Genomic DNA, 113,764 nt, shown 5'->3' with positions numbered 1-113,764 from the left:
GCCCAAGCCGTACTGGTGAGCCTCGCGCCGGACCTGGTCGCCGCGGACGACCGCCACACCGCCCAGGGCCTGCTCAACTTCATGAACGCCCTGGGCGGCGGGATCGGTCCGGCCGCTGTCGCAGGTCTGCCCGGCCTCGTGCCGCCGCCGGTGGCCCTCACCGTGCTCGCGGCACTTCCCCTGGCCGGACTCGTCCTCAGCCTGACCCGGCGCCCTACCGCCGACCGCCGTCCCGAACCCGACGCCACGCGTGGGAGCCCGCGCCGGCAGTCCACCCGCATCTGATCCGATAACGCCTTGACCAGCAAGGAGCCTTGCCATGCCCGCCGAGCCGTTCGAGGTCGGCATCACCGAAGCCGAGATCGCGGACCTGCGTGAACGATTGCGACGGACACGGTGGCCCGAGCGCGAGCCGGTGGACGACTGGTCACAGGGGCTGCCGCTGGCGTATACGCAGGAGCTGTGCCGCAGCTGGGCCGAGGACTACGACTTCGGGTTCGCCGAGCGGCTGAACGTGTTCCCGCAGTACCGCGACACCATCGACGGGCTGGGCATCCACTTCCTGCACGTCCGCTCGCCGGAGCCGGACGCGTTCCCGCTCGTGCTCACGCACGGTTGGCCGGGTTCGGTGCTCGAATTCCTGCAGGTTCTCGGCCCGCTGACCGACCCGCGCGCGCACGGCGGTGACCCGGCGGACGCGTTCCACGTGGTCGCGCCGTCATTGCCCGGGTACGGCTGGAGCGAAAAACCGTCGACGACCGGGTGGGGCATCATCCGCACCGCGCGCGCCTGGGACACATTGATGGTCTCGCTGGGTTACGAACGGTACGGCGCGCAGGGCGGTGACTGGGGCTCGGCGGTGTCCGCGCTGCTGGGCGAGGTGGCGCCCGAGCGGGTCGCCGGCGTCCACCTGAACCTGGGATCCGTGGCGGCAGGCACGTTCGACGACCCGACGCCCGCGGAGCTGGCGAATCTCGAGGCCGAGAAGGAGATGCAGCGCACCGGCCGGGGGTACTCGGCGATCCAGGCGACCCGACCGCAGACGCTCGGCTACGGCCTCACCGACTCCCCGGCGGGGCAGGCCGCCTGGATCGCCGAGAAGTTCTGGGCGTGGACGGACAACGACGGCCATCCCGAGGACGCGTTGTCGCGGCAGACGATCCTCGACGAGATCTCGGTCTATTGGTTCACCGCGTCGGCCACGTCGTCGGCGCGCCTGTACTGGGAGAGCTTCGCCAACTTCCGGGACAAGGTGACCGCGCCGTCCGGGCTGTCGGTCTACCCGCACGACATCACCCGCCCGTCGAGGCGGGAGGCCGAGCTGCGGTTCACCGACCTGCGCTGGTTCGAGGAGCTGCCGCACGGCGGCCACTTCGCCGCGTTGGAGCAGCCGGAGTCGCTGGCCAAGCAGGTGCGCGGCTTCTTCCGCCTGTTTCGCTGACTCCACCTGGTACCGACCCGGCCAGACCTGGGACCCGGCCGAGGAACGCATGGAGCACCGCCCGGCCAAAGCCGCGCTCATGGTGAGCGCAGCCGGTCTCCTGGACGGCGCCGGCGATCCCTCCCGCGCCCGCCTGGCCACGGTGGCCACCTTCGACCCCGAGGCCGCCGCTCCGGACAACTGGGCCGACCACCTGGCCCAGTGGGCCGAACACCACGGCCGGCAGGACCAGGCCCTGCCCCTTCACTGGTGCGTGGCCGATGTGACCAGCCCTGAGCTCTCCGGCGGCCGGCTCATCGGCGTACGGAGATGGCCGCGCTTGCCGGCATCACCGCCTCCACCCTGCGCGGCTACATCACCCGCCGGGAGAACAGCGTCCCGCAACCGCAGGCGAACGTCTCGGGCCGCTCCATGTGGTCGAAGTCGGTGGCCGCCGACTGGACCGAGGCTCGCCGCCGCTCCGCCGAGGGGGTGCGCGAGATGTTCGCCGGCCAGGACGACGCGCACCTCTCGCTGGCCGCGGCCGCGGCGCGTAAAAGGTACGCCAAGTCCTTCCACGCCATGCTGTGGGAACGGCCGGACATCAGGAAGAGGTGGGTGCTGCGTCACCGTAACGAGCAGGCGGTCACGGGCATTGCCGACGATCTGGCCTGGTATGCCGCAAACGATCTGGACCGCTTCCTGCCGCCAGAACTGCTCATCGACACCGTCCGCCACGCGGTCCTGGACCAGTTCGGGCAGGGGCTGGGGGACCAGGAGACGGACCGCGCGCGGGAATGGGGGCTCACCCTGACCCACCAGGTGGCCCGGATGCTCGACTGGCTCATCCAGCACCAACCCGACGCCGCTCAGCGCGCGATCGGCTGCGTTCTGCGCGACATGAAGACCGGCACGGCGTCCCGACCGCAGCGACAGCCAGGGCCCTGCACCGGCCCTGGGCCGGGAGAACACCCTGGACAAACCCGCCCTGGAGAACTACCTCGAACGCGTCCTGCCAGGCGGGTACCAGCACATCTGGTGACGTGAACACCGCCGCAAGCCAGGGGCCGGTGCCCACGAGGCTGCTCGACTTGTGCTGGTGCGGAGCTCGCCGGCCGACGGTGTGGTCCGGACTACAGCGCTCCGGCCAGTGGCCAGACACGTTCGGCGAGCCGGCCGCGCAGCCGGTCTGCGGTGGTGTCGGCCTCGCTGAGAGCCTCGGGAGGCGGGCAAGGGGTACGGATGACATGCCACCTCGCCGTGGTTGTACGAGAATCGGCCGGCCACGTGCCCGGTGCGTGGTGAACCGGAGCTGTCGGACCCCAGCAGGCGGTCGGCGCTGCTAGGGATCCGGCCTGGAGCGGAAACAGCCACCACATGATCATCGGTCAGCGTCCGTCGCTGTATCCCGGCGGTACGCGTCAAGAAGCCGGAAGAACTCCTCGACCGGAGTGGAGCCCGGGGGAGTGGTGCGCTCGATGTCAGAGGCCCAGCCGAGCGGACTGGTGCCGCCGAGGCGCTGCCCAAGCCAACGGCTGAAGGCCCCGCCATGCCAGAAGTCGCAGGGATCGTCCACGCTGTGCACGGTGACGGCGACCTGGTAGCCGGTAAGGACGGCCTGGAGGTGGTGCAGCGATCCCCCCGGCAGCCACATGCCGGGCCGTAGGCGGATCTGCTCAAGGAAGTCGTCCACGTCCGTGCAGTCCCGCCAGTGTTTGGCGGTCTGGGGTTTGTCCTCGGTCGGCATGCGCCCGAGCCTAAGGGAGGGGGCAGGAACGAGCGGTACGGCTGTCCGCATCTGGGCGGCCGAGTAGGGCCTCAGATCTCATGGAGGCTGGGCAATGAGGTTCACCTGCCACAGCTTCGGACTGTCGGACCTGCCGCGACGTGGTCTCTCAGGGGCGGGCAGCAACCGCCGCCATTTCCTGCCCATGAGCCGCCGCCTGGGCGTCGACGCCCCCGGTCGGCTACGGGAAGCGGCACGTTGCATCGAATCCTGGCTCCGGAAGGCGCTGCGTCGCCTGGCCGCGGACTGCGGCCTCACCTCCGTGGAGTACACCGTCGCGTAGCTGACACCAGCCGTCCGCGTGACCGACCGGTGGATCAGCCGCTATGGCCAGATGCCGCAGCGGGGGTTGGCTCATTGCAGCGCGCGCACTGGCACACGACAGGGAACGCGGGTTCGATGTCCAGGGCGGTGGCGACGGTATGGCCGCCGGATGGTTGGATGCCGGTGTCCGGTGGTGCGCAGGTTCGTTGGGGAGAAGGCGGGCCGCAGCCGCACCGTCGGGGACGAGGCTCGGTTCGAGGGGATGGAGGGCCGGCCGGTGAGCGACCGCAGTGCGATCGAGTGGACCGAGGCGACGTGGAACCCGACCACGGGATGCGACCGCGTTTCGGCGGGATGTGACAACTGCTACGCGCTGGCGCTGGCGAAACGGCTGAAGGCGATGGGCTCGCCGAAGTACCAGACGGACGGTGATCCGCGGACCTCCGGGCCCGGGTTCGGGCTGGCTCTGCACCCGGACGCTCTGCATGTGCCGTACGGGTGGAAGAGCCCGCGCACCGTGTTCGTGAATTCCATGAGCGACTTGTTCCACGCGCGGGTGCCGCTCGACCATGTGCGCCGCGTCTTCGACGTGATCGCCGACACGCCGCAGCACACCTACCAGGTGCTCACCAAGCGGGCGCGGCGCCTGCGGCAGGTCGCCGGCCGGCTGGAGTGGCCGGCGAACCTGTGGATGGGCGTCTCGGTGGAGAGCGCGAAGGAACTGCCGCGCGTCGACGACCTGCGGCAGGTGCCTGCTGCGGTGAGGTTCCTGTCGTGCGAGCCGCTGCTGGGGCCCCTGGACGGGCTGGAGCTGACGGCGATCGACTGGGTCATTGCCGGCGGGGAGTCGGGGCCGATGCACCGGCTGCTGGAGGAGGCGTGGGTGACACAGATCCGGGACACCTGTCAGGAGGCCGGTGTGGCCTTCTTCTTCAAGCAGTGGGGTGGCCGCACGCCGAAGGCCGGCGGCCGCGAGCTGGAAGGCCGCACCTGGGATCAGATGCCGCTGCCCGCGGCGGTCTGACCGGCCGGGCCCGCGGGCGGGCCGGGCCGGCGTCCGCCCGGCCAACCCGTGAGGCCCGGGGGGTAGATCGTGATCTCGCGGATCTTCGGCACGCCTACTCCGTCGCTGGGTGTTTTGCCCGCAGCGGCCAGCAGCCGTACCGCCTTGCGCACCGCCGGTTCGGTCACCCGCCCGTAGTGATCGCCGAAGACCTCCAGGGTGCGGTCGACCAGCTTGAAAGGGCGACGAGTGCGCAGCAGCAGTTCCTCCAGGTTTTTTGCGATCTCCGGAGCTGCCCTTTCGGCGACCTCTTCGGGGTCGGGACGCAGGGAGAACAGCGTCAGTTTCCCGCTCTCCTCTTCCCGCGCATCCAGCGTTTTCCACCACTGATCCCGGGCCCGGGCGACGGTGTCACCGAACACCCAGAGCCCGTACGGGCTGCGGGTGGCGAACACCAGCCGGTACACGGCGCGTTTACGTTCATCGTGCGAGACGGGCACCGACTGCACGAGCATGCCGGTACGCCGGGCCAGACGGCGGGAGTACTCGGCGGCCACGGCCTCGATGGCATCTTCGGCTGCGCCCGCCCGGGCGGAGGCGGCTGACGCGTCGGCGAAGTACTCGCGCCACCAGGTGCCGCCGCATACGTCGTCGAAGCGCTGCAGCGACCGTTCGTTTCCCTTGGGGAGCGGACGTGCCCGCCCAAACGCCAGACGGCCATCATGCTGAAGTTCATCAGCAACTCGGTCGCCGGGTACTTCTGCGGACGCTGCCGCTTCAGCACGTCCACGAGCCGGTCTTGAGGCAGGACCAGTCCGCACGGGTCCAGGAAGAGGAACAAGGGCTGGCGCGAGGCCTGCTGGATCACACTGTCGAGGACGCCGTCGACTTCGCCCCGGTGGGCGTACGCGCGTACGCCGCCTGCCCGGTAGTGCTCGACCACCTGGGCCAGCCGCTCGAACGACTTCTGCTGAGCCTCCGTGAAGAAGCACTCCACCGTGACCCCGTACCGGGCACGGAAATGCGAGGCGACCCGCAGCGCGATCTCCGCCGACGCCGGCGCACCGTTCTCGTAGCGGCCTTCCCCGGCATACCCGTCCAGATAGACCACTCGTTTGTCATGCGACTGGCGCCCCGTCATGCCGCCGAACTGCGGCAAGTAGCGCTTGAGCAGCTCGTGCTTGAAAACACTGGGCAGTGCTTTGTCCGCCCAGTACTTCCCACCCGTTCCCCTGGACATGGCCCCCACCTCCGCCGCGGTTCAGCGAACCGCCTGCAACGCATGGTCGGCCACGGGCCAGGGTCCGACAAGAGACCCCTTGCGCCACCGCCCTGGTTCGTGACTGCGCCGCTCCATTGAAGACATCAGCCGAGAACAGGCTCGTACGGTAAATGTACGGTTAAAGTGCGCACGCCTTACGGTTAGGAGGTGGGGTGTGGCTCAGGGGGTGTTCCATGTCCGAGTTGTTCGACGCGCTGGTCGCTTCTCGCTCTCCGCTGCCGTCGGCGGAGGGGCGCAAGCGGCTGCGATGTCGAGGGCATCACTATCGCGGTGCTGGCCACCTGTGGAACGTCACGTAATTCCCCACCGGCAGCGTCAGCTTCCCCATCCGAACGTTCGGCTCGATCCGCTGGGCAGTGCGTCGGCCTCCGTACGCGTTGCAGTAGGGCAGCCCTAGGCATCCGCGCCGGGCCCTTGTGGCGGCCAGTCGGGGGCGGGGTCCTTGGCGAGCAGCGGCCGGAGGGCGCCGATGACCGCGCCGATGCAGGCGTCACGCAGTTGGGTGCGAGTACAGGTCTCATGGGTGAGCCAGTCGACGCTGAGGACCTGGACGAAGACCAGCCAGCTCTTCAGGACACCGGACACGGCTTCACGGGTCCTCTCGTCCGCGAGGGGGAGCACGGTCAACAGCCGCGCACGGAGCGTGTCCAGCTCGTTCGTCATGATCGTCTGGATCACCGGGTCGCCCGCGAGGACCCGGTTCGCGGCGAGGACGGTGTTGCGGTTCGCCACGAAGTAGTCGAGGTGGGCGTCCATGCCCTGGATGAGCTGCTCCACCAGCGAGTCGGTGGGGTCGAGCCGCGTCTCGGCGAGTAGCTGGTCTGCCCCCTGCTGGTAGACGGCTGCGAAGAGGGCGTGCTTGCTGGGGAAGTGGCGGTAGAGCAGGGCCCGGGACACACCTGCCTCTTCGGCGACCTCCTCCATGAGCACGTCGGCGTAGGGGTGTGCGGCGAAGAGCCGTGCGCCGACGGCGAGGAGCTGGGCGCGGCGGTCGGCGGGGGTGAGGCGCTGGCGGGGAGGCATGAACGAAGTTTAGTTGACATGGGTCTACTAGTGCGCCCACTGTAGTAGACCCATGTCAACTAAACTTCGCCAAGACGGCTTGGAGGAACTGTGGCCAGGGTTCTGCGCGTACTCACGCAGTTGATGGGTTGGGCCTGCGCGACGATCGGCCTGTTCCACGTGGCACTCGGCAACGCGGCCATCCCCGGCGCCGGTTCAGCCGGCGCGACGGTCGACAGTTGGGGCCGGTTCATGGGGGCCGTCTTCGTCGGCTACGGGCTGGCCTGGCTCTGGGCCGCACGGCAGCGTCCGATCCCGGCTCGGGCGGTGCGGTGGCTGGCCGGCATATTCCTGCTGGGCGGCGTGGGCCGGCTGCTCTCGCTCGCCGTGCACGGCTGGCCGCAGTGGTTCCAGATCGTGCTGGCGGTGATCGAGATCGGTCTGCCGCCGGTCCTCGTCTGGCTGGCCGACGCAGAGGAGCGGGCCCTGCGCGGTGATGTTGAGGCCGTGCCCGCCAGGCGATGAACGCGCCTGAGTGCGTCCAGATCGAACGCTTGGGTGGGGGAGCTGACGCTGCCGGTGAGGAATTACGTGATCGTCGACACCACCACGCTGCCGCGTCTGAAGCGCGGCGAGCCGTGGTACGAGCTCGCCGTCGACGGGCTGGTCCACCCTTTGCTGACCGGGATGAAGGACGCCCGCGTTGTCGGTGGGTGCTGGGAGCCTGGCGGTTATGGACAGGGACAGGGATGAGGAGCTGCTGCGCGGCCGGGCCTACGGCACGAACTTCGACGATCCGCATCCGAGTCCGCGGCCGGGCCGTACGTACGCGGAACTGGTGGGCGGCCCGCTGGACAGCCTGCTGCTCGACACCACCGGCTGGACGCCGCAGGACATCGCCACGGGCGCCGCGCTGATGACGGAGATCGGGCAGTTCGGCGCCGGCGGGCGGGCCCTGCACGGGCCCCGGCCGGGAGATGCGGGTCGGTGTGACTGGGGCGGCGACGTCCCCGGAGACGGGGGCCCGCCGAGGCGGACGCAGCGGCTGCGCCATGGCACCATCCCCTGTCACTACTCTCATCAACGCCGGAAAGGTCAGTGATAGCCGACAAGCTGTGGCTGCTGCGGGGCTCGTCTGCCGGACCTGTGCTCGGGGCGGTGGCGGATCGCGCGCGTCTCGCCGCCTTCACTGCGACAGCGCGTACGCCACAAAGCACATGACGATGGTGGTGAAGAGGGCGAACGTGGTTTAGCGCTTGGGGACGTCGTAGTTTTCCCGCTTCACGCCTCGGTTGATCTCCTCGGCGTACTGGTGCATGAGTTTGCGTGACGGGAAGAGGCCGATCGTGAGCCCGACCGTGCCGAAGGAGTACAGCACCAGCATGTGCTGCGGTGACCAGTGCTGGTACTGGAGTTGTCCGGTCAGGATCATGCCCAGGCAGCAGGCGACGGAGACGGCGGGAAAGACGATCTTTCCCTTGCGGCTCGGTATCCACTTGGCCATGGCGAAACTGAAGACGAACGTGGCCGCGGCCGCCATGAGTATCAGGTAGGCCAGGGGCAGGGATGCGAGCACGGGGTAATCCTTTCGGCACGCGAGGCGCGGGGGCCGGCGACCCGTACGAGTCGCCGGCTCCCGCGGCCTGCCGTGCGTGGACCGGGTCAGAATCCCAGCGATCCCAGCAGGCCGGTGACCGGCGATACGAGGTCGTGTCCGAACTGCGTAATCTTCGTCACGACCCTACTGGCGCCGGCGGCGCCGATCCACTTCGACTGCCCGAAGGTGATCAGGCCCAGGGCCGCGCTCCCGGCGGAGGCCCAGAACTCGCTGCTGGTGAAGCCGTGCTCGATGCGCGGCGCGCCGCGCCCAGCGCGCGGTTGGCGGAGAAGTTCGCCGACCGGGCCGCCGACCGGGCGGTGGCGGCCGCCTTCTTCGCCTCGTTCGCCGAGGCCTGCGCGGCCGCGGCGGACTTGTCGGCGGCGTCCGCGTTGTCCTTCGCCTCCTTGGCGTACGAGGCCGCGCGGTCGGACGACTTCTTGGCCTTGTCCGCCCACTCCAGCGCGTCCTTGGCCGCGTTGCGGGCCTTGGCCGCCGCCTCCTGAGCGCGCGCCGCGACCTCCTGCGCCTTGTGGGCGATCTTCGCGGCCGCGGCGATCGCGCCCCGGATGGCGGCGATGTGGGTGGCGGAGTCGTGGTCGAGCTGGGCGGTCTTGTACTGCACCGAGGCGACGAAGTTGCGGCGTATCCACGCGGGCCCTTCCATCGCGGCCTCCGCGTGGGCCTTGGTGTACGGGCCCGCCTTGGCCAGGATGGACGCGGTCGCCACCGCGTCGTCCTCCTTCAGCGCTTCCTGGTAGGCGGAGTTGAAGAAGGTGTGCAGCGCCTTGGGCGAGCCGTCGTCGAGGGCGGCGGTGACCGCCCGCCGTACGGCGGTGCCGGGCCCGGTGGCCAGGATCCGGGAGATCTGGACGCGGTTGTCGTCCGCGGCCGCCTGGACGGCACCGGATTCCAGGAACGCGGTGGGGGCGTCCGGGGCGTCGCTCTCCAGTGCCTTCTGCGCCGCTTCGGCGATGGTCGGGCTGGAGATCTGGGCCAGGTAGAGAACGGTCTCGCGGTCGTCCTGCCCCTGCGCGACGACCCGGTGGCCTTCGAAGGATGAGTGTCATCGGCTCAGGGGCTGGGGACGAGGGTGCGCTCGCGGGCGATGGATGAGGTGGTGGTGTCGCTGTTCATGGTGAGGCGGCCGCCGGGCCAGAGGACGACCACGTCGTCGCTACGAGCGGTCCCGCCGCCGAAGGCGCCGACCGCGGCTGACGCGGCGGAACGGAAGCTCGACCTCGCGGGGCGCAACTGGTGCTCGGCGGCGAAGCCGCGGGCGCCGACGTTGTCGTAGACGGTGACTTCGCCGTCGGACCAGCGGACGAACAGGTCCTGGTCGCCGATGGCGGGATTGAAGTCGCCGGCGGCGATGTCGCGGGCGTGCGGCCAGGTGCCGTTGGGCGGCATGAGGCGGCTTTCGGTGTGGAAGCCGGCCGCGTTGACGTTGGTGAAGAAGGTGACGCGGCCGTTGGCCCACTGCACCACCACGTCGTCGCTGCGGGTGTTGCCGCCGCCGAAGCGCCCGGCGGCCATCCTCACCGCCTGGGTCCAGGTGCTGTTGGGCGCCTTGAGCTGGATGGCGTTCTTGAGCTTGTTGGTCTCGTTGACGTCCTTGTACATGGTGACCTTGCCGTTGGCCCAGCGCACCAGCAGGTCGCTGGTGCTATCGCCGGTGAAGTCACCGGCGGTCATCACCTGGGCTTTGTTCCACTCAGCGTCCTTGGCGAGCTGCACGTCCTTGGCGAACCCGTATTTCCCGTTGCTGGGGTAGAGGGATACCTCCCCGTCCGACCAGCGCACGATCAGGTCGCTGGTGCCCTTGCGCGCCGTGGGGGAGTGGAAGCTGCCCGCCGTCATGGCGCGGGCGTGCTTCCAGGTCCCGGCACTGCCCATCGTGTACTTGCCGTCGAGCGGCAGGTTCGCGACGGCCTGCTGGTAGAGCCAGGTGGCGTCCTCGTCGAACTGCGAGGTGTAGGAAGTGTGGTCGTACAGGCCGCCGGTCTTGTAGCCGCCGATGACGCCGACGAGGTTGCCGCGCCGGCCGTCGAAGTCCTCCAGGAACGGCCCGCCGCTGACGCCGGAACGGTAGCCGTCGCACTGGATCTCCATGAACCGCCCCTGGAAGGCGCGGGTGTCATTGGCGCACGCCAGCGGGGTCTTCTGGCCGCTGGGGTAGCCAACGACCGTCACGCTCTCGCGGGCCAGTTGGCCGGAGTCGACGAAGGCAAGAGTGTTGCCCTGGCCTGCCGCGTCCTCCAGAAGCTGCCCCTTGGTGTTGGGACCGACCCGCAGGAAGGCGAAGTCCACGTCGTCGTCGGTGTTTTCCTGGTAACGGTGGTCGATCCAGACCTTGCCGTCTTGCAGCGGGAAGATCCCGTACGGCGTCTCACCGGTCCGCCCCGCCTTCGACGTCCCCGCCCGGTAACCGGGTACGAAAGCGGCGTTACGCAGCTTGGCGTTGCCCTTCATACAGTGCGCCGCGGTGACGACCAGGCTCTTGGTCGGGGAGGTGACGATACTGGCGGTGCAGAACTGATCGGGTGTGGCGCTGCCGCCCTCGCCACGCAGCAGAAACACTCCCACCGTAGGGATGCCCTCCGCCACCTGATGGGTGGGCTCCGCCGACCGCTTGCTCCGTCCGCCCGAGGTCGGCCGGTCGCCCTCACTCTTCGCTCCGGCCTCGGCCGGCCCCACCGGCACCGCACTGCGGATACGTTCCGGTGTCCAGTAACGCTGCGCCTCCTGCGCCTTGCGCACCTGCTCGGGCGGCACATTGCCCGACGGCCGGGAGACGGTGGGCGGATCACTCGGGGGTGCGGCGAAAGCGGTAGTCGTCGGGGCGACAAGGGCAACCGAAGCGCAGGCGCCGATGGCAGCGGCCCGCAGGCGAAGTATGTGTCGCATGTGGTGCTCTCGGAGAAGGGTCGGCTCGGTCGGCAGGCCGGCCGAGCGGCAGGGGGTTGATGGGGACAGCGGTGGTGAGGTTGGGGCCGGAGTGCACACGCACAGGCCCTGCCGCACCCGGCGTGCGACGAGGATGGGCAGAGCACGCGTCGGGGGGAGTGTTTTCACGGGGATACGGGGCCTTGGCGTACGAGGTGAGGAGGGGCTGGTGTGCGGTGCCGCCGGTCCGGGTGCCGCGAGTGGCGGGGCGGGACGCCGGCCCGGTGCCGTACCGGGCGGGCATCCCGCCGAAAGGCCTCCGAAGGGGCGCTGCCGCGCAGCGGCCTCCGGGGCCCGGTCAAGGGCTCGGCTCAGCCGACGATCTTGACCTCGTCGTGCAGGCCCTGGGCGTCGACGCCCGGGTACATGCTCAGCGTGCCGTTGGCCCAGCGCACGAGGACGTCGTTGGGCCGGTCGTTGGCGACGAAGGCACCGGCGCCGACCACCGTGGCGTCGAGCCAGTTGGACTTCTGCGGGCGGATCTGCGTCTCGCCGTGGAAGCCGGCGGTGTCCACGCCCGGGTAGATGGTGGCCTCACCGTCGGACCAGCGCACCAGCAGGTCCGCGGTCTTCTTGCCGGTGAACTCGCCCGAGGTGATCTGCGTGGCGTGCGGCCAGGTGGTGTTCGCCTTGGTCAGAACCTTCTGCGCCGCCGGCTTCACACCGTTGGTGTCCAGGTCGGGGTGGAGCGTGACATGCCCGTCGTTCCACACGACCAGCAGGTCGTCGCGCTGCGCGTTCGCGGTGTAGCGACCCGCGGTGATCTGCGCGGCCTTCGTCCAGTCCGCGCTCTTGGCCAGCATCTTCTCCCCGTGGAAACCGTTCTTGTCCACGTGGGTGTACTGGGTCAGCTCACCGTCGCTCCAGCGCACCACCAGACCGTCCGAGCCGTCACCGAAGCTGGCGCCGGTGATCTGCCGCGCGAAGTCCCAGGTGCTCTTCTTCGTCGGGGTGTTGGGCGCCGCGAGCTGGTACTCGGCGACGAAGGGCACCTTGGCGTCCTTGTCCTCCGCACCCTGGTAGAGGGTCACCTCGGCGTCGTTCCAGCGCACGATCATGTCCATGTGACGGGTGCCGCCCGCCGAACCACCGGTGAAGTAACCGGTCGCGACGTGGGTGGCCTTGCCCCACGGCGCGGAGGCGAAGACCGGCCGGTAGCGGACCTTCTGCACCCAGGTGCTGATGTCGTCCACACGGGCGCCGACCGCGTCCGTACGCGTCTCGGCTGTGTCCGTGCCCAGGCACCCGCCCTGCCACGACGCGCTGTTGACGCCGACCAGCTCGACCCGGCCATCCTGCTCACGCAGCGCCGGACCACCGGTGTCGCCCTTGCACACCGCCGCGTCCTTGCCGGTGACGTTCAGCTTCCCGCCCTTGACGGAGCCCACCGTGAACGTGCCCGAGTGCAACTTGTCCGGCACCCACTCGGTCTTCGTCCGGCCGAAGCCGAGGACCTTCAGCTCCTCACCCTGCCGGGGCGAATCCGAACCGATCTCCACTGGAGTGATCCCGCTGGCCGGCTTGGCCAGCTTCGCCATCACAAGGTCCCGCCCGGTGTACGGCACCAGCTCGCTGACCTCGGTGACTGTTCCACCCGAGGTCGTGAGGTCCGTACGGCCGACGGTCACCGTCGTCTTGAGCTTCGGTGCGCCCTCGGCGACTTGCGGGACGCTCGTGTTGTCGGCGAAGCATCTGGCGGCTGTGAGCACCCACTCGCGGTCCACCAGCGCACCCGAGCAACTGCGCTGGCCACCCCCGATGTCCAGCTTGGCGGCGAACGTGTAGGCACCGGCGGCAGGAGTGCCGGAGACGGCTTGGGCGGGGGCGGTCACCGTCAGCGCGCCCGCCGCGACAGTGGTGGTGAGGAATCCCGCGAGCCATCCGGTGCGGGTACCTATGCTGGACATCTTTCTCTCCATTCCGCGTAGTGCGATGAGGCGTGAGGCGGCGGGTGGTGGCGCCGGCGGTGGTGTTACCTGGTGGCGAAGATCTCGACCAAGGTGTGCTGCCGGCCCGCGGGGTCAGCGTTCTCGCCGACCCCCCGCATCTCGTTTCGCGGAATGTCGTAGGTCTTCGTGTCCGTTCCGACCGTCATGTTGACCTTGGCCTGGTAGCCGTAGCTCTGTACTCCGCCAACTTTGGGGACTTCCAGTTCGAGGTAGCCGCTGTCCCCGAGCACCCTGAAACAGAAGTCCTCGCGGTCACGGGCGATGAACCTGAGCAGGTTCGGGCTGTTGTGGCAGTCGGCGAGGAGGATGTGCCCGTCACCGCGCTTCAGCTTGAGGCCCTTCTCCTTGAGGATCTTCTCGGCTCCGGGATAGGAGAAGTCCTCGACGGCTGACGGCTGCTCGGCGGAGGGGGCGGAGGTCCGGGTCGGGCGGGAGCCTGTGTTCTGGTCATGGTCGGCGGCATCGGCCACCCCGCTCAGCAGGAGGGCGCCGGCAGCGAGTGCGCCGGCAGCAAGGCCGATGACCGACAGGCGCTGGGATATTCGCATCGATGACTCGCATCCAGGTCGGTGAAGCACTTAAGAGGGCCGGAAGGCCCTACCTGAGTATGTTTATCACTGAACATCATATATGGCAGCTAGTCAGGTGATTTGCTACTGATGCGTGTTCTAGTGGTATAAGCACCCTACGCCGCTCTGCATACCATTTGCCCCGACTGAGGGGCGCAACTTGCCGTAGAGGCCCGGCAGATGGCACAGGGGACGCCGCCACTTAAGGCTGCCTTGGCGTGAAACATCCGACTTGCCCAACCTGGATCGGCCGCGATCATGCATGAGGCATACGAGCTTTCATGCGCCCTGCGGGGTCGAGTGCAAGCAAGGAGTGGTTGGCATGAAAGCCTCAAATACACCATGGCGGATGCGGCGGCCAAGAGCGCGGGGCATCGCTCTGGCCGCCCTGTCCACGGCTGCGGTGATGCTCGGAACGTCCGTGGCCGCGGCGCTCCCGGCGCAGCCCGGGGAAGCGGCACCTGCTACCGATGGCCGCGCTCAGGCAGTGACAGCGTGGAAGGTGGGCGGCGCGGCGACCAAGCGTGCGGCCGCCAAGGCGCTGACCGGCTCGGACGCCGACATGAGCGAGTTCCTGGGCGGAGCGCTGCGCCGGGCCGAGGTGGAGGACGCCCGGTTCGCCATTCTCAAGACGATGGCGGACGCCGGCAAGGGAGTCGCCGAAGCTGCCAATAAGGTCATATCCGGCTCCGACGAGGAGATACTCGCCTTCGTCAAGGACGGCTACCAGAAGCCGCTCCAGGACGACCGGCGGTTCGCGGTTCTGCGCGCCATGAACGCAGGTGGCAAGGCCGTCAACCGTGAGGGCCAGCGGGCCCTGGAGGACGGCAGACCCGAGGTTCTGGACAAGTTCCTGCAGGAGGGCCTGGGCAAGGCCGTCCATGAGGACAACCGGTTCGAGATCCTCAGGCTCGTCAACTCCGCCGGCCCCGCTGTGAAGCAGGCCGCCACGCGCGCGATGAACGGGGATGCGGAAGACGTCGCCGAGTTCCTGGAACACGGCTTGGAAGTGGCCCAGGCACGCGACCAGGAGTCGATGACGGTCTCGCAACTTGCCCAAGTGGCCACCGAGGCCGGCAAGAAGGCCAAGGTACAGACCGACGCGGCGCTGGAGGCTGCCAAGGTAGCGGACAAGGCTGCGGAGAACGCCAAGAAGGCCGCCGAGGTAGCGGCGCGGGAGACCGAGAAGGCCAAGACGAACGCGGACCAGGCCGGCCGGTTCGCCACCCAGGCTGCCCAGGCCGCGGAGGGTGCAGCAGCAGCGGCCCGCACCGCCATCCGCGCCTCCAACAACGCGGTCGTCGCAGCCCGTACGGCGGCCCGTGCCGCGTCCAACGCGGCCTCCGCCGCCGCGGCCGCGAGCCAGGCCGCATCCCGCGCCTACCGCGCGGCGAACGCCGCCGTATCGGACGCGGGACAGGCCAAGGCGGCCCGCCAGGCCGCCCAGCAGGCCCGGGACGCGGCAGCAGGCGCCCGTAGCGCCGCGGCCGCGGCCGACCAGGCCGCGAACGCCTCCGCGGCCGCCGGCCAGTCCGGCGCCGCAGCGGCCAGCGCCGCCCGCAACGCGGCCGCAGCGGCCGAAGCCGCCGCGCAGTCGAGTGCCAGCGCCGGCATCGCCCAGACCGAAGCGGCCCACGCCAGACGGGCGGCAGCCACAGCCCGCGCCGAGGCCAACCGCGCCACCAACGCCGCCAACAGTGCGGTCTCCCTGGCCAACCAGGCAGCCAAGGCGGCCCGCCAGACCCGCGCCGCAGCCAATGCCGCGGCGGAGCACGCGGAGGCGGCGGCCAAGGCCGCCGACAAAGCCGCAGACGAGGCAGGCAAGGCACAGAACGCGGCCGACAAATCCAAGGCCCACGCCGCCGCCGCGCTGGATGCCGCCAAGACGGCGGCCGATGCGACCGAGCGGGCCACCGAGATCTACAACGTCGCCCGCGAAGCCGAGAAGAAGATGCTGGAGGCCGACCTCGCCGCATCGCTCGAGCAGGCACGCAGCGCCAAAGCCTTCGAAGACGAACTCAAACCGGAGCTGGCCAAGCAGCAGACGCAGGCCGCCCAGACAGATGAGCAGACCAAGAAGCTGCTCTCCGAGGCCGGCGAGAAGCTCGGCAACGACGACCAGGGCGCCCTGAAGGTAGCGCGCCAGGCGGCCGTCAACCTGCTGGCGAGCCACGGCACCTGGACCCGCACCGCGGCCGAGGACGCCCTGTCAGGCACCGACGAGGACATCAAAGCCTGGATCAAGCAGGACCGGGCCGACGCCGAGCACCAGGACGACCGGGAGAAGGCCGTCTACTACAGCCGGATCGGCACACCTAAGACGGCGGCAGCGGCTGAGGCCGCACTCGCCAAGGGCCCCGAAGCGGTACAGGAATTCCTCACCAAGGGGGCTTTCGAGGGGCAGAAGGAGGAATACCGCTTCCAGATCCTTAAGATCATCAACGAGGCGGGCAAGGGCGTCAAGGACGCCGCGACCAAGGCGATGAACGACGGCTCCACCGAGGCGCTGCGCTCCTTCCTCACCGAGGGCTACGCCAAGGCGCGGGCCGAGGACGACCGTTTCCAGGCGCTGCGGCAGTTGGAGCAGGGCGGCCCGATGATGAAGGCCGCCGCGAAGGTCGCCCTCGAGGGCACCGACTCCATGCGCCGGGTCTTCGTCGAGCGTGCCCAGTACCGCGCCGCCCAGGCGGACCAGGACGCGGCGGCCCACACCGCGGCGATCCAGGCCCAGATCAGCGTCGCGGCCAAGGCCACGTCCCTGGCGTACGAGAACGCCCAGACCGCCTTCGAGGCCGCGGCCCGCGCCCAGGGCAAGGCCGACGAGGCCAAGAAGTACGCCGCTCAGGCCCAGGCCAAGGCGAAGGAGGCCCAGGGCCACGCCAGCCGGGCGCAGGAATTCGCCAGCCAGGCAGACAAGTCGGCCGCCTCCGCGGCCGCCTCCGCCAAGACGGCCAAGGCCGCGGCCGCCAAGGCGCAGGTCGCCTCCCGCCAGGCCAACTACTCGGCCACCCAGGCCACCGCTTCCGCACAGCAGGCAGTGGCCTCCGCAGCCGGCGCTCAGGCCTCGGCCGGCCGTGCCAAGGCAGCCGCCCTCGAGGCCGGCAAGGACGCCGCGGCCGCGCGTGCGGCCGCCAGCGAGGCCAAGCAGATCGCCCAGAACAAGCGCGAGGCCGAGCAGCGCGCGGCCGCAGAAGCCGCACGCAAGAAGGCCGAGGAAGCCGCGAAGCAGAACCAGCGGCCCGAGAACGACGCCAAGAACGACAAAGCCGAACTGCCCGTCGACAAGGACGGCAGCGGCGACTGCCCGCCTGGTAAACAGGACTGGTGCGACGGCGCCGAGTTCCTGAGCAACGTCAGCACCTGGACCGGCTGGCTCGCGGCGGGAGCAAACCTGATCCCGGCCCCGGGCCTCGCACAGAGCGCCAGCTTCGTCTTGGGCGGCGTGTCCCTCGCGACAAGTATCGCCAGCACGATCTACACCGGCGTTGCTTATGATGTCGATAGCAAGCAATTTTGGAACGCCGTGGCCGGTACCACCGTCGGCTATGTCGGTGGCAAGTTCAAGGACGCCGTTTCGGCAGGAGCCGGTCTAGTGCCGTCGGTGGGCACGAGGGCCAAGCAGGCCCTCGGAGACGCCGTCGGCTCGATCTATTCGGGCATCACCGAATTGTTCGGCTGACTGCCCCTCTGCATATCTGAGCTGTGGGGCCCGCTCGCGAGCCCCACAGCGGTAAGGGAGAAAATCTTGTATGCCCCGCACTTCTCCGAAAACGTCTGGTGGGTCATCGCTATCGTTCTGACGGTCCTCTTTCTCGCCGTCTGGCTGCCCATGTTGCCAACACCCGGCTCGAGGTATCAGGTTGCTGCAATTCCCCTCGTCGGGGTCGTTTTTCTGATGTCAATGGGGAAGTTGCGGGGGCATGACATCGAACAGCTCCTCTCCATGTATTCTACCGGGCTGTTGGCATTTACCATCGGCGTCATAGGGCGCCGTGCGGACCTGCGGATAGCGGTCAAGCAAGGTGAGGACCCGATGGGCACACCGGGCAGCAAAGCGGGGCCGGCAAACAAAAGATTGACAGTGCAGATGTCGGTCGGAATTATTGTGGCGTTTACCCTGTGGGCGTGGCTCAATTGGGGTTAGGTTCGTGCTGCATCGCGAGGCTCTCTGCGAACTCCAGTCGCGTCGCCTTCCGCGAGAAGGTGTCACGAAGGGTGCTCTGGCCAGCGTGAGATCAGACCGGGCGTCTCCGAAAAAGCATTTCGAACTCCTGGAGGAAAAAGTGTTTAACTCCCGTATATGGCTGACCCCTTCACGACGCTGGGGCGTGGGGGTGCTATTCGCAGGAGCAGCGTTGATGGTGGTGACGGGTTGCGGCTCGGACTCCTCCGGCGCCACGGGTAGCAAGGGCGCTTCACCCGAGGACACGGCCAAGGCCGTCAAGGCGGTGGCCGACACCAGCGCGAAGATCACGACGATGTCGTACACGATGAGCGGTCGAATGCCCGGTGTCGAACATCTGGCGCTGGACGGCACTCAGGATCTCAAGGCCCAGACCATGGAAATGACCATGAAGTCGGCAAAGGCACCGGGCCGGCAGATGGTGTTGCGCATGGTCGACGGGGCCGTCTATGTCGACGCCGGCCAAGCGCGGGCCGCGGGGGGTAAGCGGTGGCTGAAGATGGACATGAAACAACTGGCCAAGACCACCGGACAGAGCGCCAACCCCTTCACCGCGGCTGGACCGTCCTCCCAGCAGCAAAACCCGGCCGCTCAGGCCGCCTTGCTGTCCCGCACCAAGAGCGTGAAGAAACTGGGAACCGAAACCGTCAACGGAACAAGGACGACCCACTACCAGGGCACCTTCGACATCAACGCCCTCGAGGCCGCGCGGTTGAACGAACAGCAGACCAAGGCCCTGGAGAAGTTCAAAGCCATGAAGGTCAGCAAGATCACCATGGACCTGTGGGCCACCTCCGACCACCAGCTCGTCAAGTTCCGTCAGCAGGCCACCACCGCCCAGGGGCCACTGGACCTCACCACCACGGTCAAGAACATCAACGCCCCCGTGCACATCCAGGCCCCGCCCGCCGATCAGACCCAATACCTCGCCCAGGCTTCACGCTCATAGTCCATGCACGTGGTGAGGGGCCCTGGGGTGGCCACGCGGCCACCCCAGGGCCCCTCACCGCGCTATGCGAAACAACACCTGCGACTGCACCGCACGTTGGTCTCAGCCCTCGGTGAAGGCTCACATCACAACATCCAAGGTGGGCTGCGGTGGCGTCCTTTGACGGGAAGCAACACCTTGTCTCTCTGTGATCCCTTACTGATCTTTTTCGTGTATTCGGTGGGTGTGGTGGATGGCTGGTCAGGCCGGTGTGGGTGAGGAAGGACCACAGATCCCGTGATGATGGGGCTCGCCGAGTGCCACCTCTCGGTTGCGATGACCCACCACGGCCAGGCCCCAGCCGCTACTGCCTTCGCTGTCGCTGCTGCGGGCCGCCTTGCGTCCGGTCTGGCGGCAGCCGGTCCGGACGGCCTGGCGGTCCTCGGGACGCTTTACCTCAAGGCCGCCATGGCCCAGGCCGGCGCCGCTCGGTGCGCGCCTGATATTCGCGCCGCAACGGCCGTACCCGTCCATCTGGACCAGGCCGACGACTACGCTGCCGAGCTCGGCGACGACGACGGGGCGCCGGCCCCGTTCGGCGCGCGGAGGTGGACCTCCTTCGGCGCCACAAACGTTGGCCTGTATCGCGTGGCGGCATCCGTGCAGCTCTCGGAAGGCGAGGACGCCGTCACGGTGGCCGCGGAGATTCGCGCCGCCGCTCGTACGGCCCTGCCGCGCGAACGGCGTGCTCACCACCTCGTCGACCTTGCCCGCGCCTATCAGCAGGTAGGCCGCCGTGAGACGGCCGTCGACACTCTCCTCGAAGCTGAGCGGGAGGCCAAGGAGGAAGTTCTCTGCCGGCCGCGGGCCAAACAACTAGTCGATGATCTGCGCATCTTGGGGGTGGATGGCGCCGAGAGGCGCTTGCAGGCTCTTGCGACCCGATGTGGACTGGCCGAGTGAACCGCCGAACTCTGTATCTGGTCGCCTGCGCGGCGCCGCCCGTTCGCCATGTCTCCGTTGGCATCTGCGCGGCCCAGGCAGCGGGCTGGGACGTCTGCCTCATCCTGACCCCGGCCGCGTACCGGTGGGCCGTCGAGGACGCTGAGGGGGAGATCGAAAAGTTGCGCGAGCTCACAGGCCACCCGGTGCGTCACTCCTTCGAACTTCCCTCGCAGCCGGACGAACTGCCCGCGCCGGACGCCATCCTCGTCGCGCCCGCCACCTTCAACACGTTGAACAAGTGGGCGGCGGGTACTGCGGACACTCTCGCCCTGGGCCTGATCACCGAGGCCATCGGACTGGGAAAGCCGATCGTCGCTCTCCCCGGCTTCAACACCGCACAGGCCCGCCACCCCGCATTCGAGCGGAACATCGAAACCCTGCGCGAGGCAGGCGTGAACGTGTTGCTCGGCGAGGGCAAGTACGTACCGCGCCCGCCGAGGCAGGGCTGGCCCCACGAGTTTCCATGGCAGATCGCCCTCGACGCCCTGCCGACAGGCGAGTAGACCGGCCTCGGTACTCGGTACAGCGGTTGTCGGCGAGAACGACCATGATCGTCTAGCACAGTATTCCACTTGGCCGCTGGAGCTCGGTGAAACGCCTCCGGGCCTGCTCCGGAACCGGCTGCGGTCCGGCTCGTGCGGGTGGAATCCTGAGTGATGAGCAGGCTGAGGCGTACGGGACGTCCGCCGAGGAGCCGACGAGGCCCGAGCTGAAGTGGTTCTTCTTCCCGGACGATGTGGACCGGCGCCTGATCGCCCTGCGGCGGACGGAGCATCACCAGCTCGGGTCCGCGTTCCAGATGTGCCCGGTGCGGTGCGTCGGCCTGTTCTTGGAGGACACGCACATGGCGCCGTGACCGGTGGTCGACACCTGGCCGCGCGGCTCGGCACCGAGGACGCGTAGGTGGGCAAGCGGTACACCGAGCGGCAGCAGGAGGCAGGATGCTGGACCTGCCGGCGCCCGAGGAGGGCCAGGTGGTGATGACCGCGATGCGCCCCTGGCCGGCTCGGACGTCCAGGCCCGCCAGGCGCCGACGAGGGTTGCGTGGCGCTACGGGACCGGACGTCAGTGGGCTGTGGCCAGCCTGCGATGTCGGACGAACCACTGTCTGCGGGGTGCGGATCGTCGCCGTGGGCGGGTCAAGGCTCAGCCGGCCGTTGCGGCCCGCTTCGGGGCACGGTGGGCAAAAACCTTCTCCGGGGGCCGCCGGGGAGCCTGGGCTGGGCGTTACCGCTGCTCGGCGCGGCGGCGCAGGATCGCGTCGAAGATGTCTTGGTCGACATAGCCCTGGACCAGCGCGTTGTGCACCTCCTCGAAGGTACCCGGCGCCGCCGGCATGGCCCGGTCGTCGGGCAGTGTTTCGGTGAACGCGCCGGTCGGGGTGTAGGGCCAGGTGGCCAGGGCCTCGATCAGAGTGTCCCGGTCGAGCTCGCCGGCGGCGTAGCGCATGGCGATGTGCAGCGGGCTGCGGCCGGCGCGCCCTTCCACGGGGGGCGAAAGCGCCCGGGCCTTGGCGACCAGGGCGCCGACGGCGACATGGGAGATGCCCAGCTTCGCGCCGATGGCGCGATGGGAGGCGCCGGCGTCGGCCGCGGCCATGGCCGCCCAGGCGGTGCGCTCGTGGGCGAGTGTTGCCCGGGCTTTGTTGCTGATGCGCACCGCCAGTTCGGCGTTGCGGGCCCGGCCGACCGCTTCGAGGGCCTGCTCTGGGACCGGAGTCATGGCACTACCTCCTTGGTAACCTTTACTTACCATGGCCGGTAAGTAAAGGTTACCGCGCCGGGTCCGGGAGGCGAAGGCGCCGCTTCCCTTCTTCTGCTGCATGACCGCGCAATGGTCAGCTTGGAGCGACACACCTGGTGGACTCGGTGCGGCCGTCGGCGCCCTGTCCGCGACCGAAGGCGCGTCGGTCCTGTCGGCCCGGTGCGGCAACTAGCGCGCCGTCGTTGACACCGCGGGCGTTCACACGTCTGCGGACCCCTTCCGAAACGTCCGGGGCGGGGTGTAGAACACGCAGGATCCGTCCGGCGCTGTCGAGCAGGTCGGGCGCCGGGTCCTACGACGGGAGAGGCGATCACCCATGTTGCATCTGTTACGGCGCAGAGGGCGGACGGCCGCGCTCGCGCTCTCGGCCATCGCGGCCCTCGCCTTCGGCGTGACCGCCCCGGCCGGCGCGGTGGCGGCCCCCGCTTCCGCTCCCGAGAAGCGGGGGCCGGTCTCGGTGGCCTACGTCGAGGTGAACGACCACAGCATGCTCAACGTAGGCAAGTACACCCTCGCCAACGGCGGCGGCAACGCCTTCGACGTCGCCGTGATCTTCGCAGCGAACATCAACTACAACACGGACACGAAGACGGCATATCTGCACTTCAATCCGAACGTGCAGCGCGTGCTTGACAACGTTGCCACCGAGGTGCGGCCGTTGCAGCGCAAAGGCATCAAGGTCGTCCTCTCGGTGCTCGGCAACCACCAGGGCGCCGGCTTCGCCAACTTCCCGTCACAGCAGGCAGCGTCGGCGTTCGCGAAACAACTGTCGGACACCGTGACCGAGTACGGCCTGGACGGCATCGACTTCGACGACGAGTACGCCAAGTACGGCACCAACGGCACCGGCGGGCCCAACAGCAGCTCGTTCGTGCACTTGGTCACGGCGCTCCGCACGAACCTGCCAGACAAGATCATCAGCCTCTACAACATCGGTCCGTCCGCCTCCCGCCTCTCCTACGGTGGCGTCGACGTCTCCTCCAAGTTCGACTACGCCTGGAACCCGTACTACGGCACCTGGCAGGCCCCCCGCATCGCCCTGCCCAAGTCGAAGCTCTCACCGGCGGCTGTCGAGATCGGCCGGACCTCGCAGAGCACGTCCGCCGGCCTCGCTCGCCGCACCGTCCGCGAAGGGTACGGCGTATACCTCACGTACAACCTCGACGGCACCGACCGCAGCGCCGAGGTCTCGGCCTTCACCAGGGAGTTGTACGGCAGTGACGCCGTATACACGCCGTAAGGCGACCGCACGCCTCGGCGTACGGTGCCCTCTCGGGGCCCACCGCACCCAATAGAGGTACGCTCGCGCAGGCCGCGTCTTGACAACGATGTCGGGGCGCGGTCGTACCGAGGTGAGCGCACGGCTGTTCGTGATGCCAACGCCCCGGAACCGGTCGGCGCAGTCCCGTCATTTCGCCCGGCACCGCGCCAGCACCGGGCTTCGCCGACGCTGTCCCGGACGACTCGGCTCCGGTGGCCGCGTCCACCGGCCCGGCGAAGAGTGGGAGACGGCAGGCGACGACTACCGTCGCGCACCGGCAGGTGCTGTTTCTCGGATCGTGTGCGGAGCCAGATGATGAGGGCACCGGTTGTACCGCGACGTGTAAACCTTGTCGGCCAGGACATGGTCAGGCCGGGAGCGCGGCCGCCCGGCTCCGATGGCCGCAGAACAGCAAGCACCGGAAGAGACGTACGCGCGCCCCGCTGTGAAGTCGCTGATCTCTGGGCTGCTGGTCTCCGGGCGCACCACGCCGGAACTACGTGGTCTCGCCGCACGCGCAGGGGTCCTGGCCTGACCGACAAGAAGCTGGGACACCCACCGGCACTTGGTCGACCCACTCAACGCCTGCAACAAGCCCACACATGGAATTAAACGATCGGCGGGCGCCCCAGGCGGGGCATGCGCCACACGGTCCGCCAGTGCATCAGTTTGTGGGGCCTGCACGGAGTGTGCACACCTTCGGTGGCCTACCGAACCACGCCCGCAGCCCGCCCACCGACCGGTTCCGCGCCAGGTTCAGGCTGTCCACACGCCCAGATACGCGGGGACAAGAGGGGTACGCACCGGTCAGGCCACTTTGGGGTGGCGGGCGCCGCTAGGGAGGAGGCGGGGCGTTTGGTGTCGTACTGGTCCGTGGTGCCGGTCAGCGACTGTGCGATCTGGCGCAGCTATGAGAAGAGGCGCTGGATCTCCTCTTGGTCGTGTTCGGGCGACTGGGCGGTCTGTACCCACCTCTGCTGAAGGATCGCCTCGGCCTGTGCCCTGGCGGCTTGCAACATGTTGCGGGCCTGTTCCCGGGCCGCGGTGATGGTCTGCTCGGCCGACTGCTGAGCGCGAGCTTGCTGCAGCACGGCGTCCACGGGCGGCACCCCGGTGAGGCTGCTGCCGTCACCGATGTTGTTCGCCCGGATCCAGTCCCGGTGACGCTGCATGTCCGCCCGCAGCCGGTCGTTCTCCTTCGTGAGCGCGGTCAGTGCCTGGGCGCAGCGCCGAAGCGCGTCGTGCACCGCCTCTTCACCGTAGCCACGACGGATCAGGGGCGCGCGGGGGAAGGTCATCGATCGCAGAGCCTCAGGCGTCACCCAGCGCTCCCGGGACACCTGTGGCTGGTCAGCTCCTGTCTCGTTCACTTGTCTCCGATCACCGAGCGTCTTCGAAGTGCAGCAGGTTGTCGGGGATTCCTGCGTCCGCCAGATCACGCACGGTGGCGGAGACCATGGCCGACGAACCGCAGATGTAGAAGGAGCGTTCATCCCCCGCGCCGGAGTGCAGGACCGGGCCGGCGAGGCTTCGGTTGTCGAAGGCGCCGGCATGGGCGCCGACCAACGGAGTGACACGAAGCCACGGATGAACCTGGGCCAGTTGCCTGAGCGCGGACAGGTCGTACAGACCGTGTTTGTCGCGTGCTGCGACGAACAGGTCCACACGGCGGTACGGTCCATGCTGCGCGATCTCCTCGACCAGCGCCCGCAGAGGGGCCAGGCCGGTGCCGCCGGCGATCAGCACCAGGTCCCGGCCCTGGGACGCCCGCAGTGTGAGCCGGTTTCCGACCGGAGCGCCCAGGCGCAGCACCTCACCCTTGCGCAGCCCGTACACCAGGGCGGGGCTGAGCAGGCCACCGTCGACGGCACGCACATGGAACTCGATGGTCCCCTCGGCGCGCTGCGCGTTGGCCGGGGTGTAGGGCCGCCAGGTGCTGGGCAGCATCGGGGCTTCCACCATCACGGACTGCCCGGCCTGGTATGCCATCGGCTTGTCCGGACGCAGCGTCAGTACCGCCAGATCGGGCCCGCGTTGCTCGTGCCGCACCACCTGCGCGTTCCACCAGGCCGGATTCACCGCGCTGTCCTCTTCGGCGGCCTGGGTCATGGTGCGGGCCACCAGGGCGTACGCCTCGGTCCAGCCACGCTGGAGTTCCGGGGTCCAGGCGTCGCCCAGGAAGTAGGCCAGCGTGGCCAGCAGCGCCTGTCCCGCCGCCTCGTAGTGCTGGGCGACCACCTGGAACTTGCGGTGGTCGCGGCCCAGTTGCTGCAGGAAGGGAATGAGCTGGTCCGGGTCGTCCGCCTCCGCGACGATCCGCCCGAGTGCGGTGACGAACCGGTCGCGCTGGGCCCCCATGGCCACCGGAAACATCGGTCGGACCTCCGGCGCGATGAGAAACAGGTAGGAGTAGAAGTACTGCGAAACCTCGTCCCCCGCCTCGCAGACGATGGCGAAGGAATCTTTCAGCGCCTGGGGATCGCTCACGTCCGCCCTCCAGTGACTGACAAAGGGTGACCTCCCCGAATCGGGTGCCGTCCGACGGCTCGCGGTGAGGAGTCGTCAGCAACGATGGATATGGCGTCACCAGTCGTGGTGCCGGCCTTGGCGCCCCCGGCGGAACGCTGGGGAACCGTGGTGCCTGGGGCCGAGGCGCTGTCGGTGGTGCCGATGGCCTTCTCGATCACGGCCGCGGTCCGCTCCGCCGGGGAGAAGATGTCGCTGGCGAAGGCGGCGGTGCGGCCCTGAGCGTGAGTGCGGTTGCGCAGATGGTGGCGGCGATGGTGCTGGCCATGCGCTGGCGATGGTTCATGGCGACTCTTCGTAGGCAGCTTCACAGGCCCCTGGGGCATATGCCAGGGATTTGAAGCATGACGATGGCATACGAGCAGCGGGGCGCAAAGGTTGAACAGGCAAAACTTCGAGAATCAGGGCTTTGGTCCCAGAGCCTGTGAGCCGGATGGCTGGGCCAGTTGTCGATGAGGCCCGTATTTCTGGCGTGACAACCGGGACTTTGGTCCCCAGCCTGGTGAACTCGACCGGCCGGGCCCGGGACTGTCGAGGCCACGGAGACGGCGGGAGGGGGCCGTTCAGGCGGCGGTCCGCAGTACCGAAGGCGGACTCGAGTCCGTTACTGATCTCGGCGTGTCAGGGTGATGTTGGTGTGTCCAGTGGCAGGCCGGTTCCGGCTATGAACCCCTCGAGGATGCAGGGCCGGTACTGGAGGCGTTTGAGCCGGTCGCGGACGAGCGTCTCGAGACGGTGGAGGCGACGACGGCGAGGTTGGCGAGGCTGCGTTTGATGTGTGCTGCGTTTGATGTGTGCCCATGCGCCTTCGACCTGGTTGAGCTGTGGTGAGCAGGCCGGCAACAGGAACATCGCCAGCCAGTCGCGTCCGGCGATCAGTTCCCGCATCGTCTTGGAGACATGGGTGTTGAGCCGGCCCCACACCAGCACGACGGGTGCCTTGACGAGCTGATGGACGCTGTTCAGGAGGGCGATGTAGTCACGCTCGCTCATGCTGCGTCGTGTGCCCTTGCCCGCGGGGTGGGTGAGCAGGCGGTGGCACAGCCGGGTGCGGGAACCCGGCCGCCAGGCGATCAGCCCGGCCACCGACAGGCGTCCCGAGCGCCGCCCGCTGACGGCCACGACCGGGGTGTGGCCACGTCGGCCCCAGGTACGTCCGCTGGGCGGCCGGAGGGTGGAGCCTGCCTCGTCCTCGAAGCAGAGGTAGCCCCCGCAGGCTGCCCGGGACCTTTTACCTCGGCCCAGGTCGCCTCCTTCCCCACGGTCACGGCCTGCTCGTCGCGCTCGGCCACCCGCCGTGCGGGCATCTGCGGGGTGAACCCGAGCCGGCGCATCAGCCGCGTCGCGCCCGAGACGCTGTAGGAGACGTGGAACTTCCTGCCGACCAGCGTGGCCACCCGCGCGGCCGCCCACACCTGGTCCTCCGTCCAGCCGTACGCGGCTGGGCCCTGATCGAGATACCCGGCAAGCTTCTCCAGACAGCGTGGTGACAGACGGCACCGGCCCCCGCGAAAGCAGCCGCCGGCACCGCCCGGCCGCCACAGATGCTGCCACTGGTAGGCCGACTTCCGGCTCACGCAGCCGCCGGGCGACCTCGGGCGGTTTGACCTCCTGCTCGAACAGCTCAGCAGTCTGCATCCGTACCGTCTCCCGGTGCCGACGTCCCGAAGCTTCCTCAATTGAATCTCAGCCGCCGGTCACTGGCCGGCAGCTCAGTACGAGAGTCCGTGTCCGACCGGATGGAGGACGTTCCCCGGCGCGTCGGCCCGCATGACCGGTACCGGTAGCTTCCCTTCCGGGTCGCGGCGCCCGGCGATCACCCGGGCCGCGGCCCGCAGTTCCACGTCCGTCCAGGAGTAGGTGGCCAGCGCCGCCCGTACGCCCGGCAGTTGCGCGATGTCGTACGGATTGCGTACGGCCACCTGGACCACCGGTTTGCCGGTTTCCAGCAGTGCCTCGACCAGGGCGCGCTGCGACGACGCTGCCGTGACGTTGTACGTCGTCACGATCGCCGCGTCCTGTGTACGGAGCGCCGCAACCGCCCGGTCGATCAGTTCCTGGGTGGGTGCGGTGCCGGTGGGGAGCGCGGTGGCCGTGAAACCCAGTTGACTGAAGGTTTCTGCGAGCACTGTGGTGGGCGGGCCCCCGGTCCCGGACGGCGGCGCCGCGTCGGCGCCGGCCACCAGCAGACGCCGCTGCGCGCGCCGGGACAACGGCAGCAGCCCGCCGTCGTTGACGAGCAGCGTGGTGGTGCGGTCCGCGATCCGGTCCGCCGTGGCGAGATGCCGCCGCGTGCCGACGCAACGTTCCACCGCGCGGTGCGTCGTGTACGGATCGTCGAACAGCCCGCGCCGCTGCTTGAGCAGGAAAATACGGATCAGCTTCTCGTCGAGGGCGCGCTCGGTCAGCTCGCCCGTCCGTACCGCCTTGAGCACGCTCGCGAAAGCGACGGCGATGTTTGGCGGATTGAGCAACTGGTCGGCCCCCGCCTTGAGCGCGAGCACCGGCACCCGGGCGTCACCGTACTTCGTCCGTACGCCCTGCATCCCGAGCGAGTCGGTCACCACCACACCCTCGAAACCGAGCCGCTCGCGCAGGACGCCGGTGAGGATCGGCCGGGACAGCGTGGCCGGGTCCTCGCTCGCGTCGAAGGCGGGCACGACGATGTGCGCCGTCATGACCGAATCGATGCCGGCCTCGATCGCGGCCCGCAACGGCGGGGCGTCCAGCCGCTCCCACTCCTCGGCGGTGTGCCGGATGTACGGCAGCCCGACGTGGCTGTCGGTGTCGGTGTCGCCGTGCCCCGGGAAGTGCTTGGCCGTCGCGGCCACCCCGGCGCGCTGGTACCCCTGTACCTGCGCGGTGACCAGCCGCGCCACCGCCTTCGGCTCGCAACCGAAGGAGCGTACGCCGATCACGGGGTTGGCGGGATTGACGTTCACGTCGGCGACCGGCGCGTAGTCCTGCCGGATGCCCATCGCGTACAGCTCCTCGCCCGCGATCCGGCCGGCCGTACGGGCGTCCTCGCGCGAGCGCCCGGCGCCCAGCGCCATCGCGCCGGGGAAGAGCGTGGCGGGCGCGCCGATCCGTGCCACTATCCCGTGCTCCTGGTCGGTGGAGATCAACAGCGGTACGGGGACGCGCTGGGCGGCGGCGGCCCGCTGGATGCCGTTGGAGAGGTCGGCGATCTGGTGGGGTTCGCGGGTGTTGTGCGCCCAGCCGAAGTAGATGATGCCGCCGAGGTGGTACTTGGCGACCAGTTCGGCGGCGTTGGAGACGCCCGTCTCCTTGCGGTTGGCCTCGGCGTCGGCGGGGTCCGGATCGGTCGCGGAGTGCCCGTAGACCCGCATCACGAACAACTGGCCGACCTTTTCCTCCAGATTCATCCGGGAAACGAGCCGGGCCGCGCGGGCGCGGGCATCGGCGGCCCCTGCGGCACGCGGGCCGGAAGCGACGGCGTGAACGGCGCCGCCGCCCGTACCCATGGCACAGGCGGCGGCCGCGGCGGTGGTCAGGACGGTACGTCTGGAGTGCATCGGCGCTCCTTCCGGAGGGCTTTGTTGTCGAGTGCTGCCCGGTGGCCTGAAGGAAATCTCCAAGAAGTCACGAGTAGCCGGAAAAGTGTTGCCGGTCGATGCTCGACGGCTCCGCCGGTCGAAGGGGCGTCGCGACGCGGTGCGAGCGAAGCGCCCAGGGAGGCGCGAGCGTTCTTCCCGAGAGCAGCGTTCGTCTGGGCGCATCTTCGTCCTCCTGGTGTTCGTTGTCACCGCCGTACGGTCCGAACGGCCCGCGCTCGCCCGGGTGCGCGCCGATGGCGCGGGCTCCCTTGACTCTGTACTCGTGCGCGATCACTGGTGCCTCCGAAGGGCTGCGGCTTCCAGGCCGGCGACATTACGTCCCCGCTCCGGAGCCACGCACGACCGGGCGAGGAGGGTGGGGACGCCGCGGATGTCAGGCTGTTGCAGGCCCGCGATGCACAGGTACGCGCCGCGGGACGTACGTCGGGCACAGGTGGTGGTCATGTCTCCTCCACGGTCACAGGTTCGTACGCAGGGCGGACCCGGACGGCTCGGGAGAACCGGCTGGCGGCCTGGCCTGCAAGGTTGGGTGGTCCGGGGCGCAGCGGGCTCGGTCCGTCCGCGAGAGGGGCGGACGACGTGCAGACGGACGGAGCGGTCAGAAGGGCGGCGGCGTGCGCTGGCCGTCGCAGTGGTTCACGTAGGTGCACAGCCACCGTTCGTCATCAGCCGGTGGGGCGGGCTCCTCCCCGAACCTGATCTTCCGCTGACGCCACCGGGCCCATGTGGCGGGCATGGCGCCAGCTCCCACAGCGTTCACAAGGGGGCGGGGTCGGGGCATCGTTTGGCCTTTCTTTGGGTCGATGGGCCTGCGGTGGGTGGGACGCGGTGAGTGCAGTGCGGGAAGTCAGCGATCCTTGTCGTATCCCGGCCCGGCCTGCCAGGTCGGCTTCTCACCCACCTCACTGTCGTACCGCCCAGGTTGGACGTCCGCGCAGTCCGGGTGGTCATGGGTGGACCCCTGGTACGGGAGCGAACGGAAGAGCAGGCGTCTCAACAAGGTGAAAGGATCTTGGGGTTGCCGAATTACACCGGCGTCTGGATCCGCCGTCGGTCGTCGGTCATCTTGTGTGAGCCGCATCGTCTTCCCGCTGTCACCCGTCGTGCCCGCAGCGGCTGTCTTCAGCCCGTCCATGGAGCCACCCGAGAGTATGAGACGTCCCTGCAAGAGCAGTGCCGCTCCGACAGGGGCGGGGACCGAAGGTCTTCCGGTCCCGCGCGACAGGTACACCGGCCGGGGCCCGGGTCTCTGCGAGGGCTGTCGCGGGCCGGAGTCAGGCGGCCCTGTTTGTGTTCTTATCGCCGGCGGTGGCCGGTGCGGTCCCCGCCGCGCCGGGCTTGCGGGTTGTCGCGCGCCGGGAGACGTTCTTCAGGAGTTTGGCGAGGTCGACTCCGGTGGTGGAGCTGAGGAGTTCGACGCCCTGGGCGACGTTGTCGGTGACCGTACGAGAGAGCCGGCTCGCGCCGTCCGTGGAGATCACCGTCATCTTGTCGACGGCGCTCAGCGGCTCGGACGCCTTGGCGACGACCTGCGGCAAGGCATCGGTCAGCATCTGGATGACCGCCGCGTCGCCGTACTGGGCGAACGCGTCGGCCTTCTTCCACATCGCCTCCGCTTCGGCCGCGCCCCTGGCGGCGATGGCGGCGGCCTCGGCCTCGCCTTCGATGCGCACGGCGTCGGCGAGCGAGGCGCGGTGGGCCTTTTCGCCCTCACCGGTCAGGCGGGCGCGTTCGGCGTCCGCCTCGGCCTGCTTGACCAGCGCGACCCGGCGGGCCTCGGCCTCCTGCTCGGCCTGATAACGCGCGGCGTCGGCGGGCTTGCGGACCTGGGTGTCGAGCTCGCGGTCGGTCAGGGCGGCCTGGCGCTGGGCGACCTTCTCCTGCTCGCTGAGGACTTCCTGACGGCGTGCGGCCTCGGCCAGCGGGCCGGCTGCGTCGGCCTTGGCGGCGGCGGACTCGGTCTCCACACGGATCTCGGCCTGCTTGAGGGCGAAGGTCCGCTCGGCGACCGCGATTTCCTCGGCCGCCTTGAGCCGGGCCTGCTCGGAGGCACGGCGCGCGTTGGCCTCGGCGATGTCGGCTTCCTGCTTCGCGCGGGCGGCCTCGGGGCGTCCCAGGTCCTCCAGGTAGGAGCCTTCGGTGGTGATGTCCTGGATCTGGAAGGCGTCCAGGACCAGGCCCTGGCCGGACAGGCTGGTCTCGGCCTCTTCGGCGACCTGGCCGGCGAAGGCGGCGCGGTCGCGGATGACGTCCTCCACCGACATGCGTCCGACGATGGCCCGCAGCGCCCCGGAGAGCACTTCCTGGGTGAAGCCGACGATGCCGTCCTGCTGCTGCAGGAAGCGCTGGGCGGCCGCCCGGATGGCGTCTTCGGTGCCGCCGACCTTGACGATCGCGACGCCTTCGAGGTTGGCCTTGACGCCGCGCAGGGTGACGGCGCCGCGCACGGCGACGGGGATGTGCCGGCTGGACAGGTCGAGGGTGAACCGCTGCTGGACGAAGGGGACGACGAAGACGCCGCCGCCGACCACGACCTTCTGGCCGCTGTTGTCGATGGAGATGCGGCCGGTCTCGGGGTCGGTGGACTTCCTTCCGCGCCGGCCGGTGATGATGAACGCCTCATTGGGGCCGGCGACCTTGTACCGCGTGATCACGACGAGGGCCAGCAGGACCAGGAGTACGACGACTCCCGCCGCGGCAATGAGAACTGGGCTCATGGGAAATCCCCTCTGCCGCCCGGGGGCGGCAGGTCGAATCGGGTTGTCAGGAAAGGACTGCAGCGGATCAGCGTTCGACGGGGCGGACGGCGACCGACGTGCTCGACAGGGCGGCTTCCACCCAGATCTCGGTGCCGCGCATCACGGGCTCCGCGCTCTTGGCCGCCAGCTTCATCGGCTGGCCGGCCACCCGCACCAGCACCTCGCCGTAACCTTGGGCGGGGATCGCGGTGACGACCGAACCCGCGGCACCGACCAGGTCGTCGTCGCGCGGGGTGGCAGCGGTCTGGTCGCGCATCAGCGCGCGGCTGAGCTTCCACGTCAGCCAGCCCGCGGCAGCGCCGGTGGCGACACCGATCGCGGTGGCCGCGCCGGCGCCCAGGCCGCTGGTGCCCAGCACGATGGCGCCGGTGAAACCGAGCATCGAGACGAAGCCCGCCACGACCGGCAGCGACAGCCACCCGTCGAGCAGGCCGTCCAGGCCGAAAAGCCCTTCGAGGAGGTTGCCGAAGAGGAGCGAGAGCGCCAGCAGAGCGATGCCCACGATGCCGAGTCCGAGGAAAATCGTCATTCACCCACCTCGTACCCTGGATGCCCATGGCTTCGCCGGTGGCCCACCGGCCGCTCCGCCGGAACCCGTCACCGCGGGGGCGTCGCCTCGGTACGGCTCGCCCAGGAGTACCCGGCCTTGCCCCGGCCCGCCGGCGCGGGGCCAGTGCAGAAGGTCCCCCGTACGGCAGTACCCGCTCCGACCGGCAAGGCTGGAAGGACGTGAGCGCTGAAAGGTGGCCACCGGCTGGAATCCGTCCTGGCTGATCGATGGCATTGTTCTCACCGTTGACCGGGCCTCGCCTCGACGACCGGCTTGGATGCCGCCGTCGGTAGTGGGCTGGGTGGCGAGGCCGGTGCACTCGACCGCGCTGCGAAGCGCGATGGATGCGGCGTCGCCCGTAGTGGTGTCGGCTTTGGCGTCCTGGTGGAACGCTGGCAGATCGTGGTGCCCGGGGCCGGCGCGACGTCGGTGGCCTTCTCGATCACGGCCGCGGACCGTTCGGCCTGGGAGGGGGTGTCGCTGGCGAAGACGGCAGGGGCGCCCCGAGTGCGGGTGCGGCCGTGTCGGTGGTGCTGGTGATGTGTTGGCGGTAGTTCATGCAGGCCCTTCGTAGGCAGATTCGCAAGTCCCGGCGACAAAGAGGGCATATGCCAGAACGTTACGGTTTTGACCCTGGCATATGCGGAGCATTGGGCGGAAGCTTCAATAGTTGATTACATCGGAAATCAGGGCTTTGGTCCCAAGGCTTGTGGGTCGGCTGGCTGGGTCTGCCGCCGAAGAGGCCCAAGTGGCCCGGGGCTTTGGCCCCAAGATTGCGAAACTGATCTGGCCGGGCCTGCTGTCGACGAGGCCACAGAGGCGCTGGGGCAGATGCCATTCAAGCGGCGGTCTGCGGTACTGGGGTGGGCTCGTGTCCGTTTGGGGCCGGGCAGGCTTCGGTTCGTGCAGATAGCGTGGATAGTCAGGTAGCGGCGAAGCCGGTCGAGTAATTGGGTGAAACGGTCGCGTGGCCAGCGGCATGCCGGCCACCGGTCGTCACGGAGTTTCCGGTAGTGGCACATCGCTCCGTCACTGCTGTGCTCAGCATGGTCGGAGCGGCGGCGGGGCCACGAACCGTGCCCGTGCAGAACGGTTCGCAGTCGAGGCCGCTCCCTTCGACGCGCTGCAACAGCAGATGCAACAGGCCTGAGTCGTCCCTCCGACCCGGGCCAGGCCATTTCGTGACGTCCCGTAACGGTAGTTAGTGAAGGAGTACATGGGTTCGGCGCACCATCCTCGCCCTGTGGCCGATCCGGCGCAGCCGCCACGGCCAGGAGTGGCCACCTCTGATGCGGTTGCCGCACTCGGTGCCTGGTACGAGGAGACCCTGTTCGGAGCCGCCCTCCCCAGTGCCTCGGAGGCCGGATACAGACGCCGATCCAGGACGCCGAGCCGGCTGGCCGCCTTGGGACGGCCAGCGCCACGATCTCTATGCGGCGGCCGCCGGCGCCTTCGCTGCGGGGGCTTCTGGCGGCGTGGAGGCTGCCCTCCGGGGCAGCCATCGGGTCCGGCACTTGTGCACGAGGCCGGGGGCCTCAACTTGGTGGTCCTCCAGCAGCCGGAGGCCGGACCGCAGCGCCATCGCGCACGCGTCAGCGTGCTGTACGGCCGGTGGCTCGCCGCACCAGGCGCGGGCGGCCGGCGCGCCGGCCGCCGCTCCACGTCCGTGGGAGGACCTGGCCGGCCGTGTCGCCGAGACGGTGGAGGGTGCCTCCATGTCCTTCCGCCCCGACCCGCACGCGCTGTGATGGGGGAGCGGAGGCAGGGTGGGAACCCCGCGCTTCTGCGCTGTTTCGGGCGCCACCGACGTGGGCTCGCCTGCCTCCCCGAGGGGCGTTTGGGCCGATCAACACGGGGAGCCGGAGGCAGGGCAGTGATCGGGGACCTCGCCCTGTGCCCCCGGTTCGCATCCCCAGCGCATTCGTAACTCTGTGTTGCTCAGTGAGCGGCTACGCCGCACGATCCTTGGCAGCCTCGCTGCGCTCCGGCCGGGCCCGGCACTGCTGGGTCGTGGAACGCACGGTGCCCCAGGTATCAGGGTGCCGGCCTCTCCGCCGCTGCTAGCTTGATCTTTAACGTGTGCTGTCGAACGGTGCGTCGCACTTGATCACTCGGTTCGGTAACTGCCGTACGTGGAAACGGCCTTCGTCCGAACATGTGCTCCGACCAAGGAACACACACGTCCAGCGCGAAGGCCGTGAGGGTGAGTCTGCAGTATCACGGCGCCCGGCGGGAATCGCTGGCGGAACTGTCACGCTTCCGGGGCGAGTGAACCAGCGGCGCGACCGGCTGTGGGCCGGCATGGACGCGGGCAAGGGCCATCACTGGGCCGCGGTCGTTGACCAGACCGGCGCGACGGTGTGGTCGAAGAAGGTCGACAACGACGAGTCCGCGATCCTGGCCGCAATCGGTGAGATCATGGACCTTGCCGACATCGTCAGCTGGGCCGTCGACATCTGCGGCACCGCCTCCGCGCTGCTGCTGGCCCTGCTCGCCGCCCACGGTCAAGAGGCCGTCTACGTGCCGGGCAGAACGGTAGACCGCATGCCCGGTGCCTACCGGGGCGAAGCCGAGACCGACGCCCGCGACGCCTACGTCACCGCCGAAACCGCCCGCCACCGACGGGATTTCACCGCCATCGCGGTGCCCGCCCAGCTCGCCGCCGACCTGGCCCTGCCGACCGCCCACCGACCCGATCCGGTCGCCGATCGGGTGCGAATGATCAACCGGCTGCGGGACGTGCTGACCGGCATCTTCCCCGCGTTGGAGCGGGCCTTCGACTACTCGTCGCACAAGGGCGCGCTGGTACTGCTGACCGGCTGCCAGACCCCGGCCGCGATCCGCCGCCGTGGTCGGGCGCGGTTCACCGCCTGGCTGGGCCACCGCAGGGTGCGCGGCGCGGACGCCGTGGCCGCCACCGCGCTGGAGGCCGCCGAGGCCCAGCACACCTCGCTGCCTGGCGAAGACACAGCCGCCCGGATTGTCGCGGACCTGGCAGCTCGGATCCTGGCGTCGGACGACCGGATCAAGCGCCTCGACAAGCAGATCCGCGAAGCCTTCCAGGCATCTCCAAGCCGAGATCATTGAGCCGCTGCCCGGCATGGGGCCGATCCTGGGAGCCGCACTCGTCGCCGCCGGCGACATCGCGTCGTTCGCCGGCGCCGGGAACCTCGCCTCCACAGCCGGCCTGGTACCCGTCCCACGGGACTCCGGGCGCCGGACCGGCAACCTGCACCGGCCCAAGCGGCACCGTCGCCGCCTGCGCCGGGTGTTCTGCCTGTCGGCGCAGACCAGCATCATCCGCGAGGGACCCAACCGGGACTTCTGCCTCAAGAAACGCGGTGAGGGGCTCAAGCACGTCCAAGCGATCATCGCCCTGGCTCGCCGACGAGTCGACGTGATGTGTGCACTTCTGCGCGACAACGTAGTCTTCACCTCCGCCCCGCCGGTCGCGCAGGCGGCTTGACTCAGTCATTGAAACTCCCTGGGACGCATCGAAACGGATCGGCGCGGCTTGCGCGCTGGGGCAACCTTCACCGCCGCACCGCGCGCTGCTCATCGGTGATGCCCCCGGCTCGTCCCGGATTCCATCCGGATGCGTCGTCGGGGAGCGGGCAGGCACCGGGGCGCGTGTCCGGCATCATCTGCTGGCGGCGGCGCATCAGCGGGTCTCGTCTGGCTGCTGGACATCGCCGGCGCCACGCCGCGGGAGGTCGCCGTGGGGGCCGAGCTGATGACGGGACTCGGGCAGTTCGGCGCCGGCGGGCGGGCGTTGTACGAACTCCGGCCGGGTAGTGCTGAGCGGTGCGCAGCGGTACATGTACCGCATGGCGGGGCAGCGGGTACGGTGGCCGACCGTCGTGGGCCGGGGATCGTGGACGGGTACGCCCCCTTGAAGGTGACGTTGCGGCAGGTGGCTTTATTCGTGAGTAGTGGGCTCTGGCGCAGAACTTGGGCTCTGTCGCTGATTTGGGGGTTCGGCTGGTCGTAACCGGCTGGGCATCACCTAAGCGTGATGGATGCGGTTCGTGTCGCGGACTTTCTTCTTCCGGGTATCGGGGTGGAGGTCCAAGAGGTGATGGTGGAGGACGACGAGGTCCGTCTTGCTGTGCGGTCCCCGGCGAGGTCGGTCGGCTGCCCGGGGTGCCGGTGGAGATCGTCGCGGATCCACTGCTACTACCAGCGGTGTCTGGCGGATCGTCCCGTCGCCGGGCGGCGGGTGCGACTTGCTCTGCGGGCGCGTCGCATGGTGTGCGGCAACGCCCGCTGCTCACGTCGGACCTTCGCCGAGCAGATCCCGCCTCTGACCCGTCGATACGCACGGCGCACGGACACCTTCACCGCCGGGCTCACCACCATTGCCCTGTTCCTGGGCGGACGCGCCGGAGCACGGCTGTCCGAACGCATAACCCTTACCACCTGCAAGGACACTCTGCTCCGTCTCATACGCGCGCTCCCCCTATCGCCGTCGTCTCCGGTTCTGCATCTGGGGTCGACGAGTTCGCCGTACGCCGTGGCCGTACCTACGGGACCATTCTCGTGAACATGGATACCCGCCGCCCCGTCGATGTTCTCGTGGACCGCACGGCGGCGACCTTCGCTGCCTGGCTGCGCGAACACCCCGAGGTGCGGGTCGTCTGCCGTGACCGCGCCGGCTCCTTCCGCGACGGTGCCAGCGCGGGCGCGCCTCAAGCCCGGCAGGTGGCCGATGCCTGGCACCTGCTGCACAGCCTGGCCGAGGCTGTTGAACGCATCGTCGGCCGACACCGCGCCGACTGCGCGAACCCCTCACCGTCTGGAAAACCCAGCACGACGGGCACGCCTTCGGGGACGCCGCCCTGGCCGAGCTGGACATCCACGGCAGGCCGCGTCCCCTTGTCGCCCGCACGCGGGAGCGCCACCAGCAGATCCACGAACGCATCGAACGCGGCGACAGCCTGCGAGCCATCGTCCGGGAACTCCGTCTCAGCCGCGGCACCGTTCTGCGCTTCGCCCGGGCCGCCGGGGTCGAAGAGCTTCTGGCCGGGGCGGTCCACCGCCCGAGCAAGATCGACGACTACCGGCTCTACCTGCACCACCGGTGGATGGAAGGCTGCACCGACGCCGCCGCCCTCACCCGGGAGATCCAGCTACTGGGCTACCGCGGCAACGTCAACACCGTCCGCCGCCACGCCGCCGCCGACGCTCTCGGCGATCAGGACTCCTGACGCCGGCGTGGATGCCGGCGTCAGGGTCCTCGGGGGCGCCTCGGGCACCGGCATCGGGACGCCGCTTAGCCCCACCCCAGTGCACCCCGGCAGGCTGCCTCGCGCGGAGCGGGTAGGCCGTACGGCGGCGGGCCGGACGTATGGTCCCTGCCCGACAGCCCGGCATGACTGGCGGCCTGGTGGCGAGCCGCCCGCGCGGGTGATCTGCCGTCGTGGAGCGAACCGCCGCACCGGTAGCACCGTCTGGTGGTCCATGAAGCCGATTGACGAGGCGCATCTCGCCGGGCCGGGCCTGGCCGCGGTGGAGTAGTGGCCGACGACGAGGAGACCGCGTCCGCGGCCGCGCGGGCGGTGTGCGCCCTGTGGTGGTCCAGCGGCCCGTCGCAGCCGTGGTGTGTTCCCGGCCAAGCGGGTGTCCGGGTGCGAGCCTACGTGGACATCCGGCGCGCCCCGGACGGGACATCCACCGCCTGATCCGGCCGGGGCCCTTCAGGAGGCGAGGATGGGGGCGAGCAGACCTTCCCGCGTCTGGGACAGCACATCCATGGCACCCTGGGCATCCCACCAGGCCCCGCGCTCCTCTTCCGGCGGATGCCGCTCTTGCTCGTACTGCGCAGGTCCTCCCAACTGTCCCGGCTGAAGAAGGCGCTGCGGCGCCGGAGGTGGGCCTCCGGGGCCTCGCGCAGATGCTGTTCCATCTCATCGCCGGTGTCTGGATCGGCGAGGGCCCGTACGAGCTGCCCGCCTCAGCCAGCAGATTCAGCCGGTGGGCGAGCGGCGGCAGCCGGCCCCGGGTGTCCCATGCGGCCCAGGGAAGCAATGCCGCGGTAGAGCTCCTGCGCGACTCTGGTCTCGGCCGCAGTCGCAGGACGGACCAGCATGTCCCTGGCCAGCCTCGCTTCGTCCACAGCCTGCTTTCGGATCACCGCCCCCTCCGTTGGCTTCCATAGCTCCCTTGAGTCAACCCGCTCTCAGGGAGTGAATAGCTGGCGCGAGGTGCTCTGCAATATTGCCGAGGATGAGCAGGTTCTCCTGCACGCCGAGCGTGTTGGGGATCGTGACAAGCAGGGTGTCCGCCTCCTTCACTGCGTGATCTTGCTGAATCTCCCTGATGATGGCCTCCGGCTCTCCGATGAAGCTCTTCCCGAAACGGGAGGTGGCACCTCCAAGGACGCCGACGTTTTCTTGTGCTCGGAGCGCCGCGGGGCCGAACAAGGATCGGTCACGGTCGGAGACGATCGGCAGGATGCTGCGCACGACGGCGACGCGGGGCGCACCTCGATGGCCCGCGCGATCCCAGGCGGCGCGGAAGACCCTGACCTGTTCGGCCTGGAGTTCCGAGAACGGAACACCCGTGTCCTCGGAGAGCAAGGTGCTACTGAGCAGGTGCATACCCTGTTCGCTGGCCCACTGTGCGCTCTGTCGCGTGGCCGATCCCCACCAGATGCGCTGCGGAAGGGTCTCTGACTGCGGTTGGATCGGCAACGGCACCTGCACGCCGGCCTCGGCGGGGTCGCTGATCGCCATCGGGTTCCCGGCGATGGCGGCGCGGAAGCGGTCGGTGTGCTCGCGTGCCATGTCTGCGGCGTTGCTGCCGGCGGACGGATGGAAGCCGAAGCTCTCCCATCCGCGCAGTGCGGGGTCCTGTGATCCTCGGCTGATGCCGAGCTGGAGACGTCCGCCGCTGATGAGGTCGGCTGCGGCGGAGAGCTCGGCCATGAGGAGTGGGTTCTCGTACCGCATGTCGATCACGGCGGTGCCGAGCTCGAATCGCTGAGTTCTCGCGGCCATGGCTCCCTGGAAGGACCAGGGGCTGGCGAACTGGTGCTGATAGTGGTGCACGCGCACCCAGGCGCCGTCGAAGCCGAGTTCTTCCGCGCCGACCGCGATCTCGATCCCCTGTGTCAGCGAGTCGGCTGCGGACAGGTGGTGGCGGGGCTGGTAGTGGCCGAAGGAGAGGAACCCCAGATTCTTCGTCATCGTGGCTCCTTTCATAGGACCGGGGTGGAATCGGTGGGCGACTCCGCCGCAGTGGGCAGCTCGTCCTCGGCGGAGTTGGGGGTGGGCGTGCCGCTGGCTCGGCGCAGGAGGATGACGGCGGCGCCGATGACCGTGGTGACGACGGCGCAGGCGATCATCATCATGCGGAACACGGAGGCGTAGACGGCTGCATGGCCGGTGGCCCCGGCTGCGACCTCGGCGCCGAGAGTCGGGTTGCTGAGCTGGGCGCCGATGATCGCGGCGAGGGCAGCGCCGAAGACGGCGACGGCGAGCGCTTCGCTGCCGAGTCGGAGGAAGTTGAGTATGCCGGCTGCGGCGGCGCTGCTGTGCGCGGGGACGGAGGCGAGTGCTTCGCCGTCGACGAGCCCGAGGGGGAGCCCCCATCCGAATCCCAGCAGGATCATCGGGATGACGAGCAGCACCGGGGACAGGCTCGGGTCCAACAACAGGAACAGCACGTCGCCGGTGACGAGCAGGATGATGGCGGTGTTGATGATCGTGTGCGGCGAGACGCGGGTGCGGGTGATCAGCGCGCCGGTGAGCAGCGGGCCGACGAGGACGGGGAGCGTGAGCGGGAGCCTGAACAGCCCCGCGGTCGCCGCGTCCTGACCGTGGACGGCGCTCAGCGCGATGGGTGCGTAGGTGAGGACTGAGACGTAGGCGAACGACGCGGCGACGGGGACTAGTGCGACTGCAAGGAAGCGAGGGCTGCGCAGCGGCGACAGATCGAGGAAGCCTCGGCGGGGCGCATCGCCCGTCGACGTGGCGGACGGTGCTGGCAGGACTCTGAACGCTGCAGCCGCCAGCACGAGCGCGGCGACCCCGGCGACCACGCCGAAGACACCACGCCATCCGAGCGCCGTGACAAGCAGGCCGCTGAGCGTGGGGCCGGCCGCCAGGCCGATGCCCACGATCGTGCCCAGGAGAGCGAAGGCATGTGCGCGTCGCTTGCCGTCGTAGGCGTGGGAGATGATCGAGGTGCCGCCGGTCGCGATGGCGGCCGCGCCGACGCCGGTGATGATCCGTGCGAGGTCGAGGAGGACCAAGTTTCCGGCGAGGGCGCTTCCGACTGCTCCGAGCAGGACCGTGGCGAGGCCGATGACGAACGTCCGTTGCGGTGATGGTCGAGCTCGCCGCAGACGAGGAGGATCGCGAGCGCACATGTAACTCGTTCGATCTGCCGATCTCGAAGCAGACCCAGACGCACCACTTCCGTGCGCTTCGGGAGGCCGGACTGATCTGGGAGATTGACTACGGGAACCGGAAGGGTATCCGGCTGCGCCGGTCGGACATCGACGTACGCTTCCCTGGTCTGCTCGGGATCCTCGCAGCGGAGGCGCGCAAGCCGGAACACGCAAATGGCTAGCAGCGCCGCCACGGCACGCTTTGCCGGCAAGACTCGCAGGTCGAACTCGTCCCCGCCCGCGGGTGCGGAAGGCGACGCCTGCGGCGACGGTGGCCTCGGTGCGCGAAACCCCGCAGGCGAGCGTGTGGACCGAGGTCGACGTGACACAGGCGATGGACTATCTCCGTCGCCTTCGCTCCGCGATCACCTTCGAGGGCGTGAAGGTGTCTCCACTGCTCGTCGTCTCGTCGTCTCGCTGGCAGTCCTGCGCGCGATCCGCCGGACTCCGACCACGAAAGCCGCATGGGGATGAACCGAACGGCGCGTTCATCCGCATCCATCGTGACGTGAACCTCGAAACCGCCGTCGCGACGCCGCGAGGTCTCATCGCGCCCGACATCAAGAAGGCGCAGGACCTTTCTGCCCGCGAACTCGCCCCCGCGATCACACAGCGGGCGATGACGGCTCGCGAGGGAAAGACGTCGGTGTCCGACCAGCGGGGCGGCACGATCACCTACCAGCAGGTCATGGCGGTGTTCACCGAGGCCGGCCGTCCGCTGCGTGCGCGGCAGGTGTGTGAGGCGATGGACGTGGCGGTCGCGCCCAACAACATCAACAACGTCCGCCTCAAGCTCAAGCGGCTGGCCGGCCGCGGGATCCTGGCCGAGGCCGAGCCAGGCTTGTTCACCCGGCCTCGGCCGTAGTCGACCGACATCGCCACGACCTGCCCGCCTGTCCCACACGGAACGAAGAACCGGACATCAGGTCATATACCACCCTCTGAGGGGCGTGCCCTCGGCGGCAGCGGTCCGCACGCCTTCCAGTTCTTCCGGGGTGAAGGTGACATTCAGAGATGGCCGGGTGCCGGTTGGTGACTGCTGCGGGTCAGGATACGGATGTGGTGGACCGCCTCACGCAGCAGCGGTACGACGTGACTGCCGAGCGTGCCCGTGCCTCCGGTGACGAGGAGGGGGCGGAGGTGTTCATCGTTGTCTCCCGGGCGACCGGCCATGTGCCTTACTGCCATGGCGCGCGGCGTGCCGGGAATGTGACGGCTCAGTCGCAGATCGGCCAGGATGCGCCTCGGATGGATTTTCGTCCGCCTGTCACATCGTTGCGTCGGGCTCCGTCAGAGAGGGGGCAGGACGACCTGTCCCTGGGCTTGAGGAGTTGTCGACTATGGAAACGCGTGCGATCACGGCGGAGGTTTTGATGGTTCCGCGGATGTCGGAGGACCCGGCGGAGCTTGTTCCGGAGCTGGCGGAGGTGTCGGCGGCGTTGTTCAAGCTCGTCGGGAACGGTTCGGTGCCGCGTGCCACGATCAGTCTGGTCCAGCTGCGGGCCGGTCAGCTGGTGGGAAGTACGTACCTGACCGTTCTGCACACCGGTTTCCTGCGCGCCGGCGGGGAGTCGGAGGAGCGGATCACGTCGGTGGTGTCCTGGTGGGACTCGCCGTACTTCACCGCTGCCGAGCGGGCCGCGCTGGCGCTCGTGGAGGCGGTGCTGCAGCCGCGCGCGGGCGGTGAGCGGGTCTCGGATGAACTGTATGCCCAGGTGGCCGAGTGCTACGACGCCAAGGCGCTGGCCACCTTGATGTTCGCGATCGGTCAGGTCAACTTCTTCAGCGCCGTGGCCCTCATCGCCAAGCCGGTGCCCGGCCGTTCCTTCACCGACCCCTGGAAGTAGTACAGACCCTGTAGCGAACTGACCACGTTGCAGGCGCCCCGCACGGCCTCCCTCCGGATCCGCGCGGGGCGCCTCTTACTTGTGGCGCGGACTCGAAAGACGAACCGCACGAAGTCGGGCTCAGGAAACGCGCGGCGGGACAGCTCCCGCATCGCGGCGGCCCGCCTCTCCACCGCCTCCGCGACGGCCGGGGCTCCCCGAGGCAGCCCGCAGGTGTGATCGCACGGCGGTACCCCTCGGGGGCGTCCGGTGCTCGTCCACAACAGCACTGAGTGCCCGCCTTCCTCAAAGTACGAGGACATCACCCGTCCTGGCGCTCGCATGCTGAACAAGTCGACGGACGTAGGACTGAATGGCTTTGTTGGTGAGTCGGGGGATCAGGCACACATTCCGTGAGGACGGTCACCGGGTTTCACGGGCAGTGACGTAGCGTTATCTGGGACCGTGGTGCGGTGTGACGAGCTCGTCCGTGTGCTGTTCCCGTACCTCGACACCGTGCTGGTGGACGTCGTCTTCCCGGCGGACGGCGCGGTCCACGTGGTGGCCAGAACCCGGGACGCCGTCGTGAGTTGTCCCGACTGCGCGGCGCCGTCCGAGCGGGTGCACAGCGCCTACGAGCGGCATCCTGCCGATGGCCCGGTGGGTGATCAGGCGGTACGGATCGATCTCTGCGTCCGGCGGTTGTACTGCGAGAACGCCGCTTGTCCGCGCCGTACGTTCGCCGAGCAGGTCGACGGACTCACCGTGAGGTACGGCAGGCGGACTCCGGCTTTCCGTAGGGTGCTGGAGGCTGTGGCCGTCGCTCTCGCCGGCCGCTCCGGAGCCCGCTTCACGAAGGCCCTGCACAGTGTCGTGAGCCGTATGACACTGCTGAGACTGGCGATGGCGATGCCCGATCCCGCCTGGGCCGTGCCGAAGGTGCTGGGTGTGGACGACTTCGCCATCCGCCGCGGGCAGCACTACGGCACCGTCATCATCGACTGCGAGACCGGCCAGCCCCTGGACCTGCTCCCCGGCCGGGACGCCACGACGCTGGCCGCCTGGCTACTGGCCCACCCCGGCTCTGAGGCCATCTGCCGGGACCGGGCCGGGTCCTACGCCGACGGCGCCCGCACCGGAGCGCCCCACGCGGTCCAGATCGCCGACCCCTTCCAGCTGCTGCAGAACCTCGGCACCGCGGTGGAACGCTGTGTGCGTCGGCACAACGCCTGCCTCAAACCGCCGGACGCCGATGCGAACGGCATCGGGAACATCTCCTTCGCCGAGCCGGAGAACACGACGAAGGAGATGTCACCCATCGAGGCCCGACAGCGCGAGCGCCACGCGATCGTCCACTCCCTCCTCGCCCAGGGCCACGGCATCCGGCAGATCGCCCGGGAACTGCACATGGGCGGCAACACCGTCCGCCGGGCCGCCCGCGCCGAAACACCCGAGCAGATGCCCAACGGCCGTCACCAGCCCCGGCCCAGCCAGCTCGACTCCTTCAAGGCACACCTGGACCGGCGCCGGGCCGAGGGCCACACCAACGCAATCCACCTGCACGCCGAGCTCAAAGCGCTGGGTTACCAGGGCAGTTACCAGATCATCAGCGACTAGCTGCGGCCCCGCCGCCGACGGCGCATCCGCGTCGCCGGACCGGTACCGCCGGGCGTTTGCCAGGTCACCGGCTGGATGATGCGGCACCCCGACCGGCTGCGGCACGAGGAGCGGGAGCAATTCGCCGGCATCCTCGCCCGCTGCCCCGAACTGGCCGCCGCCGAACAGCTCGTCCGGTCCGTCGCCGAAATTCTCACCAACCGCTCCGGTCAGCACCTCAAGGACTGGATCCTCGCCGCCCAGGCCGAGGAACTCCCTGGACTCCACACCTTCACGCACGGCCTGGAGAAGGACTGGGACGCCGTGCTCCAGGGCCTGACCACGCACTGGAACTCCGGACCCGTCGAAGGCCGGGTCAACCACATCAAGATGATCAAGCGGCAGATGTTCGGCCGCGCCAAGCTCCCCCTGCTCCGAAAGCGGGTCCTCCTCACTGCCATCCGTCACGAACAGTCACCGAACCCGGCACCCGGTGATCGTCCTCACGGAATGTGTGCCTGATCCCCGCAGACCCCTACATAGCCACCATGGTGCTATGTCGTGCGCCCCGATGCCTCCTTAAGCTGCTTGCCGGTCAGAAGCAGGAAGTCGACGGCGTAGCCGATGCGTTTTGCGAGCTCGCAGAAGAACCCGCACGGCCACCGTCATGTCACGGCCCGGCCGCCAGCCTCGTCAACTTTGCACTCCGACTGAAGGGCGGGGCCCCAGGATTTCCGGTTGCGGGTCGCTCAGGCCGCCGCGCGGCGCCTGCGCAGGGCTGCCACGCCCATCATCGCCGCGCCGAGCGAGATCAGCACCGCTGCCGCGAACGGGAGCCATGGTGTGCCCTCGCCTCGGGACCAGCCGACGATCAGGCCCGCCCACAGAACGACGCCGGCGGGGAGCACCAGCCAGTTCGAGACGGCGTCAGCCCGGGCCGCCGCGCGGTCTCTCCCATACGCCCGCAGCACCTCGCCCACCACGTGAGGTCCCACCATCAGCAGGAAAGCCACCACGGCCCAGTCCAGACCCTCACCCCGGCCCCAGTCAACGACGACGCTCACCGCCATGACGCCCACCGCGACGGCGAAGCCCCAGGACAGCCCCTTCTTCGCGGCCATAGAGCTCACCCCGCCCGCAGCACGGCGCGCAGCGCGCCCTCGAGACCGGTACTGCGGGTCCCGGCGGAGCAGGCCCGCATGGCGACCTTGCGGTCTTTCCATTCCAGCATGTCCGTCATGCCGGAAGCATATGCAGGGCCGGGTGACCAGACTGGATGACGGTGGCCCTCTCTCGGCCCCACCCATTGTTTCCCAGGTCGTCAGGGCATCCCGTATGACGCTCGAAGCCGACGTCATCAGCTTCCGGGCCTCCATCCGTGTCCGTTCCGCACACCCGCAGGCGCCCCACCTGACCCAACGGGCCTGGCGCCGGTGACCGCCCGGCTCCAAGAACCGGCACACCGCCGCCCACTATGACGTCGGCAGCCATCGAACTGCCTACCGGCATCACAGAGAGTGATGAACGGCAAGCAGAGGGCCGAGAAGGTTACGTTCACCGAAGTAGTTCAATACGGGACCTCGGTCCCTTTGCGTCGTTCACGCAGGTTGACAGGAGGCGAAGGTCAGGGAGCGGTGGAAGATTTCCTCCACTTCGGTGTCGGGCAGGCCGTACCAGCCGTGATCGGCGCCCGGCACCGTCCACAACTCAACCGGCGCGCCGGCCTGCTCCAGTGCTGCGGCCAGGGACCGGCTGTGCGAGCAGTCGATCAGGGTGTCCTGGTCTCCATGGACCAGGAGGAACGGTGGGGCGTCGGGCCGGACGTGGGCGAGGGGACTGGCCGTGCGGGCGCGTTCCGGGACGGTGGCCGGGGCCGCTCCGAGCATGCGTGCCTCGGGGGTGGCGGGGTCTTCGGGAGTGAAACGGCCGCGGGCGGTGGTCAGGTCGCTCGGCGCGTACCAGACCACGGCAGCGGCCGGCTGCGCGTACTCCCCGCTCGCGGGGCCGGCCTCGGTCAGGGCGAGGAGTGAGGCGAGAAGTCCGCCGGCGGACTCGCCCCATACCACCGTCCGCCCGGTGTCGATGCCGAGTTCCGTCGAGCGCAGGGTGAGCCAGCGCAAGGCGGAGCGCAGATCGTCCAGCGGGGCGGGGAAAGTGGCTTCGCCGCTGAGCCGGTAGTCGGCGCAGGCGACGGCGAGACCGGCGGCCGCGATGCGCGCGAAGGGGCGGGGGGACCAGTGGCGGGTGCGCAGTCCCATGTCGTCGCGCCGTCCCCGGCACCACGCGCCGCCGTGCACGAACAGCATCAGCGGAGCGGGGTGCGCCGCCGTGTCGGTCTCGGGCAGCCACAGGTCGAGTTCCAGCGGGCGGCTTCCGTCGATCTCTTGGTAGGGCACGCCGCGCAGTTCCCGTACCCCGGGCGCGCTCATCGCTGCGGGCGGCAGGGCGGCGCGGTCGGGGTGGGGCGCGGCGATGAGTTCGTGCAGCGAGGGCCTGGGCGCCGTCACCGGGTACGCCACTGGTGGTCGGGCAGGAAGCGTACGTCGTACTGCTGCGGGACGGTCTCGAACTTCGCGGGCTCCGGGACGACGGGCTGGTGCGGCAGGCCGAGCTGTTCGGCGGGCACGCCGAGGTTCTCGAAGAACCGCTCGAAGGTGGCGCCGGGGCCGGCGGCGACACCGACGATCTGGCTGTGGTGGCGCTCCATGCGGTAGGCGTGCGTGCAGTTCTTCGGGACGAAGCCGAAGTCACCGGGGGTGAGCAGCTTTTCCTGCTGTTCGCCGTCGGTGCCCTCGACGAACAGCCGGACGGCGCCCTGGGTGACGTAGAAGACCTCGTAGGTGTCGGTGTGCAGGTGGGCCGGTATGAGATCGGCCTTGGGGCCTTCAACGGTGAAGAAGTTGAAGGTGTTCTCGGTCTGCTCCCCGCCGGCGTAGATGGTGATCAGGTCGCCGAACAGGTGGGCGCGGTCTCCTTCGCCCTTCTCGATGAAGTAGGGCTTGCCCGGCTCCGCGGGTATGCGGGAGGTCCGGCGGTAGCGTGTGGCGTACTCGATGGTCATGCGGTCTCCTTAGGATCACCCTCTGACAGGAACGTCAGGTAGCCTGACATGACTCTGTGTCGGTGGGCAAGCCGTGCGGGGTGTCCGGTCCCGCCTTTCGCCGCCGTGAGGAACACATGCAAGACACTCGCCGCAACCTTCCCCAGCTGCTCGGTGACGCCCGCCGCTGGTTCGAAGAAGGGCTGCTGGCCGCCGTGGAAGCGGGCAGCGCCACGCCGGTGTCCCCGACGCAGACACAGCTCTTCGCCGTACTGGACGGCGAAGGCACCACGGTGTCGGAGCTGGCCCGGCGCATGGGTGTCACCCGGCAGACCGCGCACCAGGCCGTGCACAGTCTGATCGCCGCCGGACTGCTCGAGCAGGTCCCCGACCCCGCCTCTGCTCGGCAGCGGCTGATCCGGCGCACCGAGGAAGGCGAACGCGCGCACCGCCGGGCCGTCCGCACCATCGAACAACTGGAAGACCAGCTCGCCGAGCGGATCGGCCGGGAGGCGGCCGACGCCCTGCGGGCGGCGCTGGAGGCGCCCTGGGGGCCGCCCCCCTCGGCTCATCGGCACGACGCTGCCGCCGCGGCGGCAGGACAACGTCATGAACAGCGATGACCAGCCCAATGCGCGTCTGTCGCGGATGTCTGTTCCCCGGCTACGGCGCAGGACACCGTCCGGTGACCAGCGCACGCGCGACGCGATGTGGAACTACGAAGTCACACTGGAGTATTAGGGCGTTTCTAATGGCTTTTGCTGGCGGGTTCCTCGGAGCGGGCAGGCGTCCGGCATGGTGCGACGACATGAGCTGGCCGGTGCGTGGCGGTTGAAGATCGAGCCGTTGTTGCCGGCCACCGGCTCGCCCGGCGGGCCGTGGGCGGATCACCGCGCGGTGGTCAGCGGCGTGCTGTTCCGGGCCCGCACTGGGGCGCCCCGGCAGGGGCTGCCGGGGCGGTACGGCCCATGGCAGACCGGCTATGAGCGGCATCGGCGCTGGTCGGCGGCGCATCCTGACCGAGCCGCAGACCGAGGCGAATGCCGCCGACCCTGAGGCACCCTGGCCTGCCCCCTGGAACGCGAGTGGGCGGTGGACATCGACTCCAGCTCCTGCCGGGCCCACCAGCACGCGGCCGGGCCGGCACCTGGCCACATCCGGCGGGCCCGGCATGAGGGCACGGGGAAAATATTGGCCAGAACCCTCTGACCTTTAAGATCCAGCCATGAAGAAGACCCACGTGGTGGCTGTGCTGGCCTTCGATGCCATGGCGCCCTTCGAACTGGGTGTGGTGGTGGAGGTCTTCGGCCTGTCCCGGCCCGAGCTGGGCGACCTGCCCTGGTACGAACTGCGGGTGTGCGCCGAGGAACCCGGCCGGGACCTGCGGGCGGTCGGCGGGTTCACGGTGCGCGCCGAGTACGGGCTCGACGCGCTGGCCGCGGCGGACACGGTCATCGTGCCGGGGGTGGCCGAGGCCGGGGCGGAGGTCTCGCCCGCCCTGGTGGAAGCGCTGCTGCGGGCCCACGCGCGGGGAGCGCGACTGGTGTCGATCTGCTCGGGGGCCTTCGCACTGGCGGCGGCCGGCCTGTTGGACGGCCGGCGCGCCACCACCCACTGGCGCTACGCCCGCGCGCTCGCCGAACGGCACCCCGGCGTCGCGGTGGACCCCGACGTGCTGTACGTCGACAACGGCGACGTCCTCACCAGCGCGGGCAGCGCGGCCGGAATCGACCTGTGCCTCTACCTGGTCCGGGCCGATCACGGCGCGGCCGTCGCCAACGCGGTGGCGCGCCGCTTCGTGGTCCCGCCGCACCGCGAGGGCGGGCAGGCCCAGTTCATCGAGGCGGCGGTGGGACAGGCCAGCCCCGAGGACGACGGCGTCACGCGGAGCATGAACTGGGCGCTGCGCCATCTGCGCACACCACTGTCCGTGCCCGCCCTGGCCCGGGCCGCGCGCATGTCGGAACGCTCGTACCTGCGGCACTTCACCCGCCGCAACGGCGTGAGCCCCATGCGCTGGGTCATCGCCCAGCGGGTGGCCGCCAGCCTGCCGCTGCTCGAATCCGGCGAGGGGACCGTGGACGAGGTCGCCGCCGCGGTCGGCTTCGACAGCACCGCGACGTACCGGCACCACTTCACCCGCCGGATGCGCACGACGCCGACGGCCTACCGCAAGACGTTCACCCGCGCCCCCGAGCACGCGTGAAGGCCACTCCGTACGGCCGGCGGGATGCGACTGGCGGAACGGCCGACGGAAGTTGCTGGCGGAATCTTGGCGACCTCAGGCGTTCACGACACTCGTGGGGCGGGTCAGGGAACCGGAGGATGGATCCGCAGCCGGCCGGGCACACCCGGCACGGCCCGCAGAAACCCGCCCTGACCAGCAAGAACAAGAGGTACTCCGATGTCTGCCACCGCTGCCGCCGAGACCACCGGCGCCGTCCTGAACGTGCCCGCCGCCGCTCCGGCCGAGGCCGCCGCCCACTACGCCGCCCGGCTCGCCTTCGAGGCGGACGTCTCCGACGTCCACGCCGATCTGGCATCCGGCGCACCCGGCATCGTGGTGGTCGACACCCGCGGCGACGCCGCCTGGGACCAGGGCCGCATCCCCGGTGCCCTTCACCTTCCCACCGCGCGGATCGCCGACCTGGCACCGCAGTTGATCGACCCGGACCGGACCGTGGTCACCTACTGCTGGGGCCCCGGCTGCAACGGCGCGACCCGCGCCGCGCTGGCCTTCGCCCGCCTCGGCTACCAGGTCAAGGAAATGCTCGGCGGCTTCGAGTACTGGGTACGCGAGGGCTTCGCCTACACCTCCGCCACCGGTACCGAGCAGCGCCCCGTCGACGACCTGACCGCCCCGCGCTCGGGCGTCTCCTGCGCGTGCTGAAGGACACCGCACCGCCGGACGGTGTGATCCGTCCGGCCACCGCGGCCGGCCTTCCGGCGCTCGGTCGTTTCTGACGGCTCTTGGACGGTGTCGCGGAGCCAGATGACGATCGCGGTGACGGTGAGGGTGTCGTTGAAAATGTAGTCGCGTTTGTCGGAGCGGCCGACCACCGCCCGGAACTGTTTCCACTTGCTGACGCAGCACTCGACCGCGTCGCGATGTCGGAACTGGGCCGCCGCTGGCCGTCGCCCTGATCGTCATTGCCGTCGGCGGCGGCGCGAACCACGCAGGCGAAAAGATCAACGACGGCGGTGGCCAGCACCGTGCAACCGGTACGGCGTCGGCAACGCAGCCAACACCGAACTGGGCAGCTCTGACTGATCGTGTTCGAGGTCCGCAAAAGCATCAAGTGCTTCCGGGACGACCCCGCCTGGACATACCGCAAGCGTGCCCGGGACTACCTCGATACGTTTGACCACGGCGGCTATCCGTTCAGCCTCGGCCCCTAGGGCCTTGCCCTTCGCGATCTGCTCCAGGGAAGCTTCCGCGGCCAGGAGGTGAGCCTGTTCCACCTCCTGGCATGGCAGCGTGGCGCCAAGGCCGATGTCGCGTGGACCTGCTCTGTAGCCGTACTGCCCTTGCCCCGCGCACTCCCGGCCACCGCGCTGACGAGCAGTCGGCTGGCGTCATCCCAGCGAGTGGAAAAGCGTCCCGCGCTCAACCGTGCCACGGGCCGCGCCAAGGACCTGCCCCACCTCGGCACCCACCTGGTCCGATACTGCGCCGACGATGCCGACTTCGCGGCGCTCATCAGCACGTACGCCATGGAACGGTTCATGCGCAACGCCCGGTTGGCCTGGCGCATCGAGGGAAACCGCGTGAACGGGTGGACGCATGGGCGGAAGACATAGCCGGACTCCCACGCCGACGGCACGCTGCGGGGCCAGGACACCGGCCCCGCAGCTGCGCGGACACCAGAGGGCCACGCGGTCAAAGCAGGTACCGGAACTTCACGCTCGCGGGGGCTTCCCGTACCGCTGTGGCCTGCCAGTCTGGTCATGTCCCCGCCCTCCAGGAGGCCGTGTTGTCCCTGCCTTCGTCTGCGCTGCGGCCGGCGGTGGCCGTGCTGCTGGGCACTGCGCTGCTCACCGGCTGCACCGGCGGCAACGGTGGTGGTTCCGCCAACGGCAAGCACCGGGAGAGCGCAGGGGCGTCCGGTGCGGCGCCGGCCCGCTCGGCGGCTTCCGCAAGCGGCCGTGCCGCCTCGTCGCTGATTGTGAACGGGCCGGGTCCGCAGGCGCACTACACGGTGCAGGCCCAGCCCGCCCCGGGTACGTGCCACTACCGCACCGTCCGCGGTCAGCCGCTGCAGGATGCCTCCTGCACCCCGGGCGCACTGAACCCGGACGTCACCCAGAAGACGCTGGCCTCCATCGTGTGCCGTACCGGCGGCTACACCTCGGCGATCCGGCCGCCGGTGTCCGTCACCAGCGTCGAGAAGACGGCCGACGCCCGCTCCTACGGCTACACCCCGAGCCTGCACGACGCCGAGTACGACCACCTCATCAGCCTCGAACCCGGCGGCGATCCCAATGACGCCAGGAACCTGTGGGTCGAACCCCCTTCACCCGGGCACCAGCCCGGCAGCGGCCCCACCAACCCCAAGGACGCCGTGCAGAACAAGTTGCACCAGGCGCTGTGCGCGGGGCAGGTCACCCTCGCCCGGGCCCAGCAGGCCATCGCCACCGACTGGACCACCGCCCTGGCCGCCCTCCACCTCACATGAACGGCATCCCCGGCTCAGAGGCGCCGGGCGGTCCAGGCGGTGCGGGTGGTGCGCACGCTCAGGTCGTCTCGGTGCGCGATGCTGTGCGGCTGCGTCTCATCCAGCAGGGCGTCCAAGGCGTCCAGATCGTCCGCGGCCAGGACGCCGGTGGCATGGGACCGCAGCCTGGCCAGACAGATCTGCGCATAGGCGTTCAGAGCTGGCTCCGCCTGGGTGCCGTCAAGACGGATCCCGAAGGGGCGGTGCTGTGTGCCTGAACCCGAAACCCGTCAACGCAACCACCGGCCCCTCCTGATGGGTGGCCTCCGTGTGCAGCCGAGCTGCACACATGGTGGCGGGTGAGGCGCAGGCGATTTTGGGAGAGTTCTCGCGCCGCCGTCGTATTTCGGTCGCTCTCCACCAGGCGTTCCGGGTTCGGGAGCCTTGTGAAAGCCCCCGGTCAGCCGTTGGGTGCCGACCCGGCCGCAAGGGCACGGGCCGGAATGCCACCGTACGGCGTCCCCGTACGGACCGGCGGCATGGACGGGCTCGACGGCCGGCGAAAGCATGGAAGGGCTCAGTCGGACGGGGGCGTATCCGCGAAGCACATCGCGGCAGGGAAAGGGGGCCGCAATGGCGGTCGACATCACCCCTGAGATCCAGTACTACATGGTGATCACCAACGGCAGTGGCCGGGGGATCAGCCGAGAGCCCTACATGAACTGGGACTTCTGCCTGCTGGCGAATAACGCGGGCGACAAGGGCTATCCGGTCGTCTTCCACACCAGGGGAACGGGCTACGCCATCGAGATGACGTCGAGCAACTGGGGCGGATACCGCTATCTGCAGCGTGTCGCGACCGGCGTGAAGCTGGTGCAGGAAGGTGACGCGCACATCTGGGTGGCGCAATCCCACACGAAGGGAGCATCGTTCACGACCTCCGGCGCTTCCATGGTGTACAATACGAGCGGCAAGGCGTGGCTCTACGCCGAGGAGAGCATTCTCCCCAACCTGGGCAGGGACTTCGCGTTCTGGACGCTGGACAAGGTGTGACCCGTACGCGTGAGGGAAGGGGCCGGCGCACTCGCGCCGGGCCCCTCTTCACGTCACCGCCGCACCGGTCAGTCAGCTCTTCCGCGGCGAAGTGCGGGCGGGGCCAGTGGGCCGGGCGGCGGTCGCGTCCGTGATGTGGATCATGTTCTGGCCCGTCTCGCCTGCCCTGCAGGAGATCACCCTGCCGTCGGGGAAGCGGTAGCGGTCCACGAAGGAGGCGTTCACGCTGACGTCGCCCCAGGTCATGTGCGCCGGCAGGTCGGCCGTGGCGCGCAGCCGGAGGTCGTAGGTCACCGATTTCCCGGACTTCACGACGCCGTCGGTCACGAAGCGGGAGGACGCGCGGTCCACGGGAGTCCACTTGCCGGTCTTCTTGGACTTGTACTCGAACGCTATGAACCCGCCGATCACCGGGTCCTCGTCCTCCACCTGCCGCCAGGCGTAGACGGACATGTCGAGCGTCTTCAGGGTCGTGCTGCTGATGTTGGTCACCGTCGCCCGGAACGACCGCCAGGCGCCGCCCCGGACGACTGGGCCGTCGGCGTCGGTCTGGAGGAGCTTGATGGTCTTCTGCTCGTAGTCACCGTTCGCGGTGGAGACGTCGTAACAGCTGGGCACTTCCTCTCCGGCCTGCCCGGCCGCATACGCGCCGGGGGCCGCCACCAGGGCAGCCGCCGGAAGAACGGCCGCGGCGAGGGCCGTGGTCAGGGCGCGGCGAAGAAACATCGGATACCTCTTCCGGTCGGGACTTGTGACGACACTGATCAACACTGATCAGCAGGGTTGACCTCCGAGCCGGGTGGAGGGTTGTGCTCACATGGCGACGAGGAAGGGCCGCCCGTGCGCGTGCGCGAGGACCTGGCCGTCGACGAGCTCCCTGTCACCTCGTAGACAGCCGATCGTCGGCGCGGGGAATATCGGAGCGGAAAAACGGTTCCTTTAGCGTTGAACGAGAGAGGACCCGACCGTCATGACCACGCCCACCCCTCGTCCGAGCGCTGCGCTGTCCTGCCCATCTGACCAGGTCGGTAGGTGTGCCCGGTGTCATCAGCCGTGCCATCGCTTCGGCTACGGCGGGCATCCTTTCTGCCGGCGGTGTCTGGAGTCGGTCTGTGCCGTGCAGGGCAGGTCCATGCCGCAGGTGGCTGTCTGACCGGTCAGGTGTCGGGGTGCAGGGCTTGGCGCAGCAGGGTGACGGTGGCGGCCGCGGCTGCGACGGTGGTGTCGTCCGCGTCGTGTGCCGGGTCCTGGAGGTTTTCCAGGAGGGCGGCGGCGGCTTCGAGGGCGCCGGCGTGGACGGGGAGGGTGCGCAGGGCGGCCAGGGAGGTGGCGCGGCCGGCTGCGGAGGTGTCGCCGGGCTGGGGGAGGAGCTGGGTGACGCCCCGGCCGAGGGCCCGGGGTGCGGGGTGGTGGTCACCGCGCCGGTGTCCCGTACCGGCCCGGGTCCCTGGGCCGACGCTGAGAACGCCGAGAAGAAGACAGGGGCCGGGGCGGGGCGGGCCGGTTCGTCACCGGCGTCTGGCCGCCGCCGGCCCGGGCCCGCCGTACCTCGTTCGTCTTCCCCGGGAACAAGGCGGACCGACCCCGCCCCGCGGCCCGGCCCGCCATGCACGGCCAGTGCTTCGTTGCTCGGCTGCCGGCAGGTCAGCCGGGCGTGGTCGTCGGGATGGGCTCGCGGTCGATGGGCTCGCAGGTGCCGCCGTGAGCTTGGCGCAGGCCGGGCTGAGGCCACCAGTACGCCCGGTGCACGGTGCACGGTGCACGGTGCCGCGGTCCGGGCTGGTCTGGAGGGTGACCTGGCATTCGGTGCGGCCGTCGGCGTGGTCCAGGCTCGCCATGACGGGCGCGTACTTCCAGGTGCCGCCGTCGTAGACGTACAGGGCCGGCCGGTCACCAGCCGGCCAGCGCCACACCTGCGGCTGGGGCCCGTTCTCGGGCCGCCACGGCGGGACCTGCTCGGGTTCCTCGATCTGCTCACTCACGCCGTCCATGATGCGAGTGAGCACTGACAGCCCGGACGGCGGCCGCGGTGAAGGGGCTCCTGGCCGAAGTGCTCCAGCGACTCAGCGGCCACCTTGCTGGCGGCCGTCGCCCTTGGCCGCGGCCGACTGCGCACGGGAGGCGAAGCCGCTCTCGGCCGTACGGCTGCCCGGGTTCTTCGCGCCGGCGGACTGCACCCGCGAGGCCGCGGCCGGACTCATGCGCTGGCCACCGCCGCTCTTCGACCCGCCGCCCTTTCCGCTGCTGTGCTTGCCCATGATCCCTACCTCCTCTCCTTCCAGCTCCTCGGCTCCCGGCCGCGCGCAACGCGGCGACCGACCTCGGGGGCCGGTGCGCGCGTTCGGCAAGGGAGCGCGCGGCTGCGGCGCGGGTTGGCAAGGGTGTCGGCAAGGTGTGCTGTGATACGGCGCGGTGCGGCGCGCTCGAGGTGATCAGACTCGGCTGGTGCGCGCGGCGCGTGAGAGCGGACAGCGCAAGATCCTTGTGGGCGGACAGGACAGCTGGGTCTCGCAAGATTTTCGCGAAGTAGTAACCGAGCGTGCTGGATCACGGGGTGTGCGAGGGAGGCGCGGAGAGTTCCAGGGCTCGGTTGTCCCGTCCGGCTGCCATGTCGTCGAGCCAGAGTTCGTACCAGGCGATGAAGTCCGCGGCCGGTGAGAGGTCTGGGCCCCAGAATCCGTCGGAGTTGCCAGTGAGGATCCGTCCGCGGAGCGGGCCCGTGATGCCGAGCAGGACCAGGTCGCTGCAGCCTGCCTCGATGATGTGGAGGAAGAGGTCGCCGTGGTGCTGGCGCTGTTCCAGAGGGGTGAAGCCGCGTGGAGTGTGCGTCGCTGTTTCCGGGTCCATGGTGAACAGTTCGTGCTGCTCCAGCGGTAGCAGACCGTAGAACGGGGCCGCGCCGGTGGCGCCCAGTTCAGTCAGGAATGCCCGGAAGGTGCTGGGAAGCGCGATTCCGAGATCAGTTTCGAAGGACTGCATCCGTTCCTGCGCAAGCGGCGGCCCGAGGCGGAACTGGTGCTTGTCCTCGCCGAAGGAATGGCTGCGATGCGGGTTGGCGGTGATCTTCAACAGCTTGTCGTGGAGACGTGGGAGCCGCGGGTCCATGGGCCTCTCCCTTCGTAGCCTTCGGCAATCTACCTGGTTCGCCGCGTTTTCAGTGGGCCAGCAGGATGCGGTGGGGGAGGAGGCGCTGTCCAGCCCGGCCGAACATCTGGCGTTTGAGCACGATCCGGTTGAAGTGCCCTTCGACGACACCCGAACTCCAGGGCAGGGGCAGTCCGGCGCGGACCGCGTCGAGGTCGCGGGCCGGGCTGTCGGCGAAGCCGTGCAGCTCCGGGACGCCGCTGGTCTTGGCGGAGTTGATCCAGCCGTCGAGGCTCTGGTCGCCCCTGCGGTTGACGAGCATCTCGGCGAACTCCTCGACCAGCGTGAGGATGGTTGCGAGGTCGAGGCAGCGGGCGCTGAACTCCTTGAGCAAGGCACGGTCCGGCTCGGCCAAGGCGTCGGGGGGGGTGAGGATCAGTGCGCTGACCTCGCGCGCCTTCGGCGCCAGCGACCGGGGCGTGGGCGCGCCGTGCTCGCGCATCCGGTGAACGAAGCGGCGGACGGTGCGCTTGCTGACGTGAATGCCCTGGGAGGTGAGTTCGGCGTGCAGGACGTGGGCGCCGGTGCAGCCCTCGTCCCAGCGCCAGGCAAGGTAGTCGGCGTGCGCGTCGAGCATTCCGGTGCGGCCCGACGGCCCGTGGGTGAGGCTCTCCTCGACCGTGGCCGCCCGCATGAACCTTCGAACGGTCTTGGGGTCCAGCCGCAGCTCCCGCATGCTCCCCTTCAGGCCCACGCCCCGTTCCATCAGGGCGTGCACGGCGGCATGGCGTTGCCGGTTGCGCTGGGTGAGCGGGCCCTCGTCCTTGTCTGGCAGCACCTCCGGGTTTCATGTCCGCTCACCCGGACGCCCCACTGTCCGTGGACAGCGCGCCGGCGAGCACGCCGCAGCCTTCGAAGCCGCGCATCAGACGCGCCAGCCCTTGCGCGCGTCTGCTGGGGCGGGGCGCGGTCAGGACACGGGATGCGCGCCTGCTGCCGGTCCGTGCGCGCGAAAGGAATCGGCGGGCTTCCGGCGGACCTCCGCTGAGGGAAGTGTGGTGGCCGGTCACGCGGGGGCGCTGGGCCGGACCTCTATCGGTCACAAGCGCGGGTTCTGTCCGGAGCCCGCCCGATCGCTGGAGGTCACCCGCGATGACGTACCACCACCACGCCCGGACGACGGCGACGGCCGACGCACACCCCCCTGTCGGCGGCCGGCAGGTCAGTGCCGTGACCAGTGCCGCGACCGTGGCGGCGGCCACACATAAAACCACAGGCCACACCCCCTGCCCGGCCGCTTTCCGGCGGGCCGACACCTCTCTCCTTGTCCCTGAAGCGTCAGCGACCGGGACAAGGTCTACTCCTACTGCTGGCCGGGTTCGTGCGGATGCTCTGCGGATGCTGGGGTGTGTGCGGATGGCGACGGTCCGGCAGATGGCTCAGGTCATCACGGCGGAGGGTCCGGACGGCCGGTCGTACGTACGCAGGGCGATGCAGCAGTTGAAGACCCAGGGTCTGGCGGAGACGAACGGCAAGCACGGCCGGGATCCGATCTGGAACCTGACCCTGGCAGGGCTGAAGGCTCTGGCCGAGGGCAACGAGCTGCCGTCGCGCCCGAGGGCCGGTACCGGAGCCCGGGGCATCCGGGCCGGGTTCGGCCCGCATGGCATCGCGGTGATCGAGACGATCCTCGCCTACGGCGGCCGCCACCACCTGACTGGCTGGCAGGTGGAGGTCAACCACGCCATCAAAGCGATCGGCCTGAACTTCAGCACCGACGCCGTCCTCACCCTGCCCACCGCCACCAGCGAGGTGCGGCTGTTCGAGGTCGACAACGGCACCATGCCCCGCGCCCGCCTGGCCCAGGAGGTCTGGGACTACGAGCGCTAGGCCGGCCACCGCGTCTGGGAAGGCGCCCGAGGCACCGTCGGCCGCTCGTACGTCTTCTGGGCCCGCCACCGCTACACCCGCAGCCGCCTGTTCCCGACCCTGCACGTCGTCCTGACCGGCCTGCCCGAACACCGCCTCCATCGCCGCCTTCAGGCCCTCGCCCGCGACGTCCAAGGCATCACCATTGCGCTGCCGGCCACCACGCTGCCGCCCCTGCAGCGCGGCGAGGCGTGGTACGAGCTCGCCGTGGACGACTGCCCCCGCCGGCGCGCCCGCTACCCGTTCGTCGAGAACCGGTAGTTGCGCGACGAGGCGCCCACCGTCCGGTAGCGGGGCGGGACCAACGTGCCGTCCACGATCCACAGCCGCTCGGCCGCGTCCTGCCCGGGCGGGACCGGCTCAAGTGCGAGCGGCGGCCCCAGGTGCTGGATCACCCGGCATACGGTGGCCGACGAGATCCCGAACAACGGCGGGAGCTGCCGCATGGTCAGGTTCGTGCGGTAGTACACGGCCATCAGCAGCACCCGCTCGGTCAGCGGCAGCCGCCACGGACGGCCCCGTCCGCAGCCCTCACCACCGCGCTCACGGACCGCTTTGAGCAGTCGGCCGAACTGATCCACCCGCAGTCCGGTAAACGTCTCCATCCACACCCGCCAAGAAAATGCCCTGATCACAGCCTTCTGCGACACGCTTTAGCAGCGCTGGCCCTCGCTGTGGTGCGCCCAGCCCTGGTCGAGGAACCGGAAACCGGCGGCCACGGACGATTCCGGGTCCGCCGCACGCGTAGCTATGAGCTGGATCTGCAGCGCGAAGCGTACGTAGAAACGGATCTCGTCACTCGGCTCGTCGAGCCCGAACTCCTCGGTGAGCGTGGCGATCAGCGCGTCCTCGTGACGCAGCCACATCTTCTCCGCGTAGTCGATCAGGGACGGCGTGCCGTTCATCAGCGCAAGGATCTGGCTCTGCGGCTCGGTCGTCAGCGCGGCGATCTCGGCGAGGTAATGCGCCTTCAGTGCATCAGAGACCGAGGTCCCCGGCGCGCGGTCCCGCACCGCGGCGATGAGCCGCTCGTGCCGTTCACCCTCGTCACTGAAGACGAGCGCTTCCTTGTGCGGGAAGTGCGTGAAGACCGTCTTGGGTGTCACATCCGCCTTGTCGGCGATCTCGCGCACCGTCACGGCATCGAAGCCGCGGTCGAGGAAGAGTGCCGTCGCCGCGTCCAGGATCGCCGTCCGCGTAGCGGCCTTCTTGCGCTCACGACGCCCCACGGGCACTGAATCCACCATGCCCTCACTCTACCCTCGGTCGCTATCTCCACCGGTTGTAAAACTAAACTCGATGTAGTTAGAGTCCGAGTGAAGCGAAAGTGCTCAGTGGCGGACGTCTCGACGGCAAACCGCCATGCCACCACCCGTCATCCCCGAGGCCGGAGCGTCCGCCTGCCGTCAGCCGGCACGAACGCCGCGCCTCAGCGCCCGGCCCTGCACCAGAAAGACGACGCCGATGACCGAAGACACGACCGTGCGCTCCACCGTGCGGCGCGCGAAGCCACCGACGAACGCGCGGGAGCACAGCAACGCGGACGGACCCCAGCCTCAACGCCGCGGGGCGGGAGCGCTGCTGATCGCCGGTCCAGTGATCTTCCTGCTGGGGGAGTTCATCTCCGCCGCCGCGTGGACCGATCCCGCCTACAGCTACACCTACGACTTCATCAGCAACCTGGGCGTCCACGGGCCGTCGACCCTGTTCGGCCAGTACATGTACTCGCCGCTGGCCTGGGTGATGAACGCCGGATTCTTCCTCTTCGGGATCACCATCCTGGCCGGAGTGGCCACTTTGCGGAACCTGGCACACGGGCGCCGGTGGGCCATGCTCGTCCCCGCTGCGCTGCTGGCTGTCGGCGGCGTGCTGCTCGCGCTGTATCCCGGATCGGGCGAGGCTCTCAAGGACGGCACCGGTGAGTACCACAGCATGGGCGCCTTCGCCGGATTCACCGGCGGCAACGTGCTGGCCATCGTCCTCGGACGCCGCCGGCAGCGCATCGGCGTCTCCGCCCGCATGGGCCGAGCGTTGATCACCGTCGGCGTGATCGGTCTGATCTCGATGCTGCTCTACCTCGCCGTGATCATCACTTCTGGCGACAAGGCCATCGGGATCATCGGCCTCATCGAACGCGGCGCCGTCCACCCGTTCCTCATCGGCCTCGCGTGCGCCGGAGCAGCGATCTGGAAGCGCGAGAACACCTCCGCCGAACCGCCGTCCATCACGGCAGGCACGGCGGCCTGACCTCGCCCCCGGCGAACACCACCGGCGTAACGCATCATCCGTGAACTCCACACCCCAAGGACCATGGTCGTGAACAGCGGCCTCACCACCCCCGGGCGCCTGGACGATCCTGCCCCCGCCGCAGCTGCGTGGGTGCGCACCTGGGGCGCAGCCCCGCAGGCCCCGGCGGCCGCAGGCCGTAGCAGGCGGTGCGGCGCCGGGGCCTCCGACCGCCCGGGTCCACGGGGATGTACCGCCGGGCGGCGGCTTCGGGGGCGGAGCCTATGGCTGGAGACCGTCCTCAGGACGCCGCTGAGGCGGTTGGCGCGGGGGGCAACGCGTCCTTGAGGTGGTCCAGCCATGCGTACAGGGCGCGGATCAGCCGGGCGCGGTGCTGGACGCCGTGAAGGGTGTCACGGCCGGGAGCCGCCAGACGCCCGGCGGCTTCGTCCAGCACGATGCGGGTCACTACGAGGCGGCGATCGACCCGGGGCAGCAGCGCCGTGCGCCCCCGCACCTCGGCGGCGACCGCGTGCGCAGCTCCGGTGAGCACAAGCGCCACCTGCTCCAAGTCGTCGGACGGCAGCGCGGCCGGGCACGTCCACGACAGCACCGCCCGCACCAGCTGCTCGTGCGTGTCACGGTCGAGCGGCAGCTCCGCCCCGGCCAGGCCCTGCGGGTCGTGAACAGCCGCGTACGGCATGAGGTGACTTTCCAGGTGGCGGCTGTCCTGCGGTCGACCGCGGCGAGCGCGTCGCGCAGGGCGTCGACGTCCACGGCGACCTGGACCTCCCCGAGACAGCGCTCGTGGCCCGGGCCGCCCCACCGGGGCGCGGGCCCGTGGGGCTGACTCAGCCAGGCCGAGGCGAGGGAGCCGTCCCGGCCCGGTGCGGGGGCCCGGAGCCAGCAGCCGCGCGAGAGCACCCGTACGCCGGCCACGCCCTCCCAGGTGCCCGCCCGGCCGCCGGCCACGAGCACGATGAGCTCCTGGCGCAGGTGGTCGGCGAGCACGGCGTACCCGTCCGCGACCGGCAGGTCCATCGCGTCGAGGGCGGCCAGCCCGCGCCGCAGCGGCACGATGACCACCGCCTCCCGGCCGCCGCCGCACCGCACGAGCTGGGTCGCCCCCGGGCCGGCGGTACGCAGCCGCTGGTACGTCTCGGCGTCAGGGGCGAGCCGGGCGCTCCACGTTGGGGTGGTCTGCTTCGGGGAGTGCGTCATATCCGGACGCTAAATGCGGTAGACCCGAAACAGGCCACACGAAGCGTGTGGGTCCTCGCCTCCGCTGCGGAGCGCCCATGAACAGCATCCATTCCGGCCGCCGCGTCCACTACTGGCGCACCCGCCGCCGCATCGCGCGCGCCGAGTTCGCCCGCCTGATGGGCAAGAGCCTGCGCTGGGTCGAGGAACTGGAGGGCGGCCGCCGCCAGGCCGACCCGCAGTGGTCGGTGATCCAGCTGGCCGCACTGCGCCTGAGCATCACCCCGGAGCGTCTGATGGCCGAGGCCATCGACGCCGAATGCGTCCGCGCGAGCCAGATCGACGCCGTACGCGCCGCGCTGCAGCGCCACGACGTCATCACCGGCTCCTGTGACGACTGCTTTGCCCACCCGGCCCCCGTCCCGGCGCTGTACCGCCAGCTCACCTACGCCCGCACCGGCTTCCAGGCCGGCCACTTCGCGCAGCTGGGCAGCGAGATCCCGGCACTCCTGGTGGACGCCACCCGGGCCGCTCAGCACCACCGCGGTGACGACCGGCTCGCCGCGTACGAGGTGCTCTCCCTCGCGCTGGAACTCACCGAGGCCGCGGCCATCAAGTGGGGGGACACCGAGCTGGGCGTCATCGCCGGGCACCGGGCGGTCACCGCCGCGGAGCAGTCGCAGAACCCGGTCATCATGGCGAGCGCCGCGCGCCACCTCGGCGATGCGATGACCAACCACGGCCAGGCGGCGGCCGCTGCCGAGTTCGTGCTCACCGCCGCACGGCGCCTGGAGCCGGACCTGCTGCGCAGCGGTCCCGACGGCTACAGCGTGCTCGGGATGCTCTACCTCAAGGCGGCCATGGCGGCCGCCGCCGCGAGCGAGGCCGACAACCGCCACCCGGCCCGCTATGCCCGCCGGGTGCCCGACTACCTCGACGAGGCCGGCGAGCACGCCGCCCGGCTCGGCGGCGACGACAACCGGCTGTGGACGTCCTTCGGCCCGACGAACGTCTCGCTCTACCGCGTCGCCGCGCACGTCCATCTCTCCGAGGGCGCGGAGGCGGTGGCGGTCGCCGCGGACATCCCCGGCGACGCCGTCGAGAACCTGCCGCGCGAGCGCCGTGCCCACCTGCTGACCGACCGCGCCATCGGCGAGACACAGGCCGGGCTGCGCGCCAGGGCCGTCGAAACCCTCCTCGAAGCCGACGACCTGGCGCCCGAGGAGGTACGGTGCCGGCCCCGCACCAAGGCCCACATCGAGGACCTGCGCCTGCTCGGAGCGGGCAGTGCCGAGGGCCGCTTGCGCCTGCTCGCTGACCGCTGTGGACTGCCCCGGTGACCACACGCACCCTGTACCTGATCGCCTGCGCCGCCCCGCCCGCCCGACGCCTGCACATCCCCGTCCGCGCCGCCCAGGAGGCCGGCTGGGAGGTCTGCGTGGTCCTCACGCCGTCCGCGTACCGGTGGGCCACCGAGGACGCCGAAGGCGAGATCGAGGCCCTCGAAGCCCTCACCGGACACCCGGTCCGCCACCAGTACAAGCTGCCCAGCCAGGATGACCTGCTGCCGCCGCCGGACGCGCTGCTCGTCGCCCCGCTGACCTCCAACACCCTCGCCAAGTGGGCCACCGCCATCAGCGACACCCTCGCCCTCGGACTGATCACCGAAGGCATCGGACTGGGCCTGCCGACCGTCGCCCTGCCCCACTTCAACGACGCCCAGGCCGCGCACCCCGCCATCGCCCGGCACGTCGCATTCCTGCGCGAGGCGGGCGTCACCGTGCTCCTCGGGGACACCGGGTTCACCCCGCACAAACCCCGCCACGGCGACCTCGACGCCTACCCCTGGCAGGCCGCCATCGACGCGCTGCCTGCCTGACCGGGCCCGCGCCGGCCTGGCTCGCCGCGGGTGCACACCGGCCGGGGCCACGACAACCTCCAGCACGTCTTCCAGAATCGCCGCGATCACATGTGGGACAACAAGCGCGACACCGCCACCCTGCGCGACCAGCACCGCCACATCATCGACACTGAACGCTGGGGACGCCGCTGACCTGATCACCGGCACCAGCCGGACACGGCCGACTCAGCATGGGTGCGCCACAACCCGACTGGGGAGTGGCGCATCTTCACATGGTGAAAATCGGTCGCATCTCAGCCGACGCGCCGCTGACCAGGAGGACGACGATGGCCAACTGGTCCGAAGGCGTCCGTCGCCGGTAGGGCCGGCGCCTGATGGCCCGGACGTATCAGCCGGGCCTGATGCGCGCCGGCACACCGCGCGGGCGGCCCGTCGCGCCGGGCATCTGGATCCTCAGCTGTCCCGGACGGCGCTGCGCAGGACCGGTGCGCGGTGAGAGCTGATCAAGGCCGTACCTGGCCTCGGGACTCTCGGCAGCATGCGGAGCCCAAGCCCTGGCAACATCAGCGCCTGACCCGCAAAGAGACGATAGGGGGTACCTCGACGCATTGCTCGACTACGACCATGCCCATGCCCATGCCCATGCCCCCGACGGTGGCGCGGCCGACGGCGAAGCCCCCCTCGTGTTCGGGAGCCCTCGTGCGAGAAGGAGAGGGAACAGCCGAGCTTCGCAGGCACACCTCAACGGTGGGTTGCCGGGCGGTTGCAGCTCGTGGTGTGCCGGCTGCCCGGCAACCGTGCGCGTTGCGAGGGGCAGCGCGCGGTCAGTACCTCTTCTTCATGTAGTAGAGGTAGGAGTATGCCGTTACCGGGCGCGGGGGCCGCGTGGTGCTGGCGGCGGCACTGGCCACAGCCAGCAGCGCTGCCGCGATGTCTCCCTGGGTAGCGGTCCAAGTGGCTCCTGCGATCGAGAATATGAGCGCTGCACCGGTGTGACCGAAGGCCGTCTTGAGAGACCTTCGCAGCTCGGCAGCCGCGTGGTCGATCTGCTCACTGCGATCACGCAGAGCTGCCGCGAACTGAGTGTCGGACATCTCTTCGGATGCCCTCACAAAGTTCCGCAGGCCCTGCGCGTAGGCGCGATAGTCCGCTCCATGATGGTCACGGAAGCCCAGGATCTCGTCGAGCGGAACCCTCGACAGATCAACGCCGACCTCACGCCAGTCGGCTTTGATCACACGATGCATCGCTCGATTCCGACGCCACCTTTTCTGAGCGGGGCGTTCCAAGTCCCGGAATGCCGGCCCCACGGATTCCGGGAAGCTGTGCATATCCCTCATCACGGGTTGCAGCGTGATATCTGCTGCCTTCATCTCACGATGAAGGGTCCGGCAGTAAGCCATGAGAATCATCAGGCGAACGTCCTGGTCAATGCGCCAAAGGCCGTCGGCCGCCTGGAACGGAGCAATGCTCAAGACCTGTGGATCAGCCCCGGGAGGACGTACCTTCCCGGGTGATTGATCGATAGGTCACCGAGCAAGGCCGACGTTGCAGCGTCGGCCGGGAAGACACGTCCGTGCTCAGCGTAGTGAACGACGACGGCACCACCGCCAACGGCTCCTCCTTGATCGACGAGATCGTCCGGGAGGGCGCGAAGCGGATGCCGGCCGCGGCGCTGGAAGACGAAGCCGACGCCTATATAGCCGAGTTGGCGCACGAGAAGGACGAGCGGGGGCGCCGTCTCGTGGTTCGCAACGATCACCACCAGCCGAGGAAGGCCACCACCGTCGCGGGAGCCGTCGAGGTGCGGGCCCCGCGCGTCAACGACAAGCGCATCGATGAGGCAACGGGTGAGCGCAAGCGGTTCTCCTCGGCGATTCTTCCGCCCTGGTGCCGCAAGTCGCCGAAGATCAGCAAGGTGCTGCCGCTGCTCTACCTGCACGGTCTGTCCTCGGGCGACTTCGTGCCCGCGCTGGAGCAGTTCCTCGGCAGCTCGGCAGGCCTGTCACCGGCGACGGTCACCCGGCTCACCCAGCAGTGGGAGGCCGAGTACCGGGCGTTCGGCGAGCGCGATCTGTCCGGCAGCGACTACGTCTACGTGTGGGCCGACGGCATCCACCTGCGCATACGCCTGCGGGAGACGAAATCGTGCGTGCTCGTACTGATGGGCGTGCGCACGGACGGCACCAAGGAGCTGATCGCCATGAGCGACGGCTACCGCGAATCGGCCGACTCATGGGCCGACCTGCTGCGCGACTGCCAGCGGCGCGGGATGCGCGCCCCCGTGCTGGCGGTCGGCGACGGCGCACTCGGCTTCTGGAAGGCTCTGACCGAGGTCTTCCCCGAGGCCCGCCATCAGAGGTGCTGGGTTCACAAGATCGCCAACGTTGCGAACGCCCTGCCGAAGTCCGCTCAGCCCGGGGCGAAGAAGGCCCTGCGGGAGATCTACGACGCCGAGGACCGCGACCGTGCGATCAAAGCTGTCGCCGCGTCTGAGAGGACCTACGAGGCGAAGTTCCCCAAAGCCGTCAGGAAGGTCACCGACGACACGGACGAACTGCTCGCGTTCTACGACTTCCCCGCCGAGCACTGGGTCCACCTGCGCACCACGAACCCCATCGAGTCCACCTTCGCAACGGTTCGACTCCGCACGAAGGTCACGAAGGGCGCCGGCAGCGCGACCGCCGCCTTGGCCATGGTCTTCAAGCTGGTGGAGTCCGCCCAGCAGCGATGGCGGGCCGTGAACGCGCCCCACCTCGTGGCACTGGTCCGGGCCGGGGCCCGCTTCGAGCGGGGCATCCTCATCGAGCGATCCGCCGACCGCGCGGCATGATCACCACCGACATCCATCAGCCGGAAAACCGGTGGCAGACCCGGCCAGCCCGTGGTGAAGATCGCGACATGTCCAACTTCCTGGAGACCGACCGGCTCGTCCTGCGCGCGTTCACGACGGCCGACACCGACCACCTGCTCGCCCTGGACAACGACCCCGAGGTCATGCGCTTTATCAACGGAGGCCGTCCCACCAGCAGCGAGGCGATCGCAACGAGGGTCCTGCCGCGGCTGATGCACGACTACCCGTGCTGGAGGACCCGCGGCTACTGGGCCGCGCAGGAGAAGGCCACCGACACCTTCCTAGGGTGGTTCGAGTTCCGGCCGCTGGAGGAGCACAGCCCCGCCGTGGTCGAACTCGGCTACCGGTTGAAGCAGGCCGCATGGGGGCGCGGCTATGCCACCGAGGGGGCCCAGACCCTGATCCGCAAGGGGTTCACAGACCTGGAGGTCGAGCGGGTCACGGCGAACACGATGGCCGTCAACACCCGTTCCCGCCGCGTCATGGAGAAGTCCGGCCTGTCCTTCGTCCGGAACTTCACCGGGGACTGGCCGGAGGCCACCGAGGGCTCCGAACATGGTGAAGTCGAGTACGAACTCACCCGGACCGAGTGGGAACAGCGGTAGACGTCAACGACCCAATCCACAGCTCTTGACAATTTCTCCCTGGAACGTGCAGCCCTGACGCCGCAGCACCTGTATGAATCTCTCCGAGCCGACCAGTGCCGGGCCCACTGCAGTGAAGCGATCGCCGCTGCGACATCGGGGTCAGGCGGTCGGCGGGGCTGGCTCTCCAGCCAGTCGGTCAGCCCGCGCGCCAGCGTGGAGGACGCCTCGTGACTCAGGCAGGTGTGGGGGTCGAGATTGACCAGGAGGCCCTTGTCGTGCAGCGGCTGGGCCAGGTTCGGGCTTCGGTCGAGCGTCTCGGCTGCGAGATCCGTCGGCAGGGAGAGAGCCACTCCGTCAAAGAACAGCAGGAACGACTTGATATAGCCCTCATGGCTGGCTGGCCAGATCCAGTCAGGCGCATAGTAGAGATAGTCCCTGGAACCCTCGCGTTCGACCCCCATAGCGACGATGGTCCTCCGCGAGCAGGCCCTGTGCCCCTGCGTTTCAACTGTCTCCGCAGGACTCTCACCCACAACGCCAGTAGCTCCTGATGTTCTGCGCGTATGCGATCTCGCCTCGACCGTTGGTGCGATCTTGCGGGGACACCCCGGTGCTGCCCGGCCATCCGGGCCGAAGCACGCGGTTAGTCCTGCTGTCGTTCGCGAGCAGACTGGGCCGCACACGCCGAGACGCGAACGCAGCCGTAACGCCCACACCGCGCTGCGCAACGCCGCGACCGTTACATCCAGCAACTTTCCCGTAGGGCTGGGCGTGACTGACCGCAGGCGTCTGCCGCACTCCGCGAGAGGCCGGGGTGGACGTGCTGCAGTCGAGGTGGTGCCGGTGAAGGATCCGCTGCCGTGGAGGAAGGTCGGAACCGGGCCCGGTGTGCGCCGCCGGGCCGCTGCGGAGCCGGAAGTGCGGGACACCGAGCACAAGGCAAGGCGGGCGGTGCTGGGAGCGCCGCGTTCGGGACCGGCTCCTCTCCGGCCCCGAACCAGCGCCTCACCGCCCGTCGCAGGGGCGCAGGAGTGCCCCGAGGCGACGGGCTGCAGGCAAGACGGATCCGTGCGTCCGCTGCGGAAATGCGGATCCGGCGGCCTGTTGAGCTCCCGCCCTTCGGGCCGGACGGACGCGAGGGACAGATGTACCGGCCGGGGGCCGGGGGAGGTACGGTCCAGGGTAGAACCGCTGGTGTCCGCACTTAAGGAGCTGTCAATCGCCCCGGCAACACGCTGCGGCCCGTTCACTTCCGGGCGGCCGGCCCGGTATGACGGAAGACCTTCGTATCGCGAGGGGCTCCGAGCCGGGCCCCGCGCGTGTGTGCGTAGTTTCCGTCTTCTCGTAGTGCGTGGTCGCGGACGACGGGGAGACCTCCGCCGACGTACGTAAGGATCGTCTGACCGCCTGGGTAGACGAAGCCGACGCCCGCAGCCGGGCGGTGGGGCGGGCGGCTGCCAATCTGCGTGAGCGCGCCCTGGAGCAGATCGGCTGCTCCCGCGACCGGCGGGCGGTAACCGCCGCCCGCCTGGAACGCAGGGAAACGGCCCTGCGCCGCGGCCAGGCACAAGAGACACGGGAGCAGGGCGCCATCACACGCGAAACGGCCGCCACCACCGCTGGGCAGATCGCCGAGGACCACTCAACCCAGCAGGCCCTGGAATGGCCGGAGCGTTCGGCGCCCACCCAGGCAGCCGCCACCGTCAGCGCCCTGGCCGACATCCACGACGCCCTGGCCCGCGAGCACGAACAGTATGACCGCCCACAACAGGCACTGGCGTACCGCCAGCACGCCGAACAGGCCCGGCACACGGCCCGCGCGCTGCGCGCCGGTGCCGGGCCGGCACCAGCCGGTGCGCGCCTCTGGCCGAAAACGCGCACCGGCTCCAGAGGCTGCGCGCATCGTCTCTCACCGTGCGCGCCGCGCTCCGTGGTGGATGCGCGTTTCCGGCAGGCTGGACCGCTGCGGCCGGGCCGACGACACCCGCCGGTCAGCGCCACATGTGGCCGCAGGCGGCCATGGCAGGTTCCCGGAGCGAGGCGCGTTCGTCCAGCCGTCCCTGGCCGTACTGCAGCGGCTGGGCGGTGCGCGGATGGCGCCAGACGATGCCGTCGGCGGTGTCGGCCCAGAAGATGCCGTACTCGCCGTCCGGCGTCACGGCCCAGGCGGCGTAGGCGTCCGCGGTGTCCCAGGCGGCGAAGGCGATGCCGCGCAGGGTACGGGCGGGTACGGGGGCCGGCTGTGACCAGCGGCGGGCCGCGTCGTGGGAGAGCGCGCACCGGACGGCGCCGTCGTGGTCGGGCCAGGCCAGCAGCAGGCGGTCGGTGCGGCCCGGGCCGGTCCGGCCGGTGACCGAGGGCCAGGAACTGGCCGCTGCCGCCGGTCCCGGCAGGACGTTGCGGAAATTCCACCGGGTGCCGTCGGGGGAGTGGCACAGGCGGATCGTCCGGTCGCGGCCGGCGCCGGTGAAGGCCAGCCAAGTGCGGGTGGTGTGGGTGGTGGTGGTGCTGGGTCGGGAAGAGGTCATGGGCCAGCCGTTGAACAGCACCTGACCGGGGGCCCAGAACCGGCCGTCGAAGGCGGCGTGGAAGAGCCGTTCGTCCGAGTCCGGCCCTTTCCAGTACAAATGCAGTCCGTGGTGGCCGGCCACCACGGCGGGGGCGTGGCTGGAGCAGGCGCCGGGGACCGCGCGCGGCCCGCTCCAGCCGGATCCGTCGCTCACCGCCCACCACAGCACCTGATCATGTTCTTCGCGCCGGGCCAGATACAGCATCTCCCGCCATGCCGCCAGGGCCGGGCGTTCCATGGACATGGCGCCGAAGATCCGCTGCTGCGGAGTCCAGGTGATTCCGTTGCGGCTCTGGGACCACCACAGCCCGGTATCGCCCAGCGAACCCCGCCAGGCCATGTACAACGGCACGCCGCCTCCTGTCCCGAGGTTCGGTACGGGCACGGTCACCCGCATCACTGAAGATGCCCCGGCGGCCACCGGCGTTGCTCGGACAGGCAGATGTGCACTGTGTGGCGTACAGGGCTGGAGATCTTGCCGGGGATTGGCCGGGGCGGTGCGAGGCGGTGCGCGTGCGCCTAGGCGTGCGCGCTTGGGGGCAGAGCGCGGTGGACATGCGCAGGTCCGTGTTGCGTAATGGGCCGTCAAACCGTCAACTACGTCCGCCGACGCGGCCCCACAGTGCTGCTGCGTCCGGCGATCGGGTACTACCCGCCCCGTGCGTCGGGGCGGCTTCCAGAAGGATCACGTGATTCGTCTGCACCGCGTCTGGCCGCCGCTGCGGCGGTATCAGCGGCTCTGGCCACCGCCCTGGCGGGTCCGGCATCGGCCGCTGGCCACCGGCTGCCGGTTTCCCACCGTTCCCCGGTCGTGCTGGGCGCGGTCCAGGCCGACAGCCCCGGCCGCGACGACGGCTCCAACCGGTCCCTGAACGGTGAGTGGGTCACGGTGAAGAACACCGGACGCCGCGCGGTCAACCTCACCGGCTGGACGCTGACCAGCCGGCGCACCCACGCCACCTACCGCTTCCGCCTGGGCGGTTACCAGCAGGTCCGCGTGCACACCGGCCGCGGCCACGACAGCGCGACGTCTACCAGAACCGCCGCACCTACGTCTGGGACAACCGCCGCGACACCGCCGTCCTGCGCCTGGTCGGCTTCCTGCGTGCCCGGCAGCACGATCTGCTCTACCTCCCAGCTGCCCCGTAGCGTCTGGCGAGGGCGTGGAAGGCCTCCTTCGGTTCCCAGGGCATGTCCGGGTAGGCGCGCTGGCTGACGGGGTAATCACTGTGTTCATCCAGTATTTTGACGATGCCGTAAGAGGCGAGATCCTCGTCCGGCCCGGTCGTCCGGTGGGGTGTGCTGAAGCCGGCGAAGCTGAACCAGAAGGCCGAGTCGACGCCTACCTCCTCGAAGACGGCCATGAGGTCTTCGAGGTACCTGACCTGCTCGCCCTCGTCGCGCACGAGGCCGGGTCTGAGGGTGATGCCGTCGCTTTCCTTGGCCATGTACCAGCCGGCGCCGCCGTGCTCGCTCGCTCCCCGGTAGGTGCAGCAGCCGGCCTCCATGACGGCGACGGGCTTGCCGCGGGCGCATTCCGCGCGCAGGTCGGCCCGGTAGGTGGCAGCGTTGCGCTGGCCCCGGAAGGCGTCCAGGCCCACGATGTCGAACGGGGTCCAGTCCACGCCGTCCAGGGGGCAGGAGGCGTAGCTGACGCGGCCGCCGAAGAGCGGCCGCACGGTGCCGGCGACCTCTGCCAGGAAGGTGTTGACCTTGTCGGGGATGCCCCGGAGTGCGGCTTCGCGGCCGGGGCCCGCCAGCACCGGAACGCGCTCGTTGAAGATGTCGCCGGGCAGGTAGCCGCGGGCGAAGATGCTGAGTTCGCAGCCGGTGACGAGGACGACCTCGGCGCCGTCGCGCCGCAGCCGCTCCGCCCGCTCGGCGCAGTCGGCGAACAGGGGCAGCATCTCGGCGTCCGTCAGCTCGCAGGGGAACGGGGAGAACCAGACCTCCAGCCCGGCCTGCGCCGCGTACCGCGCCGTGGTCTCGATCCGGTCGGGGTCGCCGCCGGTGATGCGGACCGCGGTGCAGTGCAGGTCTTCGGCGACGACCCGCATGTCCCGTTCGGCGTCCCGAGGGGCGAAGACGGGGCGCGAGGTGTCGCCGTTGGGGAAGGTGCCGGTGTCGTAGTGAACGCCTTTGCCGCGCAGCATGACAGGTGCCTCCGGATGGGATCGCTGGGAAAGCGGTGCGTACCGTACGGAGCGATCGTGCAGGTTCCCGCTGCGTCAGCTTCAAGTCCGGCAGGGTGCAGCGTTTGTGCTGCGGCGCATTCGGCTTGGGACACGGGTCCTGAAGCGTCGGCGACCAGGGCAAGGCCAACTCCTACTGCTCGCCTGCTGCGTGCGGGTGCGCTGCGAGTGTTGAGGTGCGGGTGGATCGCCCCGGCCCGGCAGACGGCTCAGGTCGGCCGGGCCGGCGTACGTACGCCGGGCGGAGCAGCAGATGGTGGACCAGCACTCGGCGGAGCCGGACGGCAAGGCTGGTCGGGAGCCGACCTGGAACTTGACCACAGCGGGGTTGAAGACTCCGGCCGAAGGCAATGAACTGCCGCCGCGCCCGCCGACCGGCACCGGGCCCAGGGGCATCACGGCCGGGTTCAGGCCGCACTGCCTCGCGGTGACGGCGATGTGCTGGAATCCTGGGGCGCGGCTTGAAGCTGCCGCAGGGGAAGCTTCTACCGTTGTGGACAGGGCTGGAAAGTCCGGCCCGGTCAAGAAGTACGCGGGGGTGGCGATGGCCTGGCCGACTGCGGAAGTCGCCCGGATGTCGGGGGTGACGGCTCGGGCGCTGCGGCACTACGACGAGATCGGTCTGCTGCCGCCGGCCTGGGTCGGGTCCAACGGCCACCGCTACTACGAGGAAGGCGAGCTGCTGCGACTGCAGCAGATCCTCGTTTTGCGGGCACTGGGCCTGGGACTGTCCGAGATCGGCAAGGTTTTGGCCGCGCAGGTCGACGAGGTGGAAGCCCTGCGGGGTCATCACCGCCGCCTGCTCGCCGAGCGCGACCGGCTCGACGCTCTGGCCGCAACGGTCGCCCGCACGATCGCCGCATCGGAGCGGTCCAGGAGGGACGGCACACCTTTGGTCATCAACCGGCCGGAGAATCTGTTCAAAGGGATCGAGCCCACGCAGTACCGCGAGAGCCTGCACGACTTCCCGGAGCTGGCCGGGGCGATCGACCGGCACACCGCGACACTGAGCGAGGCCCAGGTCGAGGCCGGACAGCGCGAGCGTACCGTCCGGATGATCCGGCTGGCCGAGCTGATGGACGCGGGCACCCCCGCCCACGCCGAACCGGTGCAGGCTGAAATCGACGCCCAGTACCAGGCGCTCACGGAGCTCCGCGCCGTATCCGCCGAGGAGTACCGCGCGATCGGGCGTTCCTGCGTGGACAACGAACCATGGCGCGCGGCCTACGAGACGATCGCACCGGGCCTGGCCGCCTACCAGCGTGATGCCATCGAGGCATACGCCATGACCCGGCTGAGCTGAGGGAGCCGGGCCGCCACCACGGAAACGGCCCACGGCGGCGGCTTTGTGGTGCGAGCAGGCCGGAGCGCCCGCGGAGCCGGGGCGCTCTCCTCGCTGGCCGACGGGCCGCCGGGCGGGCCGTACGGCGGGAGGCGCGCGCAGCACCGTACGGTCCGAGGTGGTGGTGGAGAGATCAGGCCGACCACCAGGCCGCGCCCACCGAGTGGCACCGCTTCCGGCATCGGCCGCGTGCGGTGCGGGTAAGCGAGGACCTGGACGTCGACGAGCTTCCCGTCGCCTCGTAAGGTGGTCGATTCTCGGCGGGGGATACCGGAGCGGCAAAACGGTTCCTTCAGCGTTGAACGAGAGAGGATCGACCGCCATGACCTCGTCCGCCTCATGCCCGGGTGCCCCGCTGTCCTGCCCGTCCGATCAGGTCGGCAGGTGCGCCTGGTGCCATCAGCCGTGCCATCGCTACGGCTACGGTGAGAATTCTCTCTGCCTGGAGCCGGTCCGTGCCGCGCAGGGCCGGCCCCTGCCGCAGGTGGCTGTCTGACCGGTCAGGTGTCGGGGTGCAGGGCTTGGCGCAGCAGGGTGACGGGGGCGGCTGCCACGGTGGCGTCCAGCTTGCCGTTGTCGTCGGGCGCACTGCCGCTCGGGGAGCCTGCCGCCGGGAAGAGCGCGCCGGTGCGTCAGCCGGCGGTGGCTGACGGCCAGGGGGAGTCGGGGTCCGGTTCGTACACCGAGACATGCCGCAGGCTGGAGGCGGTGTACGGGGTGCCCCACCAGTCCTCCGAGCGGTCGACCAGGCGCAGGCCGGACAGCTCGGCCAGCAGGTCGATCTCGAAGGGGAAGGCGTAGCGCAGTACGTGTTTCCGGGTCGCCGGGGCGTCGCCGTCGACGATGGTGTGGGTCGAGAGCATGAGTTGCTGCGAGCGGTCCACGGTCAGGGTGTCCAGCATGACGGCCCGCTCGTCCAGGTGCCGCATGGAGAAGTCGGGTTTCTGCAGGTAGTGGTACGGCGCCGGGTCGAACGCTTCCAGAATGAAACGGCCGCCGGGGGCGAGCTGTTCGTGGGCCAGGCGGAGGCAGCCGAGCTGCTGCTCCTTCGTGATGGCCACGAAGAAGGTGTTCAGGACGAGGGTCACGGTGTCGAAGACCTGGCCGGTGCCCTCTTCGGTGAAGTCGCCGAGCTGCGCGGTCACCGTCTCCTGCGGATCACGTCTGCGCAGCTCGGCAAGCATGGCCTCGGAGCCGTCGAGGCCGTGTACAGCCAGGCCCCGCCCGGCGAGCGGGACGGCGATCCGTCCCGTACCGACGCCGAGTTCGAGGACGCGGCCGCCCGGCGGGGTGTGGGCGGCGATGAACTCGACCGCCTGGTCCGTGTCCTCGCCGATCGGGTACATCCGGTCGTAGATGCTCGCCAGCTTCTGGTCGTAGATCGCGTTGCCGAGGGTCATGGTGCTGGTCTCCGAGGGGTGGGGTGGTGGAGGTGAGGGGGGTGTGCTGTCTGCCCGGATCCGCCCCGTGCCGCCCCCGGCTCCCCCGATCGCTCAGCGGGTCTCGGCGGGGTGGCCAGGGGGCGTCTCCGGGCGGCCGCGGCGCGGTGGGCGACCACGGCGGCCTGCACCCGGTTGGTCAGACCCAGCTTCGTCAGGATCGTGCTGACGTGCTCCTTGGCGGTGGACGCGCTGAGCAGCAGGTGGCGTCCGATCTCCGCGTTGGTCAGTCCTTCGGCGAGCAGTTCGAGGACCTGGTGCTCGCGCTCGGTGAGCGTGCCCAGGCGCGGGTCCGGTTCGTCGTGACGCATGCCGGTGTCGAGGTAACCGTCGATGACGATCCGGGCCGCCGCGGCGGACAGTACGGTGTCGCCGGCGGCCAGCACCCGGACCACGTGGGCCAGTTCCTGCGGTGTGGCGTCCTTCATCAGGAAGCCGGCCGCGCCGGAGCGCAGCGCCGCGGCGATGTCCTCGTCGGTCAGGAACATCGTGAGGATGGCGACCGTGGGTGGCGCCGGGCGGGAGCGGATCCATTGGAGAGCGGTGAGCCCGTCGACGTCCGGCATCCTGAGGTCCAGCAGGACTACGTCGGGCCGGTGGGTGTCCACGGCTTCGAGTACGTCCCGTCCGTCGCAGACCACCGGCACTTCGATGTCCGGCTCGCACTCCAGAATGCGCTGCATACACGTCCGCAGCAGAATTTCGTCATCGACGATCATCACGCGAATCATCACGCCCTCGTGTGCATGACCCCTCGGCCAATATCACGTTTAAGGTACCAATGCGGTCGGCGGTCCGGGCAATGGGGGCGGGGGGAAGGCGTGACGGCGTGCGTCGCGGGCGTGAATTCGGAACGGGGTCAGGCCTGGGCGGGCATGGTTTCCGTGATGAGTTTCAGCAGTTCCTTGTCCCAGGTCGTCAGGAGCAGTTCGAGCTGCTTGGTCACGCCGTCCTTCGTGGTCACGGTGCAGTCCACGGTCGTGCCGCCCCGGCCGCCGCCGGTTGCCGACGTGGCCGGGGCCGAGAGTCGCAGGCCTTTCGCGCCGGGGCCGTCCAGGAAGACACCGGAACGGTTCAGGGTGATGCTGCCCCGGTGCATCGCGGGGCCCTGTGCCCGAATACGGAACCGGCAGCGCAGGGTGACGGTTTCGCCGCGCCGGAAAGCGGCGGTCTTTCGCGCTGAACGGGACCTGTCAAGGCCCTTGCCGCCTATCCACAGCACCAAATCCATCAGGGAATGCAGTGCGAATTCCAGAAGCATGGGTTCTTCCCCTCAGCCGGGACGACTCGAATGGGCAAACTGGGCCTTCACCGGGCGGGGGCCATCCGGCCCGTCCGGTCGCGCATCGCCTCGGCGATGGCCCGTACATCGTTCAGCGCCGCCTCGGCTCCTTCGGTCAGCAGGACTCCGGCACAGCTCAGCGAAATCTCCGTCGCCCCGGCCATACCGTAGCCGGTGAGCTGGCTGGCGACCTCTTCAGGTGTGCCGTAGGCGAAGACACCGCCGTCGACCAGGCAGCCCGCTCCGGCCCACGGGTCGGCGACGTCCACGGCCAGGCCGGCCGAGCGCAGCATCGAGGCGTAGTGCTCGCCGGTCAGGTGCAGTTCGTGCGCGGCGAAGGCGAGTTTGCGCGGGTCTCGGCCGGGTCTGCGTACGGCACACGGCACGATCGTCGTCACCCTGGGAGCCGGGCGGTTCCGGGAGGCGGCGCCCTGTGCCAGCGCGGGCACGAGGGTGTCCTTCAGGTGAGCCTTCGGGGTGAGCAGGGTGACCGCCACGTCGGCCACCTGGCCCGCGGTATACGCCATGCGCGGGCGCAGTGTGCCGGCGCCGAGCGACACCGGCGGGTGCGGCACCTGGATCAGCCCCTCGTCCACCCGCACATACCGCCCCTCGTACTCGACCACCTCGCCGTCCAGGAGCCGCCGCACCACCGTCAGATACTCGGAGACGGCCGTACGCGGGCTCTCGTACGGCGCTCCGCGCAGCGCCGCCACGAACTCCGGTTCGCCGGCGCCGAACCCGGCTACCACCTCGGCGCCGGTCAGCAGCGCCAGGGACCTGGTCTGCACCGCCGCGTCCAGCGGGTGGCGCAGTGCGGTGAGGGCGACGCTCGTGCCGACGGGTACGCGGATGCCGCGCCCAGCGAGGTACGCGAAGGCCTGGTGGGTGTCGACCAGCACGGACTGCCCCAGGTAGAGGCGTTCCAGGGGCAGGTCCCGGACGGCCGCGCCGAACGCGGCGAGGTGGTCCAGGTCGTACGCCATGAGCGGGTACATGAGGGACAGGGCGGGAGCGCGGTTCACGGGAGCTTCCTGGGGGGTTTCCATGGCAGGTGGGACGGACGGCACGTCTGCGGCGGTCATGCGGTGGCCTCCGGCAGGTAGGCGTCGGCCTGGAGACGGAAGAGGTAGGCGTAGGTGCCTCCGAGGCTGAGCAGTTCCTCATGGCTGCCCTCCTCGATGAGCCTGCCGCCTTCCACGACCAGGATCTTGTCGGCGATGCGAACGGTGGAGAACCGGTGGGACACCACCAGGGACGTCGCCTGCGAGCAGATGGTGCGCAGCTGACCGAAGATGTCGGCCTCGGCCTCAGGGTCGATCGCGGCGGTCGGCTCGTCGAGGACTGCGACCGGCGCGTCGCGCAGGAAGGCGCGGGCCAGGGCGATCTTCTGCCACTGGCCGCCGGACAGCTGGTGGCCGCCCTCGAAGCGGCGCCCCAGCGTGGTGTCGTAGCGCCCCGGCAACTGGTCGACGAACTCGTCGGCGCCGCTGGCCTGGGCGGCCACCCGGATCCGGTCGTCGTCGCCGAGGTCGTCGAGGTGGCCGAAGCCGATGTTGTGCCGTACGGGCATCTCGTAGCGGATGAAGTCCTGGAAGACGACGCCGATGTTGCGCTGGAGGTCGTCGGTGTCGTACTCCTCGATCGGCACGCCGTCGATGAGGATGCGGCCGCTGTTCGGCTCGTAAAGACGGGCGAGCAGTTTGACGACGGTGCTCTTGCCCGCACCGTTCGACCCGACAAGAGCGCAGCAGGTGTCGGCGGGGATGAAGCAGCTCAAGCGGTCCAGGGCGGTGGTTTCGGTGCCCGGGTAGCGGAAGGTGACGTCCTGGAACTCGATGCCGTGCGTGAGCCGCCGCGGGAACGGCCGCGAGCCACCGGTGATGCCGCCCTCGGGCAGTGACAGGTAGTCGAAGAGGTTCCCGGTGAAGAGCGTGTTCTGGTAGAGCGTCGCCACGCCGAGCAGCAGGCCGGTGGCCGCCGCGTGTACGGCGCCCAGCGCCTGGAGGTAGCCGGCCAGCTCACCGAGCTTGCCGTTGCCCGCTGTCGACCTCAGGGCGAAGACCAGGGCGCCTGCTGAGCAGGCCACGCTGACCAGGCCGAGCGCCGCCGACCAGCCGTGCCGACGCCTGGCCAGCGACCGGTCGACGCGGAAGAAGCCCTGGACGAGGGCGCGGTAGCGGTCCACGAAGTAAGGGCCGAGTTGGTAGAGCTTGACCTCCTTGTAGGAGGTGTCCGTGGTTGTCAGGTCCTGGTAGTAGAACGCGCGGCGCCGGTCCTGGGCGCGGTGGTACTCGATGGCGTAGCCCTGTTTGCTGAACACCACGTGCGCGGCGAGCGCGGGCAGCGGCGCCAGCAGGATGGCCAGGGCGATCCAGGTGTTCCAGGTGAACAGCACCCAGCTGACCGTCACCAGCGAGGCCAGTGAGGTCAGCGTCCGCATCATCTCCTCGAAGACCTCGAACGCCGTACCGCTGCCGCTCTCCCGCAGGGCGCGCTGCAGCCGGTCGTACGCCTCGGGATTCTCGTACGCGCTGAGGTCCATCCGGGTCCCCTTGACCATCACCTGCTCGCCGATCTTGGCGGAGAACTCCAGCTGGAGCAGCGAGTTGAGGTACTGCGACATCGAGGAGACGACGTGTTCGGCCACGGCGAGGGCCACCAGGCCGGCGGTCGCGGGGGTGAGCCGGTCCAGCGCGCCCGGTACGTGCAGGACCGCGTCGACCACGGCCTGTACGGCCTGGGCGGTCAGCCAGATGCCGGTCGCGGGCACGGCCGCGGTCAGGGCCGTGGCCACCACGAGCGCGGAGACACGCAGGGGGCTCAGGCCCCAGAAGGAGCGCAGGACCAGGGCCCAGTAGCGCAGGTCGCGGGAGAGGCGGCGGTGCTCCTCGGGGACGGCTGGCTGGTCCGGCAGCTCGTGGTCGGTCGTCGGGCCGTCAGTCACGGGGCCTCCCTCGAAGGCAGTTCAGGACGTGCCCCCACACCACGTAGCAGCGGTTCTCGGCGGCCCGGTCCATCGGCAGCAGGCGGTTGACCTGCATGTGCGCGAGACTGGCCAGGATCGCGTCCCGGGTGCCCCACAGCGTCCCGGCCGCCTCCGCTGCCGCGACGGCCCGGGCTGCGGCCCGTACGGCTCCGGCCTGGCCGTCGAGTACGGCGGCGAGGCGCTCGTGGTGAATACGCCCCAGGGGGTGCGGGCGGCGGTCCCAGGGGGCGAGCAGCTCGCACAGGTAGTCGCGGTCCTTCTTGTACTGCTCGCGGGCCTCCGGGTCCTCGGCGGGCCTCGGCATGGCGGCGAGCCGTTCGCGGACATCGAGGCCCCACTGCACGTACAGCGCGTCGACGGCGGCGAGGGTGACCGCCTCGGGCCGCAGGCCGGGCTCGCCGTCCCACAGGAGGCGCAGGAGAGCTGTGGAGACGGAGCTGTTGGCCGCGAAGACCTGCTCGGCCTGGTCGTACACGGCAGGCCCGCCGTACCGGCTGACTTCCGGGTGGTACGTGGCGACCTCGATCCGCTCGGCGAGGCCCCGGCCGACCAGCGGGCGGCACCCGTCCAGGAGCGGGCCCAGGGCGGGCGGCGAACCGGGTGCGGTACGGACCCGCAGGCGCAGGTGCGGGTCGGGGTCGGCGTAGCGGATGTAGAGCCACCGGTCGACGACGGCGCCCGCGTCAGCTAGGCCCTCAATGACGCCGGGCAGTTCGACCGCGGCGATCTCGTCGTGCAGCTCACGGGCGGCGTACAGCTTCAGGTACGACCACTCGGAGCCGGGGAGGTGGACGGGGTGGGCGGCGGGGTGGACCTTGTGGCGTATCCGGTCCTGCGCGGACGCATGGGATCCGTGTGCCTCTTGGACCTCACGGGGTTCACCGAGCGCACGGGCTTCACAGGACTCACGGCCTTCGCGTCCCCTGGCCAGCAGCGGGACGACGACCTCTGAGAAGTGGCCGCGTCCGGCGCTGTCGCGCAGCCACGCCTGGTCCGGCCCCGGCAGCGCCTCTTGGAGCGTGATCTGCTCGGCGGCGGTGCACAGCGCGGCCAGCAGCTCGTCCACGCAGGCCGGGTGGTCGAGGTCCAGGAGCAGCCGGTTGTCGTCGTCGGCCAGGTAGACGAGGCGGGGGACGTTCCAGGTGCGGCGCCACTGGGTCACGTCCGCGGCCGTACGGAGCACGGGCCCGGGCACCGGGGCAACGCTCATAGCCGTACCCGTACCGCTCTGCGCGCCCGGATAAAGGTTCCACTCCGCCGCCCGCACGACCACCCGCCCCCGCGCCACGCGCGGCAGGTACGGAGCGCCCTCGACAGGCCCCCAGGTGAAGCCGGTGGGGATGGTATACCGGGCCCGGGAGACCTCCAGGAGGAAGCGGCACACGTTGGGGGCGCCGAGCGGGCTGAGCATGTGGTTCTGGACGACGACCAGTTCGCGGCCGAGGCGTGCCGAGTACAACCGGAAGCCGTCGTCGGTGGCGCCGACGTGGATGTCATCGAGGCCGATGGTCCGGTCCGCTGCCCCGGCGGGGGCGACGTTGACGGGAATCTCGTACGTGTGGACGGCGGGCCGGATCGCCACGTTGGCGCCGCGCCCGTTGCCCGGCAGGTACGCCAGCTCGGCCACCACGGCGTCGGGCTCCAGGGCCTCGCGTTCCCGGGCGTACGCGCGAAGCCGTTCGGTGGCGGCCTCCGGAAGGAGGTGGCAGAACCGTCCGAAGGTGCGTCCGCCCTCGCCGAGACCGTCGCTGTTGAGCACGGCGTGCCAGTCACCGGCGTCGATGGCGTCCGGTCCGGCGGCGGCAATCTGGACATACGCATCGATACCCGGGCAGACGAGACGGTGATCACCGTCGGCGTCGGCGGGCAGCAGCCTGGCCAGTACCTCGTCGCTCAGCTCCACCACCTCGGCCCCGTTGCGCCACGCCTCGGACGCCAGGGCGACGAGGGCCCGCGCGGTGTGCGGGTCGCCTTCGCTGCCGGGCTGCTGCATGACCATGGCGCGGGGCGGGTTGAGGTAGCCGTTGGGGGCGTCCAGGCCGCGTTCGGCGCTGAGGAGTTCGAGTACGGGTACGAGGGCGTCGGTTCCGTAGCGTTCCATGAACGCCTGGTGGTAGGGGACGAGATGGTCGTATCCGGTGGGTGCCGCCTGGGCCAGCCGGGCCAGGCAGCCGACGGCTTCGGCGATCTCGTCGGCCACCTGGCGGTTGAGGACCGTCTCGGCGGGGCCGGGGGTGGCGAGGGTGGAGTCGGCCTGGAAAGGCTGGTACCGGTATCCGGGTACGAGGGTGCGCTGGGTGAGGCGCAGCTTCTCCAGGGCGCCCGTGTCGCCGTAGACGGCGTCGGCGGTCAGGCTGACGATCTCGCGCAGTGCGGCGACAGCGGGGTGGGCGACGCCGATGGCGGTGAGCCGGCCGAGGACGTACGCCGCGGGGCGGGGCTCGGTGACGGGCGGCCGCAGGTCGGTCACGAGCAGGCCGAGTCCCGCCAGTTCGGTGACGAACACGGTGATCCGTTCTCGCCCGGCCGCCGGGAACCGTTCGGTCAGCGCGGCGATCAGGTCGGCACAGGGCACGGGTGCGGCGGGCGGCGCCAGCCGCCGGATGTGGTCGAGCGGCGCGGTATGGCGCACCCGTACGGAGCGCCGGTCGGCGTTGCCGTGCACGTCGGAGAAGGGCAGTACCAGGCGGTCGCCCACTTGGTACGCCATGGCGTTCACGGACACGCTGAGCTGCCCGAGCACCTCCGGGTCGCCTTCCAGGTCCCGGACGAGGGCCAGCAGCCAGCCCATGTCGGCGCGCAGGCGGGAGGAGGCGAGGGCGGTGTCACCGAGGCGGGCGGTGGTGGCCGCGCCGAACGTTCCGAGGGCGACGCCGGAGAAGGCGCCGAAGGGGGTGGGGCGGGTGCTCATGCGGGTGAGGTAGCGCAGGGCGCGGGAGTGCACGCGCCGTATCGCCTTGCCGCTCGCGCACCCCTGCGTAGCACTGTCCGCGCCCCTGGTCCTGGCGAGCCCGTCGAGCAGCCCGCTGCCCGCCGCGACGAGCCCGTGGCGTACGCGGGGGTCGTCGGCCATGGCGCGCAGCCGGGCCCGGGTCCGGCCGGGGTCGTGGTCGGCGAGCGCCCGGCGCCAGACGTCGACCGGCAGAGCGGGGGCGCGCAGGAGGTGGAAGTCGAGAGCTTCGTACTGCGGCATGAGGCGGGTGGGGTCCTTGTCCGTCGTCGTCATGGTCACTGGGAGGCGGCCACGGCCGCTCGCCTTCATCGCGGGAAGAGCACCCGCCACCAGGCCGGCCGGTGGCCGGCGCCGGTCGCGGTGGCGCGGAGAGTGAGGGCGATTCCGGCGGCGCCGGTGAGGAGGCCGGGGTTGTCGACGAGGTGTCCGGTTGTCTCGTGGTCGCGGTAGACCAGGGGCTGTCCGGGGTCAGCGGCCGCGACCAGGTCCGTCACGAGCCGGGGCATCGCGCGGGCGGCCCCGGCGCTGCCGTGCGTGGCGAACTCGTGGGCTAGCGCGACGAGTCCGGCGCGGCCGTGGCACACGGTCGGCGAACGCGGTACGTCCCCCGCCGCCACCCGGCCGAGCAGCCCGTCGAGCGCGGCGCACGCCCGTGTCTCCAGGGCCTGGTCACCGGTCGCACCGGCGACGGCGAGCAGCCCAGCGGCCACTCCGCCGGTCCCGTGGCACCAGGCCGGGGCGGTTTCGGCCGCACCGGCGCGATCCGGGTCCGCGTCCGGCCCCAGGGCCACGTATCGCGGCCACTGGAGCTGTCGCCCGTCGCCGGTGCCGGCCGCCAGCAGCCACCTGACGAGCTGGTCCGTCACCTGGCGCTGTCTGGGCAGCCGGTGGCCGTACCGCCAGGCCTTGGCGAGGGCGGCTGCGATGCCCGCCGCTCCGTGGGAACTGCCGGTGTCGAGCCGCCCCTGGACGGCCCACCGGCGGTCGGCGCCGACCCACAGGAGGTGACGCAGGCACCGCAGCAGTGCCTGTTCGGCCGACGGGGTCGGAGGGCGGACGGCGCACAGGTGGGTGAGGAGGCCAGCGCTTCCGTAGATCAGGTCGTAGTGGTGGTCGGCGACGGCTTCCGGGCCGTGGGGCAGGTCCATAGCGAGCACCTGTTGGCACAGTTGCTCGTCCAGTGCGGCGAGGCTGGGCAGGAAGCGGGGCTCGTCGGCCGAGGCCTCGCGCAGGACGAAGGCGAGTCCGGCGGTTCCATCGAACAGTCCCGGGTGCGTGAGCGCGCGCTTCCGGGTAGCGGCGAACGCGGCGCGTACGAAGGAGAACGCGCGGTCGAGCGACTGCTCGCATTCCTCGTCGCTGCGGGCGGTACGGGCGGCGTGCAGGTGCAGGAGCGCCAGCCCGGCGTGGCCCTCGCTGAGGGAAGCACCGTGCCAGAAGGACACGTCGCTCTGCCCGGCGGCGCGCGCGGCGTACGCGTCGGCGCTCGCGGGACTGTCGAGGCGTTCCCGGATCAGGTCCGCGACGGTGTGGGCGCGCGCGGCAAGTCTGTACGGCAGCAGGGGCTTCGGGTGCATGGGGTGGGCTCTGGGAGTTCTCGGGTTCTCGGCTTCTGGATTCCCGGGTTATCCGGAGAGGCCCTCCGGTTCTGCTGGAGGGCCCCGTGTGATCGGACGCGATCGGCAGTAGGGTCAGCACTTGCCGTTCGTGCGGACGGCGGCACAGGCGGCCGTCAGCTTGATCGTCTGGCGGATGGTCTGCTTGGCGACCCACTTGCTGGCGACGCGGGAGGCGACGCTGGCCACCGGGGACAGCTGCGTCTGGACCGGGTCGGCAGAAACAATCACGCGGGCGTCAAGGTTGAACTCGTCCATGAAAAAAGCACCTTTCATTCCGTGCAAAAGGACCGCCAGGAAAGGAACTCCGGCGAAGTTCCGGAGGCGGGCCACAAGAAACGTAATGACGCCCGGGGGCCTGCCGAAACCCGCCGTTCTGACAATTCCGGCCCCTCCGAACGGCCGGTCCGTGCCACCCGCCCGGCGGGGTATTGGGCGTCAGCGCCCTTGTAGGGCATCCAGTCCCACGGCCATGCACAGCGCGAGGGACCGGGTATCCAGCTCCGGGTCCTGGACGCGGATGACGTACCGGCCCCGTATCCCCCCACTTCCACCCGACCGCCAGCACCGGCTCTCCGTCGCGTACGAAGTCGAAGTGGTAGACGAACGGCGCGGGTGGCACGGCAATGACCGGAACGACCGCGTCGGCCAGCTCCCACGCCCGTCGCGCCAGCGCGACACCGACGCTGCGCTCCTTGCCGACGGCGGCCCGGCCGCCCCGCGTCAGGCGCCAGGTGGACCGCAGCAGCGAGCCTTGACGCCCTTGCGGAACGTTCCGACGGGCTCTCCGTCGGCGCCCCGGACGTCGTACGTGGCCCCCGAGGTCGATCACCTTGCGGGCCTTGAAGCCGCCCAGTTCCCCGGTGCGGTCCTCGTCGGATCACAGAGTCAGCTCCTCCTTCAGCGCGAACCGCTTCTGCTCCGCGAACGACGACCGCACCACTTTCCGGCGCCGTGACCACGTACCAGTTCACCAGCGGCGTGACCTTCTGCGGCATGAGGAATTCCGTGGGCTGCTCCATACGGGAACCGTAAGCAGCGGCAGCGGCCCTCTCCGTACACCTCAAGGCGGAACACCGGCCACCCGGTCGGCGGGTGCCAGGCAGCCGATCGGCCGGTGGCACTGAGGTACGTCCCGCCACCTGCCGCACGTCGGCAAGTCAGTCGCTGCGTATGACGCCACGGGGGTGAGGGCGTGTTTCCCCGAAAGGCAGTTGGCCGGCGGGGCTAAGAGTTTCCTCGGCCAGCGGCAGTCCGCTGAGGCGCTCGATGTTGACGGCGATAGCCGTCAGGACGGAACCGCACCACGACGGCATCGTCGTAATCGCCGCCAATGTGTCCTGGCTTCGCGGCCGTGAGGAACCGTCGGCAGACACCGGACAATCTGCCCGTGCCGGAACGACTGGTGGCAACCTGCTGCTACGACCTCGTTGAGGTAGCCAGCGGCGGCCAGCGGCTGGTGCGAGTTTCCCCGGAATGTGTGGGGACGGGCCCGTGCTCGGAGGAGAGAGGTTCTGCTGGCTCTGACACTGCACACCCTGCCGCCTTGTCGTCAACCACCCCCAGGTCCGCCATTCATCTGAATCGGGGTGGGCACCACACCTGTTGCAGTCACTAGCCTTCGACTCACTGGCGCTGAGCTGCACGAAGTCACCTCTAAGACCTCACACCACAGTCGCTCCCCCTGAGAATCGTGGACCGCTGCCCTGCAACCGGCAGGCCAGGGAGCGCAGCACATCACTGACGGCTCCGTCGTCGCCTCGGCGCTTCCTCCTGTCGGCCCGTGCCTGCACGCGGCGAAGCAGGCCGACGGTCAACATCGCGGTCCCGCAATGAAGCCGAAGTCGCATGTACAGGTGCGCACACCCACACAACGGCCTGCCCACACCACCGATGCCCCGGCGAGAGAAGCCCTACCCGGACGGAGGTGGCCCCCGACCGCCAACGGGGCGTACCACCGAAGCGGTCAACACCAGCCTCTTGCGAACTTCCCACTTGTAACGTCGCCACTCGCGCACCCCGCCGCCAGACGGCAGACTCGACGCTGTCGGAAGGATGAGTTCATGAGCGCACAGCCGGTACACCACGGCGACGGCGGTCCGCCGCCGCTGCCCCGCACCCAGAACGCGGTGGCCGCGGCCCTGCCGCCGGCCGACCGCATGGAGTTCTACCGGGAGATGGGCGAGGCCGACGAGACCGAGCTGCTGGGCGTGCTGCGCCGCTGGTGGCTGGGGGCCGCCACAAGATGAGGATGGCCGGCCCCCTCGGCCTGCTGCGGTCGGTAAAACCCTGACTGCTCGGCGAACCTTTCGAATGCTGATACCGGACGCCGTATTTGTATGAGGTATCGGCCGCATTCTCGCTGAGCCGGATCCGGTTTCCGGTCACGACCCCGGCGATTCGCGTTCAACTCTCAACGGTCGTACGAAGCAGTGCTGACGGTGCGATATATTCCTTTACACCACAAAGGTTATGATCGTGCGTCAGGTCGACAGTGACCGACCCGATGGGCCGGCGCACCGCGCTTGACGCGACGCCCGGCAGGCAGGCGGCGAGCACCGACCCTCGTCATGCCGCCCAACCCTGCGTACCCCGCGTTGTCACCCACAAGGCAAAGGCTGCATGTACGTCCACCAGCTATCGGACCTCATACGTTTCGCCCGTCATAACTCTCCTTTCTACGCCGAGCTCTACGCCGGACTTCCCGACCGGGTCGAGTGCCTCACGCAACTCCCCTTGGTGGACCAGAACGCGTTCTGGCAGGCGAACGCCCTCCACGTCAATCGTGTTCTGACCGGGCCCCTCTCCGAAGCCGTCGTCTACAAGACCGGCGGCACCACCGGCGCACCGAAGTTCTCCTGCTACACACGCGAGGAATGGCGGGAATTCACCGCCGCTTTCGGACAGGGACTCCTCGACGCGGGACTGCGCCCCGGACACCGCGTCGCCGACCTCTTCTACGCCGGCGAGCTCTACGCCAGCTTCCTCTTCGTCCTCGACTCGCTCGCCCAGGCCCCCGTCGACAATGTGCGCCTGCCCATCGGCGGCGCCGCCCCGCTGGAGTCGACGGTGTCCACCCTGGCGGACTTCGCCGCCCAGGTGGCGGCCGGTACACCGACCACCCTGTGCCGGCTCGCCGAACACCTGGTCGCGACGGGTCGTCAGCTTCACTCCGTCGAGTTGCTGTTCTTCGGTGGCGAGGCGCTCTTCGACGACCAGCGGCGCCTGCTCGCCGCCGGCTTCCCGCACGCCGAGCCCCGCTCCCTCGGCTACGCCAGCGTCGACGCCGGCCTCCTCGGCCGTCCCGTGCCCGGCCCCGATCCGCGCGTGCACCGGGCGTTCAGCCCGCACACCCTCGTCGAGATCGTCGACGAGACGACCGGCGAACCCGTCACCGAGGCCGGCCGCCCCGGCCGTGTCCTGGTGACCAGCCTCTTCCGCCGCCTCATGCCCGTCATCCGCTACCCCGCCGGCGACCGGGCGGAGTGGACCGACCCCGCGGCCGGCCACTTCCGCATCCTCGGCCGGGCCGAGGAAGGCGTCCGCGTCGGACCCGTCTCCCTTTACACCCAGGACGCCCACGCCGCCGTCGCCGAAGCGGACACCGAGGGCCGCGTCACCGGCACCCAGCTCGTCGTCCGCCGCTGGAACGGCCGCGACGGCCTTGTCCTGCGCCTGGCCACCGCGCCCGGCGACGACGACCCGGCCGGACTCGACGTCCTCGCCAGGGAGATCGTCACCGCGCTCAACACCGCCCGGCCGCTCTACCCCGACAGCGAACGCGCCGGCATGGTGCACCCGCTGACCGTGGAATGGGTCCGGAACGGCGACCTTGCGGTCAACCCCCGCTCCGGCAAGCTCGTCCGCGTCCTCGACGAGAGGCCGACCGCGTGAGCACCCCCGACCCCTCCGGCGCGCCCACCAGCCGCCGGCTGCCGCTCGTCCTGCGCAACCGCACCTTCGGCGCCGTCTGGCTGGCCCAGGTCCTGACCCAAGCCGCGGTGCGCATGTTCCAGGTGGGCGTGGCCTGGTGGCTGGTCGCCTACGCCGTCGGCGGCGGCCGCGGCCTCGCCTCCGGGCTGTTCATGGCGGTCAGTACCCTGCCCGCCGTCGCCCTCGCCCCCGTCGTCGCCCGGGCCGTGGCCCGCTGCTCCCACCGCTTGCTGCTGCGCGCGGCGGCCGGCACCGCCGGGCTGGCCGCGGCCGCGCTGGCCGGCTGGGCGTACGCGACCGAACTCCCGCTCGCGGCGGCCTACGCCGCGACCCTGGCCCTGGCCGCCTGCCAGGCCTTCTTCGACCCCTGTCTGACCACCTCCGTGCCGGAACTCGTCGACGGCGAGGACATCGAGGCCGCCACCGGCTTCGAACTCTCCACCCAGTCCCTGGCGAGCCTCGGCGGCGCCCTGCTCGGCGCCCTGATCGCCGACGGGGCCGGCGTCGCGGGCCTCGCGGTGGGCTGCGCGGCGGCCTATCTGACGGCCGCGCTGCTGCTGACGGCGGTGCGTTTCCGCCCGGCCGCCACACCCGGGGCTGCCACGGCGGACGACGCCGCCGGGACCGGAGGGCGGACACTGCGCCGGATCCTGTCCGGTCTGCCCTTCGTCCGCAAGATCCTGCTCTGCTTCACGGCCGCGAACCTCTTCACCACCGCCGTCTTCGTCGTCATCCCGCTCTACACCCGGTCCGTGCTCCACGACGACGGCTCGACCGTCGCCCTGCTGGAGGCGTCCCTGGGCACCGGCACACTGATCGGCTCCTTCACCGGAGCGCGCGTACCCGGACGACCGACCGTCCTCGGCTCGTACTGCCTGGCACTGATGTCGCTCGCCCTGGCCCTGCCTGGTCTGCTGACCGGACGGCTGGTCTTCGCCGGCTCCCTCGTCGTGGCCGGCTGGTGCGTGGGCGTCATCGGCGTCCGCTTCGTGGCCCTCTTCCAGCGGCTGGTCCCCGCGGCCGACAAGCCCGGCTTCTTCGCCGTCATGCAGGCCGGGCTCGGCGCGACCTTCCCACTGGCCTCCCTGCTCTTCGGACTGCTCGGCGACCAGCTGCCCGTCCGGGCGCTGTGCCTGATCCAGGCGGCCGGCCTGCTGCCCGCGGCCTGCGTCCTCACCCTGCTGCGCGAGCGCACGCCCGGACCCGCCGACCCCGCACCCCTTCCCGAAACCGTCCCCGTCGGAAGCGAGCGATGACCCCCGAGCTCCAGGCGGCCACCCCCGCCGACATCGCTGATCTGCGCCAGCTGTACTACGCGGTCTACGGACCGCACTACCCCGCCGGACTCGGCACCGACCCCGCCGAGATGGCCCGGCTCATCCAGGACCCGCACACCCACTGGCTGGTCGCCCGTCGGCCGGGCACCGGCGCCCTCGTCGGATCTGCCGCCGTCCACGGCGAGCTCGTCAGCCGCATCGGCCGGCTCGAAGGCCTGGCCGTGCACCCGGAACACCGCACCGGCGGACTCGCCGGAGCGCTGACCGAGGCACTGTGCGAACGCACCATCGGCACGGGCCTCCTCGACTCCGTCTACGCCACCGTCCGCACCGTCAGCGCCGGTCCCCAGCGCGTCGTCGCCCGCAACGGCTTCCGCGCCCTGGGCATCCTGCCCAACGCCGTCGACCTCAGCCGCCGCGAGAGCCTTGCGCTCTACGCGCGTCACTCCTCAGGGGTGCTGGACCGCCGCGTCCCCGTGCCCGAGGTCCCCGCACCGCTGACGCCGCTGCTGCGCGCCGTCGAACAGAGCCTGGGCGTCAGCTACGCCGACACCCGGGCCACCGCCCCGCTTCCCGCCCCCGAACGGCCCGCCGCGGGACGGTTGGAGACGATCGAGGCACCGGCGTTCGTCCGCCGCCGCTTCCGCGAGCGCTTCCCCGACGCCGACGGCTGGTTCTGCCCCCTGCACACGCCCAATGTGCTGCTGATGCCCGACGACGGCCACTTCGAGGTCTACGCCTACGTCAACCGCACCGGCAGCTACTGCGCGCTGATCGCCGCCCACCCCGGGCCCGCCGCGGCAGCGGCCTGGCTGGAGCCCATTACGCGCACCCTCACCCGGGCCGGCGCCGGCTACGTCGAGGCCCTGGTGCCCCTGGACCGGCACGACCTGCTCTCCGCCTTCCTCGCCCAGGGCTTCATCCCCAGCGCCCTCTACCCGGCCATGCGGGCCGAGGGCTACGGCTTCCACGACTACGCCGTGATGACCCACACCAACGAACAGATCGACTTCCGCGGCGTCGTCGTCGACGGGCCGCTACAGCCCTATCTGGACTCCTACGCGTCGGCCTGGGCGTCGACCTATCTGCCCACCCTCGAGGTTGCCTCATGAACAGCCACCTGGCCCCGATCGCCGTGCCGGACCCCGGGCTGCTGCCCCGGGTGCAGGAGCTGTGCGATCTGACCGCCCCCTACGCTACCGGCCCCGCCGAGGACGAGCTGTTCGCCGCCGCCATGGCCGAGATCAACGCCTGGCACGCCGACCGTTCCCCGTTCTTCCGCTCGCTGTACGAGAGCACCGGCACCGACGCCGGCGCCCCCTACCGCGCCCCGCTCGTGCACGCGAGCCTCTTCAAGCGGCACGAGCTGCTCTCCATCCCGCGCGACGCCGTCGACCTGCACCTGACCTCCTCCGGCACGACCGGCCAGAAGTCGCAGATGTTCTTCGACACCTGGACCATCCGCTCCGCCCAGCGCATGGTCGCCCGCATCTTCGACCACAACGGCTGGATCACCCCCGGCCAGGAGGTCAACTATCTCCTCTACAGCTACGAGCCGGTCCGCGACCTCAAGCTGGGCACCTCCTTCACCGACAACTACCTGTGCGACTTCGCCCCCGCCCGGCAGGTCGCGTACGCCCTGCGGAACACCGGCGGTGGCCACGAGTTCGACCCCTTCGGCTGCGTCGAGGCGCTGCGCCGCTACGAGCGGGACGACGCGCCCGTGCGCATCCTGGGCTTCCCCGCCTTCCTCTGGTTCACCCTGGAGCGGATGCGCGCCATGGGCCTGCCGCCCCTGCGCCTGTCCGAGGACTCCCTGGTGATCCTCGGCGGCGGCTGGAAGGGCAACGCCGACCGGCAGATCGGCAAGGACGAGCTGTACGCCCGGATCACCGAGCAGCTGGGCATCCCCCCGGAGCGGATCCGCGACACCTTCGGCTCCGTTGAGCACTGCATCCCGTACATCGAGTGCGACCACCACCGGCTGCACGCCCCCGTCTGGTCGCGCGTCGCCATCCGCTCCACGCGCACCCTGGAGCCGCTGCCGTACGGCGAGCGGGGCTATCTGCACCTCGTCTCGCCGTACATCACCTCCGTACCGGCGCAGAGCGTCCTCATGGGCGACCTGGCCTCCCTCCACCCGGGCGAGGAGTGCGGCTGCGAGCTGAACACCCCCTGGTTCACCGTGCACGGCCGCGCCGGCGTGAGCCGCAACCGCAGCTGTGCCGTGGCCGCCTCCGAACTGATGAAGGGAATGTCGTGACCGAGACGAACCACCAGCACTACTGGCAGGGCGCCTTCGTCGACGACGACGAGGCGGCCCGCCGACTGGCCGGCCTGCCCGCCGCCGTCGAGGCCGCGCTGGCCGCCCCCCTGGATACCGAGACCGTGCTGGCCGCCTGCGACCGGCTGGCCACCGCCCTGCGCGACCCCGCGCACCCGGTGACCGCCCGCCTGGCCGCCCATCTGCCCGACGACGAGGACGCCTCGCTCCTCACCGAACTCGCCGCCTTCCTCAGCCGCCCCGAACTGACCCGCAAGCTCCGCCGCGAGCTCGGCGGAGCCACCCCCGAGCGGCTGGGCCGGCCCGACGCCAAGGAGACCGTCTACGAGGCGTGGGCGCCCGTCGGCATGGTCGCCCACATCGCCCCCGGCAACGCCGCCACCGTCGCACCGCTCAGCATTGTCGAGGGACTGCTCGCCGGGAACATCAACGTCCTCAAGACCAGCAGCGCCGACACCCTCCTCGCCCAGCACCTGCTCGCCGAACTCGCCGCGTTCGACCTCACCGGGGCCGTCGCCGAGCGCGTCGTCGTACTGCGTTTCCCCTCCTCCCGCCAGGAGTGGCTGCGTCTGATGTGCGCGCCCGCCGACGCGGTCGCGGTGTGGGGCGGCGAGGCCGCCGTCGAGGGTGTCGCCGCCCACGTCCCGCCCGGCTGCCGCCTGGTGGAGTGGGGCCACCGGATCTCCTTCGCCTACCTCGCCTCGGACGCCTGGCACGACGGGGCCACGCTGCGCGCCCTCGCGGCGGACGTGTGCCTGCGCGAGCAGCAGGCGTGTTCCAGCCCGCAGGTCGTCTACCTCGACACCGAGGACGTCGACGAGGTCTTCGCCTTCGCCGAGCGCCTGGCCGGCGCCCTGGCCGCCGTGCCGCCCGCGCCCCGGGGCGAGGAGCTCGGCCCGGCCGAGGAGGCCGAGATCACCACCACCGAGCTGTTCGCCCGCCTGGAGGAGCACCTCGGTCTGACCCGCGTCCACGCCGCCCCCGACGGCTCCTGGCGCGTCATGGCCGACACCCGGCCCGCGCTCACCGCCTCCCCGCTGCACCGCAGCATCTGGGTCAAGCCGCTGCCCCGCAAGCACCTGATCGCCACCCTGCGGCCCATGCGCCGCTACCTGCAGACGGCCGGTATCGCAGGCAGCCGCGCGGACGTCGCGGAACTCGCCCGCACCGTCCTGGCAGCCGGTGTCACCCGGGTCACCCCGGTCGGCGACATGCTGGGCAGCTACCCCGGCGAGCCCCACGACGGCGTCTACGCCCTCCAGCGCTACAGCCGCCGCGTGGCCGTCCGGGCCGACGAGCGTTTCGCCACCACCGCCTGCCTCGACGACCTGATCCGCCCGGTCGACGTCCCGCCGCCCGCCGGGCCGCTGTTGGACAAGGCCGCCGTCCAGGAACGCAACCGCGAGGTCGGCCGGGCCGACGCCGAGCTGTACTTCCGCAGCGGCGGTAGCACCGGCAGCCCCGCCCTCTCCCTCTTCACCTATGACGACTACGACACCCAGATGCACGCCGCCGCCCGCGGCCTGCTCGCCGCCGGCTACGACCCGGCCCGCGACCGCACCGCCAACCTCTTCTACTGCGGCGACATGTACGGCGGGTTCATCAGCTTCTTCTCCATCCTGGAGCGGCTCGGCGGCGTCCAGCTGCCGATGACCGCCGGCCCCGACCACCGGGCCACCGCCGAGACACTGATCGCCCACGAGGCCGACACCCTCTTCGGCATGCCCTCCTACCTGTGGCAGCTCCTGCACGACCAGGCCAACCTGCTGCGCTCGTACGGTGGCATCCGCAAGATCTTCTACGGGGGCGAGCACTTCACCGCCGAACAGCGCCGCGTCCTGGCCGAGACCTTCAGCATCGAGACCGTCCGCTCCATCACCTACGGCAGCACCGACCTCGGCCCGCTCGGCTACCAGTGCGTGGAGAGCGAGGGCAGTGTCCACCACCTCCACGCCGACCTGCACACCCTGGAGATCGTCGGCGTCGACGCCGACCGCCCGGTGCCCCCGGGCGAGACCGGCCGCCTCGTCTTCACCACCCGCGCCCGCCGCGGTCAGAAGCTCGACCGCTACGTCATCGGTGACCTCGGCCGCGCCGTCCCCGGCCCCTGCCCCTGCGGCAGCCGGGCCCCGCGCTTCGAACTCCTGGGCCGCACCGGCGACGTGATGCGCGTGGCGACCTACTTCCTCAACTACCGCCGCTTCGTCACCCTCGCGGAGGAGACCGGCTACAGCGGGGAGCTCCAGCTCCTGCTGTCCGCCGACGGCCCGCGCGAACGCCTCACCGTCCGCGTGGAGCACACCGGCACCGGCATCGACCACCTGCGGGACGCGCTCCTGGCCGGCTACCCGGAGCTGCGCACCGCGGCGGACGAGCGGCTGCTCGACGTCGCGGTGGAAGCGGTGGACAGCGCCGGCTTCGCGCGCACGCCGACCACCGGCAAGCTGCGGACGGTGGTGGACGCCCGCGGCTGACGCCCGCCAACGGAGTGGCCTTATGATCATCCCGATTCGAACACAGGAACAGGGAGTGGGCTGTGCGGAATGCGACGGTGACGCCCGAGGGCGACCGGACCCGATGGGTGGAACTGCCGGCCAGCAGAGCATGCCCACCCGCTATCACGCACCAACTCGTAAGACAGTGTCCTACATGGTGAGGCGTTGGAGACACTTGTAGCAGGACCGAGCTGTGGCGAGTCCCCGCCGCTCGGCGAGCGCGGACTCACGGGCCGCCTCCCAGCGCGGCGAAAGTTCTTCGAGCAACTTGCCGAAGCGTTGGCGGGAGATGCCGGTGAAGGCAGGATGGGACAAAGTCGTGCGGAGTAGCTCGTAGTTCACACCTCGAGAACCCGCACGGCCACCGTCATGTCACGGCCCGGCCGCCAGCCTCGTCAACTTTGCACTCCGACTGAAGGGCGGGGCCCAGGATTTCCGGTTGCGGGCGGCTCAGGCCGCCGCGCGGCGCCTGCGCAGGGCTGCCACGCCCATCATCGCCGCGCCGAGCGAGATCAGCACCGCTGCCGTGAACGGGAGCCATGGTGTGCCCTTGCCTCGGGTCCAGCCGATGATCAGGCCCATACACAGAACGGCGCAGGCGGGGAGCACCAGCCAGTTCGAGACGGCGTCAGCCCGGGCCGCCGCGCGGTCTCTCCCATACGCCCGCAGCACCTCGCCCACCACGTGAGGTCCCACCATCAGCAGGAAAGCCACCACGGCCCAGTCCAGACCCTCACCCCGGCCCCAGTCAACGACGACGCTCACCGCCATGACGCCCACCGCGACGGCGAAGCACCAGGACAGCCCCTTCTTCGCGGCCATAGAGCTCACCTCGCCCGCAGCAGGGCGCGCAGCGCGCCCTCGAGACCGGTACTGCGGGCCCCGGCAGAGCAGGCCCGCATGGCGACCTTGCGGTCTTTCCATTCCTGAATGTCCGTCATGCCGGAAGCATAAGCAGGGCCGGGTGACCAGACTGGATGACGGTGGCCCTCTCTCGGCCCCACCCATTGTTTCCCAGGTCGTAAGGACCGGGCTACGGACAAACGCTGCGCACCGCATGAAGGGGTCGAAAGTACTGGACTTTGGTCCCATGACGCTGGACTGTACGGCCCTGGAGCGGACGACCCACCCAATGATCACCTGGGCCTTGGGATTAACGAGGATTCCAGCAGCAGACGGAAAGCCCATGCCGCTGCGGGCTTCGCGTCTGATGCCTCCCCGCACAAGAGGAAAATGGTCCATGAAACAGAAAAGCCTGCGCCTCTCCGTCATATCCGCTGTCTGTGTCGCAGCCGTCGGGCTCACCGGCATCGGCAGTGCCTACGCTGCTGCTGCCGGGGACGCTCGCCCCGTAGAGGCCGGAGCCTCCGCCCACGGTGCCGGCATGTCCGAGGCGGGCGACGCCACTCCTGAGCAGATCGACGAGCTGGCGCGGTACCTCCAGGCGATCGTCGAGGGTGAGATCCTCGGCTCAGACGGCAAGTTTGATTACGCGAAGACGCGTGCCCAGTTCGGTGCCGAGTTTGCCGACGCGCTTACCGCGGAGTTCAACAAGGAAAACTCCGGTCGGCAGAAGCGTAGTTACACCTCATGTCTCCTGAACGCTGTAGGCGCGGGCGGCCTCGGTAGCGCTACGAACGCCATCGTGGACAAGCTCAAGAACAAGAAATGGGCAGATGCGGCGAGGCTGATCACCAAGGAAGCGGCCAAGCGGGGCATCAAGATCGCCGTCAAGGGGGGCGTCGCCGGTATGGCGGCGACTCTTGCCGCCTCGGCCATCATATGTATCTGGCAGGGGTGATCGTACATCCGCGCCGATGCGGGCCCCCTGCCCATGGGCAGGGGGCCCGCATCGGCGTCATCAAAGGTTGGCCTGGACGACTTGGCGTAGCTGGTTGAGGTAGTCGTCGAACCGTTGGCGTCCTGATTCTGAGAACCAGATTCGGGTCACCGGGTGCCGTCGCTCGCGGAACTTGCCGATCTCGATCAGACTTTCCTTCTCCAGGATAGCCAATTGCCGTGATAGTTCGGCGGTTGACAGGTCGAGGGCCTGCTGCAGGTCGGCAAAGTTGATCTGCTCGACGTGCCGCAGCGTCCCCAGGATCGCCAGGCGGGTGGGAGAGTGGATCACTGTCAGCAGGCGGGTGCGGGGGTGCTCGCCGGTCATCTTGCTAGCGCCTCCACCGCAGGGCAAGGTAGACCATCAACGACGCGGCCGGCAGAGCCGCTGCCGCCAGTGAAAAGCCAAGCGGTTCCGGACCGTCACCAAAGAGCCCTGCTGCCGAGACACCCAACATCGGTGCCGTCAAGAACCGTGCAGCATTCTCCACTTTAGTGTGGGGCCTGCGACAGGTGATGCGACCATGAAACCAGTTCCATCGCAACAGCAAAAAAAGCGACGCCACCAGGATCAAGACACCGAGCAGGGTGGGCACGCCATGAGCGAGGGCAATAGCAAGGCCCGTGTAGAGCGCGGCTACTGACGCTACGCCGAGGATCCGTTCGCGCATGCTGGCGGGTCGGGTGAGCGTCGGGGCATCCATGATGACTTGCAGCTGCTCTGCCGGGTTCATGTCGCGTTCCAACAGAATCACCCCTTGTTCACTGTTTACCAGTGATTCAATAGTGGCAGCTAGTTTCCATATGTGCAACTACTCGCGTTATTACGATCCTGTCCTTGAGCTGATGCAGTTCTCCGTCCCGAGCGTCCGGCGACTAACGCTTGGAGGGGGCTTGTTGATGTACCGGAAGCTGGCTGATCTGGTGTTTTGCTGATTGGTTGAGAGGCGGAGTTGGCGGTTCGACGGGGGGGTGGCCGGGTGTGTGGGCTGGGGTTGTGCGGTTTGTGCTGAGCGGGGCTGGGTCTGTTGCAGGTAGTTCTAGCGTGTAAAGGCCCGGCTGGTGTTTGTGCTGGTCAGGGCTGTTCTGCCTGTTCGGCGGGGTGGTCTTATCGGCCTCGGCGGGGGCGGTGGTGGGTTTCGGCGAGGTGGTCGAGGCGGATAGCGTCGAGTGATCGTTTGGTGATGCGTTCGGTGCCGTCGTGGATGGCGGTGATGGCGGCTTGGCGGATGAGGCGGGTGAGGGATCCGATGCGGCCGGCGGTGCGCTGGTGGAGGTAGGGGGCATGGCGGGGGAGGGTGCCGGGTGTGTGATGGTGGAGGTCGAGGGCGTCGGCGAGGCTGGCTTCGTACTGCTCGGCGTCACCGTGGTTGCCGTCAGCGGCCTGGGTGCGGATGCGCTGCCAGGTGCGTTCATCGAAGGGCCGGTGGACGTGGCGCACGTCGTGGGGGTTGTAGTGGATCTCCCATTTCCCGCCCCGGCCGGGGACGGGGGAGGCCTGGCCGCGGTGCGGGGCGAGGAGATCCGTGTTGTAGGTGCGGTGGTGGATGGTGATGCCGGCGGGGGTGATGGCCTGCCAGCGCACGGGCAACAGGTCGAGGTAGTCGCGCCCGGTCAATGGGACGGGGACGTGTCCGGCGACGAGCGCGGCCCACATCTCATTCGGGGTAAGGGCCTTCCTGGGCATCATCGGGTGGCGCAGCCCTTCGTGGGGCCGGTGGTGGTAGTGCACCAGCCACTCATCGAGGAGGTCCTGCAGTTGGGCGACGCTGTAGCAGGTGTCTTGCTCGGTGTCGGGGCCGCGACGGGTGACGTCGGAGCCGGTGTAGCCGGGCAGGTGCTGGCAGAACAGGGCGTTGATGGTGCCGAAGGTCCGCTCGACGATGCCTTTGGCGGTGGGCGCGGGGCGGGGCGGGCTGGACGCTGATGCCGAGGGTCTCGCAGGCGGCGGTGAACGCGGCGGAGACGAAGACCTTGCCCCGGTCGACGACGATCGTCTCGGGCAACACGACCGGCCGGGCCGCCGCACCGGCCAGGCGCATCCAGCGTGGCCAGCCGCTGATGGGGGAGCGCGCGGGCGTGGTCCATGCGCAGGATGCCTGGCTAGGTCGGCCTGGCCGGGTGCGGGACGGCCATCTCCGCCAGCAGCAGGGCCGCGTCCACGGCCTTGGTCGCGCTCGGGCACAGCACGGCGGCCAGGATGGAGCGGGTGGCGACGTCGACGGCGATAGTCAGCTCGGGCCGGGCCAGACGCCCGTCGTCGAAGAGGACCAGAACATCTAGTGACCTGAGTCAGAGATCCGGTGGCAGTAGGCGGCGACTTTGTCGAGGATCTCGTCGGCGGATTTGGTCCAGAGGAAGGGGCGTGGGTGCTCGTTCCAGTCGGCCAGCCAGGCCCGGATGTCGCGTTCGAGGGCCTGGACGGAGCGGTGGACGCCGCGCTTGAGCTTCTTCTGTGTCAGTTCGGCGAACCAGCGCTCGACCAGGTTGAGCCAGGACGCGCTGGTGGGGGTGAAGTGCAGGTGGAAGCGCGGGTGCGCCAGCAGCCACGTCTTGACCGCGGGCGTCTTGTGCGTCGCGTAGTTGTCGAGGATCAGATGCACGCCGAGGCCGGCCGGGACCTCCTTGTCCAGCCTGGCCAGGAACTTCTTGAACTCCACGGCCCGGTGCCGGCGGTGCAGCGAGCCGAAGACCTTCCCGCTCGCCACCTCCAGGGCGGCGAACAACGTCGTGGTGCCGGCCCGGACATAGTCGTGACTGCGCCGCTCGGGCACCCCGGGCATCATCGGCAGGACCGGCTGGGACCGGTCCAGCGCCTGGATCTGCGACTTCTCGTCCACACACAGCACCAGGGCCTTCTCCGGCGGATCGAGGTAGAGCCCCACTACATCGCGGACCTTGTCGATGAACAACGGATCGGTGGACAGCTTGAACGTCTGCGTGCGGTGCGGGGCCAGGGCGAACGCCCGCCAGATCCGCGAAACGGCCGACTGCGACATGCCCGTGGCCGCCGCCATCGACCTCGTCGACCAGTGGGTGGCGTTCTTCGGCCTCTCCTCCAGCGTCTTGACGATCACCCGCTCGACATCCGCGTCGGTGATTTTGCGCGGGACACCCGGCCGCGGCTCGTCGCACAAGCCGTCCAGCCCGCGCTCCAGAAAACGGCGCCGCCAGGTGCGGACCGTGTCCGGGGCGATCCGCAGCCGGCGCGACACTTCCAGGATCGAGCGCCCCTCGGCACACTCCAGCACGATCCGCGACCGCTGAGCCAGCGCCTGAGCCGTCGTACGCCGACGCACCCAGCCTTCCAGCACAGCCCGCTGGGCATCAGTGACCGACAACGGCGCAATCTTCGGACCCGGACGACTCATACCCAACCAACGACGAATCTCCGACTCAGGTCACTAGGCGGGTGGTGTCGATCTGGACCTGCTCGCCCGGCCGCAGCGCGGTGGTGGGGGTGAAAGCCCGCCCCTCGATGCCGTGCCGGCCCTGAAGGATCTGGTTGATCAGCGGGAACAGGCCGTTGATGGTGCCCCTGGAACGTCCGCGCCGGCGGCGCAGCGCCTCGCGGACGGCGACGACCCGTCCGTCGGAGCGCCCGGTAGGGCTGGAGGCGCGGGTGGTGCGGTGGTCGAGCAGCCCCCACAGTCCCTGCTTGCGGTAGGCCAGGCGCATGCGCTGCACCGTGGTACGCGATACCCGCCCGAACCCCAGCGCGGTCAGCTCCTCAGCCTTGGCCTGCTCCCGCTCGGCCAGCGTGTGCCGTGCGGGATCGTACTGCTCGCGCACCACTCCACCGCTGCCGGGCCCGTCGGCAAGGCCGCATTCGACCTCCCTCACGTGCAGCTGCCAGGCCAGGGCCTTCTCCCGCGCCGCGGCGGGCGCGGTCTCGAACAGCCCCCACTGCGGGGCCGCCTGCGGCACGTCGGCCCCGATGACACTGAAGCCGGGATCGGCGAACAGGTACCCGGCAAGCACCGCCTCACCGCCGCCGTCCGGGCCGACGAGGTGAACCATCTGCCCGGACAAAGCGATCACCTGCCACTTCACATCGCGGAAACGGACATGCGCCCCGACCGCCACGGCCGGCCGCGCATCGCGCCGCGCGCTCACCCGGCACCTCCCGTCTCACCCAGACCGTTCCAGTGCCTGGGGCCGACGAGAACGCACTCGTGCAGCGGCGCCTCCAGGCCCGTCGTGAGCTGTCCGTGCCACAGGGCGTGGAAGACGACGGGAAGGACCTCGATCGGGTCACCGACACCTTCGGCTCCCGCGAGCAGCGGCCGCGGCCGCGCGAACGCCTCCAGAACAGTGGGCGTCAGGCCCGGGCGGCCGGCGTTGCGGGGATGGCGGTAGCCGGCCAGCCACAGCGGGGCATCATCGGGTGCCGCAACCCGTCGTGCTCGCGCTCCTGCCACCCGCAGATAATCCACTCCTGCAGCAGGTCGTCCAGCTGGGCCAGCGTCCACACTGCCTCCCCTTCGGTGTCCTGGCCGCGCTCGCCGGTGTGCGAGCTCGTGTAGCCGGCCACATGCTGCACGAACAGGGTGTTGATCGAGGAGAAGGTGCGCTCCACGTGCCCCTTGGCCGGGCCGTTGCCCGGCGGCGCGGGCTGCACAGAGATGCCCAGCGACTCGCAGGCGGCGATGAACGAGGACGACACGAACACCTTGCCCTGATCGACCACGATGGTCTGCGGGGTGATCACCGGCCGCGCCGCGGCGCCTTCGAGCCGGGCATCAACGCTCAGCAGCCGCTCGTAGGGTACCACCGAGTGTTCCATCGCCAGCGCCTCGGCCCAACCGGGCCGCATCGGCGCCGGGACCATCATCTGCGCCAGCAGCAGCGCCGCGTCGACGCTGCGGGTCCCTTTCGCACGCAACACGGCGGCGCAGATGGTCCGGGTGGCGACATCGAGCGCGATGGTCAGCTCGGGCCGTTCCACCACTCCGTCGTCGAGGACCACGAAGGCGTCCAGCACGGTGCTGTCCATCATCACCAGCTCACCCGGCGCCAACACCGTCGCCGGCACGAACGGAGGAGCCGGCCTCGCTGAGCGCCATTGACGCTGCCGCGCACTGCCCAGTGTCGGCGTACGTGCTTAGCTGGCTCTGGCTTGATTTTCGTAGGCGGAGATCATCCCGGGGCGGGGATCGGCCGGACCGCGTCGCGGCGGCGGAGGTGGGCGATCAGTACGACGCGGTGGCGGAGAAGGGGGACGCCGGCGCGTCCGGCCATGAGGCGTTTCTGGAGCTTGACGTCGGTGATACGGCCTTCGTTGACGCCGGAGTTGTAGCGGGTTGTGATGCCCTGGACGACGGCGTGCTGGTCTTCGCGGAGAGCTTTCGCCATGCCCGCCAGGGGCGGGCAGACCGCTGGTGGTGAGCTCGTCGAGCCACTGGGGCAGTGGGGCGGCGTCGCAGGTGTCGAGCATGGCGGCGAACAGGCGGACCAGATGGTGAGCGCGCCGGAGTTCGGGGCAGTGGTCGAGGAGCCGTTGCAGGCACTGTGCGCTGTGTGGGGTGCGGTGGTCGGGGGCGGTGATGATCCAACGTGCGGCTTCGCGTGGGGAGGGCGGCCGTTCGCGAGGCTCGTCCAGGGGCAGCCCGCGTCGTAGGGGTGCGACGGCCATCTTCACGCGCTGGTAGTGGCCGGGATAGCCCTTGGCCAAGAGCTCCTCGTGGAGGACCTTCGCGCTGTGTTCGCCCTCGTCCCAGCGTTGTTGCAGGTAGTTGAGGTAGGGGTCCAGGGCAGTGGTGCGGCGGGGAAGCCGGCGCACGACCTCCTGCCAGGTGCGGGCGCGGGCATACTTGCGCACCGTTTTGCGGTCCAGGCCGAGTTCGCGGGACATGCTGCTGATGGAGCGGTCTGTGTCGGCGAGGGCGTGTACGGCTTCGAACAGGCGCCGTGCGTGCCGGTCGGCGGGAGTCTCCGGGGCTGCGGGTGCCGTTGGCATCCCGGCGGTCGCCGGTTCCGGCTCCGGGAGTGCGGCGGGCAGGCAGCCGTGGTGCGCGGAGGCAATCTTCTGGATCTGCCGGGACAGTCCCTGCCAGAGGTGGAAGCGGTCTCCGACCTGCAAGGCGTCAGGCGCACCGGAGGTGATGCCCTGCCGGTAGGCGAGGGATCCGTCGCGGCAGACGACCTCGACGCCAGGATGCTCGCGCAGCCAGCGGCCGAGCTGGTCGGCGTCCCGACCTTCCCACAGAGTGAGCGGGAGACGGCTGGTGGCGTCGACCAGGAGCGTGCCGTAGGTATCGCCGTAGAGCGCGAAATCGTCTACCCCCAGCACCCGGGGCGTGACCAGCGGCGGCAGCGGTACCCGCATCAGCTGGGAGAGCACCATGCACCGCGAGAGCCCAACGCCGACGATCTGCAGCATCCGCGCACCGCCACGGCCAGCCAACAGGATGCCGACCGCCTCGACCACCTGCTGGAGCAACGGCGTGCGCCGCTGGTAGCGGACTGTCAGCCCCGGAACCTGCTCGGCGAATGTTCGCTTCGGGCAGGCCGGATTCTCGCAGTACAGACGCCGCACGCTCAGATCGATCCGGACCGGGCGGCCACCCACGGCAGCGTCCGCGAGATGCCGCTCGTAACGGCTGTGAACCCACGCACTCGGCATCTTGCACCCCGTACAGGCTGCGGGAGCACGCGCCCTTGTCCGGGCACGGACCACTACCGCGGCCCCGGAAACATCGACCGAAGTCACCAGAACCTTCGTCAAGTGCGGTAACAGCAAAGGAAGTTCAACAGGGCACAGTCAGATCTTGCCCGCGACGCGGTCCGGCCGATCCCCGCCCCGGGATGATCTCCGCCTACGAAAATCAAGCCAGAGCCAGCTAAGCACGTACGCCGACACCAGCAGCCCACGCCCGTCAGCCAGGGCGTGCACCAGCCGATTGAACGTCGCACCCGAGGGCAGCCGCACCACCCCCTCCCCGTACTGCTCGGCCAGCAGCCGCTCGGTGTACACCCGCAACCGCCCCAGCGTCCCGCTGGAGCGCTCCCGCCCTGTCTCCAGCACCTCCCGCAGAGCGGTCACCACCCGCTCGTCCGCACGCCCCAGCGCCGTCCGCGGCCGGGTGGCACGGTGGTCCACCAGCCCCCACACCCCGTCCTGCCGGTAGCGGGCCCGCATCCGCCGCACCGTCACCGCGCTGGTAGGCATGCCGGCCGCCGACAGCTCCGCCGCCTTCGCCTCCTCCCGCTGCGCCAGCGTCCGCGTCTGCGGGTCGTACTCCGCCCGCCGCGTACCCTCGTCACCGGGCTCGCCCGGCTGCCCCGTCTCCACCTCCCGCACATGCCGCTCCCACGACATGGCCCGCTCGCGCACCGCCTCGGGCAACGACTGCAGCAAGCCCAGCGGCGGCACCCTGGACACCCCCGGAGCGTCCAGGACTTCGAACCCCGCATCGGCGAACAGCAGCGACAGCAAAACCGCCGCTACCGCACCATCCTCGGCGACCAGCCCGACCTGCCCGTCAGCAAGGGCCGCCACCGTCCAGGTACGCTCCGCGAACCGCACCTGGCATCCCAGCCCCGCCACCGGCCTGCCCGGCATCCCACCCGACCTCACTCTGCCGCCTGGGCCCACACCGGCATCCGCTCATGCATCGCTGCCCCCAGGTCCGCCGCCAACCGTCCCGCCCACAGGGCATGGAACAGCGCAGGAAGCACCAACAGCGGATCCCCGACCCTGCGTACGCCCTCCCACAGCGGCGCCGGCCCGGCGAACGCCTCCTGCAGCGCGTCAGCCATCAACCCACCACCGTGGTGCCGGGGGTGCCGGTATCCGGCCAGCCAGGTCACATTGCGCCGGTAGACCGGATCGACAGGACCGAGCACCCAGTACCGCCAGCCCGCCGCCGTACAGATCTCTCCGACAGCCGCAGCAACAGACCGCTGGCGCCGAGACAGCTCTCCCCTTGCTGTGCAGTCGGCGAGCACTCCCTGGCCGTCGGCCAGCCGGAGCATCAGCTGAGGAGCATGCGCCCGCACCCCACTGGGCACATGCCACCGCAGTTCAAGCGGCCGGGCGGCCAGACCGCTGACACGCGGGTCGCGGTCGAGAATCATCACATGCAGTCGCATCGCTGCGGACCCGTAGTACACCAGCCGTCCGGTTGTGGCCGACCACCACCATCCTGGTGCCAGCCGCTTGCCCGCGCGGCCCGGGAACGGCTTCAGCGGCGAACAGTTCTCGAAGAGCACCTCGGCGGCAGCCGAAGACCACCTCGAGCACTCCGGGACCCGCCCGCGGCCCGGAACAGCACATCCACCGACTCGACTTCCGGTCGCCGTGCCCCCGCCCCGTTCCACCCAGCATCCTGCATACAGAACCAAACGGCTTATCGGCCCATCCGGTATGGGCACGCACGCCCCATCGCTGAAGTCAGTCAGCTGCGCCCGGACTGTTCTGCAGCCCAGGTGTAGCCCAGCTCGGCGAGGGCCGCGAGCTGGGCGGCGTCCAGGCGGTCACGCCTGACTTTCTGGTTACTCAGGAACACACCCAGCCTGATCGCCGAACCATCCGCCATCTCCTCAATATGCCCCCTTCCAACGACGGTTCTGCCTTCCCGCTGGATGTATTGCGTGAGAGCTGCCAGGCCGCGTTGGAACGCTTGCTGTGCCTTGCTCGGCCCCTTCGTCGTATGAGCTGCCCCTGGAGCCGGATGCGGTACCTCGAGCGGCTGCACGCCCAGCTTCGACAGTCGCTGCTGCTGCTCGGGGAGAAGCTGCGCCCAGGTGCCTGAGTTCTTCTGCCGCTGAAGCCAGCGTCCGATGTCATCGCCCTCGAACTGCACCCCCGGTTCGATGGCCGGCAGAACGCCGTCGGCGTCGACCAGGTCCGCCAGGACGCGGTAGTGCCGCTGCCAGTCCAGCGGCCACGGGCAGTTCCAGTCCTCGTCGACTGCGGCCAGCTGCTGCGCGCGTACGGCGGCCCGCTCCGCGTCCTTCCCGAGTCCGCCCTTCCGGCGCAGGTTCGCCATGTGCTGCCCGATGGGCACCATCTCGGTGCCCTCGCCCCACACCGCGTCCTGACGCGGTGCGAGGTGCCCCATGGCCCGCCGGTAGGACCGCAGCGCGGCGAGCTTGTTCTCCCACGCCTCCTCGCCCGGCTCCCACACCATCCCGGCCTCCGGCGCGTCCAGGAGCGTCTTGCGCCGCTCCTCCAGCTCACCCGCCCGCAGGGCCTTCCGCTGCTGATGCACCCAGCGGCCAAGCGGAAACGACTTCGTGACCCCTACCTCGACCTCGACGTCGTAGGGCACGGCGCGGACGCCGGTGATCTCGTTCTCCGCCCGCCAGCGGATCAGGGCCTGGTAGCCCTCCAGCCACACCAACGACTCCGGCCGGTACACCCGGGTGCGCAGGAACGCCGCGATCGTCGCCGCGTCGCGCGGGCTGGAGAAGTGCAGCAGAGCGGCTTCGGTCGCGGCCTGGGTGTCGTCGCCCTCCTCCTGGTCCTCACCGTCGCTCTCGCCGCTGGCCCCGACGATCCGCCCCTCTTCCTCACGCCGGACGTGCACCTTGCGCTTCCCGCTCGTGAGCGCACGGGAAGCGAGCTGCTCGACCAGACGTTCGTCATGCGAACGCAGGCCCTGGAGCACGGCCACGAGCGGCTTGAAGCTGGCGCTGGCGACCATGTCGGTGGGGTCCTCGTTCGGCTCCAGGAAGACCGGCACGATGATTCTGGCGACCTTGGTGCTGCCGTCGCGGTTGAGCCGGAGGGCCCGGCCGATGTTCTGCACGATCTCCACCTGTGAGCCGCGGGTGTCGGCGAAGCAGATCGAGTCGACTCCCCGCTCGCCGGTGATGTCCACGCCCTCTCCGAGAACGCGAACGCTGGCGAGGAACGCCCGGTGTACCCGGCGCCCGGCCGCGTCGATGCCGTTGGCGAACTGGCGCAGGACCTCGCGCCGCTCGGCTACGAGGTGGTCGCCGCACAGCCACGCCGACCACACGCGGTCTGGGGGTACGTGGCGGCCGGCCTCCAGCTCGTAGAACTCCGCGTCGATCGACGACGCGGGCAGCTTGCCGGCGGCGGCCAGGTCCTCGTCCGTGGCGTCGTTCATGTAGAGCTCGGCGGCGGTCTCGGGCAGCTTCTCCGCGAACGCCGCGGCTTCCTCGACCTTCTGGTGGAACGTCATGACCGTGCGCAGGTTGTACGCCGCCGCGTGCTCCAGGAGCGCGGTCTGCAGCAGCGCCAGACGCCGGCCCCGCCGCGCCTCCTCCGACTCCCCGAGAACGGGGGAGGGGTCGCGTGTCGTGGCTCGTTCCATCTGATCAGTGTTCGGGGTGTTGAGCTGGGCTGATCAGTTGGCTGGTTGGGGCTGGCGGTGTGCTCTGCGTTGGCGAGGGGCTTGACGTTGCTTGCGGGCTGGGGCTGGGCGGGGTCTGTGAGCTGTGGGTTTCCTGCTTCAGGGTGGCCGTAGGTCCGTTGGTCAGTTCTATTGGTTGGCCGGTCAGTTTCGTTGGGCGGCTGTTGTAGCTGATCAGGGGTGTGGGTCCGTGGATGCCGAGGGTGGTCAGGAGGTGTTGTTGGTGGGGGTGGAGCTGATTCCAGGTGCGTTGCTGGGTGCGGATCCACTTGGTCGTGGTGCCAGGGAATGGGCGGCCGGCGGTGTGGTGGGTGTGGGCTTGGTGGTAGCTGTGGTTCCAGGAGGCCCGCCAGGGTGGGTTCCACCACGGGTCGAGTGCGGTGAGCTGTGTGTCGTGGGGCCAGGGCCGGCCGGTGCGGCGTAGGTGGGCGACGGCGCGTTTGCGCTGCTCGTATAGCCACCAGCCCAGGGGGAATCCGTTGTGTTCGGTGGTGTAGTGGGCGGTGCCGAGTCCGCCGTGAGTGTGTGCGTATGAGCGGGCGTAGGGCAGGCCGCCGTCGATGGATGACGAGACGGTTGTGGGGCGCGGCCCGTTGGTGCCGGTTCGGCGGCGCATGCGTGTTTCTCGCTGGGGGCGGGCGGCGTGTGCGTCCTGGGGCGTTATGCCGAGTCCGGTCAGGAGTTCCTGCTGGCCCGGGTGGAGGTCGCCATAGTTGGTGCACTGGGTGAGCAGCCATCTGGTGGCGGCTGGAGGGAGTCCGGGGAAACCTGCGGCCGCGTTCAGAATGTGGCCGTGGATCTCGTTTCTGACGGCATGGTAGGCGATTTGCCATGGTAGGCCCCAGGACGGGTTCCACCATGAGTCAAGGACGTCGAGGGCCTCGGCGCGACGGTGGGGTAGTCGGCCGTTGGCGGCCCGTTTGCGTTGGTGGGCGAGCCATGTCCCCAGCCGGTAGCCGTGGTGGTTCGCGCTTCTGGGTACGGCGAGGTGTCCGTGTTGGGCGGCGTAGGAGCGGGCGTGTGCAAGACCGGTGTCGAATGATGCTTGCTGGGTGACGCGACGGGGCTGTGCGGTGCAGGAGTTCGCGGTGGTGATGCCGAGTTGCGTGAGCCTTTGTTGCTGCCCCGGGTGGAGGTTCTGGTAGGTGACGCACTGGGTGTAGAGCCACTGCCCAGTCCAGTCGGGGGTGCCGGGGAAGCCTTGTGCAGGGAGGAGTTTGATCCCGTTCTCGACGAGTCTGCGGGCGGCGCGGTGGTTGATCTGCCAGTCCCCGTTCCACGGTGGGTTCCACCATGGGTCGATGGCGGCCAGCAGTGGGCCGGCCGGGTAGGGCGCGGCGAACTTGGCGGTGTGAAGGCCGGCCTGGTGCTTTTGGCGGGCCAGCCACTTTCCGATGGGGAAGCCCTCGTGCCGGTCGGAGGGTGATGCGTTGAGGTCGCCGTGCAGTGCCGCGTAGGAGCGGGCGTAGTAGAGACCGGTCTCCAGGGACGGCCTGTGGGTGGCGGGGTTGGGGCGAGCGGTTTGGGCGGTCTGCTCAGTCAGTCCGACGGCCGCGAGCTGTCGGCGCTGTTCCACTGCCAAGCCGGGGTAGGACACACATTGGGTGTATAGCCATTGACCGAGTTCGTCGTCGAAGGCTGCAAAGACGCTTTCGGGGTCGAGGGGGTGGCCGGAGCGGACGAGTTCGGTCACCGTGTAGCAGGCTCGCTGCCAGTCGGAGGGCCAGGGCGGTGCCCACCACGGATCCATTGCGTCCAGCTGCTGTGTGAGGGCGGGATCGAGAATGCCGCGTCGGGCGCGTACGCGGAGGTTGGTCAGCCATTGGCCGATGGGGAAGCCGGCGTACGTATCAGCAGAGCTTGCACAAAGGTGCCCGTGCTCCTGCCAGTAGGCGCGTGCGTTGGTCAGGCTCTGGTCACGGGCCTCGGCGAGGTTGCGACGCCGCGGCAGTGCGTGGCGGGCGGCTTCGGCACTGATGCCGATCTGTGCCAGTAGTCTGCGCTGCTGGGGGTGGAGGCTGCTGTAGACCTGGCACTGCCGGTACAGCCAGGTGCCGAGGTTCTCGCTGGTGCCCGGGAAGCCCTGCTCGGGTCTGATGTCGGTGCCTAGGTCCAGCAGCCGTCGTGCGCGCAGATAGATGCGCTGCCACAGTGTGCTCCACGCAGGATTCCACCACGGGTCAAGAGCGGCCAGGGCCTGGCTGCGCTCGGGGGAGAGCTGGGGGCCTGCGGCGCGCTGGTTGGCCAGCCACAGGCCGAGTTGGAACCCGTCCTTTTCATGCCGGTAAGGAATGCAGAGGTGGCCGTGTTCGGTGGCGTAGGTGCGGGCATGGCGCAGGCCGCGCGCGAACCCCTTGGCGGTCTCGGCCACGTCTGGGGCCGGCGCCCTCGCCGACTCCGTTTTTCCGGGCGTTTCGTCGACGGGCCGGGTTTCGGCCAGGAGCCGGGTGATCGGTGCGGGCCGGTGGGGCGGGGAGACGTGCCACATGCTGCGTGTTTTCGGCTTGTGCCCGGCCTGGGTGCGTACGCAGGCGCGTACCCAGGCGTTCAGTGGGCCTGTCGTGATGGCGCTGAGGCGACCGGCGAGCCATGGCCGCTCAAGGCGCCGAGCCAGTTCGTCCACGAGGCTGGGGACATCGGCGAGCGCGTGCGGCTGGTGCCGCCCCGCGTCATTGAGTAGCCGCTGCTGCAGGCCTGGGTCGGCGAGAGCCGCGGCCAGCGTGACGGCCTCGGGATAGGTCACCGCATCCCGCGCTGCGGCACGCCAAGCGAGGTCGTTGCCGGGTGCCATCAGCCGCAGCCGATCGGGCCAGAGGATCTCTTCCAGCCAGGGCTCGTCCCACCACGAAGCCATGATTGCCTGCGCCATGGTGAACGCTTCGCCGGCGTGCGCAGAGCGCCGCAGCAGCCGTATATGACGGCGCTGGGCCGCCCCGTTCTGCGGCACATACCGCAGGTCCAACTGCCCGGGGACGGCCGCTGCCCCGTCGACGACGGGTGTTTCCATCATCCAGCACTGGTGCTTGACGCATACCCGGCCGTGCGGCAGCAGGTAGCGGCGTGCTTCTTCCTGGCCTCGTGTGGCGGTCGCGGTGCACGCCCGGCATCCGGGGCCGGTCGGCGGGATCGTGGCTGCGGTGCGGACCCAGGCGGCCGGCCTGTTCCCGAGCCTGCTCGAAGGGACGTCTCTGCCCCAGGCCGGCAGAGCACGGTGCAGGTGTTCTTCGGGCATGCGGCAGAAAGCGGCGACCACCGCCCGGGCCTCGGCGTTGAAGACCACTTCGCCGTCGGGCCGCACCGTGAACAGGTTGGGCCGCCGCCCCACGTCCACGAGCGCGCCGATGAGTTCTTTGGCCGTGAGCTTGTACCGGGAGGCGACTCTGCTCATGAACGACAGCGTCGTCTCGCCGTTCAGTGGAGCGACACGCACCGCGCCCAAAGGCGGACTGTGCAGGGATAGTTCGTTCTGCTCGCGCTGTGGTGGCTGCGAATAATCCCTGACGGCAGGTTCCATTAGAGGGCTGGTGGTCTTCTTCACCGCTGGTCCGCCTCGTCAGGATCCAGTGCCGTTGTTGCGGGGGCGCGGGAGGCGTTTTCGGGGCGGGCGGGCTTGCTGCTCCGCGCGGATGTCGAGCTGGATGCCGGCCAGGAGCCGTTTGGTGATCTTTTCGCTGCCGTCGAGGAGGGCGGTGAGGGCGGCTTCACGGATGAGGTGGGAGAGGCTTCCCATGACTCCGCCGGTGCGCTGGTGGAGGTAGTCGGCGTGCCGGGCCAGAGTGCCTTGGGTGTGGTGGCGCAGGTGCAGGGCGTTTTCCATGTCGGTGACCAGGTCCAGCCAGATGGCGCGCTGTTCGGCGGTGCCGCGGGACAGGGCGGTGTTGCGGACCAGGGTGAAGCGGCCTGCCAACTGTGCGCCGCGCGGCCCGTTGAGCAGGGGGGATGCCTCGACGTCGACGCCTGCGTAGACGAAGGTCGCCGGAATCCTCTCGCCTAGGTGCTTCATCTGGTCGGAGGTCTCCGAGCCGGCCCGGGTGCGGGTGTCGAGCAGGTGGACGTCGTCGACGAGGACCAGCGCGGTGCCCAGCTGGCACAAAAGGTGGCAGACGGCGTCGGTGATCTGCGCCTGGTTCATCCGGACCGCGATGGGGATACCGAGGAACCGGGCGAACTCCGATACCAGCATCTTGGGAGTGGAGGCGGGCGGCACCGCCAGGAACACCACGGGCAGCCGGTCGGCGCGGCCGGGGTGGCGGCGCTGCTCGGCGAGCTCGAAGGTGCGGCCCATCTCCAGCAGGGTGGTGGTCTTGCCGGTGGTGGGTGGCCCGGACACGATCAGTCCGCGGCGCGCGGTGCCCTGCTGGCGGCGGTTGAGGAGCATCAGTCGCCGAACCGACAGTGAGATGCGTTCCATGGCCGGGGTGGTCAGGACGACAAACCGGGAGTGGTAGTCCAGGCGTTCCTCAAGCGACCAGTCCTCGCCGGCGTCTGGCGGGGGCTGCAGCGGGGGAGTGCCGACGAACTGCTGCCAGCCCTCCCGCGTGGTCGGTGGCGCATAGGCCGCCATCTGCTGCTCCTCGTCCGGGACGGGACCGGCTTCGGGGACTGCTACCACTGGGTTGCCTCCTGGCGGGCATCGTAGATCCGTGACGGGCGGGGGACTGCGGCCCGCCCGGATGGCTGTTCGTCTCCGGCGGGGCCGCCGCCGGCATCGTCTGATGTGCCGAGCGGGTCTTCGTCCTCGTCCCAGCCGTCCTCGAACTCTTCGTCGTCGGGCTCATCCGGGCTTGCTGGGGTGAAGGCGCCGACCAGGCCGTAGGAGAGGGTCGGGGCGGTGAGGGGGTCGGGCGGCTCTTGCTGGTTTGGGGCGGGCCCGGCGAGGGAGGCTGCGGCGCTGGCGCGTGCCGCGACGGTCCGCTCGCGGCGGGTGCCTTCCCCGTTGCCGGCCCGCCGCAGGAGGCGGTCCAAGGCCTGGGCGAGCTGTTGCTCGTGCTCGTCGCGGTCGCCGCGGCGCTCGACGGTCGCGCGGATGTGCCGCCAGGTGAAGTCGGTGAAGGGCAGGCTTACCCGCTCCTTGTGGATCCAGGGCACCTCCTCCCAGCCGCCAGGCAGCCGCACCCAGATCTGCTGGGGGTCATAAGGGTTGTGGTGCACCTCCCACATCCCGTCCGGGGCCGTCGACCTGCGCCCGCGGTGCGGGTTGAGGACCTCGTGGTCGTAGGTGCGGTAGTCGAAGCGGATGCCGTAGTCGTTGATGCCCAGCCGCTTGACCGGCATGAGCTCGACGTAGTCTTCTTCGCTGAGCAGCACCGGGACATAGCCGGTCACGCCGACCAGCGCGGCCCACATCTCGTTCGGCGACACCGCGAGCTTGGGGGCCAGCGGATGGCGCAGAGATGCGTGCGGGCGGTGCTGCCAGTCCGCGATCAGCCACTCGTCCAGCAGGTCCTGGATCTGGGGAAGCGTCCAGCACGCCTCGTCCTCGACGTGAGAGCCGCGCTGAGTGACGTCGGATCCGGTGTAACCGGCCACGTACTGGGAGAACCGGTCGCCGATGGTGAGGAACATTCTCTCGACATGTCCCTTGGCCGGGCCGTTGGCCGGCGGCGCCGGCTGCACCGACACCCCCAGGCTGTCGCACGCCGCGACGAACGAGGCGGAGACGAACACCCGGCCCTGGTCGACGACCACCGTCTCCGGGCTGATTACTGGACGGGCTGCCGCCCCCTCCAGCCGCGCGTCCAGGGACACCAGCCGCTCGTAGGGGATGGCCGACCGGGACATCGCCAGCGCCTCTTCCCATCCCGGGCGCATCCGCATGGGCGTCACCATCTGCGCCAGCAGAATCGCCGCGTCCACCGACCCTGTGCCCATCGGCCGCAGAACGGTCGCACAGATACTGCGCGTCGCCACGTCCAGCGCGATCGTCAGCTCGGCCTTACCCACCACCCCGTCGGCCAGGACCACCATCACGTCCAAAGGGGTGCTGTCCAGCATCACCAGCTCACCGGGCCGCAACGCCACCGTCGGGGTGAACGGCGGAGCCGGCCGTGAGGAATGACGGCGCCGCTGCGCCGCGGTTCCCAGCAGCCCCTGACGGTCTGCGAGGGCGTGGACCAGCCGGTTGAACGTCGAGGCAGGCGGCACCTTCACCGCCCCCGCGCCATGCGTATCCTCCAGAATCCAGCCGACCGCACGCCGCAGCCGGCTCAGCGTCCCGGTCGACCGCTCCCGCTGCGCATCAAGTGCCTGCTCGATCGCGGCGACCACCCGCTCGTCCGCGCGCCCCACCGGCGAGCGCCGCCGGGCAGCCCGGCCGTCCACCAGCCCCCACAGGCCCTGCTCCCGGTAGCGGGCCCGCATCCGCCGCACCGTCACCGCACTGGCCGGCTGCCCGGCCGCCGTCAGCTCGGCGGCCTTGGCCTCCTCCCGCTCCGCCATGGTGCGCATGGCCGGATCGAACTCGGCCCGCGGCACCTGGTCCTGTCCCGGGACGGGGTATCCGGTCTCGACCTCACGCACATGCCGCTCCCAGGCGTACGCACGCTCGCGCACCTGCTCCGGCAGTTCCTCCAGGAGCCCGAACGGCGGCACGCCGCGCTGCGGGGCGCCCACCACTTCAAAGTCGGGGTCGGCGAACAGGAAGTTCGCAAGCACCATAGCCACGGAGTTGTCCGCGTCGACCAGCCGTACGCATGCCCCTTCCAGCATGACCACCGTCCAGGTCCGCTTCGCGAAACGCACCTGTGTTCCGGGCTCCAGCACCGTGCCGCTCACCTCTGCCTCCGCCCCTGGGGGGCCGCCGTCACGTTCACCCGCTCGTGCAGCGGCTTCTCCAGCCGGGCCGACAAGTCGCCGCGCCACAGCGCGTGGAAGACCACCGGGAAGACCTGAACCGGGTCGCCGAGTTCTCGTACCCCCTCGATCAGCGGGCGTGGCCGCCGGAAGACCTCAGCTGCGCGTACGGCAAGTTCGCCGCCCCTATAGCGGGGGTGCCGGTACCCGGCCAGCCAGCGCAGATTGGCTGCCAGAACCGGATCCGGGGGCCGCAGGACCTGGTAGCGCCATCCGACCGCCGCGGCCGCGGCCTCCGTAACCGCCGCCCGACAGGCCAGGCGCGGCGAGATATCGCCGTGCCCGGCGCAGTCCGCCAGCAGACCCCTGCCGTCCGCGAGCCGGGCCATCAGGTGCGGTGCGTGCCGCACCCAGGTTCCGTCACGCTCACGCCAGGTGAGTTCCACCGGGCGGCACGCAATGGCCACGATCGAAGGATCCCAGTCCAGCAGCATCACCTGGGTCCGCATGACGCCGGACGCGTAGTGCACCAGCCGGCCATTGGTCGCCGACCACCACCACCCCGGCGCCATCCGCTTGCCGTGCCGCACCGGGAACCGGCGCACCGGACCGCACTCCTCCAAGCAGACACCGCGCGCGGCGTCCGGCCACAACGTCCGCTGCTCGGTTCCCGCCTGGTCGACGAACCGAGCTTCCAGCCGGTCGCCGATCCCGACCGGTAAATCCGCGGTCGTCTCAGCATCTTCCGGCAGCTCGCCCGGCAGCCCGGCGGAGTCCCCGGATGCGCCAGCCGGCTTTCGGACCGCCATGAGCGGCGATTGGTCGCATCCTCCGTCTGCCGGACCGGATACCTGTGCGGCCTGTGCACCACCTTGCGCTCCCGCGCTCTGCCATGGCGATGCGGGCAAGGCAGTGCTGCCGGCGGCCGGCGGGTGATGCTCGTCGATCATGCGCTCCAGTCAAGCGCGCCCACACGCGCGAACCGCCGAAATCAGCCAACCTCCACCGCGCGAAGCGCCTCGCCTTGCCCCGCCGATGATGTCGCCGACCGGGCGCGCATCCGGCCGCGTGATCTTCACCCCGGTTACCCGGGGGAAGGGCGCTGTACCGGCGGCACGGCGACGACGCGCCCGAAGAGGTCAAAGTTGCTGGGCCACCATGCTCGGCCTGCCGATCCTCCTGGGCGACGAGGAGTATGAACGCGTGGTCCATGCCGCGGGCCGTGCCGTCGCTGTGCCGGCTGCGGCTCCGCCGAAGGGGCAGTGAGAGCCCGCTCCGCCAGCCGCGCCGGGACCAGTACGGTCACCGGGCGCGGTAGTACGCAGTGGTGGCGCGTCCGTACCGGTCGCGGAACAGCCGACGGGCCGCAAACGTACCGCCACCGGGCCGGGCAGCGCGGTCCTCACCGGCGCGGCGTGCGGCCGCAACTCGTTCGGCCAGGGCGCGCAGTTGAACCCGGGCCGAGGCGGGGCGGTGCTCCGCGCGCAGCCACCACGGATCCAGCCCGTACCCGTTGGGGTGCTGCTGTCCGCGCCGGACACGGGTGAACGCGCCCATGCAGTCCAGCAGCGGCCCGGCATGCAGTGGGCCTTCCAGCACCAGCCCACGCCGCGCAGCCTGTTCACAGTCGGCCAGCCAGGGCCGCTCCAGCAGTACTGCGAGTTCGCGGAAGAACGCCCCGTCCGGCCGGAAGGGGCGTACCGGTCCGCCGCGCCCGTGATCGTCCCAGATCCGTTCCTGCATCCCGGGGTCGAGCAGCACG

The 113,764-nt window shown here is 69.9% G+C and carries 99 protein-coding genes and 11 pseudogenes (1 of these 110 cut by a window edge); 50 read left to right on the top strand and 60 right to left on the bottom strand.

What is annotated here, in order from left to right; translation table 11 throughout:
• From EJG53_RS41970 to EJG53_RS00535, 3 genes are all read left to right on the top strand, one after another.
• Window positions 1–285 carry the 3' portion of an MFS transporter gene (locus EJG53_RS41970; protein WP_244954896.1) on the top strand. The gene continues 141 nt to the left of window position 1, outside the view, so only the last 285 of its 426 coding nucleotides appear in the window; its start codon lies beyond the left edge, outside the window; it ends in the stop codon at window positions 283–285.
• A gap of 34 nt (window positions 286–319) precedes the next feature.
• Window positions 320–1,441, top strand: a complete 1,122-nt coding sequence (locus EJG53_RS00540; RefSeq protein WP_125042878.1) for an epoxide hydrolase family protein — start codon at window positions 320–322, stop codon at window positions 1,439–1,441.
• A 309-nt stretch (window positions 1,442–1,750) separates the two neighbouring features.
• A complete protein-coding gene (locus EJG53_RS00535; protein WP_125042876.1) occupies window positions 1,751–2,467 on the top strand; it encodes a hypothetical protein in 717 nt (238 codons plus the stop codon).
• A gap of 334 nt (window positions 2,468–2,801) precedes the next feature.
• On the opposite strand, the gene EJG53_RS00530 is transcribed toward EJG53_RS00535, so the two are convergent.
• Entirely contained in the window at window positions 2,802–3,167 is a 366-nt protein-coding gene (locus tag EJG53_RS00530; RefSeq protein ID WP_174856349.1) for a hypothetical protein, read from the bottom strand.
• 94 nt (window positions 3,168–3,261) lie between these two features.
• Between EJG53_RS00530 and EJG53_RS00525 the strand changes: the two genes are divergently transcribed.
• Together EJG53_RS00525 and EJG53_RS00520 are read left to right on the top strand one after the other, a co-directional pair.
• Entirely contained in the window at window positions 3,262–3,489 is a 228-nt protein-coding gene (locus tag EJG53_RS00525) for a hypothetical protein (protein ID WP_125042875.1), read from the top strand.
• Between the two features lie 258 nt (window positions 3,490–3,747).
• Window positions 3,748–4,494: a DUF5131 family protein gene (locus EJG53_RS00520; RefSeq protein WP_125042873.1), complete on the top strand. Its 747-nt coding sequence runs from the start codon at window positions 3,748–3,750 to the stop codon at window positions 4,492–4,494.
• On the opposite strand, the gene EJG53_RS43745 is transcribed toward EJG53_RS00520, so the two are convergent.
• From EJG53_RS43745 to EJG53_RS00505, 3 genes are all read right to left on the bottom strand, one after another.
• A complete protein-coding gene (locus tag EJG53_RS43745; RefSeq protein ID WP_174856348.1) occupies window positions 4,467–4,895 on the bottom strand; it encodes a hypothetical protein in 429 nt (142 codons plus the stop codon). The two genes, EJG53_RS00520 and EJG53_RS43745, sit on opposite strands and share 28 nt — an antisense overlap.
• On the bottom strand, window positions 4,814–5,614 hold the full coding sequence (gene tcmP / locus EJG53_RS43740; protein WP_371858779.1) for a three-Cys-motif partner protein TcmP: 801 nt from the start codon (window positions 5,612–5,614) through the stop codon (window positions 4,814–4,816). The genes EJG53_RS43745 and tcmP overlap by 82 nt, the downstream gene beginning before the upstream one ends.
• Before the next feature lie 534 nt (window positions 5,615–6,148).
• Window positions 6,149–6,778, bottom strand: a complete 630-nt coding sequence (locus EJG53_RS00505; protein WP_125042869.1) for a TetR/AcrR family transcriptional regulator — start codon at window positions 6,776–6,778, stop codon at window positions 6,149–6,151.
• A 90-nt stretch (window positions 6,779–6,868) separates the two neighbouring features.
• On the opposite strand from EJG53_RS00505, the gene EJG53_RS00500 reads away from it, so the two are divergent.
• From EJG53_RS00500 to EJG53_RS00495, 3 genes and pseudogenes are all read left to right on the top strand, one after another.
• Entirely contained in the window at window positions 6,869–7,282 is a 414-nt protein-coding gene (locus EJG53_RS00500) for a DUF4345 domain-containing protein (RefSeq protein WP_125042867.1), read from the top strand.
• A gap of 66 nt (window positions 7,283–7,348) precedes the next feature.
• Window positions 7,349–7,510, top strand: coding sequence for a hypothetical protein (locus tag EJG53_RS40530; protein WP_154806349.1), 162 nt, complete (start codon window positions 7,349–7,351; stop codon window positions 7,508–7,510).
• Window positions 7,491–7,769: pseudogene (locus EJG53_RS00495) on the top strand (hypothetical protein); the annotation flags it as partial. The gene EJG53_RS40530 and the pseudogene EJG53_RS00495, both read left to right, overlap by 20 nt.
• Before the next feature lie 237 nt (window positions 7,770–8,006).
• On the opposite strand, the gene EJG53_RS00490 reads toward EJG53_RS00495, so the two are convergent.
• Window positions 8,007–8,333, bottom strand: a complete 327-nt coding sequence (locus tag EJG53_RS00490) for a hypothetical protein (RefSeq protein WP_125042865.1) — start codon at window positions 8,331–8,333, stop codon at window positions 8,007–8,009.
• Between the two features lie 211 nt (window positions 8,334–8,544).
• Window positions 8,545–9,210: a hypothetical protein gene (locus EJG53_RS00485; protein ID WP_244955566.1), complete on the bottom strand. Its 666-nt coding sequence runs from the start codon at window positions 9,208–9,210 to the stop codon at window positions 8,545–8,547.
• Between EJG53_RS00485 and EJG53_RS41960 the strand changes: the two genes are divergently transcribed.
• Entirely contained in the window at window positions 9,133–9,417 is a 285-nt protein-coding gene (locus EJG53_RS41960) for a hypothetical protein (RefSeq protein WP_244954894.1), read from the top strand. The two genes, EJG53_RS00485 and EJG53_RS41960, sit on opposite strands and share 78 nt — an antisense overlap.
• Before the next feature lie 11 nt (window positions 9,418–9,428).
• Here EJG53_RS41960 and EJG53_RS00480 read toward each other — a convergent pair whose 3' ends face one another.
• The 3 genes from EJG53_RS00480 to EJG53_RS00470 all read right to left on the bottom strand — a co-directional run bounded on the left by EJG53_RS00480 (window position 9,429) and on the right by EJG53_RS00470 (window position 13,797).
• On the bottom strand, window positions 9,429–11,261 hold the full coding sequence (locus EJG53_RS00480) for a trypsin-like serine peptidase (RefSeq protein WP_125042863.1): 1,833 nt from the start codon (window positions 11,259–11,261) through the stop codon (window positions 9,429–9,431).
• A gap of 350 nt (window positions 11,262–11,611) precedes the next feature.
• The gene (locus tag EJG53_RS00475) at window positions 11,612–13,207 is read right to left on the bottom strand and encodes a S1 family peptidase (protein WP_125042861.1); all 1,596 of its coding nucleotides are present in this window, start codon (window positions 13,205–13,207) and stop codon (window positions 11,612–11,614) included.
• Window positions 13,208–13,272: 65 nt separating this feature from the next.
• Window positions 13,273–13,797 carry a hypothetical protein gene (locus EJG53_RS00470; protein WP_125042859.1) on the bottom strand — a complete coding sequence of 175 codons (525 nt, stop codon included), beginning with the start codon at window positions 13,795–13,797 and terminating at the stop codon, window positions 13,273–13,275.
• 508 nt (window positions 13,798–14,305) lie between these two features.
• Here EJG53_RS00470 and EJG53_RS00465 point away from each other — a divergent pair.
• The 6 genes and pseudogenes from EJG53_RS00465 to EJG53_RS00440 form a co-directional block, all read left to right on the top strand.
• On the top strand, window positions 14,306–17,497 hold the full coding sequence (locus EJG53_RS00465) for an ALF repeat-containing protein (protein WP_167515000.1): 3,192 nt from the start codon (window positions 14,306–14,308) through the stop codon (window positions 17,495–17,497).
• 66 nt (window positions 17,498–17,563) lie between these two features.
• Window positions 17,564–17,962 carry a hypothetical protein gene (locus tag EJG53_RS00460; RefSeq protein ID WP_125042855.1) on the top strand — a complete coding sequence of 133 codons (399 nt, stop codon included), beginning with the start codon at window positions 17,564–17,566 and terminating at the stop codon, window positions 17,960–17,962.
• 214 nt (window positions 17,963–18,176) lie between these two features.
• A complete protein-coding gene (locus tag EJG53_RS00455; protein ID WP_125042853.1) occupies window positions 18,177–18,950 on the top strand; it encodes an SCO4651 family lipoprotein in 774 nt (257 codons plus the stop codon).
• 276 nt (window positions 18,951–19,226) lie between these two features.
• A complete protein-coding gene (locus tag EJG53_RS00450; protein ID WP_125042851.1) occupies window positions 19,227–19,892 on the top strand; it encodes a hypothetical protein in 666 nt (221 codons plus the stop codon).
• A complete protein-coding gene (locus EJG53_RS00445; protein ID WP_244954893.1) occupies window positions 19,889–20,437 on the top strand; it encodes a flavoprotein in 549 nt (182 codons plus the stop codon). The genes EJG53_RS00450 and EJG53_RS00445 overlap by 4 nt, the downstream gene beginning before the upstream one ends.
• Window positions 20,438–20,580: 143 nt before the next feature.
• Window positions 20,581–20,834 (top strand): annotated as a pseudogene (locus tag EJG53_RS00440) (DUF4158 domain-containing protein); the annotation flags it as partial.
• 327 nt (window positions 20,835–21,161) lie between these two features.
• Here the strand turns inward: EJG53_RS00440 and EJG53_RS00435 are convergent.
• Complete coding sequence (locus EJG53_RS00435; RefSeq protein ID WP_125042847.1) at window positions 21,162–21,656, bottom strand: hypothetical protein; 495 nt, start codon at window positions 21,654–21,656, stop codon at window positions 21,162–21,164.
• Window positions 21,657–22,014: 358 nt separating this feature from the next.
• Here EJG53_RS00435 and EJG53_RS00430 point away from each other — a divergent pair, with 358 nt between their 5' ends.
• Entirely contained in the window at window positions 22,015–22,938 is a 924-nt protein-coding gene (locus EJG53_RS00430; protein WP_125042845.1) for an endo-beta-N-acetylglucosaminidase H, read from the top strand.
• A gap of 929 nt (window positions 22,939–23,867) precedes the next feature.
• On the opposite strand, the gene EJG53_RS00415 is transcribed toward EJG53_RS00430, so the two are convergent.
• The 7 genes and pseudogenes from EJG53_RS00415 to EJG53_RS00385 all read right to left on the bottom strand — a co-directional run bounded on the left by EJG53_RS00415 (window position 23,868) and on the right by EJG53_RS00385 (window position 32,351).
• A complete protein-coding gene (locus EJG53_RS00415) occupies window positions 23,868–24,281 on the bottom strand; it encodes a DivIVA domain-containing protein (RefSeq protein WP_167514999.1) in 414 nt (137 codons plus the stop codon).
• A 58-nt stretch (window positions 24,282–24,339) separates the two neighbouring features.
• On the bottom strand, window positions 24,340–25,446 hold the full coding sequence (locus EJG53_RS00410) for a globin domain-containing protein (protein WP_125042841.1): 1,107 nt from the start codon (window positions 25,444–25,446) through the stop codon (window positions 24,340–24,342).
• Between the two features lie 660 nt (window positions 25,447–26,106).
• Window positions 26,107–27,165 (bottom strand): annotated as a pseudogene (locus tag EJG53_RS00405) (IS630 family transposase).
• Between the two features lie 32 nt (window positions 27,166–27,197).
• Window positions 27,198–29,021 carry a glycoside hydrolase family 3 protein gene (locus EJG53_RS00395; protein ID WP_125042840.1) on the bottom strand — a complete coding sequence of 608 codons (1,824 nt, stop codon included), beginning with the start codon at window positions 29,019–29,021 and terminating at the stop codon, window positions 27,198–27,200.
• A 312-nt stretch (window positions 29,022–29,333) separates the two neighbouring features.
• Window positions 29,334–29,507, bottom strand: coding sequence for a hypothetical protein (locus tag EJG53_RS40520; RefSeq protein WP_154806347.1), 174 nt, complete (start codon window positions 29,505–29,507; stop codon window positions 29,334–29,336).
• Window positions 29,508–30,337: 830 nt separating this feature from the next.
• Window positions 30,338–31,780 (bottom strand): flotillin family protein, encoded by a 1,443-nt coding sequence (locus EJG53_RS00390; RefSeq protein ID WP_244954892.1) that lies wholly within the window; start codon window positions 31,778–31,780, stop codon window positions 30,338–30,340.
• Between the two features lie 67 nt (window positions 31,781–31,847).
• Window positions 31,848–32,351 (bottom strand): hypothetical protein, encoded by a 504-nt coding sequence (locus EJG53_RS00385; RefSeq protein WP_125042838.1) that lies wholly within the window; start codon window positions 32,349–32,351, stop codon window positions 31,848–31,850.
• 2,322 nt (window positions 32,352–34,673) lie between these two features.
• Here EJG53_RS00385 and EJG53_RS00375 point away from each other — a divergent pair.
• Both EJG53_RS00375 and EJG53_RS43735 read left to right on the top strand, forming a co-directional pair.
• Window positions 34,674–35,838 (top strand): annotated as a pseudogene (locus EJG53_RS00375) (IS110 family RNA-guided transposase).
• A gap of 1,079 nt (window positions 35,839–36,917) precedes the next feature.
• Window positions 36,918–37,082, top strand: a pseudogene (locus EJG53_RS43735) (transposase); the annotation flags it as partial.
• Here the strand turns inward: EJG53_RS43735 and EJG53_RS41945 are convergent.
• A complete protein-coding gene (locus EJG53_RS41945; protein ID WP_244954891.1) occupies window positions 37,061–37,450 on the bottom strand; it encodes a hypothetical protein in 390 nt (129 codons plus the stop codon). The pseudogene EJG53_RS43735 and the gene EJG53_RS41945 overlap by 22 nt on opposite strands.
• A gap of 6 nt (window positions 37,451–37,456) precedes the next feature.
• Here EJG53_RS41945 and EJG53_RS43220 point away from each other — a divergent pair, with 6 nt between their 5' ends.
• Both EJG53_RS43220 and EJG53_RS43730 read left to right on the top strand, forming a co-directional pair.
• The gene (locus EJG53_RS43220; protein WP_280526747.1) at window positions 37,457–37,579 is read left to right on the top strand and encodes a hypothetical protein; all 123 of its coding nucleotides are present in this window, start codon (window positions 37,457–37,459) and stop codon (window positions 37,577–37,579) included.
• A 309-nt stretch (window positions 37,580–37,888) separates the two neighbouring features.
• The gene (locus EJG53_RS43730; RefSeq protein WP_371858650.1) at window positions 37,889–38,053 is read left to right on the top strand and encodes a DUF6207 family protein; all 165 of its coding nucleotides are present in this window, start codon (window positions 37,889–37,891) and stop codon (window positions 38,051–38,053) included.
• 486 nt (window positions 38,054–38,539) lie between these two features.
• Here EJG53_RS43730 and EJG53_RS00360 read toward each other — a convergent pair whose 3' ends face one another.
• Window positions 38,540–39,559 (bottom strand): LLM class flavin-dependent oxidoreductase, encoded by a 1,020-nt coding sequence (locus EJG53_RS00360; protein WP_125042836.1) that lies wholly within the window; start codon window positions 39,557–39,559, stop codon window positions 38,540–38,542.
• 11 nt (window positions 39,560–39,570) lie between these two features.
• Complete coding sequence (locus tag EJG53_RS00355; RefSeq protein WP_125042834.1) at window positions 39,571–40,743, bottom strand: MFS transporter; 1,173 nt, start codon at window positions 40,741–40,743, stop codon at window positions 39,571–39,573.
• Here EJG53_RS00355 and EJG53_RS00350 point away from each other — a divergent pair.
• Both EJG53_RS00350 and EJG53_RS00345 read left to right on the top strand, forming a co-directional pair.
• Window positions 40,701–40,946 carry a helix-turn-helix domain-containing protein gene (locus tag EJG53_RS00350; protein WP_371858825.1) on the top strand — a complete coding sequence of 82 codons (246 nt, stop codon included), beginning with the start codon at window positions 40,701–40,703 and terminating at the stop codon, window positions 40,944–40,946. The two genes, EJG53_RS00355 and EJG53_RS00350, sit on opposite strands and share 43 nt — an antisense overlap.
• A gap of 20 nt (window positions 40,947–40,966) precedes the next feature.
• Window positions 40,967–41,629: a 2-oxo acid dehydrogenase subunit E2 gene (locus EJG53_RS00345; RefSeq protein ID WP_125042832.1), complete on the top strand. Its 663-nt coding sequence runs from the start codon at window positions 40,967–40,969 to the stop codon at window positions 41,627–41,629.
• Between the two features lie 143 nt (window positions 41,630–41,772).
• Here EJG53_RS00345 and EJG53_RS00340 read toward each other — a convergent pair whose 3' ends face one another.
• Entirely contained in the window at window positions 41,773–41,937 is a 165-nt protein-coding gene (locus EJG53_RS00340; RefSeq protein ID WP_307721716.1) for an NAD-dependent epimerase/dehydratase family protein, read from the bottom strand.
• Between the two features lie 167 nt (window positions 41,938–42,104).
• On the opposite strand from EJG53_RS00340, the gene EJG53_RS00335 reads away from it, so the two are divergent.
• The 3 genes from EJG53_RS00335 to EJG53_RS00320 all read left to right on the top strand — a co-directional run bounded on the left by EJG53_RS00335 (window position 42,105) and on the right by EJG53_RS00320 (window position 44,708).
• Entirely contained in the window at window positions 42,105–42,611 is a 507-nt protein-coding gene (locus tag EJG53_RS00335; RefSeq protein ID WP_125042830.1) for a carboxymuconolactone decarboxylase family protein, read from the top strand.
• A gap of 444 nt (window positions 42,612–43,055) precedes the next feature.
• On the top strand, window positions 43,056–44,207 hold the full coding sequence (locus EJG53_RS00325; RefSeq protein WP_125042828.1) for an ISL3 family transposase: 1,152 nt from the start codon (window positions 43,056–43,058) through the stop codon (window positions 44,205–44,207).
• A gap of 75 nt (window positions 44,208–44,282) precedes the next feature.
• Window positions 44,283–44,708, top strand: coding sequence for a transposase (locus tag EJG53_RS00320; protein ID WP_125042826.1), 426 nt, complete (start codon window positions 44,283–44,285; stop codon window positions 44,706–44,708).
• Between the two features lie 227 nt (window positions 44,709–44,935).
• Here the strand turns inward: EJG53_RS00320 and EJG53_RS00315 are convergent, their stop codons facing one another.
• From EJG53_RS00315 to EJG53_RS00305, 3 genes are all read right to left on the bottom strand, one after another.
• The gene (locus EJG53_RS00315; protein WP_125042824.1) at window positions 44,936–45,307 is read right to left on the bottom strand and encodes a hypothetical protein; all 372 of its coding nucleotides are present in this window, start codon (window positions 45,305–45,307) and stop codon (window positions 44,936–44,938) included.
• A 477-nt stretch (window positions 45,308–45,784) separates the two neighbouring features.
• A complete protein-coding gene (locus EJG53_RS00310) occupies window positions 45,785–46,693 on the bottom strand; it encodes an alpha/beta hydrolase (protein ID WP_244954889.1) in 909 nt (302 codons plus the stop codon).
• On the bottom strand, window positions 46,690–47,247 hold the full coding sequence (locus tag EJG53_RS00305; protein WP_125042822.1) for a quercetin 2,3-dioxygenase: 558 nt from the start codon (window positions 47,245–47,247) through the stop codon (window positions 46,690–46,692). The genes EJG53_RS00310 and EJG53_RS00305 overlap by 4 nt, the downstream gene beginning before the upstream one ends.
• 116 nt (window positions 47,248–47,363) lie before the next feature.
• On the opposite strand from EJG53_RS00305, the gene EJG53_RS00300 reads away from it, so the two are divergent.
• From EJG53_RS00300 to EJG53_RS00265, 8 genes and pseudogenes are all read left to right on the top strand, one after another.
• Window positions 47,364–47,849, top strand: a complete 486-nt coding sequence (locus tag EJG53_RS00300; RefSeq protein ID WP_125042820.1) for a MarR family winged helix-turn-helix transcriptional regulator — start codon at window positions 47,364–47,366, stop codon at window positions 47,847–47,849.
• Window positions 47,850–48,021: 172 nt separating this feature from the next.
• Window positions 48,022–48,366 (top strand): annotated as a pseudogene (locus EJG53_RS00295) (transposase); the annotation flags it as partial.
• Window positions 48,367–48,451: 85 nt separating this feature from the next.
• On the top strand, window positions 48,452–49,432 hold the full coding sequence (locus EJG53_RS00290) for a helix-turn-helix domain-containing protein (RefSeq protein ID WP_125042816.1): 981 nt from the start codon (window positions 48,452–48,454) through the stop codon (window positions 49,430–49,432).
• A 198-nt stretch (window positions 49,433–49,630) separates the two neighbouring features.
• Window positions 49,631–50,116, top strand: coding sequence for a rhodanese-like domain-containing protein (locus EJG53_RS00285; RefSeq protein ID WP_125042814.1), 486 nt, complete (start codon window positions 49,631–49,633; stop codon window positions 50,114–50,116).
• A 698-nt stretch (window positions 50,117–50,814) separates the two neighbouring features.
• Window positions 50,815–51,027 carry a hypothetical protein gene (locus EJG53_RS41420; RefSeq protein ID WP_174856347.1) on the top strand — a complete coding sequence of 71 codons (213 nt, stop codon included), beginning with the start codon at window positions 50,815–50,817 and terminating at the stop codon, window positions 51,025–51,027.
• Window positions 51,028–51,200: 173 nt separating this feature from the next.
• Entirely contained in the window at window positions 51,201–51,902 is a 702-nt protein-coding gene (locus EJG53_RS00275) for a hypothetical protein (RefSeq protein ID WP_125042812.1), read from the top strand.
• A gap of 71 nt (window positions 51,903–51,973) precedes the next feature.
• The gene (locus tag EJG53_RS40515) at window positions 51,974–52,159 is read left to right on the top strand and encodes a hypothetical protein (protein ID WP_154806346.1); all 186 of its coding nucleotides are present in this window, start codon (window positions 51,974–51,976) and stop codon (window positions 52,157–52,159) included.
• A gap of 355 nt (window positions 52,160–52,514) precedes the next feature.
• Window positions 52,515–52,934, top strand: coding sequence for a hypothetical protein (locus tag EJG53_RS00265; RefSeq protein ID WP_125042810.1), 420 nt, complete (start codon window positions 52,515–52,517; stop codon window positions 52,932–52,934).
• 72 nt (window positions 52,935–53,006) lie between these two features.
• On the opposite strand, the gene EJG53_RS00260 is transcribed toward EJG53_RS00265, so the two are convergent.
• The 4 genes from EJG53_RS00260 to EJG53_RS00240 all read right to left on the bottom strand — a co-directional run bounded on the left by EJG53_RS00260 (window position 53,007) and on the right by EJG53_RS00240 (window position 56,856).
• Window positions 53,007–53,660: a hypothetical protein gene (locus EJG53_RS00260; protein WP_125042808.1), complete on the bottom strand. Its 654-nt coding sequence runs from the start codon at window positions 53,658–53,660 to the stop codon at window positions 53,007–53,009.
• Between the two features lie 1,337 nt (window positions 53,661–54,997).
• Window positions 54,998–55,192, bottom strand: coding sequence for a hypothetical protein (locus EJG53_RS00250; RefSeq protein WP_125042807.1), 195 nt, complete (start codon window positions 55,190–55,192; stop codon window positions 54,998–55,000).
• 289 nt (window positions 55,193–55,481) lie between these two features.
• Entirely contained in the window at window positions 55,482–56,039 is a 558-nt protein-coding gene (locus EJG53_RS00245) for an SMI1/KNR4 family protein (protein ID WP_125042805.1), read from the bottom strand.
• Window positions 56,040–56,088: 49 nt separating this feature from the next.
• A complete protein-coding gene (locus EJG53_RS00240; protein ID WP_125042803.1) occupies window positions 56,089–56,856 on the bottom strand; it encodes a transposase in 768 nt (255 codons plus the stop codon).
• Between the two features lie 11 nt (window positions 56,857–56,867).
• On the opposite strand from EJG53_RS00240, the gene EJG53_RS43560 reads away from it, so the two are divergent.
• On the top strand, window positions 56,868–57,908 hold the full coding sequence (locus EJG53_RS43560; protein WP_307721661.1) for a replication-relaxation family protein: 1,041 nt from the start codon (window positions 56,868–56,870) through the stop codon (window positions 57,906–57,908).
• A gap of 281 nt (window positions 57,909–58,189) precedes the next feature.
• Here EJG53_RS43560 and EJG53_RS00230 read toward each other — a convergent pair.
• Both EJG53_RS00230 and EJG53_RS00225 read right to left on the bottom strand, forming a co-directional pair.
• A pseudogene (locus EJG53_RS00230) lies at window positions 58,190–58,552 on the bottom strand (helix-turn-helix domain-containing protein); the annotation flags it as partial.
• 48 nt (window positions 58,553–58,600) lie between these two features.
• Window positions 58,601–59,194 carry a TetR/AcrR family transcriptional regulator gene (locus EJG53_RS00225; RefSeq protein WP_125042801.1) on the bottom strand — a complete coding sequence of 198 codons (594 nt, stop codon included), beginning with the start codon at window positions 59,192–59,194 and terminating at the stop codon, window positions 58,601–58,603.
• Between the two features lie 217 nt (window positions 59,195–59,411).
• On the opposite strand from EJG53_RS00225, the gene EJG53_RS00220 reads away from it, so the two are divergent.
• Entirely contained in the window at window positions 59,412–60,194 is a 783-nt protein-coding gene (locus EJG53_RS00220) for a DUF998 domain-containing protein (RefSeq protein WP_125042799.1), read from the top strand.
• A gap of 280 nt (window positions 60,195–60,474) precedes the next feature.
• Here EJG53_RS00220 and EJG53_RS41935 read toward each other — a convergent pair whose 3' ends face one another.
• Window positions 60,475–60,630, bottom strand: coding sequence for a hypothetical protein (locus EJG53_RS41935; RefSeq protein WP_244954887.1), 156 nt, complete (start codon window positions 60,628–60,630; stop codon window positions 60,475–60,477).
• Between the two features lie 11 nt (window positions 60,631–60,641).
• Window positions 60,642–61,394, bottom strand: a complete 753-nt coding sequence (locus EJG53_RS41930; protein WP_244954886.1) for a hypothetical protein — start codon at window positions 61,392–61,394, stop codon at window positions 60,642–60,644.
• Window positions 61,395–61,471: 77 nt separating this feature from the next.
• Between EJG53_RS41930 and EJG53_RS00210 the strand changes: the two genes are divergently transcribed.
• Genes EJG53_RS00210 through EJG53_RS40510 form a run of 3 tightly spaced genes read left to right on the top strand, consistent with a single transcriptional unit; the run spans window position 61,472 to window position 63,426 of the window.
• Window positions 61,472–62,713, top strand: a complete 1,242-nt coding sequence (locus EJG53_RS00210; protein ID WP_125042795.1) for an XRE family transcriptional regulator — start codon at window positions 61,472–61,474, stop codon at window positions 62,711–62,713.
• The gene (locus tag EJG53_RS00205) at window positions 62,710–63,252 is read left to right on the top strand and encodes a flavoprotein (RefSeq protein WP_125042793.1); all 543 of its coding nucleotides are present in this window, start codon (window positions 62,710–62,712) and stop codon (window positions 63,250–63,252) included. The genes EJG53_RS00210 and EJG53_RS00205 overlap by 4 nt, the downstream gene beginning before the upstream one ends.
• 30 nt (window positions 63,253–63,282) lie before the next feature.
• A complete protein-coding gene (locus EJG53_RS40510) occupies window positions 63,283–63,426 on the top strand; it encodes a hypothetical protein (RefSeq protein WP_154806345.1) in 144 nt (47 codons plus the stop codon).
• Window positions 63,427–64,058: 632 nt separating this feature from the next.
• On the opposite strand, the gene EJG53_RS00200 is transcribed toward EJG53_RS40510, so the two are convergent.
• On the bottom strand, window positions 64,059–64,709 hold the full coding sequence (locus tag EJG53_RS00200; protein WP_125042791.1) for a hypothetical protein: 651 nt from the start codon (window positions 64,707–64,709) through the stop codon (window positions 64,059–64,061).
• Between the two features lie 101 nt (window positions 64,710–64,810).
• Between EJG53_RS00200 and EJG53_RS00195 the strand changes: the two genes are divergently transcribed.
• Both EJG53_RS00195 and EJG53_RS00190 read left to right on the top strand, forming a co-directional pair.
• Window positions 64,811–66,067, top strand: a complete 1,257-nt coding sequence (locus EJG53_RS00195) for an IS256 family transposase (RefSeq protein WP_125042789.1) — start codon at window positions 64,811–64,813, stop codon at window positions 66,065–66,067.
• 68 nt (window positions 66,068–66,135) lie between these two features.
• On the top strand, window positions 66,136–66,693 hold the full coding sequence (locus EJG53_RS00190; RefSeq protein WP_125042787.1) for a GNAT family N-acetyltransferase: 558 nt from the start codon (window positions 66,136–66,138) through the stop codon (window positions 66,691–66,693).
• A gap of 1,624 nt (window positions 66,694–68,317) precedes the next feature.
• Here EJG53_RS00190 and EJG53_RS00185 read toward each other — a convergent pair.
• Together EJG53_RS00185 and EJG53_RS00180 are read right to left on the bottom strand one after the other, a co-directional pair.
• Window positions 68,318–68,578, bottom strand: coding sequence for a hypothetical protein (locus tag EJG53_RS00185; RefSeq protein ID WP_125042785.1), 261 nt, complete (start codon window positions 68,576–68,578; stop codon window positions 68,318–68,320).
• Window positions 68,579–68,666: 88 nt separating this feature from the next.
• The gene (locus EJG53_RS00180) at window positions 68,667–69,596 is read right to left on the bottom strand and encodes a hypothetical protein (RefSeq protein WP_244954885.1); all 930 of its coding nucleotides are present in this window, start codon (window positions 69,594–69,596) and stop codon (window positions 68,667–68,669) included.
• 357 nt (window positions 69,597–69,953) lie between these two features.
• Between EJG53_RS00180 and EJG53_RS00175 the strand changes: the two are divergent.
• A pseudogene (locus tag EJG53_RS00175) lies at window positions 69,954–70,393 on the top strand (lamin tail domain-containing protein).
• On the opposite strand, the gene EJG53_RS00170 reads toward EJG53_RS00175, so the two are convergent.
• Window positions 70,372–71,397 carry a hypothetical protein gene (locus EJG53_RS00170; protein WP_125042783.1) on the bottom strand — a complete coding sequence of 342 codons (1,026 nt, stop codon included), beginning with the start codon at window positions 71,395–71,397 and terminating at the stop codon, window positions 70,372–70,374. The pseudogene EJG53_RS00175 and the gene EJG53_RS00170 sit on opposite strands and share 22 nt — an antisense overlap.
• Before the next feature lie 583 nt (window positions 71,398–71,980).
• Here EJG53_RS00170 and EJG53_RS00165 point away from each other — a divergent pair.
• On the top strand, window positions 71,981–72,739 hold the full coding sequence (locus EJG53_RS00165) for a MerR family transcriptional regulator (protein WP_125049074.1): 759 nt from the start codon (window positions 71,981–71,983) through the stop codon (window positions 72,737–72,739).
• A gap of 671 nt (window positions 72,740–73,410) precedes the next feature.
• On the opposite strand, the gene EJG53_RS00160 is transcribed toward EJG53_RS00165, so the two are convergent.
• The 8 genes from EJG53_RS00160 to EJG53_RS00125 all read right to left on the bottom strand — a co-directional run bounded on the left by EJG53_RS00160 (window position 73,411) and on the right by EJG53_RS00125 (window position 83,315).
• Entirely contained in the window at window positions 73,411–74,178 is a 768-nt protein-coding gene (locus EJG53_RS00160; protein WP_125042781.1) for a class I SAM-dependent methyltransferase, read from the bottom strand.
• Window positions 74,175–74,948 carry a response regulator gene (locus EJG53_RS00155; RefSeq protein ID WP_125049073.1) on the bottom strand — a complete coding sequence of 258 codons (774 nt, stop codon included), beginning with the start codon at window positions 74,946–74,948 and terminating at the stop codon, window positions 74,175–74,177. The genes EJG53_RS00160 and EJG53_RS00155 overlap by 4 nt, the downstream gene beginning before the upstream one ends.
• Before the next feature lie 128 nt (window positions 74,949–75,076).
• Window positions 75,077–75,478, bottom strand: a complete 402-nt coding sequence (locus EJG53_RS00150) for a hypothetical protein (protein WP_125042779.1) — start codon at window positions 75,476–75,478, stop codon at window positions 75,077–75,079.
• A 47-nt stretch (window positions 75,479–75,525) separates the two neighbouring features.
• Window positions 75,526–76,524: an LLM class flavin-dependent oxidoreductase gene (locus EJG53_RS00145; RefSeq protein ID WP_167514995.1), complete on the bottom strand. Its 999-nt coding sequence runs from the start codon at window positions 76,522–76,524 to the stop codon at window positions 75,526–75,528.
• Between the two features lie 56 nt (window positions 76,525–76,580).
• Window positions 76,581–78,446 carry an ABC transporter ATP-binding protein gene (locus EJG53_RS00140; protein ID WP_244954884.1) on the bottom strand — a complete coding sequence of 622 codons (1,866 nt, stop codon included), beginning with the start codon at window positions 78,444–78,446 and terminating at the stop codon, window positions 76,581–76,583.
• Entirely contained in the window at window positions 78,439–81,714 is a 3,276-nt protein-coding gene (locus tag EJG53_RS00135) for a lantibiotic dehydratase (protein ID WP_244954883.1), read from the bottom strand. The genes EJG53_RS00140 and EJG53_RS00135 overlap by 8 nt, the downstream gene beginning before the upstream one ends.
• A 32-nt stretch (window positions 81,715–81,746) precedes the next feature.
• Entirely contained in the window at window positions 81,747–83,018 is a 1,272-nt protein-coding gene (locus EJG53_RS00130) for a lanthionine synthetase LanC family protein (RefSeq protein ID WP_125042775.1), read from the bottom strand.
• Between the two features lie 114 nt (window positions 83,019–83,132).
• Window positions 83,133–83,315 carry a hypothetical protein gene (locus tag EJG53_RS00125; RefSeq protein WP_125042773.1) on the bottom strand — a complete coding sequence of 61 codons (183 nt, stop codon included), beginning with the start codon at window positions 83,313–83,315 and terminating at the stop codon, window positions 83,133–83,135.
• Between the two features lie 1,805 nt (window positions 83,316–85,120).
• Here EJG53_RS00125 and EJG53_RS00115 point away from each other — a divergent pair.
• The 6 genes from EJG53_RS00115 (at window position 85,121) to EJG53_RS00090 (ending at window position 93,025) form a co-directional block, all read left to right on the top strand.
• Window positions 85,121–85,306, top strand: coding sequence for a hypothetical protein (locus tag EJG53_RS00115; protein WP_125042771.1), 186 nt, complete (start codon window positions 85,121–85,123; stop codon window positions 85,304–85,306).
• A 373-nt stretch (window positions 85,307–85,679) separates the two neighbouring features.
• The gene (locus tag EJG53_RS00110) at window positions 85,680–86,951 is read left to right on the top strand and encodes a phenylacetate--CoA ligase family protein (protein ID WP_125042769.1); all 1,272 of its coding nucleotides are present in this window, start codon (window positions 85,680–85,682) and stop codon (window positions 86,949–86,951) included.
• Complete coding sequence (locus tag EJG53_RS00105; RefSeq protein ID WP_244954882.1) at window positions 86,948–88,246, top strand: MFS transporter; 1,299 nt, start codon at window positions 86,948–86,950, stop codon at window positions 88,244–88,246. The genes EJG53_RS00110 and EJG53_RS00105 overlap by 4 nt, the downstream gene beginning before the upstream one ends.
• Window positions 88,243–89,379 (top strand): GNAT family N-acetyltransferase, encoded by a 1,137-nt coding sequence (locus tag EJG53_RS00100; protein ID WP_125042765.1) that lies wholly within the window; start codon window positions 88,243–88,245, stop codon window positions 89,377–89,379. The genes EJG53_RS00105 and EJG53_RS00100 overlap by 4 nt, the downstream gene beginning before the upstream one ends.
• Window positions 89,376–90,530, top strand: a complete 1,155-nt coding sequence (locus EJG53_RS00095) for a LuxE/PaaK family acyltransferase (RefSeq protein WP_125042763.1) — start codon at window positions 89,376–89,378, stop codon at window positions 90,528–90,530. Before EJG53_RS00100 ends, EJG53_RS00095 begins: the two co-directional genes overlap by 4 nt.
• Complete coding sequence (locus EJG53_RS00090; RefSeq protein ID WP_244954881.1) at window positions 90,527–93,025, top strand: acyl-CoA reductase; 2,499 nt, start codon at window positions 90,527–90,529, stop codon at window positions 93,023–93,025. The genes EJG53_RS00095 and EJG53_RS00090 overlap by 4 nt, the downstream gene beginning before the upstream one ends.
• A gap of 471 nt (window positions 93,026–93,496) precedes the next feature.
• On the opposite strand, the gene EJG53_RS00085 is transcribed toward EJG53_RS00090, so the two are convergent.
• Window positions 93,497–93,868 carry a hypothetical protein gene (locus EJG53_RS00085; protein ID WP_125042761.1) on the bottom strand — a complete coding sequence of 124 codons (372 nt, stop codon included), beginning with the start codon at window positions 93,866–93,868 and terminating at the stop codon, window positions 93,497–93,499.
• Between the two features lie 418 nt (window positions 93,869–94,286).
• Here EJG53_RS00085 and EJG53_RS00080 point away from each other — a divergent pair, with 418 nt between their 5' ends.
• Window positions 94,287–94,847: a hypothetical protein gene (locus tag EJG53_RS00080; RefSeq protein ID WP_125042759.1), complete on the top strand. Its 561-nt coding sequence runs from the start codon at window positions 94,287–94,289 to the stop codon at window positions 94,845–94,847.
• A 60-nt stretch (window positions 94,848–94,907) separates the two neighbouring features.
• Here the strand turns inward: EJG53_RS00080 and EJG53_RS00075 are convergent, their stop codons facing one another.
• The 3 genes from EJG53_RS00075 to EJG53_RS41925 form a co-directional block, all read right to left on the bottom strand.
• The gene (locus EJG53_RS00075) at window positions 94,908–95,213 is read right to left on the bottom strand and encodes a transcriptional regulator (protein WP_125042757.1); all 306 of its coding nucleotides are present in this window, start codon (window positions 95,211–95,213) and stop codon (window positions 94,908–94,910) included.
• A gap of 4 nt (window positions 95,214–95,217) precedes the next feature.
• Window positions 95,218–95,631, bottom strand: coding sequence for a hypothetical protein (locus EJG53_RS00070; protein ID WP_244954880.1), 414 nt, complete (start codon window positions 95,629–95,631; stop codon window positions 95,218–95,220).
• A 362-nt stretch (window positions 95,632–95,993) separates the two neighbouring features.
• A complete protein-coding gene (locus EJG53_RS41925; protein WP_244954879.1) occupies window positions 95,994–96,617 on the bottom strand; it encodes a Mu transposase C-terminal domain-containing protein in 624 nt (207 codons plus the stop codon).
• Between the two features lie 218 nt (window positions 96,618–96,835).
• Here EJG53_RS41925 and EJG53_RS41920 point away from each other — a divergent pair, with 218 nt between their 5' ends.
• Window positions 96,836–97,168 carry a hypothetical protein gene (locus tag EJG53_RS41920; protein WP_167514987.1) on the top strand — a complete coding sequence of 111 codons (333 nt, stop codon included), beginning with the start codon at window positions 96,836–96,838 and terminating at the stop codon, window positions 97,166–97,168.
• Here the strand turns inward: EJG53_RS41920 and EJG53_RS00060 are convergent.
• The 12 genes and pseudogenes from EJG53_RS00060 to EJG53_RS40865 form a co-directional block, all read right to left on the bottom strand.
• On the bottom strand, window positions 97,165–98,256 hold the full coding sequence (locus tag EJG53_RS00060; protein ID WP_125042755.1) for an IS630 family transposase: 1,092 nt from the start codon (window positions 98,254–98,256) through the stop codon (window positions 97,165–97,167). The genes EJG53_RS41920 and EJG53_RS00060 overlap by 4 nt on opposite strands.
• 25 nt (window positions 98,257–98,281) lie before the next feature.
• Complete coding sequence (locus EJG53_RS00055) at window positions 98,282–99,001, bottom strand: hypothetical protein (RefSeq protein ID WP_307721660.1); 720 nt, start codon at window positions 98,999–99,001, stop codon at window positions 98,282–98,284.
• Window positions 99,002–99,257: 256 nt separating this feature from the next.
• Window positions 99,258–99,974: pseudogene (locus EJG53_RS00045) on the bottom strand (integrase catalytic domain-containing protein); the annotation flags it as partial.
• A 15-nt stretch (window positions 99,975–99,989) separates the two neighbouring features.
• Window positions 99,990–101,510, bottom strand: a complete 1,521-nt coding sequence (locus EJG53_RS00040) for an ISL3 family transposase (protein WP_244954878.1) — start codon at window positions 101,508–101,510, stop codon at window positions 99,990–99,992.
• 138 nt (window positions 101,511–101,648) lie between these two features.
• A complete protein-coding gene (locus EJG53_RS00035; RefSeq protein WP_174856346.1) occupies window positions 101,649–102,449 on the bottom strand; it encodes a hypothetical protein in 801 nt (266 codons plus the stop codon).
• An 11-nt stretch (window positions 102,450–102,460) separates the two neighbouring features.
• Complete coding sequence (locus tag EJG53_RS00030) at window positions 102,461–103,099, bottom strand: TnsA-like heteromeric transposase endonuclease subunit (protein WP_244954877.1); 639 nt, start codon at window positions 103,097–103,099, stop codon at window positions 102,461–102,463.
• Window positions 103,100–103,284: 185 nt separating this feature from the next.
• A pseudogene (locus tag EJG53_RS00025) lies at window positions 103,285–105,153 on the bottom strand (helicase associated domain-containing protein); the annotation flags it as partial.
• 22 nt (window positions 105,154–105,175) lie between these two features.
• A complete protein-coding gene (locus tag EJG53_RS00020) occupies window positions 105,176–108,748 on the bottom strand; it encodes a helicase associated domain-containing protein (protein ID WP_125042751.1) in 3,573 nt (1,190 codons plus the stop codon).
• Window positions 108,749–108,763: 15 nt separating this feature from the next.
• Window positions 108,764–109,774 (bottom strand): TniB family NTP-binding protein, encoded by a 1,011-nt coding sequence (locus EJG53_RS00015; RefSeq protein WP_125049068.1) that lies wholly within the window; start codon window positions 109,772–109,774, stop codon window positions 108,764–108,766.
• A 41-nt stretch (window positions 109,775–109,815) separates the two neighbouring features.
• A complete protein-coding gene (locus tag EJG53_RS00010) occupies window positions 109,816–111,984 on the bottom strand; it encodes a DDE-type integrase/transposase/recombinase (RefSeq protein WP_125042749.1) in 2,169 nt (722 codons plus the stop codon).
• A complete protein-coding gene (locus EJG53_RS00005) occupies window positions 111,981–112,952 on the bottom strand; it encodes a TnsA-like heteromeric transposase endonuclease subunit (RefSeq protein ID WP_244954876.1) in 972 nt (323 codons plus the stop codon). Before EJG53_RS00005 ends, EJG53_RS00010 begins: the two co-directional genes overlap by 4 nt.
• Window positions 112,953–113,304: 352 nt before the next feature.
• Window positions 113,305–113,764: pseudogene (locus EJG53_RS40865) on the bottom strand (hypothetical protein); the annotation flags it as partial.

The organism is Streptomyces chrestomyceticus JCM 4735 (assembly GCF_003865135.1).
Lineage (GTDB): Bacteria > Actinomycetota > Actinomycetes > Streptomycetales > Streptomycetaceae > Streptomyces > Streptomyces chrestomyceticus.
This window is presented reverse-complemented; position numbering and strand designations above follow the sequence as displayed.

Bases quoted from the DNA above. Each gene is read 5' to 3' on its own strand.
- EJG53_RS00060 (WP_125042755.1), bottom strand. From the start codon at position 98,256: ATGAGTCGTCCGGGTCCGAAGATTGCGCCGTTGTCGGTCACTGATGCC.
- EJG53_RS43220 (WP_280526747.1), top strand. From the start codon at position 37,457: ATGGAAGGCTGCACCGACGCCGCCGCCCTCACCCGGGAGATCCAGCTA.
- EJG53_RS00300 (WP_125042820.1), top strand. From the start codon at position 47,364: ATGCAAGACACTCGCCGCAACCTTCCCCAGCTGCTCGGTGACGCCCGC.
- EJG53_RS00530 (WP_174856349.1), bottom strand. From the start codon at position 3,167: ATGCCGACCGAGGACAAACCCCAGACCGCCAAACACTGGCGGGACTGC.
- EJG53_RS43560 (WP_307721661.1), top strand. From the start codon at position 56,868: ATGTCCGCTCACCCGGACGCCCCACTGTCCGTGGACAGCGCGCCGGCG.
- EJG53_RS00170 (WP_125042783.1), bottom strand. From the start codon at position 71,397: ATGCTGCGCGGCAAAGGCGTTCACTACGACACCGGCACCTTCCCCAAC.
- EJG53_RS00395 (WP_125042840.1), bottom strand. From the start codon at position 29,021: ATGCACTCCAGACGTACCGTCCTGACCACCGCCGCGGCCGCCGCCTGT.
- EJG53_RS00110 (WP_125042769.1), top strand. From the start codon at position 85,680: ATGTACGTCCACCAGCTATCGGACCTCATACGTTTCGCCCGTCATAAC.
- EJG53_RS00390 (WP_244954892.1), bottom strand. From the start codon at position 31,780: ATGAGCCCAGTTCTCATTGCCGCGGCGGGAGTCGTCGTACTCCTGGTC.
- EJG53_RS00165 (WP_125049074.1), top strand. From the start codon at position 71,981: ATGGCCTGGCCGACTGCGGAAGTCGCCCGGATGTCGGGGGTGACGGCT.
- EJG53_RS00475 (WP_125042861.1), bottom strand. From the start codon at position 13,207: ATGTCCAGCATAGGTACCCGCACCGGATGGCTCGCGGGATTCCTCACC.
- tcmP (WP_371858779.1), bottom strand. From the start codon at position 5,614: ATGACGGGGCGCCAGTCGCATGACAAACGAGTGGTCTATCTGGACGGG.
- EJG53_RS00225 (WP_125042801.1), bottom strand. From the start codon at position 59,194: ATGGTGGATTCAGTGCCCGTGGGGCGTCGTGAGCGCAAGAAGGCCGCT.
- EJG53_RS00505 (WP_125042869.1), bottom strand. From the start codon at position 6,778: ATGCCTCCCCGCCAGCGCCTCACCCCCGCCGACCGCCGCGCCCAGCTC.
- EJG53_RS00245 (WP_125042805.1), bottom strand. From the start codon at position 56,039: ATGGACCCGCGGCTCCCACGTCTCCACGACAAGCTGTTGAAGATCACC.
- EJG53_RS00190 (WP_125042787.1), top strand. From the start codon at position 66,136: ATGTCCAACTTCCTGGAGACCGACCGGCTCGTCCTGCGCGCGTTCACG.
- EJG53_RS00220 (WP_125042799.1), top strand. From the start codon at position 59,412: ATGACCGAAGACACGACCGTGCGCTCCACCGTGCGGCGCGCGAAGCCA.
- EJG53_RS00540 (WP_125042878.1), top strand. From the start codon at position 320: ATGCCCGCCGAGCCGTTCGAGGTCGGCATCACCGAAGCCGAGATCGCG.
- EJG53_RS00430 (WP_125042845.1), top strand. From the start codon at position 22,015: ATGTTGCATCTGTTACGGCGCAGAGGGCGGACGGCCGCGCTCGCGCTC.
- EJG53_RS00080 (WP_125042759.1), top strand. From the start codon at position 94,287: ATGAAACAGAAAAGCCTGCGCCTCTCCGTCATATCCGCTGTCTGTGTC.
- EJG53_RS00160 (WP_125042781.1), bottom strand. From the start codon at position 74,178: ATGACCCTCGGCAACGCGATCTACGACCAGAAGCTGGCGAGCATCTAC.
- EJG53_RS00155 (WP_125049073.1), bottom strand. From the start codon at position 74,948: ATGATTCGCGTGATGATCGTCGATGACGAAATTCTGCTGCGGACGTGT.
- EJG53_RS00305 (WP_125042822.1), bottom strand. From the start codon at position 47,247: ATGACCATCGAGTACGCCACACGCTACCGCCGGACCTCCCGCATACCC.
- EJG53_RS00535 (WP_125042876.1), top strand. From the start codon at position 1,751: ATGGCCGCGCTTGCCGGCATCACCGCCTCCACCCTGCGCGGCTACATC.
- EJG53_RS00095 (WP_125042763.1), top strand. From the start codon at position 89,376: ATGAACAGCCACCTGGCCCCGATCGCCGTGCCGGACCCCGGGCTGCTG.
- EJG53_RS00185 (WP_125042785.1), bottom strand. From the start codon at position 68,578: ATGCGCGCAGCCTCTGGAGCCGGTGCGCGTTTTCGGCCAGAGGCGCGC.
- EJG53_RS00455 (WP_125042853.1), top strand. From the start codon at position 18,177: ATGGTGGTGACGGGTTGCGGCTCGGACTCCTCCGGCGCCACGGGTAGC.
- EJG53_RS00150 (WP_125042779.1), bottom strand. From the start codon at position 75,478: ATGCTTCTGGAATTCGCACTGCATTCCCTGATGGATTTGGTGCTGTGG.
- EJG53_RS00350 (WP_371858825.1), top strand. From the start codon at position 40,701: ATGGTCGAGCTCGCCGCAGACGAGGAGGATCGCGAGCGCACATGTAAC.
- EJG53_RS00250 (WP_125042807.1), bottom strand. From the start codon at position 55,192: ATGGGCAAGCACAGCAGCGGAAAGGGCGGCGGGTCGAAGAGCGGCGGT.
- EJG53_RS00435 (WP_125042847.1), bottom strand. From the start codon at position 21,656: ATGACTCCGGTCCCAGAGCAGGCCCTCGAAGCGGTCGGCCGGGCCCGC.
- EJG53_RS00135 (WP_244954883.1), bottom strand. From the start codon at position 81,714: ATGACGACGACGGACAAGGACCCCACCCGCCTCATGCCGCAGTACGAA.
- EJG53_RS00015 (WP_125049068.1), bottom strand. From the start codon at position 109,774: ATGGCGGCCTATGCGCCACCGACCACGCGGGAGGGCTGGCAGCAGTTC.
- EJG53_RS00100 (WP_125042765.1), top strand. From the start codon at position 88,243: ATGACCCCCGAGCTCCAGGCGGCCACCCCCGCCGACATCGCTGATCTG.
- EJG53_RS00480 (WP_125042863.1), bottom strand. From the start codon at position 11,261: ATGCGACACATACTTCGCCTGCGGGCCGCTGCCATCGGCGCCTGCGCT.
- EJG53_RS00290 (WP_125042816.1), top strand. From the start codon at position 48,452: ATGAAGAAGACCCACGTGGTGGCTGTGCTGGCCTTCGATGCCATGGCG.
- EJG53_RS00035 (WP_174856346.1), bottom strand. From the start codon at position 102,449: ATGCCGGGCAGGCCGGTGGCGGGGCTGGGATGCCAGGTGCGGTTCGCG.
- EJG53_RS40520 (WP_154806347.1), bottom strand. From the start codon at position 29,507: ATGACCACCACCTGTGCCCGACGTACGTCCCGCGGCGCGTACCTGTGC.
- EJG53_RS00040 (WP_244954878.1), bottom strand. From the start codon at position 101,510: ATGCCGAGTGCGTGGGTTCACAGCCGTTACGAGCGGCATCTCGCGGAC.
- EJG53_RS00340 (WP_307721716.1), bottom strand. From the start codon at position 41,937: ATGGCCGGTCGCCCGGGAGACAACGATGAACACCTCCGCCCCCTCCTC.
- EJG53_RS00005 (WP_244954876.1), bottom strand. From the start codon at position 112,952: ATGATCGACGAGCATCACCCGCCGGCCGCCGGCAGCACTGCCTTGCCC.
- EJG53_RS00320 (WP_125042826.1), top strand. From the start codon at position 44,283: ATGATGCGGCACCCCGACCGGCTGCGGCACGAGGAGCGGGAGCAATTC.
- EJG53_RS00385 (WP_125042838.1), bottom strand. From the start codon at position 32,351: ATGACGATTTTCCTCGGACTCGGCATCGTGGGCATCGCTCTGCTGGCG.
- EJG53_RS00315 (WP_125042824.1), bottom strand. From the start codon at position 45,307: ATGGCCGCGAAGAAGGGGCTGTCCTGGGGCTTCGCCGTCGCGGTGGGC.
- EJG53_RS00130 (WP_125042775.1), bottom strand. From the start codon at position 83,018: ATGCACCCGAAGCCCCTGCTGCCGTACAGACTTGCCGCGCGCGCCCAC.
- EJG53_RS00260 (WP_125042808.1), bottom strand. From the start codon at position 53,660: ATGTTTCTTCGCCGCGCCCTGACCACGGCCCTCGCCGCGGCCGTTCTT.
- EJG53_RS00085 (WP_125042761.1), bottom strand. From the start codon at position 93,868: ATGGCCGCGAAGAAGGGGCTGTCCTGGTGCTTCGCCGTCGCGGTGGGC.
- EJG53_RS00285 (WP_125042814.1), top strand. From the start codon at position 49,631: ATGTCTGCCACCGCTGCCGCCGAGACCACCGGCGCCGTCCTGAACGTG.
- EJG53_RS00265 (WP_125042810.1), top strand. From the start codon at position 52,515: ATGGCGGTCGACATCACCCCTGAGATCCAGTACTACATGGTGATCACC.
- EJG53_RS00355 (WP_125042834.1), bottom strand. From the start codon at position 40,743: ATGTGCGCTCGCGATCCTCCTCGTCTGCGGCGAGCTCGACCATCACCG.
- EJG53_RS00125 (WP_125042773.1), bottom strand. From the start codon at position 83,315: ATGGACGAGTTCAACCTTGACGCCCGCGTGATTGTTTCTGCCGACCCG.
- EJG53_RS00525 (WP_125042875.1), top strand. From the start codon at position 3,262: ATGAGGTTCACCTGCCACAGCTTCGGACTGTCGGACCTGCCGCGACGT.
- EJG53_RS00210 (WP_125042795.1), top strand. From the start codon at position 61,472: ATGAACAGCATCCATTCCGGCCGCCGCGTCCACTACTGGCGCACCCGC.
- EJG53_RS00335 (WP_125042830.1), top strand. From the start codon at position 42,105: ATGGAAACGCGTGCGATCACGGCGGAGGTTTTGATGGTTCCGCGGATG.
- EJG53_RS00075 (WP_125042757.1), bottom strand. From the start codon at position 95,213: ATGACCGGCGAGCACCCCCGCACCCGCCTGCTGACAGTGATCCACTCT.
- EJG53_RS41930 (WP_244954886.1), bottom strand. From the start codon at position 61,394: ATGACGCACTCCCCGAAGCAGACCACCCCAACGTGGAGCGCCCGGCTC.
- EJG53_RS00360 (WP_125042836.1), bottom strand. From the start codon at position 39,559: ATGACGAAGAATCTGGGGTTCCTCTCCTTCGGCCACTACCAGCCCCGC.
- EJG53_RS00470 (WP_125042859.1), bottom strand. From the start codon at position 13,797: ATGCGAATATCCCAGCGCCTGTCGGTCATCGGCCTTGCTGCCGGCGCA.
- EJG53_RS00115 (WP_125042771.1), top strand. From the start codon at position 85,121: ATGAGCGCACAGCCGGTACACCACGGCGACGGCGGTCCGCCGCCGCTG.